Origin of the sequence: Pseudonocardia petroleophila (genome assembly GCF_014235185.1) — a bacterium.
Taxonomy (GTDB): Bacteria; Actinomycetota; Actinomycetes; order Mycobacteriales; family Pseudonocardiaceae; genus Pseudonocardia; species Pseudonocardia petroleophila.
On sequence record NZ_CP060131.1, the window covers coordinates 4,004,518 to 4,117,685 of the forward strand.

General features: G+C 72.0%; 113 protein-coding genes and 1 pseudogene (2 of these 114 only partly in view). 52 read left to right on the plus strand and 62 right to left on the minus strand.

Going from position 1 to position 113,168, the window contains the following annotated elements:
• The 13 genes from H6H00_RS19940 to H6H00_RS20000 all read left to right on the plus strand — a co-directional run.
• On the plus strand, window positions 1-2,151 hold the 3' portion of the coding sequence (locus H6H00_RS19940; RefSeq protein WP_185717259.1) for an ATP-binding protein. The gene continues 219 nt to the left of window position 1, outside the view; 2,151 of the gene's 2,370 nt are visible here — the last part of the coding sequence; the start codon falls outside the window, past its left edge; it ends in the stop codon at window positions 2,149-2,151.
• A 244-nt stretch (window positions 2,152-2,395) separates the two neighbouring features.
• Window positions 2,396-3,574 (plus strand): cytochrome P450, encoded by a 1,179-nt coding sequence (locus tag H6H00_RS19945; protein ID WP_255425270.1) that lies wholly within the window; start codon window positions 2,396-2,398, stop codon window positions 3,572-3,574.
• 43 nt (window positions 3,575-3,617) lie between these two features.
• A complete protein-coding gene (locus H6H00_RS19950) occupies window positions 3,618-5,150 on the plus strand; it encodes an aldehyde dehydrogenase family protein (RefSeq protein WP_255425271.1) in 1,533 nt (510 codons plus the stop codon).
• A 70-nt stretch (window positions 5,151-5,220) separates the two neighbouring features.
• Window positions 5,221-6,333, plus strand: a complete 1,113-nt coding sequence (locus H6H00_RS19955) for a Zn-dependent alcohol dehydrogenase (RefSeq protein ID WP_185717261.1) — start codon at window positions 5,221-5,223, stop codon at window positions 6,331-6,333.
• A 35-nt stretch (window positions 6,334-6,368) separates the two neighbouring features.
• Window positions 6,369-6,707, plus strand: a complete 339-nt coding sequence (fdxA, locus tag H6H00_RS19960; RefSeq protein WP_185717262.1) for a ferredoxin — start codon at window positions 6,369-6,371, stop codon at window positions 6,705-6,707.
• Window positions 6,704-8,065, plus strand: a complete 1,362-nt coding sequence (locus H6H00_RS32385; protein ID WP_255425272.1) for an FAD-dependent oxidoreductase — start codon at window positions 6,704-6,706, stop codon at window positions 8,063-8,065. The genes fdxA and H6H00_RS32385 overlap by 4 nt, the downstream gene beginning before the upstream one ends.
• Before the next feature lie 23 nt (window positions 8,066-8,088).
• Complete coding sequence (locus tag H6H00_RS19970) at window positions 8,089-9,075, plus strand: PDR/VanB family oxidoreductase (RefSeq protein WP_255425273.1); 987 nt, start codon at window positions 8,089-8,091, stop codon at window positions 9,073-9,075.
• Between the two features lie 1,697 nt (window positions 9,076-10,772).
• Complete coding sequence (locus H6H00_RS19975; RefSeq protein WP_185717263.1) at window positions 10,773-11,099, plus strand: hypothetical protein; 327 nt, start codon at window positions 10,773-10,775, stop codon at window positions 11,097-11,099.
• A 98-nt stretch (window positions 11,100-11,197) separates the two neighbouring features.
• Window positions 11,198-12,463, plus strand: coding sequence for an IS256 family transposase (locus tag H6H00_RS19980; protein ID WP_185717264.1), 1,266 nt, complete (start codon window positions 11,198-11,200; stop codon window positions 12,461-12,463).
• Window positions 12,464-12,557: 94 nt separating this feature from the next.
• Window positions 12,558-12,785 (plus strand): DUF6414 family protein, encoded by a 228-nt coding sequence (locus tag H6H00_RS19985; RefSeq protein WP_185717265.1) that lies wholly within the window; start codon window positions 12,558-12,560, stop codon window positions 12,783-12,785.
• A 32-nt stretch (window positions 12,786-12,817) separates the two neighbouring features.
• Entirely contained in the window at window positions 12,818-13,105 is a 288-nt protein-coding gene (locus H6H00_RS19990; protein WP_185717266.1) for a transposase, read from the plus strand.
• A gap of 91 nt (window positions 13,106-13,196) precedes the next feature.
• Window positions 13,197-13,979 carry an IS3 family transposase gene (locus H6H00_RS19995; RefSeq protein WP_255425847.1) on the plus strand — a complete coding sequence of 261 codons (783 nt, stop codon included), beginning with the start codon at window positions 13,197-13,199 and terminating at the stop codon, window positions 13,977-13,979.
• Between the two features lie 91 nt (window positions 13,980-14,070).
• Window positions 14,071-14,316 (plus strand): hypothetical protein, encoded by a 246-nt coding sequence (locus H6H00_RS20000; protein WP_185717267.1) that lies wholly within the window; start codon window positions 14,071-14,073, stop codon window positions 14,314-14,316.
• A gap of 376 nt (window positions 14,317-14,692) precedes the next feature.
• On the opposite strand, the gene H6H00_RS31925 is transcribed toward H6H00_RS20000, so the two are convergent.
• Window positions 14,693-15,157, minus strand: a complete 465-nt coding sequence (locus tag H6H00_RS31925) for a hypothetical protein (RefSeq protein ID WP_221775603.1) — start codon at window positions 15,155-15,157, stop codon at window positions 14,693-14,695.
• A gap of 251 nt (window positions 15,158-15,408) precedes the next feature.
• On the opposite strand from H6H00_RS31925, the gene H6H00_RS32895 reads away from it, so the two are divergent.
• Entirely contained in the window at window positions 15,409-15,909 is a 501-nt protein-coding gene (locus H6H00_RS32895) for a transposase (protein ID WP_185717268.1), read from the plus strand.
• Here H6H00_RS32895 and H6H00_RS20015 read toward each other — a convergent pair.
• The 3 genes from H6H00_RS20015 to H6H00_RS20025 are packed head-to-tail and all read right to left on the minus strand — an operon-like array spanning window position 15,865 to window position 17,158.
• On the minus strand, window positions 15,865-16,152 hold the full coding sequence (locus H6H00_RS20015; protein WP_185717269.1) for a hypothetical protein: 288 nt from the start codon (window positions 16,150-16,152) through the stop codon (window positions 15,865-15,867). The two genes, H6H00_RS32895 and H6H00_RS20015, sit on opposite strands and share 45 nt — an antisense overlap.
• Window positions 16,149-16,439, minus strand: coding sequence for a hypothetical protein (locus tag H6H00_RS20020; protein WP_185717270.1), 291 nt, complete (start codon window positions 16,437-16,439; stop codon window positions 16,149-16,151). Before H6H00_RS20020 ends, H6H00_RS20015 begins: the two co-directional genes overlap by 4 nt.
• A complete protein-coding gene (locus H6H00_RS20025) occupies window positions 16,439-17,158 on the minus strand; it encodes a Phenylacetic acid catabolic protein (RefSeq protein WP_185717271.1) in 720 nt (239 codons plus the stop codon). Before H6H00_RS20025 ends, H6H00_RS20020 begins: the two co-directional genes overlap by 1 nt.
• 217 nt (window positions 17,159-17,375) lie before the next feature.
• Between H6H00_RS20025 and H6H00_RS20030 the strand changes: the two genes are divergently transcribed.
• The 11 genes from H6H00_RS20030 to H6H00_RS20080 are packed head-to-tail and all read left to right on the plus strand — an operon-like array spanning window position 17,376 to window position 27,898.
• On the plus strand, window positions 17,376-17,765 hold the full coding sequence (locus H6H00_RS20030) for an FAS1-like dehydratase domain-containing protein (protein WP_185717272.1): 390 nt from the start codon (window positions 17,376-17,378) through the stop codon (window positions 17,763-17,765).
• Window positions 17,762-18,100, plus strand: coding sequence for a MaoC/PaaZ C-terminal domain-containing protein (locus H6H00_RS20035; RefSeq protein ID WP_185717273.1), 339 nt, complete (start codon window positions 17,762-17,764; stop codon window positions 18,098-18,100). The genes H6H00_RS20030 and H6H00_RS20035 overlap by 4 nt, the downstream gene beginning before the upstream one ends.
• Window positions 18,100-18,894 carry an enoyl-CoA hydratase/isomerase family protein gene (locus H6H00_RS20040; RefSeq protein ID WP_185717274.1) on the plus strand — a complete coding sequence of 265 codons (795 nt, stop codon included), beginning with the start codon at window positions 18,100-18,102 and terminating at the stop codon, window positions 18,892-18,894. Before H6H00_RS20035 ends, H6H00_RS20040 begins: the two co-directional genes overlap by 1 nt.
• A gap of 8 nt (window positions 18,895-18,902) precedes the next feature.
• A complete protein-coding gene (locus H6H00_RS20045) occupies window positions 18,903-20,291 on the plus strand; it encodes a phenylacetate--CoA ligase family protein (protein ID WP_185717275.1) in 1,389 nt (462 codons plus the stop codon).
• A complete protein-coding gene (locus H6H00_RS20050; RefSeq protein ID WP_185717276.1) occupies window positions 20,288-20,503 on the plus strand; it encodes a hypothetical protein in 216 nt (71 codons plus the stop codon). Before H6H00_RS20045 ends, H6H00_RS20050 begins: the two co-directional genes overlap by 4 nt.
• The gene (locus H6H00_RS20055) at window positions 20,500-23,205 is read left to right on the plus strand and encodes a branched-chain amino acid ABC transporter permease/ATP-binding protein (protein ID WP_185717277.1); all 2,706 of its coding nucleotides are present in this window, start codon (window positions 20,500-20,502) and stop codon (window positions 23,203-23,205) included. The genes H6H00_RS20050 and H6H00_RS20055 overlap by 4 nt, the downstream gene beginning before the upstream one ends.
• Window positions 23,186-23,938: an ABC transporter ATP-binding protein gene (locus tag H6H00_RS20060; protein WP_185717278.1), complete on the plus strand. Its 753-nt coding sequence runs from the start codon at window positions 23,186-23,188 to the stop codon at window positions 23,936-23,938. Before H6H00_RS20055 ends, H6H00_RS20060 begins: the two co-directional genes overlap by 20 nt.
• Window positions 23,935-25,101: an ABC transporter substrate-binding protein gene (locus H6H00_RS20065; protein ID WP_185717279.1), complete on the plus strand. Its 1,167-nt coding sequence runs from the start codon at window positions 23,935-23,937 to the stop codon at window positions 25,099-25,101. The genes H6H00_RS20060 and H6H00_RS20065 overlap by 4 nt, the downstream gene beginning before the upstream one ends.
• Before the next feature lie 3 nt (window positions 25,102-25,104).
• Window positions 25,105-26,169, plus strand: a complete 1,065-nt coding sequence (locus H6H00_RS20070) for a TIGR03857 family LLM class F420-dependent oxidoreductase (RefSeq protein WP_185717280.1) — start codon at window positions 25,105-25,107, stop codon at window positions 26,167-26,169.
• Entirely contained in the window at window positions 26,166-27,158 is a 993-nt protein-coding gene (locus H6H00_RS20075; protein ID WP_185717281.1) for a phosphotransferase family protein, read from the plus strand. The genes H6H00_RS20070 and H6H00_RS20075 overlap by 4 nt, the downstream gene beginning before the upstream one ends.
• A gap of 53 nt (window positions 27,159-27,211) precedes the next feature.
• Complete coding sequence (locus H6H00_RS20080) at window positions 27,212-27,898, plus strand: TetR/AcrR family transcriptional regulator (RefSeq protein WP_185717282.1); 687 nt, start codon at window positions 27,212-27,214, stop codon at window positions 27,896-27,898.
• A 23-nt stretch (window positions 27,899-27,921) separates the two neighbouring features.
• Here the strand turns inward: H6H00_RS20080 and H6H00_RS20085 are convergent, their stop codons facing one another.
• Genes H6H00_RS20085 through H6H00_RS20160 form a run of 16 tightly spaced genes read right to left on the minus strand, consistent with a single transcriptional unit; the run spans window position 27,922 to window position 44,041 of the window.
• Window positions 27,922-28,734, minus strand: coding sequence for a mycofactocin-coupled SDR family oxidoreductase (locus tag H6H00_RS20085; RefSeq protein WP_185717283.1), 813 nt, complete (start codon window positions 28,732-28,734; stop codon window positions 27,922-27,924).
• Between the two features lies 1 nt (window position 28,735).
• Window positions 28,736-29,626 carry an alpha/beta fold hydrolase gene (locus tag H6H00_RS20090; protein ID WP_185717284.1) on the minus strand — a complete coding sequence of 297 codons (891 nt, stop codon included), beginning with the start codon at window positions 29,624-29,626 and terminating at the stop codon, window positions 28,736-28,738.
• A gap of 8 nt (window positions 29,627-29,634) precedes the next feature.
• The gene (locus tag H6H00_RS20095) at window positions 29,635-30,447 is read right to left on the minus strand and encodes a mycofactocin-coupled SDR family oxidoreductase (protein ID WP_185717285.1); all 813 of its coding nucleotides are present in this window, start codon (window positions 30,445-30,447) and stop codon (window positions 29,635-29,637) included.
• Window position 30,448: 1 nt separating this feature from the next.
• On the minus strand, window positions 30,449-31,555 hold the full coding sequence (locus H6H00_RS20100; protein WP_185717286.1) for a glycoside hydrolase family 5 protein: 1,107 nt from the start codon (window positions 31,553-31,555) through the stop codon (window positions 30,449-30,451).
• A complete protein-coding gene (locus H6H00_RS20105) occupies window positions 31,555-32,439 on the minus strand; it encodes an alpha/beta fold hydrolase (RefSeq protein WP_185717287.1) in 885 nt (294 codons plus the stop codon). Before H6H00_RS20105 ends, H6H00_RS20100 begins: the two co-directional genes overlap by 1 nt.
• A gap of 11 nt (window positions 32,440-32,450) precedes the next feature.
• The gene (locus tag H6H00_RS20110) at window positions 32,451-33,602 is read right to left on the minus strand and encodes an agarase (protein WP_185717288.1); all 1,152 of its coding nucleotides are present in this window, start codon (window positions 33,600-33,602) and stop codon (window positions 32,451-32,453) included.
• Window positions 33,603-33,613: 11 nt separating this feature from the next.
• A complete protein-coding gene (locus H6H00_RS20115; protein ID WP_185717289.1) occupies window positions 33,614-34,462 on the minus strand; it encodes a sugar phosphate isomerase/epimerase family protein in 849 nt (282 codons plus the stop codon).
• Between the two features lie 12 nt (window positions 34,463-34,474).
• The gene (locus tag H6H00_RS20120; RefSeq protein WP_185717290.1) at window positions 34,475-35,305 is read right to left on the minus strand and encodes a carbohydrate ABC transporter permease; all 831 of its coding nucleotides are present in this window, start codon (window positions 35,303-35,305) and stop codon (window positions 34,475-34,477) included.
• Entirely contained in the window at window positions 35,305-36,228 is a 924-nt protein-coding gene (locus H6H00_RS20125) for a carbohydrate ABC transporter permease (RefSeq protein WP_185717291.1), read from the minus strand. Before H6H00_RS20125 ends, H6H00_RS20120 begins: the two co-directional genes overlap by 1 nt.
• Window positions 36,225-37,658 carry an extracellular solute-binding protein gene (locus H6H00_RS20130; protein WP_185717292.1) on the minus strand — a complete coding sequence of 478 codons (1,434 nt, stop codon included), beginning with the start codon at window positions 37,656-37,658 and terminating at the stop codon, window positions 36,225-36,227. Before H6H00_RS20130 ends, H6H00_RS20125 begins: the two co-directional genes overlap by 4 nt.
• Before the next feature lies 1 nt (window position 37,659).
• Entirely contained in the window at window positions 37,660-38,580 is a 921-nt protein-coding gene (locus H6H00_RS20135; protein ID WP_185717293.1) for a sugar phosphate isomerase/epimerase family protein, read from the minus strand.
• Complete coding sequence (locus H6H00_RS20140) at window positions 38,577-39,635, minus strand: Gfo/Idh/MocA family protein (RefSeq protein ID WP_185717294.1); 1,059 nt, start codon at window positions 39,633-39,635, stop codon at window positions 38,577-38,579. Before H6H00_RS20140 ends, H6H00_RS20135 begins: the two co-directional genes overlap by 4 nt.
• On the minus strand, window positions 39,635-40,594 hold the full coding sequence (locus H6H00_RS20145) for an ABC transporter permease (protein WP_185717295.1): 960 nt from the start codon (window positions 40,592-40,594) through the stop codon (window positions 39,635-39,637). Before H6H00_RS20145 ends, H6H00_RS20140 begins: the two co-directional genes overlap by 1 nt.
• Window positions 40,591-42,078 carry a sugar ABC transporter ATP-binding protein gene (locus H6H00_RS20150; protein ID WP_221775604.1) on the minus strand — a complete coding sequence of 496 codons (1,488 nt, stop codon included), beginning with the start codon at window positions 42,076-42,078 and terminating at the stop codon, window positions 40,591-40,593. The genes H6H00_RS20145 and H6H00_RS20150 overlap by 4 nt, the downstream gene beginning before the upstream one ends.
• Window positions 42,075-43,217, minus strand: coding sequence for a substrate-binding domain-containing protein (locus H6H00_RS20155; RefSeq protein WP_185717296.1), 1,143 nt, complete (start codon window positions 43,215-43,217; stop codon window positions 42,075-42,077). The genes H6H00_RS20150 and H6H00_RS20155 overlap by 4 nt, the downstream gene beginning before the upstream one ends.
• On the minus strand, window positions 43,214-44,041 hold the full coding sequence (locus tag H6H00_RS20160; protein WP_185717297.1) for a sugar phosphate isomerase/epimerase family protein: 828 nt from the start codon (window positions 44,039-44,041) through the stop codon (window positions 43,214-43,216). The genes H6H00_RS20155 and H6H00_RS20160 overlap by 4 nt, the downstream gene beginning before the upstream one ends.
• Window positions 44,042-44,146: 105 nt before the next feature.
• Between H6H00_RS20160 and H6H00_RS20165 the strand changes: the two genes are divergently transcribed.
• A complete protein-coding gene (locus H6H00_RS20165) occupies window positions 44,147-45,433 on the plus strand; it encodes an ROK family protein (protein ID WP_185717298.1) in 1,287 nt (428 codons plus the stop codon).
• 97 nt (window positions 45,434-45,530) lie between these two features.
• Here the strand turns inward: H6H00_RS20165 and H6H00_RS20170 are convergent, their stop codons facing one another.
• From H6H00_RS20170 to H6H00_RS20240, 15 genes are all read right to left on the minus strand, one after another.
• Window positions 45,531-47,156, minus strand: a complete 1,626-nt coding sequence (locus H6H00_RS20170) for a flavin-containing monooxygenase (protein WP_185717299.1) — start codon at window positions 47,154-47,156, stop codon at window positions 45,531-45,533.
• A gap of 352 nt (window positions 47,157-47,508) precedes the next feature.
• Window positions 47,509-48,696 carry a TetR/AcrR family transcriptional regulator gene (locus tag H6H00_RS20175; protein ID WP_185717300.1) on the minus strand — a complete coding sequence of 396 codons (1,188 nt, stop codon included), beginning with the start codon at window positions 48,694-48,696 and terminating at the stop codon, window positions 47,509-47,511.
• 118 nt (window positions 48,697-48,814) lie between these two features.
• A complete protein-coding gene (locus tag H6H00_RS20180; RefSeq protein WP_185717301.1) occupies window positions 48,815-49,690 on the minus strand; it encodes an SMP-30/gluconolactonase/LRE family protein in 876 nt (291 codons plus the stop codon).
• Entirely contained in the window at window positions 49,687-51,354 is a 1,668-nt protein-coding gene (locus tag H6H00_RS20185; RefSeq protein WP_185717302.1) for an AMP-binding protein, read from the minus strand. The genes H6H00_RS20180 and H6H00_RS20185 overlap by 4 nt, the downstream gene beginning before the upstream one ends.
• On the minus strand, window positions 51,351-52,469 hold the full coding sequence (locus H6H00_RS20190) for an acyl-CoA dehydrogenase family protein (protein WP_185717303.1): 1,119 nt from the start codon (window positions 52,467-52,469) through the stop codon (window positions 51,351-51,353). Before H6H00_RS20190 ends, H6H00_RS20185 begins: the two co-directional genes overlap by 4 nt.
• Entirely contained in the window at window positions 52,462-53,646 is a 1,185-nt protein-coding gene (locus tag H6H00_RS20195) for an acyl-CoA dehydrogenase family protein (RefSeq protein ID WP_185717304.1), read from the minus strand. The genes H6H00_RS20190 and H6H00_RS20195 overlap by 8 nt, the downstream gene beginning before the upstream one ends.
• A gap of 1 nt (window position 53,647) precedes the next feature.
• On the minus strand, window positions 53,648-54,421 hold the full coding sequence (locus tag H6H00_RS20200) for an enoyl-CoA hydratase-related protein (RefSeq protein WP_185717305.1): 774 nt from the start codon (window positions 54,419-54,421) through the stop codon (window positions 53,648-53,650).
• A 488-nt stretch (window positions 54,422-54,909) separates the two neighbouring features.
• Complete coding sequence (locus H6H00_RS20205; RefSeq protein ID WP_185717306.1) at window positions 54,910-55,263, minus strand: Rieske (2Fe-2S) protein; 354 nt, start codon at window positions 55,261-55,263, stop codon at window positions 54,910-54,912.
• On the minus strand, window positions 55,260-56,327 hold the full coding sequence (locus H6H00_RS20210) for an amidohydrolase family protein (RefSeq protein ID WP_185717307.1): 1,068 nt from the start codon (window positions 56,325-56,327) through the stop codon (window positions 55,260-55,262). The genes H6H00_RS20205 and H6H00_RS20210 overlap by 4 nt, the downstream gene beginning before the upstream one ends.
• Entirely contained in the window at window positions 56,309-57,388 is a 1,080-nt protein-coding gene (locus H6H00_RS20215) for an amidohydrolase family protein (RefSeq protein WP_185717308.1), read from the minus strand. The genes H6H00_RS20210 and H6H00_RS20215 overlap by 19 nt, the downstream gene beginning before the upstream one ends.
• A 9-nt stretch (window positions 57,389-57,397) precedes the next feature.
• On the minus strand, window positions 57,398-58,147 hold the full coding sequence (locus H6H00_RS20220; RefSeq protein WP_185717309.1) for an enoyl-CoA hydratase/isomerase family protein: 750 nt from the start codon (window positions 58,145-58,147) through the stop codon (window positions 57,398-57,400).
• Complete coding sequence (locus tag H6H00_RS20225; protein ID WP_369408061.1) at window positions 58,144-59,364, minus strand: CaiB/BaiF CoA transferase family protein; 1,221 nt, start codon at window positions 59,362-59,364, stop codon at window positions 58,144-58,146. Before H6H00_RS20225 ends, H6H00_RS20220 begins: the two co-directional genes overlap by 4 nt.
• A complete protein-coding gene (locus H6H00_RS20230) occupies window positions 59,358-60,485 on the minus strand; it encodes a CaiB/BaiF CoA transferase family protein (protein WP_185717310.1) in 1,128 nt (375 codons plus the stop codon). The genes H6H00_RS20225 and H6H00_RS20230 overlap by 7 nt, the downstream gene beginning before the upstream one ends.
• Window positions 60,482-61,573: an acyl-CoA dehydrogenase family protein gene (locus H6H00_RS20235; protein WP_185717311.1), complete on the minus strand. Its 1,092-nt coding sequence runs from the start codon at window positions 61,571-61,573 to the stop codon at window positions 60,482-60,484. Before H6H00_RS20235 ends, H6H00_RS20230 begins: the two co-directional genes overlap by 4 nt.
• Window positions 61,570-62,703, minus strand: a complete 1,134-nt coding sequence (locus H6H00_RS20240; protein WP_185717312.1) for an acyl-CoA dehydrogenase family protein — start codon at window positions 62,701-62,703, stop codon at window positions 61,570-61,572. Before H6H00_RS20240 ends, H6H00_RS20235 begins: the two co-directional genes overlap by 4 nt.
• Before the next feature lie 305 nt (window positions 62,704-63,008).
• Between H6H00_RS20240 and H6H00_RS20245 the strand changes: the two genes are divergently transcribed.
• Both H6H00_RS20245 and H6H00_RS20250 read left to right on the plus strand, forming a co-directional pair.
• A complete protein-coding gene (locus H6H00_RS20245; RefSeq protein WP_185717313.1) occupies window positions 63,009-64,802 on the plus strand; it encodes a sigma-54-dependent Fis family transcriptional regulator in 1,794 nt (597 codons plus the stop codon).
• Window positions 64,803-64,814: 12 nt separating this feature from the next.
• Window positions 64,815-65,144 carry an NIPSNAP family protein gene (locus tag H6H00_RS20250; RefSeq protein ID WP_185717314.1) on the plus strand — a complete coding sequence of 110 codons (330 nt, stop codon included), beginning with the start codon at window positions 64,815-64,817 and terminating at the stop codon, window positions 65,142-65,144.
• Window positions 65,145-65,302: 158 nt separating this feature from the next.
• On the opposite strand, the gene H6H00_RS20255 is transcribed toward H6H00_RS20250, so the two are convergent.
• Entirely contained in the window at window positions 65,303-66,133 is an 831-nt protein-coding gene (locus tag H6H00_RS20255) for a FadR/GntR family transcriptional regulator (RefSeq protein ID WP_185717315.1), read from the minus strand.
• Window positions 66,134-66,416: 283 nt separating this feature from the next.
• Between H6H00_RS20255 and H6H00_RS20260 the strand changes: the two genes are divergently transcribed.
• Complete coding sequence (locus tag H6H00_RS20260) at window positions 66,417-67,583, plus strand: LLM class flavin-dependent oxidoreductase (RefSeq protein ID WP_344736929.1); 1,167 nt, start codon at window positions 66,417-66,419, stop codon at window positions 67,581-67,583.
• Here H6H00_RS20260 and H6H00_RS20265 read toward each other — a convergent pair.
• Both H6H00_RS20265 and H6H00_RS20270 read right to left on the minus strand, forming a co-directional pair.
• On the minus strand, window positions 67,480-68,391 hold the full coding sequence (locus H6H00_RS20265) for an LLM class flavin-dependent oxidoreductase (protein WP_185717317.1): 912 nt from the start codon (window positions 68,389-68,391) through the stop codon (window positions 67,480-67,482). The genes H6H00_RS20260 and H6H00_RS20265 overlap by 104 nt on opposite strands.
• On the minus strand, window positions 68,388-70,655 hold the full coding sequence (locus H6H00_RS20270; protein WP_185717318.1) for an LLM class flavin-dependent oxidoreductase: 2,268 nt from the start codon (window positions 70,653-70,655) through the stop codon (window positions 68,388-68,390). The genes H6H00_RS20265 and H6H00_RS20270 overlap by 4 nt, the downstream gene beginning before the upstream one ends.
• Before the next feature lie 100 nt (window positions 70,656-70,755).
• Between H6H00_RS20270 and H6H00_RS20275 the strand changes: the two genes are divergently transcribed.
• The gene (locus H6H00_RS20275; protein WP_185717319.1) at window positions 70,756-71,157 is read left to right on the plus strand and encodes a winged helix-turn-helix transcriptional regulator; all 402 of its coding nucleotides are present in this window, start codon (window positions 70,756-70,758) and stop codon (window positions 71,155-71,157) included.
• Here the strand turns inward: H6H00_RS20275 and H6H00_RS20280 are convergent.
• From H6H00_RS20280 to H6H00_RS20300, 5 genes are all read right to left on the minus strand, one after another.
• Window positions 71,145-71,510, minus strand: a complete 366-nt coding sequence (locus H6H00_RS20280) for a cupin domain-containing protein (protein WP_185717320.1) — start codon at window positions 71,508-71,510, stop codon at window positions 71,145-71,147. The two genes, H6H00_RS20275 and H6H00_RS20280, sit on opposite strands and share 13 nt — an antisense overlap.
• Window positions 71,511-71,667: 157 nt before the next feature.
• Complete coding sequence (locus tag H6H00_RS20285) at window positions 71,668-72,075, minus strand: RidA family protein (RefSeq protein ID WP_185717321.1); 408 nt, start codon at window positions 72,073-72,075, stop codon at window positions 71,668-71,670.
• 138 nt (window positions 72,076-72,213) lie between these two features.
• On the minus strand, window positions 72,214-72,960 hold the full coding sequence (locus H6H00_RS20290; RefSeq protein WP_255425276.1) for an SDR family NAD(P)-dependent oxidoreductase: 747 nt from the start codon (window positions 72,958-72,960) through the stop codon (window positions 72,214-72,216).
• 106 nt (window positions 72,961-73,066) lie between these two features.
• Window positions 73,067-73,657, minus strand: coding sequence for a TetR/AcrR family transcriptional regulator (locus H6H00_RS20295; RefSeq protein WP_185717322.1), 591 nt, complete (start codon window positions 73,655-73,657; stop codon window positions 73,067-73,069).
• Window positions 73,658-73,699: 42 nt separating this feature from the next.
• On the minus strand, window positions 73,700-75,289 hold the full coding sequence (locus tag H6H00_RS20300) for a thiamine pyrophosphate-binding protein (RefSeq protein WP_185717323.1): 1,590 nt from the start codon (window positions 75,287-75,289) through the stop codon (window positions 73,700-73,702).
• Window positions 75,290-75,440: 151 nt separating this feature from the next.
• On the opposite strand from H6H00_RS20300, the gene H6H00_RS20305 reads away from it, so the two are divergent.
• From H6H00_RS20305 to H6H00_RS20355, 11 genes are all read left to right on the plus strand, one after another.
• Complete coding sequence (locus tag H6H00_RS20305) at window positions 75,441-75,962, plus strand: pyridoxamine 5'-phosphate oxidase family protein (RefSeq protein ID WP_185717324.1); 522 nt, start codon at window positions 75,441-75,443, stop codon at window positions 75,960-75,962.
• A 50-nt stretch (window positions 75,963-76,012) separates the two neighbouring features.
• A complete protein-coding gene (locus tag H6H00_RS20310) occupies window positions 76,013-77,191 on the plus strand; it encodes an FAD binding domain-containing protein (protein ID WP_185717325.1) in 1,179 nt (392 codons plus the stop codon).
• A gap of 20 nt (window positions 77,192-77,211) precedes the next feature.
• Entirely contained in the window at window positions 77,212-77,970 is a 759-nt protein-coding gene (locus H6H00_RS20315) for a GntR family transcriptional regulator (protein ID WP_185717326.1), read from the plus strand.
• Entirely contained in the window at window positions 77,967-79,118 is a 1,152-nt protein-coding gene (locus tag H6H00_RS20320; protein WP_255425277.1) for a DUF3500 domain-containing protein, read from the plus strand. Before H6H00_RS20315 ends, H6H00_RS20320 begins: the two co-directional genes overlap by 4 nt.
• A 68-nt stretch (window positions 79,119-79,186) precedes the next feature.
• Window positions 79,187-81,049: a helix-turn-helix domain-containing protein gene (locus tag H6H00_RS20325; RefSeq protein ID WP_185717327.1), complete on the plus strand. Its 1,863-nt coding sequence runs from the start codon at window positions 79,187-79,189 to the stop codon at window positions 81,047-81,049.
• 145 nt (window positions 81,050-81,194) lie between these two features.
• Window positions 81,195-82,064: an FAD binding domain-containing protein gene (locus H6H00_RS20330; RefSeq protein WP_185717328.1), complete on the plus strand. Its 870-nt coding sequence runs from the start codon at window positions 81,195-81,197 to the stop codon at window positions 82,062-82,064.
• Between the two features lie 5 nt (window positions 82,065-82,069).
• Complete coding sequence (locus H6H00_RS20335) at window positions 82,070-82,573, plus strand: (2Fe-2S)-binding protein (RefSeq protein WP_185717329.1); 504 nt, start codon at window positions 82,070-82,072, stop codon at window positions 82,571-82,573.
• Window positions 82,570-85,008: a xanthine dehydrogenase family protein molybdopterin-binding subunit gene (locus tag H6H00_RS20340; RefSeq protein WP_185717330.1), complete on the plus strand. Its 2,439-nt coding sequence runs from the start codon at window positions 82,570-82,572 to the stop codon at window positions 85,006-85,008. The genes H6H00_RS20335 and H6H00_RS20340 overlap by 4 nt, the downstream gene beginning before the upstream one ends.
• A gap of 91 nt (window positions 85,009-85,099) precedes the next feature.
• Window positions 85,100-85,870: an SDR family NAD(P)-dependent oxidoreductase gene (locus H6H00_RS20345; RefSeq protein ID WP_185717331.1), complete on the plus strand. Its 771-nt coding sequence runs from the start codon at window positions 85,100-85,102 to the stop codon at window positions 85,868-85,870.
• Window positions 85,871-85,878: 8 nt separating this feature from the next.
• Window positions 85,879-86,565: a cyclase family protein gene (locus H6H00_RS20350; RefSeq protein WP_185717332.1), complete on the plus strand. Its 687-nt coding sequence runs from the start codon at window positions 85,879-85,881 to the stop codon at window positions 86,563-86,565.
• 121 nt (window positions 86,566-86,686) lie between these two features.
• The gene (locus H6H00_RS20355) at window positions 86,687-86,869 is read left to right on the plus strand and encodes a hypothetical protein (protein WP_185717333.1); all 183 of its coding nucleotides are present in this window, start codon (window positions 86,687-86,689) and stop codon (window positions 86,867-86,869) included.
• A 52-nt stretch (window positions 86,870-86,921) separates the two neighbouring features.
• Here the strand turns inward: H6H00_RS20355 and H6H00_RS20360 are convergent, their stop codons facing one another.
• Window positions 86,922-87,215, minus strand: a complete 294-nt coding sequence (locus H6H00_RS20360) for a zf-HC2 domain-containing protein (protein ID WP_185717334.1) — start codon at window positions 87,213-87,215, stop codon at window positions 86,922-86,924.
• Between H6H00_RS20360 and H6H00_RS20365 the strand changes: the two genes are divergently transcribed.
• The gene (locus tag H6H00_RS20365) at window positions 87,193-87,492 is read left to right on the plus strand and encodes a hypothetical protein (protein WP_185717335.1); all 300 of its coding nucleotides are present in this window, start codon (window positions 87,193-87,195) and stop codon (window positions 87,490-87,492) included. The genes H6H00_RS20360 and H6H00_RS20365 overlap by 23 nt on opposite strands.
• A gap of 23 nt (window positions 87,493-87,515) precedes the next feature.
• Here H6H00_RS20365 and H6H00_RS20370 read toward each other — a convergent pair whose 3' ends face one another.
• From H6H00_RS20370 to H6H00_RS32390, 8 genes are all read right to left on the minus strand, one after another.
• Complete coding sequence (locus H6H00_RS20370) at window positions 87,516-87,719, minus strand: hypothetical protein (protein WP_185717336.1); 204 nt, start codon at window positions 87,717-87,719, stop codon at window positions 87,516-87,518.
• Window positions 87,720-87,851: 132 nt separating this feature from the next.
• A complete protein-coding gene (locus H6H00_RS20375) occupies window positions 87,852-88,016 on the minus strand; it encodes a hypothetical protein (RefSeq protein WP_185717337.1) in 165 nt (54 codons plus the stop codon).
• Between the two features lie 83 nt (window positions 88,017-88,099).
• Window positions 88,100-88,855, minus strand: coding sequence for a GAF and ANTAR domain-containing protein (locus H6H00_RS20380; RefSeq protein WP_255425278.1), 756 nt, complete (start codon window positions 88,853-88,855; stop codon window positions 88,100-88,102).
• A gap of 59 nt (window positions 88,856-88,914) precedes the next feature.
• Window positions 88,915-89,283 (minus strand): STAS domain-containing protein, encoded by a 369-nt coding sequence (locus tag H6H00_RS20385; protein WP_185717338.1) that lies wholly within the window; start codon window positions 89,281-89,283, stop codon window positions 88,915-88,917.
• A 161-nt stretch (window positions 89,284-89,444) separates the two neighbouring features.
• Complete coding sequence (locus H6H00_RS20390; RefSeq protein ID WP_185717339.1) at window positions 89,445-90,242, minus strand: oxidoreductase; 798 nt, start codon at window positions 90,240-90,242, stop codon at window positions 89,445-89,447.
• 68 nt (window positions 90,243-90,310) lie between these two features.
• Entirely contained in the window at window positions 90,311-91,039 is a 729-nt protein-coding gene (locus tag H6H00_RS20395; protein ID WP_185717340.1) for an alpha/beta hydrolase, read from the minus strand.
• A 1-nt stretch (window position 91,040) separates the two neighbouring features.
• Window positions 91,041-91,316 carry a muconolactone Delta-isomerase gene (locus H6H00_RS20400; RefSeq protein ID WP_185717341.1) on the minus strand — a complete coding sequence of 92 codons (276 nt, stop codon included), beginning with the start codon at window positions 91,314-91,316 and terminating at the stop codon, window positions 91,041-91,043.
• A 112-nt stretch (window positions 91,317-91,428) separates the two neighbouring features.
• Window positions 91,429-92,067: a GntR family transcriptional regulator gene (locus tag H6H00_RS32390; protein ID WP_255425848.1), complete on the minus strand. Its 639-nt coding sequence runs from the start codon at window positions 92,065-92,067 to the stop codon at window positions 91,429-91,431.
• Here H6H00_RS32390 and H6H00_RS32900 point away from each other — a divergent pair.
• A complete protein-coding gene (locus tag H6H00_RS32900) occupies window positions 92,044-92,736 on the plus strand; it encodes an AMP-binding enzyme (protein ID WP_344735756.1) in 693 nt (230 codons plus the stop codon). The genes H6H00_RS32390 and H6H00_RS32900 overlap by 24 nt on opposite strands.
• Window positions 92,733-94,013, plus strand: coding sequence for an MFS transporter (locus tag H6H00_RS20410; protein ID WP_185717343.1), 1,281 nt, complete (start codon window positions 92,733-92,735; stop codon window positions 94,011-94,013). Before H6H00_RS32900 ends, H6H00_RS20410 begins: the two co-directional genes overlap by 4 nt.
• Before the next feature lie 77 nt (window positions 94,014-94,090).
• Here the strand turns inward: H6H00_RS20410 and H6H00_RS20415 are convergent, their stop codons facing one another.
• The gene (locus H6H00_RS20415) at window positions 94,091-95,005 is read right to left on the minus strand and encodes a LysR family transcriptional regulator (protein ID WP_185717344.1); all 915 of its coding nucleotides are present in this window, start codon (window positions 95,003-95,005) and stop codon (window positions 94,091-94,093) included.
• Between the two features lie 69 nt (window positions 95,006-95,074).
• Between H6H00_RS20415 and H6H00_RS20420 the strand changes: the two genes are divergently transcribed.
• Genes H6H00_RS20420 through H6H00_RS20430 form a run of 3 tightly spaced genes read left to right on the plus strand, consistent with a single transcriptional unit; the run spans window position 95,075 to window position 97,573 of the window.
• Window positions 95,075-95,728: a CoA transferase subunit A gene (locus H6H00_RS20420; RefSeq protein ID WP_185717345.1), complete on the plus strand. Its 654-nt coding sequence runs from the start codon at window positions 95,075-95,077 to the stop codon at window positions 95,726-95,728.
• A complete protein-coding gene (locus tag H6H00_RS20425) occupies window positions 95,725-96,375 on the plus strand; it encodes a 3-oxoacid CoA-transferase subunit B (protein WP_185717346.1) in 651 nt (216 codons plus the stop codon). The genes H6H00_RS20420 and H6H00_RS20425 overlap by 4 nt, the downstream gene beginning before the upstream one ends.
• A complete protein-coding gene (locus H6H00_RS20430; protein WP_185717347.1) occupies window positions 96,368-97,573 on the plus strand; it encodes an acetyl-CoA C-acetyltransferase in 1,206 nt (401 codons plus the stop codon). The genes H6H00_RS20425 and H6H00_RS20430 overlap by 8 nt, the downstream gene beginning before the upstream one ends.
• A gap of 140 nt (window positions 97,574-97,713) precedes the next feature.
• On the opposite strand, the gene H6H00_RS20435 is transcribed toward H6H00_RS20430, so the two are convergent.
• Window positions 97,714-98,442, minus strand: a complete 729-nt coding sequence (locus H6H00_RS20435; RefSeq protein WP_185717348.1) for a hypothetical protein — start codon at window positions 98,440-98,442, stop codon at window positions 97,714-97,716.
• A 344-nt stretch (window positions 98,443-98,786) separates the two neighbouring features.
• On the opposite strand from H6H00_RS20435, the gene H6H00_RS20440 reads away from it, so the two are divergent.
• Complete coding sequence (locus tag H6H00_RS20440) at window positions 98,787-99,836, plus strand: DUF6777 domain-containing protein (protein WP_185717349.1); 1,050 nt, start codon at window positions 98,787-98,789, stop codon at window positions 99,834-99,836.
• Here the strand turns inward: H6H00_RS20440 and H6H00_RS20445 are convergent.
• Together H6H00_RS20445 and H6H00_RS20450 are read right to left on the minus strand one after the other, a co-directional pair.
• On the minus strand, window positions 99,802-101,127 hold the full coding sequence (locus H6H00_RS20445) for an ISL3-like element ISPfr2 family transposase (RefSeq protein WP_185717350.1): 1,326 nt from the start codon (window positions 101,125-101,127) through the stop codon (window positions 99,802-99,804). The genes H6H00_RS20440 and H6H00_RS20445 overlap by 35 nt on opposite strands.
• A gap of 776 nt (window positions 101,128-101,903) precedes the next feature.
• On the minus strand, window positions 101,904-102,215 hold the full coding sequence (locus H6H00_RS20450) for a putative quinol monooxygenase (RefSeq protein WP_185717351.1): 312 nt from the start codon (window positions 102,213-102,215) through the stop codon (window positions 101,904-101,906).
• 107 nt (window positions 102,216-102,322) lie between these two features.
• Between H6H00_RS20450 and H6H00_RS20455 the strand changes: the two genes are divergently transcribed.
• Window positions 102,323-103,264 carry a GlxA family transcriptional regulator gene (locus H6H00_RS20455; RefSeq protein ID WP_185717352.1) on the plus strand — a complete coding sequence of 314 codons (942 nt, stop codon included), beginning with the start codon at window positions 102,323-102,325 and terminating at the stop codon, window positions 103,262-103,264.
• A gap of 76 nt (window positions 103,265-103,340) precedes the next feature.
• Here H6H00_RS20455 and H6H00_RS20460 read toward each other — a convergent pair.
• The 3 genes and pseudogenes from H6H00_RS20460 to H6H00_RS20470 all read right to left on the minus strand — a co-directional run bounded on the left by H6H00_RS20460 (window position 103,341) and on the right by H6H00_RS20470 (window position 107,037).
• Window positions 103,341-104,607: pseudogene (locus tag H6H00_RS20460) on the minus strand (IS256 family transposase).
• The gene (locus tag H6H00_RS20465; RefSeq protein ID WP_255425850.1) at window positions 104,570-105,661 is read right to left on the minus strand and encodes an IS481 family transposase; all 1,092 of its coding nucleotides are present in this window, start codon (window positions 105,659-105,661) and stop codon (window positions 104,570-104,572) included. Before H6H00_RS20465 ends, H6H00_RS20460 begins: the two are co-directional and overlap by 38 nt.
• 195 nt (window positions 105,662-105,856) lie before the next feature.
• Window positions 105,857-107,037, minus strand: a protein-coding gene (locus tag H6H00_RS20470; RefSeq protein WP_185717353.1) for an IS3 family transposase whose coding sequence is annotated in 2 segments (ribosomal slippage) — window positions 105,857-106,731 and window positions 106,731-107,037 — 1,182 coding nt in all. Because the reading frame shifts where the segments join, the coding sequence is not laid out codon by codon here.
• Window positions 107,038-107,767: 730 nt separating this feature from the next.
• Between H6H00_RS20470 and H6H00_RS32695 the strand changes: the two genes are divergently transcribed.
• Window positions 107,768-108,547 carry a hypothetical protein gene (locus H6H00_RS32695; protein WP_185717354.1) on the plus strand — a complete coding sequence of 260 codons (780 nt, stop codon included), beginning with the start codon at window positions 107,768-107,770 and terminating at the stop codon, window positions 108,545-108,547.
• A 287-nt stretch (window positions 108,548-108,834) separates the two neighbouring features.
• Here H6H00_RS32695 and H6H00_RS20480 read toward each other — a convergent pair whose 3' ends face one another.
• Together H6H00_RS20480 and H6H00_RS20485 are read right to left on the minus strand one after the other, a co-directional pair.
• Window positions 108,835-110,052 (minus strand): NAD(P)/FAD-dependent oxidoreductase, encoded by a 1,218-nt coding sequence (locus H6H00_RS20480; RefSeq protein ID WP_185717355.1) that lies wholly within the window; start codon window positions 110,050-110,052, stop codon window positions 108,835-108,837.
• A gap of 52 nt (window positions 110,053-110,104) precedes the next feature.
• The gene (locus tag H6H00_RS20485; RefSeq protein WP_221775607.1) at window positions 110,105-110,596 is read right to left on the minus strand and encodes an RrF2 family transcriptional regulator; all 492 of its coding nucleotides are present in this window, start codon (window positions 110,594-110,596) and stop codon (window positions 110,105-110,107) included.
• Window positions 110,597-110,672: 76 nt separating this feature from the next.
• Between H6H00_RS20485 and H6H00_RS20490 the strand changes: the two genes are divergently transcribed.
• Both H6H00_RS20490 and H6H00_RS20495 read left to right on the plus strand, forming a co-directional pair.
• A complete protein-coding gene (locus H6H00_RS20490; RefSeq protein WP_185717356.1) occupies window positions 110,673-112,100 on the plus strand; it encodes an APC family permease in 1,428 nt (475 codons plus the stop codon).
• A 3-nt stretch (window positions 112,101-112,103) separates the two neighbouring features.
• Window positions 112,104-112,559 carry a universal stress protein gene (locus tag H6H00_RS20495; protein WP_185717357.1) on the plus strand — a complete coding sequence of 152 codons (456 nt, stop codon included), beginning with the start codon at window positions 112,104-112,106 and terminating at the stop codon, window positions 112,557-112,559.
• A gap of 24 nt (window positions 112,560-112,583) precedes the next feature.
• On the opposite strand, the gene H6H00_RS20500 is transcribed toward H6H00_RS20495, so the two are convergent.
• Window positions 112,584-113,168 carry the 3' portion of a LysR family transcriptional regulator gene (locus tag H6H00_RS20500; protein WP_185717358.1) on the minus strand. Its footprint extends 345 nt past the window's final position, so 585 of the gene's 930 nt are visible here — the last part of the coding sequence; its start codon lies beyond the right edge, outside the window; it ends in the stop codon at window positions 112,584-112,586.

Consider the following 113,168-nt stretch of genomic DNA (forward strand, 5'->3'; position numbering starts at 1 on the left):
TATCCCGACGGCATCTGGTTCATCGACCTGTCCGAGCTCATGGAAGAGGAACTCGTTCCGGCCGCCGTAGCCGACGCGCTGGGGGTGCGCTCCAGTCCTACCAACAGCGTGCTGTTCGAGAGCCTCGCCCACCGTCAGGCCCTCGTCGTCCTCGACAACTGCGAGCACCTGCTCGAGGCGTGCAGCGCCTTGGCGCACAAGCTGCTCCGGAGTGCGCCGAAGATGCGCATCATGACGACCAGCAGGGAACCGCTCAGCGTGCTTGGGGAGACGATCTTCGACGTCACGCCGCTGTCGCTCGCGTCGCGAGAGCGCTATGGGACGGCCCCGGCCCGTGATGGGAGCCGGTCGGAGGCAGTGGACCTCTTCGAGGCGCGCGCCACGGCGGTGCAGCCCGAGTTCCGGATGGAGGGGGCGAACCGCAGAGCGGTCGCAGAGCTCTGCGATCTGCTCGACGGGATACCCCTGGCCATCGAGCTGGCGGCGTTCCAGGTACGGAGCTTCCCGGTCACCCAGATCCTGACGCGTCACGAGTCGATCTTCGACATCCTGACACGGGGGAACCGTGCAGGCCCGCACCGCCATCAGACGCTCCAGGCCACGCTGGAGTGGAGCTACGACCTGTGCCTTCCCGGAGAGCGCATGCTCTGGCAACGCCTGTCGGTCTTCACCGGCAGCTTCGACCTCGACGCCGTCCAAGGCGTGTGCGGCGATGCGCAGGACCGACTCGACGTACTCGAACACTTCCCGAGGCTGATCGAGAAGTCGATCGTCGCCGTGCTGGGCAGCGGTCCGAGCACGCGGTACCGGCTACTCGAAAGCATCAGGCACTTCGGCGGATCGAAGCTCGCAGAGCACGACGACGTCGACACATGGCGAAGGCGCCATCGCGACCACTACCTGCGCGTGACGCTCTTGAGCGAGAGGCATGTCAACGGTCCGGAGCAGGTCGAGTGGAACGGCCGGCTCCAGGACGACTTCCCGAACATCCGGTCGGCCCTTGACTACTGCTTCACGACCGCAGAGGAGTACGCGACCGGACTGCGCATGGCCGGCTCCCTCTGGTTCTTCTGGAACGCGAGCGGACATCTGCGGGACGGGCGCCATTGGCTCGACCGGGCGCTGGAGCTGGCCTCTGAGGCCACCCCGGAGCGGGCGAAGGCTCTCTGGGCGGTCGGCTGGTACGCCATGGTGCAGGGCGACTCCGGGGTCGCGCTCGGGGCCTTGGAGGAATCCGCAGCAGTGGCGCGCAGCACTGGAGACGACCACGCCTTCGCGACGGCCCTGCAGTTCCAGGGTACCGCGGCGCAGACGAGGGGCGATCTCACATCAGCACGCGATCTGCTGGTCGCGGCGATGCAGCGTCACGAGGAGGGGAGCCACGACGATGTCCTTGCGATCCTGTGCGCCGCACAGCTCGGCTTCGTCTACTGCGTCCTGGGGATGCAGGCTGACGCCCTCCGGCACGTCGACGCGGCGATCGCCGTGGGTCGCCGTACGGGCGAGCGCTTCGCCACCTCGTGGGCGCTCTGGTCACGGGGCCTGATCGCCTGGTCGACCGGGTCGTTCGACGACGCGGGTGTGGTCCTGCGCGAGTCGATCGAGCTGAAGTGGACGTTGCACGACTGGCTCGGGATGGCGGCGTGCATCGAGCTCCTGACCTGGCTCGCGGTTGAGGACGGTGACTATCGCGGCGCAGCACGGCTTCTGGGCATCGGCCGCGGCCTCTGTGGAGACCTCGGGAGCTCTCCACTGTTCGGCGACGTCACGTTGAGCGAGACGCGTGAGCGCTACGAGCTCAGAGCGCGGAGATCGCTGGGAACGCGGCGCTTCGACGATGAGCGGGCCGACGCGGAGGCGCTGGACCGCGGGCAGGCGATAGCCCACGTCCTCGCGACCCGCGCTCGCGAGGAGCGGAGAGCGGCCCCTGCAGTGCCCGAGGCCGTGCTGACCCGTCGTGAGACCGAGGTGGTCCGGCTGATCGTCGACGGTATGACCAACAAAGAGATCGCCGACACCCTGGTCATCTCGCGACGCACGGTCGAGGGCCACGTCGAACGGGCGCTGGTCAAGCTGGGCCTGCGCTCACGAAGCCAGCTCGCAGCGTGGTTCGTCCAGGAGCACGCGGCACCGTCCGCTGACAACAGCTGACCCGGTGACCACACCCGCGGCAACGCGGAGCAGGTAGTGGAGCAGGTAATTCGCACGTGCTCGCCGGGCCACTTCGCGTGAGACGGTCGTCACCGCAAGGGGCGAGCCGACGAAGGCAAGGAGCTCAGCCCCGAGGGCGCCATCTGCGTCCACTGCCGCTCGCCGGCCCTCCGTCGGTTCCGAGATCTCAACGAGGAGAAGCGAGAGTCACATGACCTCGACCACTGTTCCGCCACGTCCCCAGGTGACCTCTCCCGCCTTCGCGGAGGACCCCCACAGCTACTACCCGATCATGCGGGACCACTACCCGGTGCTCCGCGACGAGGCCAGCGGCTACTACTTCGTGAGCCGGTTCGAGGACGTCGAGCGCGTCTACCGCGACTCCGAGGCCTTCAGCAACGAGAACTACGGCTTCCAGATGGAGCCGGTGATCGGGCGGACCGTCATCCAGATGGCGGGCCGCGAGCACACCATCAACCGCAAGCTCATCACGCCGGCGCTGCGCGGCAACTACCTCGACCAGCTGCTGCCGCAGGTCGACGAGCTCGCCGCCGAGATGATCGCGCAGTTCCCCGACTCGGGCACGGTCGACCTCATCGAGGACTTCACCAAGTGGTTCCCGATCAACGTCATCGTGCGCATGCTCGATCTCCCCAAGGCCGACATGTCGAAGTTCCACGAGTGGTACTCGTCGCTGATGGCCTTCCTGTCGAACCTGACGGGCGACCAGGAGATCCACGAGTGGGGGATGCGCACGCAGAAGGACTACCCCGCCTACATCCTGCCGATCATCGCCGAACGCCGTCGGAACCCGGGTGACGACCTCATCTCTCGCCTGACCGTTGTGGAGATGGAGGGGGAGGTGATGTCGGACGAGCAGATCAAGGCTCTGATCGGCCTCCTCCTGATCGCGGGTGGAGAGACCACCGACAAGGCGATCGCCAGCACGATCAAGCACCTGATGGAGAACCCCGACCAGCTCGCCGCCGTCCGCGCAGACCGCAGCCTCGTCTCCGCGGCGGTCGTCGAGAACCTGCGCTACCACCCGCCGGTGCAGATCATCCTGCGCACGGCCGTGCAGGACGTCGAGGTCTCCGGCGAGACCATCCCCGCCGGCAGCGTCGTGGGCTGCGTCAACGGCGCCGCCAACCGCGACGAGCGCCGCTTCAAGGACCCCGACAAGTTCGACGTCTTCCGCGACGACGTGTCGACGAAGAACGCCTTCCTCGGCTCAGCCGACCACATCGCGTTCGCCCTCGGGCGGCACTTCTGCGTGGGGTCGTTGCTGGCGAAGCGCGAGGCCGAGACGGCGATCAACCTCGTGCTCGATCGCTTCCCGACCCTGGAGTACGCCGACGGTTTCACCCCGAAGGACGTCGGCCTGTTCACCCGCGGTCCCGAGAAGCTCGTGGTCAAGGCCTGAGCGTCGACCGCCTCCCGTCCCCCTGCGTGAAAGGCACCATGACATGAGCGAGCACCACGCGAACGCTGATGTGCCGCACTACCGAATGTTCATCGACGGCGACTGGATCGACGCCGAGGACCGGTACACCCTGCTCAACCCGGCTACGGAGGAAGTCGTCGCGACAGCGGCGAAGGGCACTCGCGATCACGCCGACCAGGCTGTCGCCGCAGCGAAGCGGACGTTCGAATCGGGGGTGTGGCGCGACCTCGCTCCCGGTGCACGAGCCGCAGTCCTCGACGCCGTCGCGGATGCCGTGGAGCGGCGGGGTGCTGAACTGACCCGACTCGGCACGCTGGAGGGAGGCTTCCCCCTCAAGCTGTCCAACGCGTTCAACGAGCTGATGCCCGTCGCCAACATCCGGTACTTCGCCGATCTGCTGCGCGGCTACCAGTTCGAACGCCCCGGCCCGCTCGTGGGGCCACCGCTGGTCGGTGGTGTGATCCGTCGCGAGCCGATCGGCGTCTGTGCTGCCATCATCCCCTGGAACTTCCCGCTGCCGCTCGCTGTCTGGAAGGTCATCCCGGCGCTGGCCACGGGCAACTCCGTCGTGCTCAAGACGGACGAGAAGACGCCGATCGGGGCGCTCGAGCTCGCCAAGGAGCTGCAGGCGGCAGGGGTTCCCGACGGGGTGTTCAACGTGGTGACCGGGGACGGTCAGGACGTGGGTGCGCACCTCGTCGCCCATCCCGACGTCCGGAAGGTCTCCTTCACCGGCTCGACCAGTGTCGGCAAGCAGATCGTCCGGGACGCCTCGTCGAACCTGAAGAAGGTCACTCTCGAGCTCGGCGGCAAGGGCGCGAACATCGTGCTCGACGACGCCGACGTCAGGCTCGCGGTCGACGGCTCGATCTGGGCGTTCATGATGCACTCCGGCCAGGCGTGCGAGTCCGGGACGCGGCTGCTTCTGCCCTCGTCGCTGCACGACGAGTTCGTGGCCCGCCTCGTGGAGCGCCTGCAGTCCCAGGTGCTGGGCGACCCGCTGCAGCTGACCACGGACGTCGGGCCCCTGATCAACAACACGCAACGGGAACGGGTCCTCGGCTACATCGAGACCGCCAAGCAGCAGGGCGCCAAGGTCGTCCTGGGCGGTGGCGTGCCCGCCGGCGAGCAGTTCGCCAAGGGCTTCTGGGTGGAGCCCACCGTCCTGACCGACGTCACCAACGACATGACCGTCGCCTGCGAAGAGGTTTTCGGACCGGTGCTGTCGGTGATCCGCTACGACTCGATCGACGAGGCCGTCAAGATCGCCAACGACACCGAGTACGGCCTGGCCGCGGGGGTGTGGGGTCGAGACCTCAGCCGGGCGATCGAGGTCGGCCGCCGCCTGGAGGCCGGATCCGTGTGGATCAACGACTGGCACCTGGCCAACTCGGCGTACCCGTTCGGCGGCTACAAGCAGAGCGGGCAGGGCCGCGAGCTGGGTGCCGGAGCGTTCGACGAGTACACCGAGCAGAAGTCGCTGCAAATCGGCCTCGAGCCGAAGCTGGAGAACCGGGCGTACGCGCTGGTCCTCTCCGCGCCGCCCGTGCCGTGACAGCCGGGCAGACCGTTCGACCCGTCCCCTCCGGCCCCGACACCTGCGACAACGACCTGGAGACCGCATCATGAAGACCAAGGCAGCAGTTCTGCACGAAGCGGGGAAGCCCTTCGAGATCGAGGAGCTGGAGGTCGTCGCACCGGACGACTACGAGGTCCTCGTCCGCTACGACTACTCCGGTCTGTGCCACTCAGACCTGCACATGGTCAAGGGTCACCTCCCGTTCCGGGCGCCGATGGTGTTCGGTCACGAGGGGGCCGGCGAGGTGCTCGAGGTGGGTGCGAAGGTGCGCGGGGTCAAGCAGGGCGACCACTTCGTGGCGTCCTTCTTCCCCGTCTGCGGGCGGTGCCGCTGGTGCGCCACCGGAAACTCCCGGCTGTGCGACCTGGGTGCCCACGGCCTCGACGGGTTCCTCCCGGGCGGCCGCTTCCCGTTCACCGGGAGCAGCGGCGACTACGGCTCGATGATGACGGTCGGCACCTTCAGCCAGTACGCGACCGTTCCGGTCGACTCCGTCATCAAGATCGACGATGACCTGCCGCTGGACAAGGCGGCGCTGGTGGGCTGCGGTGTTCCGACGGGATGGGGTTCGGCGGTGAACTCCGCCAACGTACGGCCCGGTGACACGGTGATCGTCTACGGCATCGGCGGGATCGGCACCAACGCCGTCCAGGGCGCTGCGTACGCCGGCGCTCAGCACCTGATCGCCGTCGATCCGGTGGCGTTCAAGCGGGAGAACGCCGAGCGCTTCGGTGCCACGCATTCCGTCGCCACCGCGGAGGAGGCCCAGCAGCTCGTCACGACGCTGACGCAGGGCGTCGGCGCGGACAGCACGATCATCACCATCGACCAGCTGACCTCTGAGGCCGTCCGGAACGCAGCCGAGGCCACCTCGAAGGGTGGCACGATCGTGATCACGTCCATGGGGCAGTACGAGGACAACACGATCGAGCTCTCCGGGGTGCAGCTGGCCCTGTGGAGCAAGCGGATCCAGGGGTCGCTCTACGGCGGGTGCAACCCCGTGTACGACATCCCCAAGCTGCTCGACCTCTACCGCAGCGGTCACGTGATGCTCGACGAGCTGATCACGCAGACCTACTCGCTGGAGCAGGTCAACCAGGGGTACGAGGACCTGGACAGCCACAAGAACATCCGCGGGATCATCGTCCACGAGCACTGACCGGCCCGACTCGTTCGCGCCGGAGGAGGCACCCCATGACCTACGTCATCACCAGCTCCTGCATCGATGTGCTCGACAAGGGCTGCATGGATGTCTGTCCTGTCGACTGCATCTACGAGGGAGAGCGGAAGCTCTACATCCACCCGGACGAATGCATCGACTGCGGCGCTTGCGAGTCGGCATGTCCGCAGACGGCGATCGCCTACGAGGACTCGGTCGAGCCGGGCGAGGTGCACCACGTCGAGGACAACAAGGCCTTCTTCTGGAGCGTCCTGCCCGGACGGGATGAACCGCTCGGCATCATCGGGGGGTCGCCGGACATCGGACCGGTCGGCGTGGACACGCCGTTGGTCACGGCGATCCCGCGGCGGTGAGGCCCCACGAGAACGAGGAGCAGCAGGAGATGCTCCCAGCGAGGATCGCGGTGGTCGGTGCGGGGCCGGCGGGCCTCTTCGCGGCCGCCGACCTGGTGCGCAGGTCCGATGTCGTCGTCGACGTGATCGACCGCGTTCCGGCGCCCTTCGGACTCGTGCGCTACGGGGTGGCACCCGACCACCCGAAGATCAAGAGTGTGGTGCGGAGTCTGCAGCGGGCCCTGGAGCACGACCGGGTGCGTTTCGTGGGCAACGTCGAGTACGGACGGGACGTCGACCGCGCCTTCCTCGACCTGCACTACGACGCGACGATCTTCGCGACCGGTGCGCTGAACAGCAGGCCGCTAGGGGTCGCGGGAGAGGACTTGCCAGGCAGCTGCTCGGCGTCGGACTTCGTGTCCTGGTACAACGGCCATCCTGATGCGGTGCGCATGTTCGTGCTCGACTCGCAGGCTGCGGCCGTGGTCGGGGCGGGCAACGTTGCGCTCGACATCGCCCGGCTCCTGACCCGGCAGGTAGGCGCGTTGGCGCTGACCGACGTGCCGTCCGCGGTGCTGGAGGCCTTCGCCGCCAGCACCGTCCGTGACGTCCACATCCTCTGCCGGCGCGGAGCGGCCCAGACGAAGTTCACCACGAAGGAACTCCTCGACCTCCGCGAGCTCCGCGGTGTCGGCGTGCTCGTCGATCCCGAGGAGCTGCGTGATGTGCCGGCCGGCACCGGCGGCCCCGTCATGCCGAATGCCGAGGTCTTCCGGACCTGGGCGGCGGATCGCGTCGCGCAGCAGGCCGCGCCGCACCGCATCCACTTCCACTTCTGGTCCCGTCCGGCCGCGATCGAGGGCGTCGAGCGCGTCGAGGCGCTGCGCGTCGAGCGGACCAAGCTCGACGAGGAGGGCGCGGCGCAAGGTACGGGGGAGTTCCGCGCGCTCGACGTCGGGCTGGTCCTGAGTTCGGTCGGCTACCGGAGCAACCCATTGCCGGGACTGCCGTACGACCCTGTGCGCGGCATCCTGCCGAACGTGTCAGGCCGGGTCGTGGACGACAGGGGAACCCACTTGTCCGGGCAGTACGTCACCGGATGGCTGAAGCGCGGCCCGCAGGGCGTCATCGGCACGAACAAGGCCGATGCCGCCGAGACCGTCACGGCAGTCCTGGAGGATCTGCTGCATCCTCATGCGCGGAGCGCCGGCGCCGTCGACGACGCGCTGACCGCGCTCGGGGCAGAGGTCATCGACTACGTCGGTTGGCAGCGCATCGACGCACAGGAGGTGCTGCGCGGGCAGGCGTCCAGCCGGGACCGGGCGAAGATCAGCGACTGGGCCGAACTCCGTGCCATCGGCGCGGGGCGGTCAGTCTAGGGCCGCACCGCCCCTCGACAACCGTGACGAACACCCTGGAGGTGACTCGCTTGACGAACCACTCCGCCGATCCCGAGCAGACGCTGGTCGTCACCGACCGCCGGGCTGCCGCCGACGGCGTCGTATCTCTGACCCTGCGGAGGCCGGACGGGGGCACGCTTCCCGCGTGGGCTCCTGGTGCGCACATCGACCTGATCCTGGCACCGGAGTTGGAGCGGCAGTACTCGCTCTGCGGTGATCCTGACCGGACCGACCACTGGCGGATCGGTGTCCTGCGCGAGCCAGACGGGCGGGGCGGTTCCGCCTTCGTCCACGAGGAGGTGAACGTCGGGAAGAGCGTGGTCGTCCGCGGGCCGCGCAATCACTTCGGACTCGACGAGGCACCGTCCTACCTCTTCATCGCTGGCGGTATCGGTATCACGCCGATCCTCCCCATGATCGCGGAGGCTCACCGGCGAGGTGCTGCCTGGAAGCTGTGGTTCGGTGGTCGGCGAGGCGGATCCATGGCGTTCCAGGACGAACTCGCCGCCCATGGCGACCGGGTCCGGTTCTGGCCACAGGAGGAGAAGGGGCTGCTGCCGCTCGACGACATCCTCGCGAGCCGCGACGCCGACGCTCTCGTCTACTGCTGCGGCCCGGAGGCCCTGCTCGCGGCGGTGGAGAGCCGGTCGACCGAATGGCCCGCCGGGACGCTCCACCTCGAGCGGTTCTCCCCGAAGGAGTTCGCTGAGCCGGTGAGCCAGAAGGCCTTCCAGGTGACGTGCCGACAGTCGGGGATCTCGGTGGAGGTGGATCCGGATCGGTCGATCCTCGAAACCCTGGAGGAGGCTGACGTGTTCGTGGACTCCTCGTGTCGCGAGGGCATCTGCGGCACGTGCGAGACGGAGGTGATCAGCGGGGCCATCGAGCACCGCGACTCCGTCCTGACGCTTGAGGAACAGGCGGCGGGCGACCGCATGATGATCTGCGTCTCGCGCGCGAGAGGGGACGGGCTGGTGCTCGACGTATGAGTACGGCTGTGTGATGTCGGAGGGATCGGCGCGATGACGACGACGGATTGGTGCCAGTGGGCCGTTCCCGCGCTGGGCCGCCGGCCGGATGTCGCGCGTAGTGTGTTCAAGACGTCGGGACCTGCGAGGCATCGGGTCCGATGAGTGGTGCGATCCTCCGGCCGTCCTCACGACCGGAGTCCGAGGGTGCTCGAGATGTGATCCGGCCGGTGCAGGAGCGCCCTGGTCAGCTCGGCATATCCTTCAGCGACCTCGCACGGCCCCCAGGCACCATCAATCGGTACCAGTCGGAAACTGCATAAACGGCGCCGAGTGCGAAGCGCACGGTGATACCAGTAGGAGCCCCTGCCTCGACGCCGCTCATGGCGTTCGCTTGGTCGAGCAGGCGACCGGCGAAGCGTTCGAGGCCCTTGCGGCGGCTGGCCACCAGCTCGCGATTCGTCCCCGGTCAGGAACGGCCAACCCCTGAAGAGGACCACGGCCTGGTCAAGGCCGTCGAGGAACCACGCGACCTGGAGGCGTACAGGCTCGCACAACTCGCGGCTTCTGCGCCGGGTTGGAGAACTGCTGCTACGGCAAGGATTTCTCCCTGCTCGGGCCCACGGCGCGCGGCGGGTTCAATTTCACCCCCGACATCCGCTACGACCGCATGTACGAGACGGTCGGCGCCCACGTCGAGCACGTGACGGAGCCCGACCAGATCCGCGGCGCAGTGGAGCGGGCCTGGAGTCCGGGCGCACGGCCGTCATCGACGTGCAGGCCAGCCGCGACGTCGCGCACCCGCTCTACGACAGCGCGTACGCCATGGAGATGTTCTGGCACCTGCCGCGCGAGGAGATGCAGGAGCTGGCCCGGGCCAGCACGTCGACCACCACTACCCGAAGTTCCACTGACGCCCGGCGAACGAGTGGCGCACCGCCGCGATCCCGCGTTCCGCGGAACGCATCCTGTCTCGGTCGGCTGCACGCACTCGAGTCGGCCGGCACCCGACAGCGAGTTCGGCCGCGTCGCAACGTCACCGCTCCGAACACGCCGGAGCGGCCCAACGTCCAGAACCGGCACCATCGGGCTTTACCTGGGCGGGCGACCTCGGCGGATGAACGGTCCCGTCGGGTCGACCACGACGTCGAGGCGTCAGGCTCGCTGCGTCGTTCACGAGGCTGAGAACCGGTGAGCTTGTGTCGGCAGGGTGGCTTCTGCGTGGCCGTCTCGTGGTCGGGCGCGTTCTGACACGGTTCTGACAACAACGTGGACAGATCGGGACGTTCTCGGACGACGTCGGCAGCCGACAACGACATGGTCAGAGGCCGGTAGCTGGGTGGTCTCGGGAGTTCACACCGAAGAGGTCACTGGTTCGATCCCAGTATCGCCCACGCAGGTCAGAAGCCCGGTTCGAGATCTTCGAACCGGGCTTCTGCTGTTGTACAGCTCCGGAGTACAGCTTCCCGCTGGCGTCGGTGAGTCCTTGGTGTCGGTGGCGTTCGTCAGCGCAAGTCGGGATCGCCGCAAACGCGTTGAATCACCGCACCGGCACGCAGAGATCAGGACGGTCTTGGGACGGTGTAACCGGAGCGAGCCGGGCGGCGTCTGTACTCACGACGACCCACCCACCGCTCACTCCCCGGAGGAATCCGATCTCTGAGTGTTACGCCCCCGACACGACCGACACCAACGACGCGCAGACGCCCGAGTTCGATGTGAGCCGGCAGGCCGACCTCGACGGCGACGGCTACTACGAGACCAACCTGCTGGACTCCAACGAGGACGGCGAGCTCGACACCGTCCTCGTCGACATCCAGGGCGACCGCTACGTCGACATCGCTGCCTTCGACAACACCCCCGGCGACGGGACCTTCGTCGCCGACGTCATCGCCCTCGGCTTCGACGGCGACGGCCTGGCCGACGTCGTCCTCGACGACACGGACCTCGACGGGATCTTCGAGACCGTCATCGACGGCGGCGACGAGGTGCTGGCCAACGCGAACCCGTACGAGATCGCAATCGTGGTAGCCCCGACGGCATGATTCGATGCTAGATCGCCCTCAACGAGGTCAGCGGGACTGTCCGACGAACGGTGTAACTGGTCCGACACGCCGAGCGCAGCTCGGGGGAGGGATCAGCAATGACCGAGACGATCGAGCCTGTGCCGGATCGGATTGATCAGCAGCAGCTCGCCCAGCAGTTGGTGGAAGCAGCCCGGGCCGAGGGGGTGGAGCTTGTCGGCCCGGGCGGTCTGCTTACCGGGTTGACGAAGACGGTGCTCGAGACCGCACTGGAGGCGGAGATGACCGAGCACCTGGGCTATGACCGCCACGACCGGGCCGGGCAGGAGAACCCCAACTCCCGCAACGGGACTCGCGTCAAGACGGTGCTGACCGAGATCGGGCCGGTGCAGATCGAGGTGCCCCGTGACCGGGACGCCAGCTTCGACCCGGTCATCGTGCGCAAGCGCCAACGGCGTCTGGACGGCATCGACGAGATCGTGTTGTCGCTGACCGCCCGCGGCCTGACCACCGGGGAGGTGGCGGCGCATTTCGACGAGGTCTACGGCGCGAAGGTCTCCAAGGACACGATCTCGCGGATCACCGACAAGGTCCTCGACGAGTTGGGCGAATGGGCCCAGCGTCCGCTCGACGCGGTCTACCCGGTGCTGTTCATCGACGCCATCCACATCAAGGTCCGCGACGGCCAGGTCACCAACCGGCCCTTCTACGTCGTCATCGGCGTCACCGTGGACGGGCACCGCGACATCCTCGGGATCTGGGCCGGCGACGGCGGCGAGGGCGCGAAGTACTGGCTCCACGTCCTGACCGAGATCAAGAACCGCGGCGTGGTCGACGCCTGCATCGTGGTCTGCGACGGCCTGAAAGGCCTCCCGGAGTCGATCACCACCGTGTGGCCCCACGCGCTGGTCCAGGCCTGTGTGCTGCACCTGATCCGCAACACCTTCCGCTACGCCTCCCGCCGCTACTGGGAACAGATGGCGCGGGATCTGCGCCCGGTCTACACCGCGCCCACCGAGGCGGCCGCCGAGGACCGGTTCGCCGAGTTCGCCGCGACCTGGGGCGGGCAGTACCCGGCGATCATCGCGTTGTGGCGCTCGGCCTGGTCGGAGTTCGTGCCGTTCCTCGACTACGACGTCGAGATCCGGAAGGTCATCTGCAGCACGAACGCGATCGAGTCGATCAACGCCCGCTACCGGCGCGCGGTCAAGGCCCGCGGCCACTTCCCGACCGAGCAGGCCGCGCTCAAGTGCCTCTACCTGGTCACCCGAGCGCTCGACCCGACCGGGAAGGGCCGGGCCCGGTGGGCGATGCGCTGGAAGCCGGCGCTGAACGCCTTCGCGATCACCTTCGCCGGACGTATCGTTCCCAGCAACGGAAGCTAGCCATCACGACCGGTTACACCGTTCATCTGACACTCCCGACTACCTTGCTAGCGCCCATCAGGATGAGCGGGTTCAAAAGCTGCGTGGACTCCGGGTGACAGCGCCGGAGGGCTCGATGGCTCACGCGAAGATGTTCACGCCTTACATGATGATGCTGAAGATCGATGACGCCCCTATTGATCTGGCGCGGATGGACGAGACGCTCGCTGGCGCTAAGGGCTATTGCGAACTCCTGGGGGAGGCTGCCGGGAAAAAGCTCGTGCTGCGGTTCAATATTAAAGCGTTTCGGAGCCTGACCCGCTTCCCTGGACACCTGTTCTGAGGCGATGATCGCCTCGGAGAGGAGCCTGTCCGATGCCTGCACCCAAGCCGCCGGAGTTCCGCCGTCGCGCCGTGGAGCTCGCCCGCCAGGGCGAGCAAACGGTCCCGGTGATCGCGAAGGATCTCGGGATCAGCGAGTCGTGCCTGCGCCGCTGGATGGCCGTCGACGACGTCGACACCGGCCGCGTCGAGGGCACGACCAGCGACGAACGAGCCGAGTTGGTCGAGCTGCGCCGCCGCAACCGGGTCTTGGAGATGGAAGTGGAGATCCTCAAGCGGGCCAGCGCCTACTTCGCCCGGGAGAACATTCTCCCAAAATAGTGTTCCCGCTGGTCCGTGAACTGGCCGCCGACGGCTTCCCCGTCGCGGTGACCTGCAGGATCCTGGGCGTGTCCCGGTCAGGCTTCTACGACTGGTCCACCCGCCGCTCTCTGCGCGCGCGCAAACCGACGCCACCCTCCTGGCCACGATCACCGACATCCATGTGATGTCGCGGGCCAGCTACGGAGCACCACGAGTTCACGCTGAACTCCGCCTTGGCCTCGGTGTCCACTGTGGCCGCAAACGGGTGGCCCGGTTGATGCGCGCCGCCGGCATCACCGGAATCTGTCACCGGCGCAAACGAGGACGGGGCCGCCCGCTCCCGGCCCCGCACGACGACCTGGTGCAACGCCGATTCGTCGCCGAAGCGCCGGATCAGTTGTGGGCCACCGACATCACCGAGCACCCCACCACGACCGGCGGGAAGGTGTACTGCTGCGCGGTCATCGACGCCTACTCCCGGATGATCGTGGGCTGGTCGATCGCTGATCACATGCGCACCGAGCTCGTCGTCGATGCCCTGCAGATGGCCATCTGGAGACGCCGACCCGGCCCCGGTTCGATCTTGCACTCGGACAGAGGCTCGCAATACACATCGTGGGTGTTCGGGCACCGACTTCGCGAGGCTGGCCTGCTCGGATCGATGGGCCGGGTCGCCTCCAGCGTGGACAACACCATGATCGAATCGTTCTGGTCGGCGATGCAACGCGAGCTGCTCGACACCCGAAACTGGGCCTCCCCGACCCAGTTGTCGTCGGCGATCTTCGAGTGGATCGAGGCCTGGTACAACCCGCGCCGACGCCACACCAGCATCGACAATCTGTCCCCGGCCGCGTTCGAGGGCCTTCACAGACCTGCCGCTACCGCGGCATGATCAGCACACCGATCGTGTCCGGAGAACCGGGTCAGGCTCCTGGTACGAGACGCACCTGACCTATCCGGATGCGCACTGCTACGACCGTGCGGTGAACCCGTTCGCGACGTCCTGCTTCAGAACCTTGGCGACGGAGTTCCTGCAGCTGATCCCGGGCTACCTGGAGATCCTGCGCGCGCACGGGGTCGACTGCGTCGAGGTGCGGTCGGACGATCCAGGTCGTGTGGTCTACGAGGACGAGCACCAGGTCGTGGTCGTGCCGTCCTCTGGATCGGGTTTCGAGATCAGCGCGCGCTTCGGTGGGAGCGAGGCCGGCGCGGCGCCTTTGATCCTGTAGAGGCAGATTCGACATCACCGGCCGATGTCCAGGTATCAGTTGTGCGTCTGAGATCTCGACCGTCCTTGCGTCTCACTGGTCGTGCACGGGCCAGACTTATAGTGCTGGCCACCTGTCCGTGCCCGCCCGGTTGATCCCGATCGTCGGGAACAGTGTCGTGGAGACCTGGGTGCCAATCGGCGTCTCCGCGATGACATCGTCGACGCGCAGCGGTACTTCGGGCCGGGGAGGAAGGTCGCTCGCCGAGCGTGGCCTCTGGTCGTCCTGGTACATCGCGGCCAGACGAACCGCCGTGATCGCTGGTGTCCTATGTTCGAGTGGTTCGTGTGCAGGGCCAGCCGGGCCAGCCGGGCCAGAGGGTGCAGTCGCGGGGCGTTCAGGCGATGGAACGGCTGCAGGCCGTTGATACGCCACACGAACTCTCACTTCCGGCCCGCAGCGATGGCGGACCGTCCTTGGCGCGCCTTCTCGTCCAGGCTGCGAACGTGTCGTAGGTGTCCGATGCAGGCATTTCGACGAGCTTCGCCGCCTTCTCGCCCAGCGGCGAGCCGTCCAGGAACTCGACCTCGGCGAACAGGACGTGCTCGAGCGCGGCTCGCAAGGTCACCAGCGTGTCGGCCACAAGCAGGGGCACCCTACGCGGGATCGGGGCCACGCGGTCGACGACGGTCCGGCTGATTCGACCCGCCGGTACCTCGGCCAGCCCGATCACGCCAGCGGGCTGAGTCTGGTAGTCGAAGAGTAGGTCAGAGACCTGCCCGATCAGCTCGTCCGCCTGCGAGAGCGTTGCGGCGACCCAGAGATGACGCTCGGGTAGCCAAGCGCGCGTTGAGTCCGTCACGACAGGATCCCATGCAGCGTCCACGCCATACTCGCGGGGAAGCCACGTCGGTTCGAGCGACTCACGACGACATGACCACAGGGGCAGCGAGATATGCCGATGGCAGCCTTCTGGCGCGGAGGGGCGGGAACGGGGGCGTTCCCGACGGTGTAAGCAGGCAGTGCGTGGTCGACGCAGATGACTCGGTGTGAAGTGACCCCCGCTGGCCGGACACCTCCAGACTTGGCAGCAGCCAAGGAGGAGGACGCGCGATGGGGCGTCGTAGCAAGTACCCCGAGGAGTTCTGCCGCAACGCCGCGAAGCTCGCACTCGACGGTGGCCGCTCGATCCGGGAGGTCGCCCGCGAGCTCAGGGTGAACCACGAGACTCTGCGGAACTGGGTCGATACCTTGCGCCGGGAGCGTCGTGACGGGCCGGCCGCGGTCGGCGGCGAGGAACGCGCCGAGCTAGCCCGGCTGCGGCGTCGGGTTGCGGAGCTGGAGTTGGAGAAGGAGGTCTTGCGAAAGCCGCGGTCTTCTTCGCCCGGGAGACAGACCGGTGACTCGAGAAGCGATCTACGGGTTCATCGCTGCGGAGAAGACACCATGCCCTTGAAGTCGCTGGCCCAGCCCACGACACGTCGGGTGCCGAGGGGCGGCACGATGGCGTCGTGCTCGTCAGCGGACTTCTGGTCATCGTCCGCTCCGGCCGCGTCCTCGCCGAGATCGTCACGCGTTCGGAGCAGGGACGGCACCTTCGGTCTGGCGTACTGAATCGAACACGTGGACGATCAGCCGGTAGGCGCCTGCCGGGTCGGCCAGCGGGTCCGGCGGGAGCGCGGCCAGTGCCGGGAACGCGCGCGCGGCGTGCGCGTCGTCGTGCACCGTGCCCGCGATCTCGGCCTGGACCTCGAGCAGGTCGACGGTCGGCGGGTCACCGGTCAGCGCACCGTCGGTCCAGGTGACGTGCACCAGGCTGCCGTTGCGGGTGCCGCGGACGGTGAACGAGGAGCTCATCGCTGCACGCCGACGGCCTGCCAGACCTGCAGCAGCGCCTCGTCGTCGGGCAAGTCGTCCTGCCAGCCGTAGGGCTTCGCGAACACGAACGTCTGCGGCTCGGGGAACGTGTCATCGCTGGTGTCGTACATGGTGATCGCGAGCGACCGCTCGCCGACGGCGACGAAGAAGAACTCCCGGTAGTCCGACAGCGCCACGTCGAACAGGATCGCCCGCGGATCGGGACGGGTGACGGTGACCTGCCATCCGTCGGACCGGGGGCGGCGGGTGAGCAGCGGGTCGCGCATCAGAGGAAGCGCCGGTTGGCAGTGTCGTCGGGGACCTCGATGCCGAGCGCGACCAGCATCGGGCGGGTGTCGGCGACGTACTCGGCGCGCAGGTCGGCGTTGTTCTTGGTGCGCAGCCCCCAGCGGACGTAGGCGTCGGAGAAGTCGCTGTCGGAGCGGCCGAACATGTCCAGCGCGGCCGGCCACCACGTCTTGATCTTCTCGTTGGCCTCCTCCATGCCCTCCGGGGTAGAGCAGACGCGCTTGAGGTTGCTCATGCCGAGCGTCGCGTGGAAGACCTCGTCCTTGTGCAGGCGCTCGGCCACCGAGAGCAGCGGCTCGTAGGGCACGCCCTCCCAGGTCTCGCCGATGTAGCAGCCGACGCGGTCGCCAAGGCCGTTGAAGTACGCGAGGTCGCAGAACGTGTCGATCGGCAGGTGGAACAGGTACTGCTTGATCGGCGCGTCGATCGGGCCCACGCCGAGGCCCTCCAGGATCCGCGCGGTGATGACGCCGTGCTCCACCTCCTGCGCCATGAGCTTGGCGAAGGTGGTCTTGAGCTTCTCCGTGGGCGCCAGCGTCATGCACTTGTCCCACAGCACGCTGAGCAGCGCGGTGTACTGCGGGTTCGTGGAGTTCTCGAGGTGGTGGCTGAGCATCCGGACGAGGAGTTCGCGGAACTCCTCCGGGATGTCCGGGTCGCCCTCCCGGTACACGCGCTGCGTCGCCTCGACAGTCATCGTCCGACTCCCCTCGGTTGCGGTGTCCCGACGGTAGGACGGCGGGCCGGGTTTCGTCAACGTACGCGTCGGTCGAATTAAGTCTTGACGTCGGGACCGTGCTCGGGGACGGTCAATTGCGACATCGGAGTGGTCCTGTCAGTACCTCTTGACGTGACTCGCACCACTCACAGATTATTCGACCGACTCGTCGGAAGAACGCGGAGCGGAGGCCCTGATGCAGGAGGACGCCAAGGGAAAGACGCTGGTGGAAGATGACCTCACGGTCTCCGCCGCCACGCTGACGGCCCTGGAACGCGCGATCGGCACGCCCTCGGCGGCCGGCACCGCGACGCTCGTGCCGTGGTTCGGCGCCACGGTCGGTGGCGAGTCCACGGTCGTCACCGGGCTGGGCCTCGACCTGTCTCGCGCCCTGCTCGCGGGCGTCGAGTACGAGTGGGAGCGCCCCTTCGCCGCGGGCGAGACCGTGCACGTCCGGGTCTGCGTCGACGACGTCTACCGGAAGGGCGCCAACCAGTTCGGCGTGGTCGTCGCGGAGTTCACCGGGGCCGACGGGGCGCTCGTGCAGCGCCAGTCGGTGACCTTCATCGAGCGGGGGGCGGCATGAGCATCCGGGAGAGCAGGCGGGGTCCCGTGAACCGGGTGCAGATCGCGCGCTACGCCGGCGCCGTCGGCGACTTCAACCCCGTGCACGTCGACGACGAATTCGCCCGCGCCGCCGGCCTGCCGTCGGTGATCGCGCACGGACCGCTCACCGTCACCCTCGCGCTCGACGCCGTGGTCGAGCAGCTCGGCCCGGACGCTCTGCGCTCGGCGAAGGCCCGGCTGTCGGCCCCGGTGTTCCCGGGCGACGAGCTGGTGGTCGTGCCCGTCGACGGGGGCGTCGAGGTCCGCAAGGCCGACGGGAGCGCAGTCGCCACGATCCAGCTCGGTACGGGCTGATGGGGCACGAGTTCGTCACCGTCGACGACGAGGCCGACGGCGTACGGGTACTCACGCTGAACCGCCCGGAGCGGATGAACTCCTGGAACGCGCAGATGCGCCAGGAGATGCGCGAGGCCGTGGAGGACATCGCGCTCGACGCGGGCGTCCGCGTCCTGATCGTCACCGGGGCGGGTGAGCGGGCCTTCTCCGCCGGCGAGGACGTCGGCGACATGGGCGATCTCACGGCGCTGGGCACCCGCGGGTTCCGCGCGCACGCCCACCGCATCCACGACGTGTTCGACACGATCGAGGCGATGGAGGTCCCGGTCGTCGCGGCCGTGGACGGGGTGGCCGCCGGCGGCGGCTTCGAGCTCGCCCTGTCCTGCGACTTCCGGGTGGCCGGCGAGGGCGCCCGGTTCGTCATGCCGGAGGCGCGGGTCGGGCTGATCCCCGGCTCCGGTGGCTGCTCCCGGCTCGTCCGCCACCTCGGGCTGGGGCAGGCCAAGGAACTGGTGATGCTCGGCGGCACGCTGCGCGCCCTGCGGGCCCACCAGCTGGGCCTGGTCACCGAGGTGGTGCCCACCGGAGGCGCGCTCGACGCGGCCAGGGCGATAGCCGCCCGCCTCGCCGGGCTCGCCCCGCTGGCACTGGGGATGGCCAAGCTCGTGCTCAACACCTGCACCGACGTCGACGCGGAGACCGGGCGGCGCTTGGAGCGCCTCGGCCAGAGCGTCCTGAAGACCACCGACGATCACCGCGAGGGAGCAGCCGCGTTCCTGGAGAAGCGGCCACCGCGGTGGACCGCACGCTAGGAGGATCCGTGAGCACTGACGCCGCCACCCACCACCGGCCCGCCACCCATCGGCACTGGAACGCCGTCACCCAGACCGCGAGCCGCGAACGGCTTGACGCGTTGCACCTACAGCGGATCCGCCACCTCGTCGGCTGGGCCTACGAGAACTCCCCGCTGCACCGCCGCCTCTACGACGACGCCGGGGTGAAGCCCGCCGACATCCGCACCTGGGACGACTACCACCACCGGCTCCCGTTCACCGACAAGCCGGACTACGTGGCCGACCAGGAGTCCTCGGAGAGCGGCTTCGGTGGGATCGCGCTGCCGCAGCAGGAGTGGCAGCAGTACTTCCACACCACGGGGACGACCGGGCGCTTCCTCAACGAGGCGTTCGGCCACTACGAGATGCACAAGGCAGGCTCGCAGTACTGCTACGGGCTGTGGGACCACGGCATCCGGTCGTCGGACTCGATCTACTTCTGCTTCGACTTCGGCATGTGGATCGGGCTGTGGAGCTACTACTGGGGTGCCCGCAACCTCGGCCTGACCATCGTCTCCGGCGGCGGCGCGAGCGGAATCCAGCGCGTGCGCCAGATCCTGGAGCGGCGCCCGACGATCGTCTGCGGCACGCCCACCTACTTGCTGCACCTGGCCGAGATCGCCCGCCGGGAGGGTCTCGACGTCCGCGAGGCCGGGGTCCGGATGCTGGCCGGCGGCGGGGAGGCCGGCTTCTCGGTGCCCGGCACGCGGGAGCGGCTGCGTCAGGTGTGGGGTGTCGACCAGATCTACGACGCGTACGGCATCGGCGAGGCGCTGTTCATCGGCCAGTCCTGTGCGGAGTGGGGCGGGGGCGTGCACGGGATCGAGGACGTCTGCCACTCCTACTCCGTGGACCCCGACTCGGGCGACCCGGTGGCATCCGGAGAGGTCGGAGAGCACGTCATCACCAGCTACACGCACTTCACCCAGCCGTTCATCAAGTACCGCACGCACGACCTCGTCCGGATCGAGGACCGGCCCGACCACGGCTGCGGCTGGACCTGGAAACACTTCCCGGGCGTCGTGCTGGGCCGCGCGGACTTCATGGTCACCATCCGCGGTGTCAACGTGTACCCGACGGCGGTGGAGAACCTGGTCAGCGAGGTGCCGGGGCTCTCGCACCACTACGAGCTGCACATCAGCCGCGTCGACGGCATGGACCGGATGCTGGTCCGCGCCGAGGCGAGCGGGTCCGAGGGATGCACCGAGCTGGCCGCGCGGCTGGCCACCCACCTGCGTGAGAACGTCGGCGTCCGGCTGGAGACCGACGTCGTCCCGTCCGGGACGCTGCCCCGCTACGAGCTGAAGACCAAGCGGATCTTCGACACCCGCACGGCGGGCGAGCGCCCCGCCGTGACGCTGGGAGGCGCGCGATGACCACCACCGAGACCGCCCCGTCCCTCGGCGCCGACGTCGACGCCCAGCGCGAGCGACTCGTGGAGCTGCGGGCCCATCTCGCCCGGGAGCGCGCCGCCGTGATCTCGCCTGCCGTCGACCGCGCGCTGGAGATGGCCGACGCCTACCTGTTCCTGGCCCTGGGCTACGTTGGGCACACCGACGAGCTGTTCCCCGGCGAGCACCTGCCATGACCCAGGCGCTGCTCGGAGGCCTGGTCTCCGGCACGATCTACGCCCTGCTGGGCCTGGGCATCGTCCTGGTGTTCGGCGTCGCGCGGTTCGTCAACCTCGCGCAGGGCGAGTTCTACGTCTACGGCGCGCTGCTGGCCACCACGCTGGTGGCCGCGGGCCTCCCGGTGTGGGCGGCCGCGCTGGTCGCCGTGGCCGGGGTCGCGGTGCTCGCCGCGGCGCTGGAACGGCTGGTGTTCTCCCGGCTCGCCGACGCCCCGCACGCCTCCCAGCTGCTCGGCGGCATCGGCGTGGCGCTGGCGATGGCGGGCGCGGCCCGGCTGATCTGGGGCACCGACGAGCGGAGCCTGCCCGAGCTCGTGCCCGGGCCGCCGTTGGAGCTGTTCGGGGCCAGGGTCGGGACGCAGATGCTGGTGCTGTTCGCGGCGCTCGCCCTGCTCTGCCTGGCCCTGTGGCTGCTGCTGCACCGGAGTCTGCTCGGTATGGCGATGCGGGCCGTGGCCGCGCTGTCCGGCCGCGCCGGGATACTCGGGGTGCCCGTCCGCGGCGTCACGACCGCGGCGTTCGCGGTGGCGGGGGCGGCGGGCGCGGTGGCCGGGGTGGTCGTCACGCCGCTGGTGTTCGTGTCCTACCAGTCCGGCCTGCTCCTCACGGTGTTCGGCTTCATCGCCGCGGCGTTCGGCGGGCTGCGCTCCGTCCGCGGCGCCGTGGCCGGCGGGCTGCTGCTCGGGGTGCTGGAGGCGATGACCGCCTACTTCCTCGACTCCGCGCTGCGCACGCCGATCGCGCTGTCGCTGCTGGTGGTCGTGCTGGTCTACCGGGCGCGGCGGGAGGGCGCAGGCGGGAGCCCGTTCGGTGCCCGCGCGCCCCGCCCGTCCGAGCGGGCCGAGCTGCCCGCCGTCGCCGTGCCGTCGCTGCTGGTGCGGCTGCGCTCCCGGCGCGCCGCGGGCATCGGCGTCGCGCTCGTGGTGGTCTTCGCGCTGGCCGGGCCCGCGTTGCTGCCGCCGTACTGGGTGGCGGTGTGGTCGTTCATCGGCGTCTTCGTCGTCGTCGGCATCGGGCTGGACCTGCTGCTCGGCTACACCGGGCAGCTCTCGCTCGGCCAGACGACGTTCACCGGCGTCTCGGCCTACCTCGTGGCGCTCTCGGTGCAGTGGTGGGACGTGGGCGCGGGGGTGGCCGTGCTCGTGGCGATCGGTGGCACCGCGCTGCTGGCCTTGCTGCTGGGCGCGCTGGTCCTGCGGCTGCGCGGCTACTACTTCACCCTCGCGACGCTCGCCATCGCGATCGCGGCGGAAGCGCTGGTCAACGGCCTGCCCGGCCTGCTCGGCGGCCCGTCCGGGGTGGGGGTGTCGACCACGCTGTCGCTGTTCGGGTTCGCGCTCGACACCCAGGACCGCTTGTTCGCGGCCACCTGGATCGTGGTGGCGCTGAGCCTGCTGGTGGCGCTGAGGATGGTGCGGTCGCGCTTCGGAACGGGCATGCGCGCCGTGGGCCACGACGAGCAGCTCGCCGCGGCCGCCGCGGTGGGACCGTTCCGGGTGCGGCTGGCCGTGTTCGTCGCCTCGTCGGTGCTCGCGGCCGTGGCGGGCGTGCTCTACGCGCACCTCCTACTGTTCGTCTCCCCGCCGGTGCTCGGCTTCAGCGCCGGTTTCGACTCCGTGGTCGGCGTACTGCTCGGCGGGTTCGGCACCGTGTGGGGCGCACTCGTCGGCATCCCGATCGTGCGGCTGCTGCCCGAGCTGGGCGAGGACGTCGCCCGCTACCAGCTGCTGATCTACGGACTCGCCGTGGTGCTGCTCGTGCTGGCGATGCGCGGCGGCGTCGTCGGGGCCGTACGGGCAGTGGCCGGCCGGCTTGCCGCCCGGATCTCCGGACCGGCTGCGGTCGTGGTCCCGGCCACGGCCGCCGAGGTCGTCCCGACCGGCCCGGCGCGGGTGCGGGACGTCGCCGAGGCGCCCGCACTGCGCGCGGAGGGGCTGAGCAGACGGTTCGGCGGGCTCGTGGCGCTGGACGGCGTCGACGTCGCGGTGCGGCCGGGCCGGATCGTCGGCCTGATCGGGCCCAACGGCGCGGGCAAGAGCACCTGCCTCAGCCTGCTCGCCGGCAGCCTGGGCGCCGACACGGGCACGGTGGCGCTGGGCGACGCCGACGTGACCCGGCTGCCGGCCGATGCCCGCGCCGGCCTGGGCATGACGCGCACGTTCCAGCTGCCGCGGCTGCCCGCCGACCTGACCGTCCTGGAGGTCGCGACGCTCGGCGCGTACCGCCTCGGGCGCACCGGACCGCTGCGGGGCCTGCTCACCCCGACCGCGGCCGAGCGCGCCGGGATGAGGCGCGCCGGACGCGACGCGCTGGAGCTGACCGGCATCGCCCACCTCGCCGACGCGCCCGCGGGCACCCTGTCGACCGGCCAGCAGAAGATGCTGGAGCTGGCCAGGGCACTCGCTGGCGCACCGCGCGTCCTGCTGGCCGACGAGCCCGCGGGCGGCCTGTACGGCGACGAGGTGGCGCGGCTGGGTGCGGTGCTGCGCCGCGTCGCGGGCCGCGGCGTGGCGGTCGTGCTCGTGGAGCACGAGATGGACCTTGTCATGGAGGTCTGCGACGAGATCGTCGTGCTCAGCCAGGGCCGGGTCATCGGCTCCGGCACCCCGGCCGACGTCCGCGGCAACCAGGAGGTGCTCGATGCCTACCTCGGGGTCTGACGACGGGCTGCGGGTCACGGGCCTGACGGCGGGGTACGGGCCGGTGACCGTCGTCCGCGACGTGACGCTGGAGGTCGGGCGCGGGGACTTCGTCGGCGTGCTCGGCGCCAACGGGGCCGGGAAGACCACGCTGCTGCGCGCGCTCGTCGGCGACGCGCGGGTCACCGCAGGCTCGGTCACCCTCGACGGCCGGGAGTTGCGCGGCCTTCCCGCGCACCGCGTCGCGCGGGCTGGCGTGGCGGTCGTGCCGGAGGGGCGCGGGCTCGTCCCCGAGCTCTCGGTGCGCGACAACCTGCTGCTCGGCACGGCCACCTGGAACCGCCGCTACTCCTCGCCCGCGGTGACCCGCGCGCTGGCCGAGGTGCACGACCGGTTCCCGGTGCTCGGCGAACGCGCCGGACAGCTGGCCGGGTCGCTGTCCGGCGGCGAGCAGCAGATGGTGGCGATCGGGAGGGCCCTGATGGCCCGCCCCACGCTGCTCGTCCTCGACGAGCCCTCGCTCGGGCTCGCCCCCAGGCTCGTCCGCCAGGTCTTCGCCGACCTGGCGCAGGCGAACCGCGACGGCATCACGGTGCTGGTCGCGGAGCAGAACGCCGCAGCGGCCCTCCGGGTCGCCACGCGGTCGTACGTCATGCACGGCGGTCGGGTGGTCACGGAGGGCACGGCGGAGCAGCTCGAGGCGAGCGGCCTGCGGTCGGCCTTCCTCGGAGAAGGAACGAGGGAGCATCGATGAGGACGACTTCCCCACGCAGGCGCCTGGCCGCCGTCGCGGCGCTGGCGCTCGCGCTGGCCGGGTGCGGCGGTAGTGCGGCCGAGGCCCCCACCGGGCCCGGAGAGGGGTACCGGGTCGGCGTGATCCTGCCGCTGACCGGCCCCGCGTCGGCGATCGGCAACGACTTCAACACCGCGCTGGAGGTGTTCCGGGAGATCGACCCGGCCGCCCAGGACCTGCAGATCGAGTACATCGTCTGCGACGACCGCACCACCCCTGACGGCGCCGCGGCCTGCGCCCGCAAGCTCGTCCAGCAGGACGAGGTGAACATGGTCTACGGGCCGGTGATCGGCGGCTCGCACGCCGGCGCGCGGCCGGTGCTCTCGGCCGGGCCGCCGTCGGTCACGCCCTCGCCCTACGCCACGACCGAGCCGGGCGACCCGATCTTCTCCGCGGCCGGCAACTCGGTCGAGCTCGACCGGGTCACCCTGGAGCTGGCGGTCGAGCGCGGCCTGCAGCGCGTGGCGGTCCTCGCGACCACCGACCTCACCGGCGAGACCGCGGTGCAGAACCTGGAGGCGGCCAACGCCGATCTCGGGCTGCAGCTGGCGGTCGAGCGCATGGGCCCGACCGACGTCGACGCCTCGGCCCAGCTCAACCGGCTGCTGGAGACCGACCCGCAGTACGTCTACGTCGCCACGTCCGGCGCGGCGGCGGGCGTCGCGCTCAAGGGACTCGGGCAGCTCGGCGCCGACCTGCCCACGGCCCTCATCTGGTCGAACACGACCAACGGGTTCCTGCAGGCCGCGGGGCCGGACATGCCGTCGGAGACCCTGTTCGCGGTGTCGGCGGCCTGGGACCCCGACACCCTCGACGACCCGGCGCGCGCCGAGCAGGTGCGCACGTTCCAGTCCGCGTTCGAGGAACGGGCAGGTGCTCCGGCGTCCTTCGTGGTGCAGGGCGCCTACGACGCGTTCCAGCTGATCGTCAGCGCGCTGAGCACCGCGGGCGGCGAGGCCGACGCGATCTCCGCGCACCTCGACGGGCTGACCGACTTCCAGGGCCTGAACTGGCGCCTGGACTACACCCCCGACCGGCACCGGCCCGAGCCCGAGGGCAACTACGTGATGATGCGCTACGACCCCGCGGACGGCACCTGGTCAGCTGCCGCCCCCCAGGGCTGAAGCATGCACGACGACCTCGGCGTCTACGTCCTGCCCGGCCGCGCGCCCGACCCGTCGGCGGTGCTGGGGGAGGCGCGCGACGCGGAGCGGGCCGGGTTCGGCACGGTCTGGGTCAGCGAGCGGCTCGACGTCAAGGACGCGGGAGTGGTGTGCGGCGCGGTGGCCGCCACCACCACTCGCACGCGGGTGGCCACCGGCGTGGTGCACCAGGGCACCCGGCACCCCCTGACGCTGGCCTCGATGGCCGCCACCGCGCACACGCTCAGCGGCGGCCGGTTCGTGCTGGGGCTGGGGCGGGGGATGGGCGCGCTGGCCCCGTCGCTCGGGGTGCCGCAGCCGACGCTGGCCGGGCTGGAGCACCTGGTGTCGGTGCTGCGCAGGCTGTGGACGGGGGAGCGGGTCACCGAGGAGGGCCCGGCCGGGTCGTTCCGCGGCATGCGCTTCTCCGACCTCCCGCCCCACGGCGCGCCGCCGGTCGTGCTGGGGACGATCGGCCCGCGCGGGCTCGAGCTCGCCGGCCGGGCCTTCGACGGCGTGCTGCTGCACCCGTTCCTCACCGCCGACGCGGTGGCGGCGTCGGTCGCGACCGTACGCAGGGCGGCGGAGCGGGCCGGGCGCGATCCGTCGTCCGTCCACGTCGTCACGACGTTGGTGGCCGCCCCCGACCTGCCGCCCGAACGGGTCGACCTGGCGGTGCGGGCCCGCGCGGTGAGCTACTTCCAGGTCCGCGGGCTCGGTGAGCTGCTCGTCGGGCGCAACGGGTGGGACGCGCGCGTGCTGGAGCGGCTGCGCGCGCATCCGTCGCTGGCCGGCGGCGGGATCGCGGACACCGCGTTCACCCGCGACCGGCTCGTCGCGTCCGCGGAGGTGCTGCCCGAGGCGTGGTTCACCGAGGGAGCCGCGATCGGGACGAGCGCGCAGTGCGCCGCCAGAGGGGTGCAGTACCGCGCGGCGGGCGCCGACGAGGTGCTGGTGCACGGAGCGTCGCCCGCGGAGGCCACCGGCCTGGCGGCGGCCTGGGAGACGTGCATGGCGGCAACCGGGAACCGCCGCGGCGGTCCGTCGTGACGGTCACGGCCGAGGTGCTGGCCGCCGTCGTGGGCGGCCCGGTCCGGGCCCTGGAGCGGCTCAAGGGCGGCTACTCACGGGAGATGTGGTCGTTCGACGCCGACGTCGACGGGCAGGAGCGGCCGCTGATCCTCTGCGCCGACCTGACGACCGGCGTCGTCGGCAGTGCGGACTCGCTCGGCCGCGAGGCCGAGGCCGAGCTGCTCGCCGGGCTGCACGGCGCCGGGCTGCCGGTGCCCGGGGTGCTCACCTCCGGCGGCGCCGGCAGCCCGCTGGGTCGCCCGTTCCTGGTGATGGACCGCGTGCCGGGCACCGCGTCGGTCGGCCCGCTGCTGCGCGATCCACACCACCTCGCCCGCCGCGACGCGCTCGGCGCGCAGCTGGCCACCGTGCTCGCCGCGGTGCACGCCGTCGACCTGCCCGACGTCGTCGGCCCGCTGCCGCCGCCCGACGAGGTCGCCCCGCGCGAGGTGGCGCGGTGGGCCCGGGCGCTGGACTCGGTACCCGACGCCAGGACCCCCGCGGTCCGGGCGGCGCAGTGCTGGCTCGATACGCACCTCCCGCCGCCACCGGAGCGGGTCGCGCTCGTGCACGGCGACTACCGCACCGGGAACCTGATTTACGGGTCGGAGGGCTTCCGCGCCGTGCTGGACTGGGAGATGGCGCACGCCGGCGACCCGCTGGAGGACAGCGCGTACGCCGCGCTGTCGTGCTGGCGCCTGGGCACCGGGCTCGTCGGCGGGCTGGTGCCGGTCACCCGCTGGGTGGATCTCTACGGGCGCGCCGCGGGCCGGCCCGTCGACGGCGCCGCGTGGGAGTTCTGGTCGGTGTTGGGGGCGGTGAAGATGGTGGCCCTGACCCGGCGGGTGCTCGACCTGCTGGGGCCCGGCGGGGAGCGCGACCTGCTGCGGAGGCTGGCCGCGCAGCTCGACGACGATCTCCGCGACGCCGGGTCGTCACGGACCTCCGCCGCGGCGTCTCTACAGTAGGTCACGGTCCTGATGCAGCCCGTCGCCCGGGACCGGGAGTGAGGGAGTTCCGCATGCCGCCTCCGGCCCGCCGGTCGACACCCGACGGTGCGCCGCGCCGCCGGCCCGGCCGCCCGCGGCTCACCGAGCCGTCGCCGGAGTACCTCGCCCGCCTCGACGAGATCATCGAGACCGGCATCAAGGTCTTCCACGAACGCGGCTACGACTCCGGCTCGCTCGACGACGTCGCCGCCGCGCTCGACCTGCGCCGGGCGAGCCTCTACCACTACCTCCGCAGCAAGGCCCAGCTGCTCTACCTGATCTTCGACCGGGCGTTGACCATCTCCCTGCAGCGCCTCGACGAGCTGGCCGGGATCGCCGACCCCCGCCAGCAGCTCGCGGCACTTGTGGGCCACCAGGTCCGGATGGTGGCCGCGGACCCCAGTCTGTTCGCCGTGTTCTTCGACCAGCGCCCCCGCCTCGACGACGCCTACCGGGACCAGATCATCCGCAAGGAGCGCGAATACGTCCGGCGCTTCGCCTCGGTCGTCACGGCGGCCGTCGAGGCCGGGGAGGTGGCCTCGGTCGACCCCCGGCACGCCGCGCACGCCCTGATCGGCATGACCAGCTGGATCTACAAGTGGTTCGACCCGGAGCGCGACGACCCCGACGCCGTCGCCACCACGATGATCCGTCTCGTGCTCGGTGCCGACGTCGATCTCGACGCCGTGCTGCCGTCCGGCGTCCCCGCCACCACCTGAGCCCCCGGCTCCGGCGAGACGTGCTACTTCAGCATGAAGCCGGCGTCGACCCGGACCTCCGTGCCGGTCACGTAGCGGGCGTCGTCGGACACCAGGAACGAGATCATCTTCGACACGTCCTCGGGCTCGACGACGTCCACCGGCATCAGGTTGCCGCGCATCGGGCCGGTGAGCCGCTCGTGCTCGCCCATCCAGTCGACGAACCACCGGTTGTTGGACATCTCGGTGTTCACCCCGGTGGGGTGCACGACGTTGACGCGGATCATCTCTTCCGCCAGCTCCCAGGCGAGCGTGCGCATCAACGCGATGAGCCCGTGCTTGGCCACGTTGTAGTGGGTGCACCCGGCCACCGACCGGAGGCCGCCGGTGGAGCCGGTGAGCACGATCGCCCCGCCCCGCTTGCCCTCGATCATGTGGGGCACGAACGCCCGGCAGACCTTCCATCCGCCCGTGACGTTGACGTCGAGCATGTCCTGCCACTGCTCGTCGGTGAGCTGCCAGGTGCTGTCCGCGGCGCTCATGACGCCGGCGTTGGAGATCAGCGCGTCGACGCGACCGAACTCGGCCATCGTGCGCTCCGCGGCCGCGTTCACCGCCGCGGTGTCGCGGATGTCGGTCTCCACGGCCAGGCAGCGCCGGCCCTGCTTCTCCACCAGCGCCACGGTCTCGGCCATGTCGTCGGGCGTGCTCATCGCGTACTCGATCGTCGCGATGTCACCCGGCGCGTCGAGGATCACGACGTCCGCGCCCTCGCTCGCGAGCATGACGGCGTGCGAGCGGCCCTGCCCGCGTCCGCCACCGGTGACCACGGCGACCCTGCCGTCCATCCTGCCCATGTCAGTGTCCCTTCAGGAAGAAGTCGCGCATGACCTCGGCCAGCGCGTCGGGCCGCTCCAACGCCATGCTGTGCCCGCAGTCGGCGAGCTCCACGTACTGCACGTCGTCGCTCACGCGCTCCATCTGCCGGCGCGTCTCCTGGCCGATGAAGTGCTCGCTCGCCACGGCCAGCACCGGCATCGGGAGCGGCGTCCGCGCCCAGCGCTCGTCGAGGGCGATGTTGGTGAACGTGGCCCGGTAGACCTCGAAGATCGCCCGCAGCCCGCCCGGCGCCGACGAGCAGCGCACCCACTCCGCCACGCAGTCCGGCGTGATCGCGGCCGGGTTGTAGGTCTCGTTCTTCATCCACGTCGACCAGAAGGCCTCCTCCCGGCCGCTGATCAGCATCTCCGGGAAGTCCGGGACGTGGAAGAAGCCGACGTGCCACAGGAAGTGGCTCGACCGCACGTTCTCGGCCGTGAGGGCCGACCAGTCCTCGAGCCCGAACCCGGGCAGCAGCATCTCGCCGAAGGAGAGCTTCGTGACCCGCTCCGGGAAGCCGGCGGCGACGGCGTAGGCGAACGCGGCACCCCAGTCCTCGCCCGCCACGGCGAAACGCTCGTGGCCCAGCTCGGTGAGCAACGCGGCGATGTCCTCGGCGATCGTGCCCATGTCGTAGCCGCCCTCGGGCCGGGCCGAGTCACCGAACCCGCGCACGTCCGGGGCGATCACGGTGAAGTGCTCGGTGAGCAGCGGGATGACGCGGTGCCAGTAGTACCAGGTCTTCGGGACGCCGTGCAGCAGCACGAGCGCGGGCCCCGACCCGGCGGTGACGTAGTGCAGGCGCACCCCGTTGACCGTCCGGCGGCCGTGGGTGACGGGCGTACCGGCGTGGTCGAAGATGTCGAGCATGGATCTCCCTACTTGAGCATGAAGCCGGCGTCGATCGGCACGGTCGTCCCGGTGATCCACTTGCCGGCGTCGGAACAGAGGAAGGCGACGACGTCGGACACGTCCCGCTCGGCCAGCGCGTCGACGGGCATCAGGTTGAACCGCATGGCGTTGCCGAGCTCCTCGTGCTCGGTGAGCCACTGCGGGAAGAAGTCGTTGTTCGACATCGGCGACGCCACGCCCGTCGGGTGGATGGTGTTGACCCGGATCGACTCGGGCGCCAGCTCGCGGGCCAGCGTGCGCATCAGCCCGACGATCCCGTGCTTGGCCGCCGTGTAGTGCGTGCAGCCGGCGACGGCGCGCAGCCCGGCGATCGACGAGGTGATGAGGATCGTGCCGCCCGCGCCGCCCGCGCGGATGTGCGGGACGACCGCCCGGCAGGACTTGAACACCCCCGTCAGGTTGATGTCGATCATGTCGTCCCAGGCCTCGTCGGTGAGCTCCCAGGTGTTCTCCGACAGGCTCAGGATCCCGGCGTTGGCCAGGTGGATGTCGATGCGGCCGAACTCGTCCATCGCGGTGTCGGCGAGACGGGTCATGTCGGCCGTGCTGCGCACGTCGGCCTCGATCGCGACGCAGCGCCGTCCGGTCTTCTCGACCGCGGCCACGGTCTCGTCGAGGTCGCCCCGCTGCCCGGTCGGGAACGGCACCGATCCCACCTGTTCGGTGATGTCGCAGATCACGACGTCGGCGCCCTCCTCGGCCAGGCGGATCGCGTGCGACCGGCCCTGCCCGCGTCCGCCGCCGGTGATGACCGCGACCTTGCCGTCCAGCTGTCCCATCTCAGTCCTTCCCGTACCGCGCCAGTGCGCGGCGGTTGTGCTCGGTGATGGCGTCGGTGAGGTCGGTGTAGGGCTCGTCCCACGGGTCCTTCACACCCCAGCCGCGGCCACCGGTGTTCTCGACGTAGCCGCACCAGTGCCAGCCCGCGAACCACGGCTCGTCGAGCAGGGCGTCCAGGGCGGCGCCGTAGTCGACGCCGCGTTCGGCGTGGTCGGCGCACCCGGTCCGGTGCGGGTTGAGCTCGGTCGGCGTCCAGTTGCCGGCGTCGGCGACGATCACCGGCTTGCCCCCGCACTGTTCGCGCCAGCGCGCGAGGTCGTCGCGCAGCTGCGTGCGGGACTCCTGGGTCGGCTCGGTGAAGTACTGCACCGACAGCACGTCGACGAAGGGCGCCATCGCCCGCAGCACCGGCTCGGGGATGCCCTTGTTGCCGTTGAACCGGTCACCGAGGATCAGGTGGTCGGGGTCGTGGCGGCGGATGGCCGTCACGATCGTCTCGTAGTAGCGGCTGGCCACGTCGTAGAGCCGCCTGTCCCGTTCGGCCGGGTCGAGGCCGCGCAGCTCGGCGAAGTCGGCCCCGGAGGCGTGCGGCAGCCAGGCCGGGATGTCGACGAGGAAGTAGCCGAGCAGGTCCGGCGAGTCGGCGTGCTCGGCGGCGATGCTGCGCGCGAGGTAGTCGCACCAGACCGCGAAGTCGTCGCCTCCGTGAGCAGGGTCCAGGGGCCGGAACGCGGGGTGGCCGTTCCAGTCCTCGATCTCCATGACCGGCACCTGGGCGACGTAGGGGATACCCGCCCCGCGCAGCTCCGCCGCCGACCACGGGGTCGAGTGCCTGAGGTCGATCGGGTCGCCGAACCAGTCCAGCGCCTCGCCCCAGCCGCCCGCGACGTACTCCTGGGTCCAGCCCAGGGTGTTGAACGACCAGTTCCGCAGGTCGGCGACGGCCCCGTCGGCGATCCAGCGTTCGCGCGAGCCGTAGCGCTCCCGCCAGATGTCACGGTTGCGCGGGAACTTGAGGTTGGTCTCGTCCACGTGGTTCAGGGCGAGGGACAGGAACGGGTTGCCCTCCGGGTCGACGAGCCGCCCGTCCCGGATCGCGAACGTCATCAGAGCTCACCACCGAAGAACCGCAGGTAGTGCCCGGCCAGCTCGTCGGGGGACTCCTCGGCGAGCTGGTGGCCCCACGGCAGGATCACCGACCGCACGTCCTGGGCGACCTCGCGCATCTGCCGCTCGTTGTCCGCGCCGATGAAGTGTTCGCTGCCCACGGCCAGCACCGGCATCCGGAGCGGGGTCTTGGCCGACTCGACGTTCTGGTCGCCGTCGGTCAGCGTCGCCCGGTAGATCTCGCACATGCACTTCACCCCGCCGGGTGAGCCGTAGCAGCGCACGTACTCGTCAATGGCGTCGGGCGTGATCGCCGTCGGGTCGTGCGTCTCGTGCTTGATGAAGTAGGAGAAGTACTCCCGCTCGTGCCCGTTGATCAGCATCTCCGGGAACTCGGGCACCGCGTAGAAGTTGATGTGCCAGAGCCAGACGTAGCTGCGCACGTTCTGTGCGGTGAGGAACGAGTAGTCCTCCAGTCCGAAGCCGGGAAGGATCATCTCCTGGTAGACCAGCTGCTGCACACGGTCGGGATAGGCCGCGGCGAGCTGGTAGGCCGCCGCGGCGCCCCAGTCCTCGCCGACGACGCGGAAGCGCTCGTGGCCCAGCGCGGACATCAGCTGCGCGAAGTCCTCGGCGACGTTGCGCATGTCGTAGCCGTCGGTCGCGTGCTCGGAGTCCCCGAGGCCGCGCATGTCCGGGACGATCACCTGGTAGTGCGGGGTGAGCAGCGGGATCACGTGCCGCCAGTGGTAGGAGGTCTTGGGCACGCCGTGCAGCAGCAGCACCGGCTCGCCCTCACCTGCGGTCAGGTAGTGCAGCCGCACCCCGTTGACGGTTTCGCGCCCGTGCCGGACGAGATCGCCGCGATGGTCGACGATGCGCATGGGTTCTCCTCTCACAGCAGGTCGTAGACGCGGCGGTTGAACTCCGCGACGGGATCGACGTAATCGGGGTACGGCTCGTCCCACGGGTCCTTCATGCCCCAACCGCGGGCGAGGTTCTCGACGTAGCCGCACCAGTGCCAGCCCAGCAGCCACGGCTCGCGCACCAGGTCGGTGAAGGTGTCGACGTAGTGCTGCGCGCGGGCGGCCTGGTCCTCGACGCCGTCCATCGTGCGCTGCGGGTTGAGCTCGGTGGCGGTCCAGTTGCCGATGTCGGGGATGAGGATCGGCTTGCCGACCCGCTCGTACAGCCCGCGGGCGTGGCTGATCACGTGGTCGCGCGAGGCCTGGTCGTTGCCCGGGTAGTACTGCACCGACAGCACGTCGATGTAGGGCTTCGCCGCCTCGAGCACCACGTCGGGCAGCTCGTTGTCGCCGTTGTAGCGGTCGCCCAGGATCAGGTGGTGCGGGTCGTAGGTGCGGATGTGGCGGTGGATCGTCTCGTAGTACGTCGAGGCGATCTCGAAGAGCTTCGCCTCGCGCTTGTCCCCCTCGAGCCCCTCGAGCCCCGGCCAGTCCGCGCCCGCGGGGTGGCGGAACCACAGCGGCGCGTCGACGAACGAGTAGCCGATGAGGTTCGTGCTCTCGGCGGCGTCGACGCAGATGCTGCGCGCGAGGTAGGCGCAGTGGTCGTCGAAGTCGGCGTCGAAGACGTCGGGGTAGAACGGGCGCCCGTTCCAGTTCTCGTTCTCCGCCAGCCGCATCTGGATGATGTAGGGCATCCCGGCGGCCTCGAGGTCGGCCACGGTCCACTGCGCGCCGTGCTCGACGACGACGATCTGGGACCAGTCGAACTTCTCCCGCCAGCCCCCGCCGATGTACTGCTGGGTCCAGCCGATGGAGTTGAAGCCCCAGTTGCGCAGGTCGGTGACGACGCCCTCGGTGATCCAGCGATCGCGCGAGCCGCCGTAGCGCTGCTTCCAGACCTCGAGGTTGTGCGGGTACTTCAGGTCGGAGTCGTCGATGTGATTGAGGCCGACGGACAGGAAGCCGTTGCCCAGCGGGTCCACCAGCCACCACCGGTCACCGTCGCGGTCGAGCCGGAACGCACCGGTGGCGTCGAACCGCCAGCGGGTGGAGCCGCCGTAGCTGTCGATCTCGGACAATGTCTCTCCTGTCAGGGGGTGGGCAGGCACGAGCGCACGTACGCGTCGGCCTTGGCCAGTTCGTCGGTGATGTGGTGCAGGGGCCAGCCGCCGGTGCCGTGGCACTTGAGGCCGGCCGGGCCGCGGTAGCCCAGGCGGGCGAGCGTCCCGAGCGGGACGGCGTGGTCGAGGGTGCCGCCGACGCGGGGCAGCTGCTGCTCGCCGGGTCCGAAATTCAGGCCGTCGACGCCGTGCCGGTAGGCCCGGTCGATGTCCCAGATGTAGTAGTAGAAGAGCTTGCCGCGCTCGGCGAGCCAGGTGATCGCCTCGGTGATGCCGTCCTGCATGACCCACAGGTGCGGCGGGGCGAGGCAGATCCCGAGGTTCGGGTGGTCGATGTCGCGCACCAGCCGCTTGATCTGCGCGAACGTGTCGACGCCTTCGTCCCAGCGCTGCTCCTCGCCGTGCCCGGACTCGAAGTCGGCGCTGAACGGCACGGTCAGGTGGTTCTCCACGGCGATCCGCACGCCGTTGCGCGCCGCGGCCTCCACCAGGGCGGGGAGGAACGTCGACACGAAGTCGGGGTAGTTCGCCTCGCAGTCGAACACCACGGTGTCGATGCCGAGGTCGCGGGCGAACTCGATGCGCTCCAGCATCTCGTCCTGCGTCTTGCCGTACATCGTCAGGCCGCAGGGGCGGACGCCGTAGTGGTCGAGCACGGCCCGGATCGCGGACGGGTCGTCCCCCGGGTTGACGTGGTGGGCCAGCGGCGCGGCCGAGGACCACAGGTTGACCTCGGTGAACCCGAGCCCGGCGAGCTCGCGGATCGCCACCTCCAGGGGGTAGTCGTGGTACGGCAGGATCTCGGCGGCGTAGCGCACCGGATCTCCTCTCTACTTGACGGCACCGAAGGTCAGGCCCGCGACGATGCGGCGCCGCATGATCAGGGTGAGGACGAGGATCGGCGCGGTGATCACCGTGGCGGCGGCGGTGAGGTTGCCCCACTGCGTGCCGAACATGCCGGTGAACTCCTGGATCCCGACGGGACCGGTCTTGGCGCCCGCGCGGGTGAGTGACAGCGCGAACAGGAACTCGTTCCAGGCGAGGATCGCCGAGAGGATCGACACCGTCGCGACGGCCGGGACGAGCAGCGGCCAGACGATGCGGCGCAGCACCGTCCACGTCGACGCGCCGTCCACCATCGCCGCCTCGGTGATCTCCACCGGGATCGCCACGATCGAGCTGCGCAGGATCCACACGGCGATCGGCAGGTTGAACGCCGCGTACGGCACGATCAGCACGGCGTAGGTGTCGATCAGCCCCAGGTACCCGGCGGCGATGAACACCGGGATCACGGCCACGATCGGCGGGAACAGGTAGGTCGACAGGATCCACGACGACAGCGCGCCGCGGGCCCGGAAGTGGCGCATCGACAGCGCGTACGCGGCGGGCACGGCCAGCGCGATCGTGAGCAGGGTGGCCCCGGCCGTCACGACCACGCTGTTGAGCAGCAGCCGGTCGTAGCCGACCGACGTGCCCGCGGCGCCGGCGAGCACGGCGCCGTAGTGCTCCAGCGTCGGGGTGAACGACCACTCGGGCGGGAGCCGCTTGGCGATCTCCTCCGGTCGCAGCGAGGTGCTCACCATGAACACGACCGGGAGCAGGCCGACGAGCAGCCAGATCCACAGCACGGTCCGTCCGGCGAGGCGGGAGACGGTGGACATCAGGACTCCTCGGGCTGCGTGTAGCGCTTGATCACCCGCAGCATCGCGGGGACCAGCAGCGACAGGACGATCAGCAGCAGCACCGCGAACGCCGACGCTGCGCCGATCCGGAAGCTCTGCAGGGCGACGCGGTGGATCCCCAGGTTGATGATCTCGGTGGCCTCACCGGGCCCGCCGTTGGTGAGGATCTTGAACGAGTCGAAGGTCTTGAACGCCTGGATCGTCCGCAGCACCACCGCGATCGCGACGAACGGCATGAGCTGCGGGAGCACGATGTACCGGAAGCTCTGCCAGCGGGAGGCACCGTCGATCGCGGCGGCCTCCAGCGGCTCCGGGGGCACGGCCTGCCGCCCGGCGATGAGGATCAGCGCCACGAACGGCGTCCAGGCCCACACCTCCAGCGTGAGCAGCGCGATCCAGGCCGTGGTCGGCTGGGACAGCCACTCGGTACTGATCCCGAGGTAGTGGTTGACCCACCCGTAGTTGGGGTTGAGCAGCTCACGGAAGATCAGGCCGGACACCGCGGGCGTGATCGCGAACGGCACCAGCAGCAGCAGGGTGCCGATCGTGTTGGCCCGCGTGCGGGTGGCCAGCGGCATCGCCAGCGCCATCCCGAGTCCCAGCTGCAGCGCCACCGAGACCACCACGAACGCCAGCGTGAGCAGCAGGCTCCGCAGGGCCGACGGGTCGGTGAGCACGAAACCGTAGTTGTCGAACCCCACCCACTCGGAGCTGCCGCCGAGCAGGTTCTCGTCGCGGAAGCTCGCCCGCAGCAGGTAGAGGGCCGGGAACACCGTCATGAGCAGGAGCACCACGAGGGTAGGCGCCATGAGCAGCCACGGCCCGGACCTCCTGTGCCGGCCGGCACGCCGGGGCAGCGGCGTCGCGGGTGCGGCCGCCCGGGTCAGCTCCTGGGTGCTCATGACGCCTCCGGCAGCTCGTAGCCGGCCTGGGTGAGCCGTCGGGTGACGTCCTCGACGGCCTTGTCCAGCGCCTCCCGCGGGGTGGCCTCGCCACTGGCCGCGGTGTTGACCGCGACCGCGATGGCCCGGCTGATCTCGGTGTAGTTGGTGAGCCGGGGACGCCCGACGCCCTCGGCGAGCGACCCGCCGAGCGCGGTGTAGAACTCGTCGCCCGCCAGCGCCGCGTAGACCGAGGTGCGGCTGGGGTGCAGCCCGTCGGCGGTCATCGCGAGCTGCTGCTCGGGCGCGGTCAGCCAGGTGATCGCCCGGTAGGCCCACGCCTTGTGCTGCGAGAACCTGTTGAGCGAGAGCATCCAGGTGCCGAAGTGCGGGCCGCGGGCCTGCGCCACGGGAACCGGGGCGTAGCCGATCTCGCCGCCGACCGCGGGGTCGAGCTCCAGCGAGTGGTAGTTGAACGTCATCGCCGTGAGCCCGCTGTCGAACGACGACGCCGTCTCGTCCCACGAGGCCGCCGTCGTGCCGGGCGGGACGCTGCGCTGCTCGCTGATCAGGCGGTGGTAGTAGGTGAGCGCCTGCTCGCCCTCGGGGCCCGCGAAGTCCAGGGACAGGTCCTCGCCGATCATCCGGCCGTCGCCGCCGAACCCGGCGAGCAGCGACTTGAAGTCGTCGGTGGCCCAGTCGCCGACGCCGGCCATCATCGTGGTGCCGTAGAGGTCCTGCTCCGGGCGCGTGAAGAACTCCGCGACCTGGGAGAACTCGTCCCAGGTCGTCGGCACCGCGAGCGGGCGGCCGTAGCGCTGCGCGAACGCCGCCTGTTCGGCCGGGTCGGCGAAGAGGTCCTTGCGGTAGGCCATCACCATCGCGTTGGCCTGCAGCGGCATGCCGTAGACGTCGAACCCCTGCCCGGTGACGGCGGCGACGTCCGACGCGGTGGCCGGGTCGGGGAACTGCCGGACCTCGTCGTCGGCGTCGTACACCGCGGTGTCGGCGAGCACCTTGGGGATCAGGTCCTCGAGCTGCGCCGGCGCGACGTCGTTGACCGCGGGGTTCGTCAGGTAGCCGCTCAGCGGCTCCAGGGCGCGTACCAGCGCGGGCGCCCAGGGCGTGTCGACGATCAGGATGTCGTAGTAGGAGCTACGGGTGGCGACCTCGGCGTACACCCGCTGCTGCAGCGCGTCGTAGGGCTGGGTGTCGATCTGCAGGTCGATGCCGAAGACCTCGCGGAAGTGCGGCACGAGGTTCTGCACCGCCTCCGCGTTGGCCTCCGCCGTGGCGTAGAGCATCCGGAGCTGCGGCGGCTTGGGGCTCGCCGGGTCGGCGCCCCCACCCGTCGCGCCCCCACCGCAGCCGGTGGCGAGCAGGGCGGCGACGGCCGACACCGCCACCAGCCGCGAGACCCGGCTCCGCAGACCCCTCCCAGGCCGCCTCATCTCAGGCGACGATCAGCGGGCGCAGGGTGCGGTGCGCGACCTCGAGCCCGGTGTGCACCTTGTCCTCGGTGCCACCCCAGACCGGGTCCTCGTGCTCGACGGACAGCACGCCGTCGAAACCGCCCTCGTAGAGCGTGTCGACCACCGTGGCCCAGTCGACGTCGCCGAGGCCGGGCACGCGGTAGCGCCACCAGCCCACGTCGAACGGGTCCTCCCGGACCACGGCCTTGCCCGGCCAGCCGTAGCGGTTGCGCTTCTCGGGGAACAGCTGGATGTCCTTGGCCTGGGCGTGCGGGATCCGGTCGACGTACGGGCGCAGGGCCTCGACCGGGTCGATCCCCATCCACACCAGGTGGCTCGGGTCGTAGTTGAGGTACAGCCCGATCGAGAACATCCACTCCCACAGCTCGGGGGAGTAGGCGAGGTTGCCGGGGTAGCCGTCGGGGTGCCAGCCCTCCATCACGCAGTTCTCGATGATCAGCTTCACCCCCTTCTCCCCGGCGCGGTCCACCAGCGGGGCGAAGACCTTCTCCGCCTCGGCCAGGTTCTCCGCGACCGACTGCCCGGGATGGCGGCCGACGAACGTGCCGACGGTCGGGCAGCCGACCAGCGCGGCGGCGTCGATGCAGGCGGCGACGTGCTCGTTGACCGCCCGCCGCTCGTCCGGGTCGGGGTGCAGGTTGTTGTCGTAGAAGGCCAACGAGGACAGCGTCAGCCCGTGCCGGTCGAACAACGTCCGGGTGGCGTCGGCCTCCCGGTCGGTGAACCCGGCGGCGTCGAGGTGGGTGGCGGTGAACGGCCGGGCGCCCAGGTCGGGCCAGGCCGCCACCTCCAGCGCCTCGTAGGCGTGCTCCGCCGCCCAGGCCGCGATCTCGGGCAGCGAGCGGTCCGGCAGGCAGGCCGTGAGGAATCCGAGTTTCACGAGGGCACCTCCACCCAGGTCGAGCTCTCCGACGACGTGATCACGGCGTCGGTCAGTGCGGCGGCGCGCAGTCCGTCGGCGAAGGTCGGCAGGCCTTCCGGTGCATCGCCGGCCACCGCCGCGTAGGTGTCCGTCACGAACGCGTTGAAACAGTCCTGGTAGCCCTGGGGATGCCCGGGCGGGAGCAGCGAGTAGCGCGCCGCGGCCTTCGAGGCGGCAGGGGAGCCGCGGTGCACGGTCAGGTTGCCGTCCAGGCCGCCGACGACCAGCGACTCCGGGTGCTCCTGGTCGAAGCCGTAGGCGGCCCGCTCGCCGTCGAGGGAGAACCGCAGGCTGTTGCGCCTGCCGACCGCGGTCTGGCTGACGACCAGGGAACCCGCCGCACCGTCGCCGGTCTCGAACTGCACGGTGCTGCCGGTGCCGCCGCCGGTCGTCCGGGCCAGCAGACGCGTGATGCGGTGGCCGCTGACGAACTCGACGAGGTCGCACCAGTGCACCCCGATGTCGGCGAACGCGCGGTGTGCCCCGCCCTCGGACTCCTCGCCCCGCCAGCCGGCCGCCGCGCCGCCCGCCTGCCAGTCCTGCAGATAGGCACCGTGGAGCAGGTGCAGCGGGCCCGCGTCCCCGGCCGCGACGCGGGCCCGGGCCTCGCGCACCGCCGGGTAGAAGCGGTAGGCGAAGGGCACCGTCGCGACGGTCGCGCCCGCCGCGGCGGCGAGCGAGCGGGCGTCGTCCAGGGTCGTCGCCAGCGGCTTCTCGCAGACCGCCGACTTGCCGGCGGCCAACGCGCGGCGGGCCAGCGGCACGTGCAGCGAGTTGGGGGTGCAGATGTGCACCACGTCGACGTCCTCGGCGTCGATCAGCTCCTCGCCGGTGGCGGCCGGGGCGAGCGCGCCCAGCCGGGCGGCCGCGGCGGCCGACCGTTGCGGCGAGGAGGCCGCCACCCGCGTCACGACGCCTCCCGCGGCGCGGACGGCGTTCGCGTGCACCTCCCCGATGAATCCGGCCCCGATGATCCCTGCTCTGATCGTGCCTGTCCGAGAGTGGTCCGTCATCACTTCTTCCGCGCCAGTGCCACCGCGACGATGATGATCAGGCCGCGGATGATCTGCTGCTGGCTGTTGTCGAGGCCCGCGAGGATCAGGCCGTTGTTGATGAGTCCGATGAGCAGCGATCCGAACAGCGCGCCGATGATGCTGCCCGCACCGCCGAACAGGGAGGTGCCGCCGAGGATCACCGCGGCGATCACCGACAGCTCGTCGCCGGTGCCCCACTGGTAGCGGCCCGATTCCAGGCGCCCGGCGTAGAGCATCCCGGCGACGGCCGCGACCACCGAGGACACGAGCATCACCGTGAAGGTGATCCGCTTGGTGTTCACGCCGCTGTACTCCGCGGCGACCCGGTTGCCGCCGGTGGCGAGCACCTGGCGCCCGTAGCGGGTCTTGGCCAGCACCACCGCGCCGATCGCGACGGCGATCACCGTCCACACCAGCAGGCCGGGGACCGGGCCGATGTTGCCGCCACCGAAGATCGCGTTGAAGGTGTCGTCGAGGATCGGTACCGGTGCCGAGGTCGTGATGAACTGCGCGAGCCCGAACGCGATGCCGAGCATCGCCAGGGTCACCAGGAACGACGGCATCCCCAGGAACGTCACCAGGCCGCCGTTGACCGCTCCGATGATCACCCCGACCCCGAGCCCGGCCAGCACGCCGAGCCACGTGGAGCCGGTACCGGCGATCGCGATGGCCGCCACCACGCTGGCCAGCCCGGCCACCGACCCCACGGACAGGTCGATCTGCGCGGCCGCGATCACGAACGTCATCGCGACGGCCATGATCGAGATGATCGCGGTCTGCCGGAAGATGTTGAGCAGGTTGGTGCCGGTGAGGAAGCCGTCCCCGGCGAGGAAGATCGCGAAGAGCCCGAACACCACGACGAAGCCGATGTAGATCGCGTAGTCGCGCCAGTCCAGCCTGTTCAGCAGGCTCGGGCGGATGTCCGTTGTCGTGATCATTTCTCGACTCCCTGGATCGCGAGCTGGAGGGACTCCTCGTCGGCGATGTCGCGGCGGTCCAGATCCGCCGAGACGGTGCCGCGGCGCAGCACCAGCACGCGGTCGCTCACGGCGAGCAGCTCCGCGAGCTCCGAGGAGATGACGATGACGGCCGTGCCCGCGTCCGCCAGTTCGCGGATGCGCGTGATGATCTCGGTCTTGGTACCGATGTCGACGCCGGCGGTGGGCTCGTCGAGGATCAGCACCTCGGGCTCCTTGCCCAGCCACTTGCCGAGGACGACCTTCTGCTGGTTGCCGCCCGACAGCAGGCGCACGGCCCGCTTCGGCGAGCTGAGCCGGATCTGCAACCGCTCGATCAGCCGGGCGGCGAGACCGTCGCCCCGCCGGTCGTCGACGATCCCGCCCCGGGTGAGCCCGTCCAGGGCCGGCAGCAGCAGGTTGTCGCGCACGGCGTGCCCGAGCACCAGCCCCTGCAGCCGCCGGTCCTCCGGCACCAGCGCGACGCCCTTCGCGATCGCGATGCGCGGGTTCGTGATGCCGGCGGGCTCGCCGCGCAGCAGGATCTCACCCGCGGTCGGCCGGTCGATCCCGAACACCAGGCGTGCCAGCTCGGTGCGCCCGCTGCCCATCAGCCCCGCGAGCCCCAGGATCTCTCCCGCCCGCAGCGAGAACGACATGCCCTCCACGCCCGGGCCGGTGAGGCCGCGGACCTCCAGCAGCGGGTCACCGTCCGGCGCCCGCCGCTCCTCCCACTCCAGCGCGCTCTCCATCTGCCGCCCGACGATCGCCTCGACGACCTGCTGCGGCGTGACCGCCGCGATCTCCTCCGACAGCGCCACCCCGCCGTCGCGCAGCACGGTGATCCGGTCGCAGATGCGGTAGATCTCCTCCATCCGGTGCGAGATGTAGGCGACCGCCACCCCCTGCTCCCTGACCCGCCCGATCAGCGCGAACAGCGCCTCGGACTCGGTGCGGGTGAGGCTCGCCGTCGGCTCGTCCATGATCAGCACGCGGGCGTCGATCGCGAGCGCCTTCGCGATCTCGGTGAGCTGCTGGTACCCGGTGGACAGCGTGTGCAGCGGGGCGGTCGGGTCGAGGTCGACACCCATCCCGTCGAGGATCTCCGCCGTGCGGCGCACCATCGCGGCGTCGTCGATCAGGCCGAAGCGGCGCGGCTCGCGGCCCAGGAAGACGTTGCGCGCCACCGTCAGCGTCGGGACCAGGCTGAACTCCTGGAACACCATCCCGATGCCGGCCGCCTCTGCGTCACGCGGGCCGCCGAAGCCGACCTCGTGCCCGTCGACGGTCACGGTGCCCGAGTCCGGCCGGTGCACGCCCTGCAGGATCTTCATCAACGTCGACTTGCCCGCGCCGTTGCCGCCTGCGATCGCGTGCACCTGCCCCGGCTCCAGCACGAGGTCGACGCCCTTGAGCACCGGTGTGCCCGAGAAGCCCTTCTCGATCCCCGTCATCACCACGGTCATGAGAGGCCCCCCATCGACTCGACGACCGCGGCCGGCGGGTCGGTGCGGTAGACCTCGCGCCACGCGTCGAGCACGTTGTCGCGGGTCACGGGCAGCGCGTCGAGCGCGACGTAGGGCGGCGCGGGCTTGTCGAGCAGGCCGTAGGCGGCCAGCCGCGCCTCGGCCACGCCCTGGTCGAAGGGTCGCTGCGCGCCCAGGCCGGCCACGTACTCGTTCGACGCGAGCGCGATGGCCACATTGGGCCCGAGGTCCTCGGTGGTGATCGCCAGGTCGGTGCGGTCGATCGAGCGGGCCGCGGCGAGGATCCCCTCGGTCGGCACGTCCCAGACGCCCCAGATGCCGGCCAGGTCCTGGTGCTTGACCATCATCGCGACGGACGCGGCCTGCGCCTGCCCGGCGAAGTCCGGGCCGGTCACGCCCTTGCGGTCGACGATCCGGATGCCCGGGTAGTCGCGGGCGATGGTCTGCTCGAAGCCCTCGGTGCGCTGGCGGGTCACCTGGAAGTCGGCCTCGTGGTAGAGCACGCCGATCTCGCCCTCGCCGCCCAGCGCGTCGGCCATCAGGTGCGCGGCCACCACCCCGTTGCCGACGTTGTCGGCCGACACCGCGGACACGTAGTCCTCGCCTGCGACCATGCCCTGCGGCACGTTGTCCATGAACACCAGCCGCACCCCGGCGTCGGCGGCCTGCCGGTAGGCGCCCGCCGTGGCGACGGGGTCGGCCGGGATGGAGACGATGACGTCGGGCTGCCGGGCGAGCACGGTCTCGATGTCGGAGACCTGCCGGTCGGGCTCGAAGTTCGCGTCGGTCACGGCGATGACCTCGATGCCCAGCTCGTCGAACGTCTGGCGCAGGCCCGCGATCTGGGCGTCGGTCCAGCCGTCGCCGGTGTAGTGCATGACGATCGCGGCGGTGGCGCCCATGCCCCGGACCTGCTCGATCTCGGCGGGGGTGAGGGCCACGTCCTCGGCCCGGGCGGGCGGCTCGCCGTTGGGTCCGGTGGCGAGCACCTGCCCGGCCAGCGCGGCGAGCGCCTCCTGCGCAGGGGGGTAGCCGCGCTGCGGGGGCACCCGGTCGGTCGCGACGCTGCAGCCGGCGAGCAGCGCGACCAGCGCCGCCGCGGCCACCAGGCGCTTCACGTGCGGGCCCCATCGAGGAGGACACGGTCCAGGAAGGCCCGGCTGATCCGGGCGGCCTCGGCCGGATCGCCGTCGTAGGAGTCGAGCTCGACCACCAGCCAGCGGTCGTAGCCGACCTCGCGAATCGCGGCGAGCACGTCGGTGAAGTCGACGTCGCCCTCGCCCAGCGGGAGGAACACGCCATCGCGCAGGTCCTTGAGGTGCACGTGGCGGATCCGGTCCGGGAAGCGGCGGATCAGCTCGGCCGGGTCGCCGCCGCCCGCCGCGAGGTGCGCGGTGTCCGGGCAGAACCCGATGCGGGAGCGGGTGAAGATCTTCTCGACCTCGTCCGGTCCCTCCACGATCGTCGACAGGTGCGGGTGGTAGCAGGCGGACAGGCCGTGCTCCCGGGCGATGTCGTCGACGGTGTCCAGGGCCGCCGCGAGGCGGTCGTAGTCGCTGTCCGGGGTGCCGGTGGCGCGGCGCGCCCCGCCGCCGACGACGAGCTGCTCGGCTCCGAAGGTCCGCGCGAGCTCCGCGGCGCGGCGGACCCGGTACAGCTCGTCGGGCAGCGCGTCGTCGTAGACGAAGTTGGCGCCGGTGTAGACGCCGACCAGCGCCAGACCGGTCTCGGCCAAGAGGGCGTGCAGCTGGTCCGGCCGCTCCGCGAGGTCGGCGACGTTCCCGTCGAACATCTCCACGCCCTCGTACCCGGCCGCCGCGATGTCCCGCAGGGCGCGATGCATGTCGCCCGGCACCCGGTAGACGAGGTCCTTGACGCTGGTGACACCGGTGGCGTCCCCGGTGACGCCGCCCCAGGTGATCGAGTGACAACCGACGCGCATCGCGACTCTCCTTCTTTGGCCTGTCGCGAGCGAAGTTAAGTGTGGTCTGTACAAAAGTCAATGCTCTACGATCCGAAGACCGGAAGACGTCGCCTCGGAGGGGTCATGACCACCGCGGGTCTCGCCGCCGATCAGCTCGACACGCTCGTCACCGTCCTGGACCTGGTCCGGTTCGGAGACGCCCGCACCCGGCCGGAGCTGGCCCGTCGCTTGGCTCTGGGGCGCACCGTGGTCACCCAACGTCTGGCGCAGCTGGTCGACTGCGGCCTGGTGGTCGAAGGCGCGCTCGGCCCGTCCACCGGCGGCCGCGCCCCGCGTGAGCTGCGCTTCCGGGCCGAGGCCGGCGCGCTGCTGGTGGCCGAGGTCGGAGCCACCAGCCTCGCCGTCGGGCTCGGCGACCTCTCCGGGCGGCTCGGCGACCAGCGTGCGCAGCAGTGGGACGTCGCGGCCGGACCGGAGCGGACACTCGCCCGCATCGAGACCCTGTTCGACGAGCTGCTGGCCGCGAACCCGCCCCGCGCGTTGTGGGGCATCGGCGTCGGCGTCCCGGGGCCCGTCGAGTTCTCCTCGGGACGCCCGGTGGCCCCGCCGATCATGCCGGGGTGGGACGGCTTCGATGTGCGCGACCGGCTCGCCGCGCGCTACGACGCGTCGGTGTGGGTGGACAACGAGGTGAACACGATGGCGCTCGGCGAGCTGCGCGCGGGACTGGGGCGAGGCACGTCCGACCTGCTCTACGTCAAGATCGGTACCGGGATCGGTGCTGGCCTCGTCTCCGGCGGTCGGCTGCACCGCGGCGCCCAGGGATGCGCGGGCGACATCGGGCACATCGCGATGACCGGCACCGTACCCGGGGCCACGGAGCGGGTGTGTCGATGCGGCAACGTCGGCTGCCTGGAGGCGCTGGCCGGAGGCGCCGCCCTCGCCGCCGAGGCGCTCGACGCGGCGCGGTCGGGCCGCAGCCCCACCCTCGCGGCCCGGTGGCGGGAGACGGGCGCGGTGGACGCCGCCGACGTCGTACGGGCCGCGGAGAACGGCGATCAGGTGGCGGTCGAGATGCTCCAGCGTGCCGGTCGCCTCGTCGGCGAGACCCTGGCCTCGCTGGTCAACTTCTTCAACCCCTCGTTGGTGCTGCTCGGCGGTCGCATCGGCGGTTCCGGTGACCTGCTGCTCGCCGCCGTCCGTCAGGCGGTGTACCGGCGATCGCTGCCCCTGGCCACCCGGGACCTGCGAATCGTGCGCTCCGACCTGGGTGATCGCGCAGGGCTGATGGGTGCCGGGTTCATGGTGCTCGACGAGCTGTTCTCCCGTGAGCGGCTGGGACGCTGGATCCAGGCGGGCAGCCCGGCCGGTCGGCCGGAGCTGACGACCGACGTGCGCCGGTCGTACTGACGACTGGTCCCACCTCTTCACTCAGTAGCAGCGGGGTTGCGGGTGCCGCCCGCCAGGAGCGGGCGGCACCGCGATGGTTGTCAATGATCGAACGTGATCACGACAGGACGAAGCCCGCGTAGCCGTTCTCGGCCGACTCCCGGCACTTCTCGAGGTACATGGGCAGCCCACCGGGGTACGCCAGCAGTTCCCTCTTCTTGCCGGGCACGTTGGCGTTCATGTACCAGGAGTTGGCGAGCGGGAACGTCGTCGCTGCCGCGAGCGTGTCGAGATGGTCATGCCACTCCTGTTCCGCCTCTGGAGCTGCCTCGATCCGGGTCAGGCCCTTCTCGCGCATGTTGACCAGGCACTCGACGACCCAGTCGCCCTCGAGCTCGGCACAGGTGGGACCGTTGCAGAACGCAGACGGGCTCTGAGGACCGTAGACGTAGAGGATGTTCGGGAACCCGGCCGTCGCCCTGCCCAGTGCGGTGCGTGCGCCGTCGCGGAACACTTCGGCGAACGACTCGCCCTTGGTGCTGCGGACGTCGATGTCGGTGAGTCCGCCGGTGAAGGAGTCGAACCCGGTTGCAAGAACGATCACGTCGAATTCGTGCTCGTGGCCGTCCGCAGTGACGATGCCGTTGGGCGTGATCCTTTCGATCGGCGTCTCCCTGATGTCGACCAGGTCGACGTTGTCCTGGTTGAAGGCGTCGTAGTAGGTGTATTCCAGGGGGCAGCGCTTCGTCCCGAACGGGTAAGGCGGCACCGCGGGCGCGAGCTTCTCTGCCAGGATGGGGTCCTCGATGCGCGGAAGCGTCTTCTGCCGCCAGAAGTCGTAGATCTTCTTGCCCACCTCGGCGTTGAAGAACATGTCCGCGTATCCGCCGAGCCAGAGCTGCAGGCCCCCCTTGGCCCAGAGCCTCTCGCACGTTGCGTCGAACTCCTCGTCCGAGACCTCCGCGGTCGGTGTGAAGATCACGTCGTACTCGAGTCCGGCGAATGTCGTTTCGCGGTCCTTGAAGAGATCCGGATACCGCTGGCGCAGCTCGTCGTTTGCCGATGCATCGAGCCTCGGAGAGATCATCGGAAGTGCCGTGGCCGGCGTGCGCTGGAACACGGTGAGGTGGTCGACCTCCGGTGCGATCGACTGGATGACCTGCACGCCGCTGGCGCCTGTGCCGATGACCGCGACTCGCTTGCCCGTCATGTCGTAGCCCTTGGGCCAGCGAGAGGTGTGAAAGGCGTCGCCCTCGAAGTCCTCGAGCCCGGGAATGTTCGGGACGAGGGCCTTGGAACCCGTGCCCAGCAGCGGAAGGAAAAAGCGCGCACGCGTCAGGAGGGTCTCGCGGGTCCGCTCATCGCGAGACTCGACGGTCCAGTTGTTCGTGTCTTCATCGAACTGGGCGGCGGTGACGCGGGTGCTGTACCGGATGTCTTTGCGGAGGTCGAGCTTGTCGACGACGAACCGGAAGTATGCCTGGAGCTCTTCCTGGCCTGGGAAGACTTCCGACCAGTTCCACTCGCGCCAGATCCTCTCGTCGGAGAACTGGTAGAGCGTGGCCTCCGTGTCGACGCGGGCGCCGGGGTACTGGTTCCAGTGCCACACCCCGCCAGCGTCGGAGCCCGCTTCGTAGAGCTTGACGGAGAAGCCCAGCGACCGCAGTCGCTCGAGCTGATAGATCCCCGAGAAGCCGCCTCCGACCACTAGGACATCGAGCTCTTCGACGACAGACGTCTCCATCTGGGTTCCTTCCTGTCTGCGCTAAGGGCTTGAGCGTCGGGCGCCGGCCCAGCCTGGGTGGGATGTCGGTCAGGGCTATCGCTTGGTGACCTTGGTCACGAGGACATTGAAGCTTCTCCGAGGACGGTTGTCAATGAGCACTAACGTGAAGGCTCTTGCAGGCCTTGACTGATCGCTCGCCATTGAGCGATTGGAGCGGCACGTACGTGCGTCAATGTAGGCCGCGCGGTAACGAGCACTCATCTCATGGGGGAGAGGTCGGGCCGGCCGATGTCCATCCGCGCTCAGGCGCAGTGCGCGTTCAGGGGACGCGGGGAACCGCGGTCACGCAGTGGTGATGACGAGCAGGCGTTCAGCGAGGGACGGACACGACGCCGAGGATCGCGCCCGCCAGACGGGCCAGCTCGGGCTCGAGACGTCGGTCTGCCCGCAGGTGCGGGATGCGGAGGATGCCGTCGATGGTCGTCCGCGCCGCGTTGACCGCTGTCGTCGCCTCAGCGTCCGAGAGCCCCGGGCGGGCCACCGTGAGCCAGCGCACCCACTCGCCGACGTTGTCGCTGTCCATCCGGTTCAGACGCTCGACGACATCCGCCGGCAGGTAGAGCCGCTCCGTGACGTAGACCGAGGCCAGATCCGTTTCCTGAACGCCGAGCCGGACGTACCTGTCGACCAGGGCAGCGATGACCTCGCCGTCACGTACCGGCAGTCGTAGCGCTCGAGACGTCTCCAGCGCCAGCCACTCACCGAATCTGGTGACCACGGCGACCAGGAGGTCGGTCTTCGTGTCGAAGTATCGATAGAGCGCGGGGCCGGCCACGCCGGCCTCGCCACCGATGTCGTCGATGTTCGCCCCGCCGTAGCCGCGCCTGCGGAACGTACGTGCGGCCGATCGGATCAGCATCTCGCGCCGCGATGTCGGGAGACGATCGGCCAGTGGCGTGTGTTCGGGAGCCGGCTCCACCGCCGGCTGACAGTGGACCACCCGGACGCCCGCCTGCAGCAGGAGGTCTGCGAGGCGGGTGGGCGACAGGCTGGTGTCGTAATGTCCGGGGCTGGTCACGAGGCCGACGACGGCCCAGCTGCGCAGCTCTGCCAGATAGGGGTCGAGGTCAGGCTGCGCCGGCGCGACGCTGACGGCATTGACCCGATCTGCGATCCAGCGCGTTCGTATCCGCACCGCGGCGTAGTCCTCGGGGCCGAGGTGGCGAGCCTCGCGCTGCCACAGCAGTGAGAGGCGAAGGCTCTGCAGGGCAGTCTCGATCAGCATGCGAAGCCCCGCACGAAGGTCGGGCAGTGGCTCTTCTCCGAGCTGGGTGAGAATGTCGATGAGGCGGGTCTGGTCCTCGTGCACGACATGGGCCAGCAGCGCCTGCTTGTTCGTATAGTGTCGGTACAGGGCCCGCGCCGTGATGCCGCTCGCCTGAGCGATGTCATCCATCCTGACGGAGTGAAAGCCTCGAGCGGCGAAGAGGGCGCTGGCCGCCTCGCCGATGCTGGCACGTCGGGTCTTGGGCCGCCTGGCACGCGCGCCGTCCGACACGCCTGCACCACCCATCGCTCTACTCCCCGTGCTGCGGCCCGGGCGACATCCTAGGCGGTGGTGATCTCGGGCCGGGTTGCCGGGTTGATGCGCCGCCTGCGGCAACCCGCCCGAGGTCTCATGGGGCCTGCACGGGGACGACACCGCTGCGGCCGACGGACGCGGTGACGACTGCGCCGGTCGAACGGCCCTGGTGGAACTCCTCGAGTGTGGTCGTGTTGCACATCAGGTAGAGCGTGTCGAGCTCGAGGCCGCCGAAGGCGCAGGCGATCGCCCAGGTGCCCGGGGTGGGGATGTGGTCGGTGATCGCGCCGCCCTCGAGCACCCGGTAGAAGCCGCTGTCTTCACCCACGGTGAGTGCATTGCCGAACCAGACGCCGCCGTCGCTGTCCAGGGCGATGCCGTCCGGGTGGAACGTGTCCGGCAGTTGAGCCCAGGCCCGGAGGTTCGTGAGCGATCCGTCCGGGGCGACGTCGAAGGCGCTGATGCGATGGGTGAAGGTCTCGGCCAGCAGCAGCGTCCGCCCATCCGCGGTCAGGGCGCCGCCGTTGGGGAAGAGCACCTCGCCCGGGACGCGCCGCACGTGACCCTCGGGATCGACATGAGCCAGGTTGGTGGTGTGGGGGTCCTCAGTGCCGAGGGCGAAGCCGAAGTTGCCCACGTAGGCGTGTCCGGACGGCGACACCAGCATGTCGTTGCCGAGGCCGGTGGCGATGTGGCTGAAGTCCGCGTGCTCGGTGGTCGTGCCGTCGTGTGCGATCCGCAGGACCTTGGCGGGTGCCTGGGAGACGACCAGCAGCGAACCGTCGGGGAGGAATCCCAGGCCCGACGGCGTGCCCTCGACCTTGGCGACGGCCTGGTGGCTGCCGTCGGCGTCGAAGCGGAGTACCTGCTGGGCGAAGAAGTCGCTGGCCCACAGGTGTCCAGCGTGCCAGCGTGGGGCCTCCAGGAACTGGTGTCCTGTCGAGAACGGGTTGGTGGAATGGATCTTCATTGTTCCTCCTGATCCTGGATGGGCGCGGCGGACCGACGGAGTCGATCGCGCAGCTTGAACTTCTGGACCTTGCCGCTGGCGGTGCGGGGTAGCTCGTCGATCAGGACGAGGGATTCGGGGAGCTTCTGCATGGCGAGGCGGTGGTGCTCGCGGAGCCAGGTCGTGAGCTCGGCGAGATCCACGTTCACACCGGGCATCGGCACGACGACGGCGCAGGCCCGTTCGACCAGTACCGGGTCGGGCACCGCGACGATGGCGACGTCGGCGATCTTGGGATGTTCGAAGAGGTGGTCCTCGATCTCCTTTGCGCTGATGTTCTCGCCGCCGCGGATGATGATGTCCTTCTCTCGGCCGGTGATCTCGACGTAGCCGTCGGCATCGACGATCGCGAGGTCTCCGGTCCGGAACCAGCCGTCCGGGGTGAAGGCGTCCGCGTTCAGCGCCTCGTCCAGGTACCCGATGAACAGCTCGGGACCTCGCACCAGCAGGTGTCCGGGATCCCCGGACGGCACCGGCCGGTCCTGGTCGTCCACCACCAGGAGCTGTGCGCGGCCGATCGCACGTCCGTCGGTGCGGGCGCGCTTCTCGGGCGGGTCGGACATGTTGCTGCTGGTGGCGGTGGGGAACTCGGTGGAGCCGTAGATGCGGCTGACCAGGCAGTCGAGCTCGAGGGCGGCCCGTCGCACGAGCTCGGGAGGCACGTCGGCCCCACCACAGCCGAAGGCGCGCAGTGTGCGGGTCGCCTCGGGCAATCGGGTCGGATGGTGAACCAGGCCGTGCAGGAACGGGGTGGCCGCCAGCATGAAAGTGCAGCCGTGGCGCTCGATCAGCTCCAGGCCGGCGCCGGGCTCCCAGACATCCAGGAACACCACCGCACTGCCGAGCATGAAGGGGAGTTGCAGGCCGTAGAGGACACCGGTGATGTGGGCGACCGGGGACGGCATGAACACCACGTCGGAGTTCGTCAGGCCGAAGAACTCGATCATGCTTCGGTTCTCGTAGTCGAGGGTGTTGTGGGTGTGCAGGGCGCCTTTCGGGCTCGAGGTCGTCCCGGATGTGTACAACAGCAGTGCGACGGCGTTCGCGTCGTGCGGTGGCCGCCCGTCCGCCGCGGGTGGCATCGATGCCGCCGTGGCGAGGAAGGCGTCCAGGGCGACGACACCGTCCTCGGTCGGAGCATCACCCACCACGACCACCGTCGCCAGGTCCGGGAGCTCGTCCCGGATTTCGCGGATCATGGTCGGGAAGTCGAAGCCCCGGAAGGTTGCGGGGACGAAGAGGATCTCCGACCGTGCCTGCCGCAGGATGAACGAGACCTCGGAGTGCCGGTAGATCGGGATGATCGGGTTGCTGACCGCGCCGAGCCGAAGCGTCGCCTGGTGCAGCATCACCGCCTCGGCCCAGTTGGGTAGCTGCCAGGAGACCACGGCGCCGGGCCCGACGCCGTGATCCCGAAGGGCCGCGGCCCAGCGGTCGACCTCGCGGTCGAGGGCGCCGTAGGTCCATTCGTCCCCGCGGTCGACGAGGGCCAGGCGGTCCGGGTGGCGGGCGGCCGACTCCCTCAGGTGGGAGTCGACAAGGTTGCCCTCCCACAAGCCTGGCGCGGTGTGGGCAGCGACAAGCTCAGGTCGCGGGCCGCACCGGCCGGGTACGGCGATGCTCATGACACATCCCCGGGCTCGGCGAGACCTGCTCCGGCGAGCAGAGCGTCGCCGATCCGGTGCGCGAGCTCCTCGTGGTCTCCGTACCACCCCCGCAGCGCGAGGGCGCGCTTGTAGTAGAGGTGGAGATCGGTCTCGGTCGTGAAGCCCGCGCCGCCGTGCATCTGGATCGCGCTCTCGCACACACCGACCGCGGCTTCTGCCGCGTAGGCCTTGGTGACGGCCGCGAGCATGGGCAGGTCCTCCGCGCTGCTCGACACGGCGTCCTCCAGTGCGGCGTCGCACAGGTTCCGTAGCGACCTCGCCAGCGCGTACATGTCGGCGAGGGTGTGCTTGACTGCTTGAAAGGACCCGATCGGTCGGCCGAACTGCTCCCGGACCTGCACGAAGGCGGAGGTGTCTTCGACCAGCCTCGTCGCGATACCGGAGAGTTCGCAGGCCGCCAGGATCCGGGCCCAGGCGCGCAGCTCCGTCACGAACCGCCCGGCCGCGGAACCGGTGAGCACGGGCGTGATCCCGGCTCCGGCCGGCTCGGTGAAGGTGACCCGAGCGAGCCTCGCGGTCGGATCCGCGCTCGCGACGGGCTCGATGTCGAGTCCGGGAGTCTGAGGCGGCAGCAGGTACACGGCCAGCTCCCCTGCGGACTCGGCCACGGTGAGCAGTTGGTCGGCCTCCTGACCGAAGCGCACCGGCAGCATGCTGCCGACCAGGCCTCCCGACTCCACACGTACGCCGTCGTCGTCCACCGACCAGGTCCCGTTGGCCGCGGGGTCGACGAGCGCGACGACCGCGCCGGGCAGGTCGTGCCGGGGCGGCCCACTTCCGTCGATGTGGCGCAGAAGGAGCGCCGGGAGCAAGAGCCGCTCGACCATGGGGCCGGGTACGAGGTGCCGACCGAGGGACATCGTCGCGGCGCCCACGGCGGACAGTGGCAGCCCCACGCCGTCTGCGCTCTCGGGAACGGCGAGGGCGAACCAGCCGAGGTCGTCGATCTCGTCCAGGAAGGCGCGGTCCCAGCCGTGGCACTCGGCGAGCGTGAGCCTGCGCTCCGCGCCGTACGACCGCGCCAGGTAGGCGTCGACAGTCTGCTCGACCTCGGTCACGAGTGTGTCAGTCACGGGGAAGTCCCAGGAGTCGTTCGGCGATGATGTTGCGCTGGATCTGGGAGGTACCCCCGTAGATCGACGCCGCCCGCGAGTACAGGTGGTCGTGGGCCCAGCGGGCCGCGTCGAGGCCCAGGGGACGGCCGGACGGCGCGACCCGCAGCGGACCGAGCAGGTCGGCGATGGATCCGTAGACCTGCTGCTCGATGTCGTTGAGCAGGAGCTTGTCGACGGAGTCCTCGGGTACCGGGCCGGTATCGGCGGCCAGCCTGCCGATCGTCTTCCGGGTCTGTGCCTCGAGGACGCGCAGCGACACGTGGGAGCGGCCCACGGCCGACCGCACCCGGTAGGCGCGGCGAGGGTCGGCGTCGCGTGTCGGGCATGCGGACAGCTCGTTGATCGCGTCCTGCAGCGCCACCTCGTACTCCACGCGCCGCCGGAGCGTGTAGGCCGCGCGTTCGGTCCCGAGGGTGTGCCGGGCGATCGCCCAGCCGCCGTCGAGCTCGCCGACGAGGTTCTCGCGGGGCACGCGCACCCGGTCGAGGAAGACCTCGCAGAACTCCTGGTCTCCCGTCATCTGGGTCAGCGGCCGGGTCACGATGCCGGGAGACGACATGTCGACCAGGAGGTAGCTGATACCCCTGCTCTTCGGCGCTTGAGCGTTGGTGCGTACCAACATCGCGCACCACGAGGCGAGGTGCGCCCAGCTGGTCCACACCTTCTGTCCCGAGACCACGAAGTCGTCCCCGTCGATCTCGGCGTGGGTGCGCAGCGACGACAGGTCCGACCCTGCGTCCGGTTCGGAGAAGCCCTGGCACCAGATGTCCTCGCCCGAGAGCAGCCGCGGCAGGAGCTCGGTGCGCTGGCGGACGGTGCCGAACCTGTCGATCGAGGGTCCCACGACGTCGAGCCCGATGAGCCCGATCGGTTGTGGTGCGCGCGCCCGGGCGAGCTCCTCGGAGAACACGAGCTGGTGGAGGTGGGAGAGTCCCTGACCGCCCGCCTCGCGGGACCAGGCGATTCCGATCCAGCCCGCGTCGAAGAGGACGCCCTGCCACTCGCGCAGGACGCGGAAACGCTCCGTCAGGGACAGCGGGACATCCGGGATCCGCACTTCGGTGAGCCAACTGCGGCAGAGCGTGCGGTACTCCTCCAGCTCGGCCGCGAGGGTCGGGTCGACGGTCGTCGTCATCTCAGTGCCCCGTGTAGACCGGCGCACGCCGCTCGAGGAACGCGTTGACGGCTTCCTTGGAGTCGTCGTACGCAGCAAGCTCCCCGGTCAGCCCCTGCTCGATCTCATATCCCTCCTTCAACGGCATGTACTCGATCGCGTTGAGGCTGCGCTTGGCGAACCTCAGGACGGCAGGGCTGTGCCGGGCGATGGAACGGGCGAGCTCACGGGCCGTCGCGTCCAGCTGATCCCCGGGGACGATCTCGCAGATGCCTCCGTAACGCTCCAGCTCCTCCGCGGGTACCAGGTTGCCCTGCAGATGGAGGCGGCGGACGACGCCCTGGGGAACCAGCCGCGAGAGGTGCTTGGCGCCGCCCATCACTCCGACGTTCACCTCGGGAAGGGCGAACCGGGCCCCCTCGGCGGCGACCACCAGATCGCAGGACGCTGCGATGGCGAGACCGGTGCCGACGGCGACACCGTGCACCGCGGCGATCACCGGCACGGGGCAGTCATAGATGGCCCAGAAGGCCTCGCGGACCAGTCGCATCCGTTCCCCCGCGTTCTCCGGGGTCATGGTCTGGAACTCTGCGAGGTCGTTCCCACCGCAGAAGTGCTTCCCCCTGCCGCCGAGCACGATCACCCGAGCGTCCGGCAAGTGGCTCGCGACGTTGTCGAAGAACTCCTTGATCTCCAGGTACATCGCCCCGTTCACCGCGTTCACCGGGGGTCGGTTCAGCCAGACCAGGCCGATCGTGTCCTCGCCCGAGAAGTCGATGAAGTTCCACTCACGCATGTCGCCACCCGCCCTTAAGTCTATCTCAGCTAATCCAGCCTTCGGCGATGGCTCGAAGGCTGGACCGCAATGCTGCGGGTAGACTACGCCTCGGTGAGCGCCACTTGTCAACAGCCACTAACGCAGATCAATCGAGTGCTCGAGCTCTCGCTTCCCAGATTCGGCGGACGTGGCGGGCTCGCGGCGCAGCGCGACGTGCCTTCTGCGTCGCGGCCGGCCGGCGCCGGGGAGCGTCACACCGTGCTGAGTGCCGGCCCGCGGCACCGGTCGGTCAGCAGCCCGGAGCAGCGCAGCGCCGCGCCGAGCCGGTGCAGCGGTCGCCGACGGCAGGGTGGTGCAGCAGCGCGTCGAACGGGCCCGCGAGCGCCATCGGCGCCCGCCTCGACGCCGCCGGCCGAGCCCCCCGAGGGCTCGTGGTCGGCGCGTCGTGCAGCGCCCCCTGCTGCGCGATGCGCTCGCCGGGCGGCAGCGCTACGAGCCGGGGCTGCTCAGACGTGCACGATGACCTGCGTGCCGTCGACGGTCACCGGATAGCTGCGCACCCGCACCCGGTCGGGGTCCACCCAGGAGCGGCCGGTGCGGACGTCGAACTCCCACTGGTGCCAGGGGCAGCGCAGGATCTCGCCGCGCCGCTCGTAGCGGTACCGGCCCGGCGCGGGGGAGGTGACCGCCCCGGACAGCGCGCCCCGGCACAGCGGCGCGCCCTCGTGCGGGCAGGCGTTGCGCAGCGCGACGTACCCGTCGGCCAGGTGGAACACGCCGATCGAGCGGCCCTCGATCTCGACGATCTTGCGGCCGCCGGGCGGGATCTCGCCGACGGCGGCGACCACGACGGTCCTCACGCCGCGAACCGGTACTGGGCGCGGGCGTTGTCGTACATGATCCGCTGGTGCAGGTCGGCGGGCACCCGGGTCCGGAACGCGCGCTGCGGGTCGTCGAAGTCCCAGTGCGGGTAGTCGGTGGAGAACATCAGCACGTCCTGCCCGATCTCGCGCAGCAGCGGGACGAGGTCGCCCGGCCGCTCGGGCTCCTCCATCGGCTGGGTCGTGATCCGGATCCGGTGGCGTAGGTAGTGCGACGGCGGGTGCTCCAGGTCGGGCACCTCGTCGCGCAGCCGGTGGTGCAGCGCGTCGAGGCGGGCCATCAGCGCAGGCACCCACGCGAAGCCGCCCTCCATCAGCACGACCCGCAGGGCGGGGAAGCGGTCGAAGACACCCTCGAAGATCAGGCTGCTCACCTGCGCCTGGAACGCGACGGCGAGCCCGGTGTGGTCCTCGATGTAGTAGGACGGCCAGCCGCTCGCGGTGGTGGGCCCCGGGGTCGTCGAGGCCGCGTGGATCCCCACCGGCAGCCCGGCGCGGCAGGCCGCCTCGTAGATGGGCCAGTAGCGGCGCTTCCCGAGCGGGGCCATGCTCCGCGGGTACAGCAGGACCTGGACGAAGCCGTGGTGCGCCGCCGCCCGGTCGATCTCCACCGCGGCGAGGTCGGGCGACTCGAACGGCACGGTGACCGAGGCCCGCAGCCGGCTGTCACGCTCCAGCCAGTGCTCGACCTGCCAGTCGTTGACCGCCGCGGCCAGCGCCGCGCCGAAGGCGTCGTTGCGCTGCTCCGGCGCCCGGTACAGGCAGTTGAGCACCGCGTGCTCGATGCCGTAGGCGTCCAGCAGCTGGGCGCGCATGAAGTCGAGGTCCGAGCCGGGCAGCCCGCCCGACGGCGGCCAGGCGTCGCGTCTGCTCGCGAACCGCGCCGCCTTCGGGTAGGCGTAGCCCTTGGTGAAGGGGGAGAACGTCCGCGACCCCACGAGGTCCAGGTGCCGGCGCCACCGGGCGGGCAGGTACGGCAGCAGCGCCGCGTCCGAGGACACCGCGTTGTGGACGTCGCAGTCGATCAGGCCGGTGCCGCGCATGCCGATCCCTCCAGGCCGTACAGCCGGGCCGCGTTGCCGCCCAGTACCTGCGCCCGCTCGGCGGGCGAGAGCTGCTCCAGCAGCATGGTCGCCCCGTCACCGCGGTGCCAGTGCGGGTAGTCGCTGGCGTACAGCAGCATCCCGGCCGACCCGAGCTGGGCGAGGCAGCGCTCCACCTGCTCCCGGCCCCAGTCGGGCGCGGCGTCGAACGGGGCCACGCTCAGCAGCACGTGCGCGCGGATCAGGCTCGACGGCGGCCGGTCGACCCACGGCACCTCCTGGCGCAGGGCCTTCCAGTTCTTGTCGAAGCGCCACATCAGTGACGGCAGCCAGGTCACGCCGCTCTCCAGCAGGACCACCCGCAGGCCGGGGTGCGCGGCGAACACGCCTTCGCACACCATGCTGACCAGCTGGGACTGCAGGGTCAGGGCGGCGCCGGCGTAGTCCTCGACGTGGTGCGAGGGCCAACCCACCGGGGAGAGCGGGCCGGCCCCGGCGACACCGGGATGGATCGCCACCGGCAGCCCCGCGGCTTCGGCCGCGGCGTAGACGGGCCAGTACGCCCGCCTGCCGAGCGGGTCGGGGGCCGAGGCGAGCAGCAGGACCTGGACGAAGCCGGGGTTCCCGGCCGCGCGGGCGATCTCGTCCGCGGCCGCGTGGGGATCCCGCGGGGACACCACGATCGAGGCCCGGAACCGGGGGTCGGCGGCCAGCCACCGCGCGGCCTGCCAGTCGTTGAGCGCGGCCGCCAGCGCAGCCGACCAGTCGGGGTTGTGCACGGCCTGCACCGCGTACAGGCAGTTGAGGACGGCGTGCGTGGCGCCGGCGTCATCCAGCACGTGGGCACGCAGGAGCCCGGGGTCCGAGCCAGGCGGCCCACCGCCGACGCGCGCGTCCGGCCGCGCGGACAGCGGGCTCGCCGGCGGGTAGAACGCGGGGTCGAAGCCCTCCACGCCGCTCTCCACGCAGTAGTCGACCCACCGGTCCGGCAGGAACGGGAACAGCGCGGACAGCTCCGGCACGGCGTGGTGCACGTCGCAGTCGACTCTCGGCGCGGCCACCGTGCGTCCTCAGGCCGACCGGGCCGTCGCACGCCTGCGGAACGACCACATCTGCGGGCCGCGCTCGACCTCGAGCCCGACGTCCCACGGCGTCCCCGGCGGGCCGGCCTCCCGGCGGAACGAGGCGGTCATCCGGCGGGCCAGCGCCGGGTCGGCGCCCAGCGGGGCGGCGAGCTCCCGGGCGGCCGCCTCGACCTCGGCGTCCGGCAGGGCCTGCCACGCCAGCCCGAGCTCGGCTGCCCGCGCGCCGTCGATCTCGCGGCCGAACAGCCCGACCGCGGCCGCCGCGTCGCGCCCGGCGGCCCGGGCGAGCAGGGTGTAGTGCCCGCCGCCCGGGTGCACCCCGATCCGCAGGAAACCCGGGATCAGCCTGGCGTCGCGCGCGACGATCCGCAGGTCGGTGGCGAGGGCGAGGTTGAGCCCGGCGCCGACCGCCGGGCCGCGCACGGCGGCGACGGTGGCCACCCGGCTGCACCCCACCCGCAGGAAGGAGCCGTACAGCGCGTCGATATGGCGCTGCGCGTCGTCGTCGAGCGGATCGGCGGCGGCGCCGTCCAGCACCCCGAGGTGCGCACCCGCGCAGAACGACCCACCGGAGCCGCGCACGACCGCGGCGCCGACGTCGTCGCGGGCGTCGATCTCGTCGAACGCCGCGATCAGCTCGGCGGCCATCTCGACGGTGAGGGCGTTGCGTCGCTGCGGCGCGGCGAGCGTGACGACGGCGACCCCCTCGTCGATCTCGCACCGGACCTCGGTCATCCCGCCGCCTCCTCTTCCGCCACGACGACCCCCGCCTGCGCGAGCCGCCGGATCTCCTCCCGGCCGTAGCCGAGCTCGGTGAGCACCTCCACGCCGTGCTGGCCCAGCCGCGGCGCCGGCGGCGGCCGCTCCGGATGCCCGCCGCCGAAAGCGACCGGGAACCGGGCGAGCCGCAGCGTGCCCTCGGTGGGGTGTTCCACCCGCTCGAACAGCCCGACGGCGGCGAGGTGCTCGTCGTCGAACAGGTCGGGCACGGACCGGACCGGCGCCGCTGGGATCCCCGCCGCCTCGAGCGCCGCGAGCCAGGCGTCGGTGGGCCGGGCCACGAGCTCGGACTCGACGAGCCCGTACAGCTCGTCGACGTTGCGGGTCCGCTCGGTGATGGTGCGGTAGCGCGCCTCGTCGGCCAGCTCGGGCCGGCCGACCAGCGTGAAGAACGCCCGCCACTGCGCATCGGTGTAGACCATGACGCTCAGGTAGCCGTCGGCGGTGCGGTACGGCTTGCGGAACGGCGACGCCGTGCGCGCGTAGCCGGCCGCGCCGCGCGGCGGGTCGAAGACGTACCCGCCCTGCTGGTCGAGCAGCATGAAGGTGACCATGGACTCGAGCATCGGGACCTCGATCGCCTGGCCCCGGCCGGTCCGTCCGCGCGCGAACAGGGCCGACGCGATCGCGCTGGCCGCCATGATCCCCACGACCTTGTCGGCCACCGGCGTGCGCACGTAGGCCGGTTCTTCCGACCCGCCCTGCACCGCGGCCAGCCCGCAGCCGGCCTGGATGACGTCGTCGTACGCGGCCCGGTCGCGGTACGGCCCGTCGGCGCCGAACCCGCGCAGCGCGCAGTGAACCGCGGTCGGGTTCACCGCGGAGATCCCGGCGTAGTCGATGCCCAGCCGGCGCGCCGCGTCGGGGCGGACGTTGTGCACGATGACATCGGCTTCCGCCACCAGCCGCTGCAGCACCTCGCGGCCCGCCGGGTCCTTCAGGTCGAGCGCGATGCTGCGCTTGCCCTGGTTGGCGTTGAGGAACACCGGGCCCATCCCGGTGCCGCGCTCGTCGCCGATGTAGCGGACGACGTCGCCCGACGGGGCCTCGACCTTGACGACCTCGGCGCCCATCTGGGCCAGCAGCAACGTGCAGTAGGGGCCCATGAACGTCGTGGTGAGATCCACGACGCGGACCCCGGTGAGGGGACCCGTTTCCGGCGGCGTCACCACGGTTCCCTCCCGGCTGTGAGATCGGCCAGCACCTGCTCGGTGTGCGCGCCCAGCGCGGGCGCGGGACTGTGCATGCGACCCATCGTCGCCCCGTCGCGCAGCACCGGGAACACCACGTGTCGCCCGGCGGAGCTCTCCGCGACGACGCCGCGGGCCCGCACCTGCGGGGAGCGCGCGGCCGCGGGCACGGTCAGCGCCCGGTGCGCCGGGATGTCGGCCGCGGCGAACGCGGCCAGCCACTCGGCGGCCGGCCTGGCGCGGACCGCGCGGCGCAGCAGCGCGACGACGGCGTCCCCGTGCGCCCGCCTGCCCGCCGCCGAGCCGAAGCGCGGATCCGCCAGCCCGGGCACCTCCTCGGCGAGCAGCGCGGCCAGCCGCTCCCAGAAGTGCTCCTCGACGGCCCCGATCGCGATCCGTACGCCGTCCGCGGCCTCGAACACGTCGTTCGACGGGTGGTGTTGCTCGTCCGCGCCGGTGCCCTCCAGGCAGCGGTCCGCGCGGACGCTCGCGAAGGACAGGGCGGCGTCGGCGATCGCCAGGTCGAGGTAGGCGCCGTCGCCCGTCTCCCGCCGCTGGTACAGCGCGGCGAGGATCGCGACGGTGGCGTACGTGGACGCCGCGAGGTCGCTCACCGGCACCCCTGGCCGGCGCGGCGCGCGATCCGTCCAGCCGCCGGGCAGGGACAGCATCCCGCTGGCGGCGAGGTAGGTGACGTCGTGGCCGGGCGTGTCGCGCAGCGGGCCGCTCTGCCCGAACCCCGAGACCGAGCAGTAGACGATCCCGGGGTTGACCGCGCGGACGGCGGCGTAGGACATCCCGAGCCGGTTCGCGACGCCGGGCCGGAAGCCTTCGACGAGCACGTCCGCGCCGGCGGCGAGCCCGCGGCCCAGCTCCTGGCCATACCCGGTCTTCAGGTCGAGCACGACGCTGCGCTTGTTGCGGTTCGCCGCCTCGTGCAGGGCGCCCGGCAGTCGTCGCGCCGCGTCGCCGCCCGGCGGCTCGATCTTGATCACCGTGGCCCCCAGCTCGCCGAGGAGCTGGGTGCAGAACGGGCCGGGCAGCAGCGCGCTGAGGTCGAGCACCCGCACGCCGGCCAGGCACCCGGCCGTCGGCCCGGTCATGAGGCCGGGGCCGCGGCCGGGCCCGTGAGCAGGTCCCACAGCCCGCCGGGGCCGGCGGCCACCACTCGCGCGCCCAGCTCGGCCGACCAGACGCACTCGGAGCCGTCCTCGTCGCGCCACGCCATCAGGCGCCGGGTGTGCCGGTGGAGCTCGTGCTCCGCGGTGAAGCCGATCGCGCCGTGCACCTGGTGCCCGACCGCCACCGCGACCGCCGCCGCGTGCCCCGCGCAGATCTTGGCGGCCAGCACCGCCTCGTCGGCGGAGCCGTCGCGGTCGAGGGTGTCGACGGCGAGGTCGGCGATGGCCTGCGCCTGCTCGACGGTGCCCGCGAGCGCGGCGATCTGCTGCTGCACGGCCTGGAACCGGCCGATCGCGCGGCCGAACTGCTGTCGCTCGCCCGCGTACCGCACCGTCAGGTCGAGCACCCGGCGCAGCGCGCCGATCATGAGCAGGCTGCGGCCCAGGACGCCGCGGAGGGTGACCGCCGCCGGTTCCGGGCCTCCGGGCGTGCACCCGACGCCGCGGGCGGGCAGCACCAGGTCGTCGCGCGGCTCGCCCGCGAGGTTCGCGCCCGGTTCGAGCGTGCACGCCCGCGGGTCGAGCACGGCGTGGGTGGTGCGGCCGGCACGCCCGGCGAACACCGCGACCCGGTGGGCGCCGCGCGCCCAGGGGACCGCGCCCAGTCGGCCCGCCAGGCGGTGGCCCGGCCCGTCGGCCACCAGCGCACCGGCCGCGGCGCCGTCCGGCACGACGGCGAGCGGGCCGTGCGGGACCGGCAGGCCCGCGCTCGCCAGCGCCCATCCCGTCAGGGCTGTCTCGGCCACCGGGACCGGTGCCGCGTGGTAGCCGCAGGCCTGCAGCACGACGGCCAGGTCGGCCAGGTCGCCCCCGCTGCCACCCGCGGACTCGGGCACCGAGACGAGGGTGAGGCCGGACTCCGCCAGCACCTGCCACAGGCCCGCGCTCCAGCCGTGACGGGCGGCCTCGTCGCGGGCTCGGGGTCCGTGCTCGTCGAGGATCGCGGACACGGTGGACCGCAGCAGCTCGCGCTCGACAGGTGCTGAAGGTTGGCTCGCACGCTCGCTCATCCCGCGGCCTCCAGGCCGCGGGCCACCACACCGCGCAGGATCTCGTTCGTGCCGCCGCGCAGCGTGAACGACGGCCTGGCGAGCTGGGCGTGCTGCAGCAGGGCGCCCAGAGGCGCGTCCGCGGCCGAGCCGGGCCGGGTTGCGCAGGCGCGCCGGGCGATGTCGACGAGCTCGCCCTCCAGCTGGGTGCCGAGGTCCTTGACCAGCGCGGCCGCGGTGCCGGTCGGGATGCCCCGGTCGAGCAGGTCCTGCACGCGCAGCGACAGGGCGCGCAGCGCCCAGAGTCGCGCGGTGGCCGAGCCGATGTCGGTGAGGGCGGCCTCGCCATGCGCGGCGGGTGCGGACACCAGCTCGGCGAGCAGCGGGAACGTGCTCAGGTAGCGCTCGGGCCCGCTGCGCTCGTGGGCGAGCTCGGCCATGACCCCGCGCCAGCCGTCGCCGACCGTCCCGACGACCATGCCCGCGGGCACGGGGACGTCGTCGAGGGTGACCTCGGTGAAGTGCGCCTCGCCGGTCATCACCTCGATGGGCCGGATCGTCACTCCCGGCGCGTCGAGGTTGACCAGCATCTGGCTGAGCCCGGCGTGCCGGTCGCCGTTCGGCGGTGCGGTCCGGACCAGGGCGAGCAGGTAGTGGCTGCGGTGCGCGTGGCTGGTCCACACCTTGCGGCCGCTCACGCGCCAGCCCGTGGCCGTCGGGGTGGCGCGAGTGCGTACGGAGGCCAGGTCGGAGCCGCTGTCCGGTTCGCTCAGCCCGGCGGCGACGAACAGCCGACCGCGGGCCATGGCGGGCAGGAGGGTCCGCTTCTGCTGCTCGGTGCCCACGCGCAGCAGCAGCGGGCCGGTCTGCCGGTCGGCGATCCAGTGCGCGGCGACCGGGGCGCCGGCCGCGAGGAGCTCCTCGACGACGGTGAAGCGCTCCCGGGCCGACCGGCCTCCGCCGCCGTAGCGGCGAGGCCAGGTCATGCCGAGCCAGCCGCGCTCACCCAGCTTGCGGCTGAACGCCGGCGAATGCCCCTGGATCCAGGAGTCGCAGGACGGCCGGAAGGAACCCGCGTCCAGCTCGTCGGCCAGGAACCTGCGCACCTGCGCACGCAGCCCGGCGACCGTCGTCGCTGCCGTCGGGAGCATGGTGACCGGCCCTTTCGGTTCTGGTGCCGGACGAAGCCGGGCTCAATGACTGACAATGATGCGCATCATATGGCCGGGGTTCGCGCTGGCGTCAAGGGTGTTCGACCGGCACGTCGCGCCCACCCGCACGGACCGTTCCGGATGCGGGAACGTCGCTTGACACACCGCGGGCCCTCCTGCACATTGCTGCTCATCAATAGGAGAGATGCAAGCATGCCAGCGCGCAAGGCGATCCCGGGCCGATCCTGGGGACCGTCCTAGCCTGCCAGCCGATTGTCCAGGCCCCCGTTCCAGCGAGGTGACCGATGGTGACACTGGCCTTTCAGCCCGACCCGGACCTGGACAGCCCGCGAAGCCTCGAGCTGGTCTCCCGCCACCGTCCCGAGATCGCCCGCTCCTGGCAGCGGTCCGCCCGCAGTGGGGTCCGGCGGGACGCGGTCACCCTCCCCGGCCGCCTCGACGGCGACCGGCCCCACCGCCTCCTGCGCGCCGCCGGGGCAGTGGTCGAGCGACTGGCCCGCCGGCTGCAGGGGCAGCACTTCGCCGTCGTGCTCGCAGACGCGGGCGCGCGTGTCGTCGACGTGCGTGCGGGGCAGCCGGGCGTGCTCGCCTGGCTCGACCGGGTCGGCGTCGTCCCCGGCGCGCTGCTGGCCGAGGAGGCCGTCGGGACCAACGCGATCGGCTGCGCGGTGGAGGAGCGTCGCCCGTTCGCGGTCGTCGGCGTCGAGCACTACCGCGAGAACCTGCGGCGGCTCAGCGACCGGGCCGTCCCGGTCCGCCATCCCGTCACCGGTGTCGTCAAGGGGGCGCTCGCCCTCGCGTGCCGGACCGAGGACGACAGCGTGCTGCTGCTGCCGCTCGTGGAGGAGGCCGCGGCCCGGATCGAGGACGCACTGGCCGAGGACACCGCACGCCACGAGCGGCTGCTGCTGGACCGCTTCCTGCAGACCACCCGCCGATCCGCCACCGCCGTGGTCTGCCTGAACCGCGACCTGCTCATCAGCAACACCCTCGCCAGCCCGCTCGTGAGCCCGGCCGACCAGTCGTTCCTCTGGGACTGGGCGACCCGGGTCCTCGCGGGCCGCGACGAGTACTGCGGCGAGCTGCGGCTGGCCGAGGACGTCGTCGTGCAGGCCAGGTGCGCGGTCGTGCGGGACGACGACCAGGAGGCCGGGGTCGTCATCGAGATGCGGCCGCGCGCGACCGCGCCGCCCTGCGCGCCGCGGGGCGCCCAGCAGCACCTGCCGGGAGCGCGCGGCGGCGCAGGCGCCGGCGCCGTGCCCGGCCGGAGCGCCGCCGCGGAGCGGGTCCGACGCGAGCTCGCCGCCGTCGCGGGCGACCGGCGGCCGGTGCTCATCTCCGGTGAGCCGGGTACCGGCAAGACCTTCCTGGCCCGCCATCTGCACGAGCGGGACGGAGCGGTCGGCGCCGTGACCGTCCTCGAGACCGCGCAGTGCCGCGACGACCCGGCCGCCTGGTTCGCGCGACTGCGGGCCGGTCTCGTCGCGCCGGGAACCGTGGTGCTGCAGCACATCGACGAGCTGCCCGGCGACCTGGCCTGGCGCGCGGTGGGGCTGGTGGAGGGCGCCGACGAGCAGGCGGTGCGGCTCGTGGCCACGGCGCGGCCGGGCGGCAGCCAGGACGTGACGACGCGGCTGCGCGATTGCTTCCCGGCACGCCTGCAGCTGCCGCCGCTGCGGCAGGTGGCCGAGGACGTCGCCGCCATCGCGCAGGTGCTCGTCCGGGACCTCGCCGGTTGCTCGCCCGCGCCGCGCCTGGAGCCGGCCACGCTGCAGAGCTTGACGGGCCAGGTCTGGCCGGGGAACGTGCGCGAGCTGCGCGCGGTGCTCTCGAGCGCGCTGTTACGGTCGGGCGGTCGGAACGTCGCGCTCAAGCACCTGCCGCCCGAGTACCGCACGGCGCCGATCCGGCACCGGCTCACCGCCCTGCAGCGCGCCGAGCGCGAGGCCCTGCTCAACGCGCTGGACGACAGCGGCGGCAACAAGCTGGCCGCGGCCGAGCTGCTCGGCATCGCGCGTTCCACGCTCTACCGCAAGATCAGGATCCTGGGTATCGACGGCCGCTGCCTGAGCGGCTGAGGAGGGAGTGACGTGCTGTACGAACTCAGGGAGTACACGGTCGTGCCGGGCAGGCTGCCCGCGCTGATCGCCCGGTTCACCGATCACACGCTCGAGCTGTTCGCCAAGCACGGCTTCGACGTCGAGTTCATCTCCCACACCGAGTTCGGCGAGAACAGCATCGGCGAGGTCGTGTACGTCGTGCGGTGGGAGTCCTACCAGCAGATGCAGGACGGTTGGGCGGGGTTCCTCGCCGACCCCGAGTGGCAGCGGGTGAAGGCCGACAGTGAGAAGGACGGCCCGCTGAACTCCGCCGTGCGCCGACGGCTGCTCAACACGGCGCCGTTCGAGCGTCGCTCCTGAGGGACGAGTGCGAGTTCCTGCACCCACCGCGGACGGCCACCCGGGCACCGGGTGGCCGTCCCGGCCGGCGGCGTGAGGACGTCCGCAGGCGCCTCGCCGAGGTCGGCGCGTGCTGAGCCGGGCGGCTCAGCATCATCCGTGTACTGCGCGAGCTCCGCTCAACGCCGCCACACCACCGGCCGCGACACCAGGTTCTTGTGCTTCTTGTGCCAGTACGCGTCCGCCTCGTCGAGGTGGTCGCGCATCATCTTCTCGGCGAGGTCGCCGTCGTGTGCGCGGAGCGCTTCGATGATGCGGGTGTGCGCGTGCGCCGCGGCGACGTACCGCCGCGCCGTGTAGGTGACTCCGCCCGCGACGCCGTCGGCGACGCTGCTCAGGCTTTCGACGAAGACCTGCAGCACGACGCTGCGCGCCGCCTTGGACAGGGTGGAGTGGAAGATCCGGTTCTGCTCCTGGAAGACCTCGGGCCTCGGGTCGTCCAGGATCACGCCGATCGTCGCCTCCATCGTGTCCAGCTCGGCGTCGGAGATCCGGGCGGCCGCCAGCCGGGCGATCATGGGCTCGATCGCGCGACGGGCCTCCATCACGTCGTCGAGCGAGGCGTCCTCGAACTGCAGGATCAGGGTGAGGGCCTCGCCCAGGTCCTCCGGGCGGGGTCGGCGCACCACCGGCCCGCCGCCGGGCCCGGGCCGCAGCGTGATGACGCTGCGCGTCTCCAGCAGTCGCAGCGCCTCCCGGATGGTGGAGCGGCCGACGTCGAAACTCTCGATCATCTCCTTCTCGGTCGGCAGGACGCTGCCGGCCGGGAGTTTCTGGTTCACGATCTGGCTCGCCAGTTCGCGGGCGATGACCTCGGATATCTTCGGGCTCCGCCGAGCGCCGCTCTGGCTGTCATTCCTCGCCATTTCGACCCACCTCTCGACACGCACCCCGTCCGGACCGAGGGCGAGCCAGTGCCGCCCGGCGATGGCGCGAGAATAGCTGCGCATGATGATGATAGCGAGCCGCCGGGGGCTGTCCGACGCGGTCTGCTGGCGGCCCGGGTACGAGCACTCCCTCCGCAGGTCAAGGCATTGCGCGGCGCCTCGGTCGGGTGTGTCGACGGGGGTACCGACCGTCAAGGAGTGTTGCAGGATCGGACAGCTGCCCACCGTCCGGCCCGGCTAGCGTGCGTGCCACCAAGATCTCCGGACGGCCGTGAAACAGGGCCGGGAAAAGAGTCCAGGCAACGATCCCAGGTGGAGGAGTCCGCACGTGAAGTTCGTCTATTTTATGCTTCCGGCACTTCCGGCATCGGAACGTGAACGGGAAGCCCTGCGTCCCATCGGTCACCGGACCGAGAAGTGGCAGCAGATGCTCAAAGAGGTCCGCGAGCTGGCGAAGATGGCGGACGATTACGGCTTCGAGGCCATCTGCTTCCCGGAGCACCACCTGCACACCGAGGGCATGGAGCAGGGTGGGCCGCACTCGCTGTACCTCGACGTCGCCCACCACACCAAGAACATCAAGGTCGGCCCGGTCGGCTACGTGCTGCCCAGCCACAACCCGGTGAAGCTGGCCATCGAGACCGCGTGGCTCGACCAGATGACGGAGGGTCGCACGGTCGTCGGGTTCGCCCGCGGCTATCAGGAGCGCTGGTTCAACGCCATGACCCAGCTGCTCCCGGTACAGACCGCGACCAGCGACGCGAGCGAGCGCGACAAGCTCAACCGCGAGCTGTTCGAGGAGGTCTACCGGATCCTCAAGCTGGCGTGGAAGGAGGAGTCCTTCACCTACGACGGCAAGTTCTACTCCTTCCCGTACCCGTACGGGGGCACGAACTGGCCCGCCGGTGACTACACGCGGCGGTTCGGCGCCGACGGCGAGATGGGCGAGGACGGCCTGCTGCACAAGATCTCCGTCGTGCCCAAGCCGTACCAGAAGCCGCACCCGAAGCTGTTCCAGGCGTTCTCGATGAGCGAGAACACGATCCGGTGGACGGCTCGCGAGGGGATCACCCCGATCATCCTGACCTCGATCCCCGAGGACTACCGCAAGATGGTCGAGGCCTACCAGGACGAGGCGAAGCAGGTCCTCGGCCACGACCTCGCGCTCGGTGAGAACACCGGCGTGCTGCGGTCCGTGCACTTCGGACGCAACAAGGACGAGGCGATGCGCCAGGCCCGGCGCGGCGTCTCGGGGGTCGGGTGGAACAACTTCTGGGGCCACCACGGCTTCTACGAGGTCTTCCGCCAGGCCGGCGAGACCGGCGAGGTTCCGCGCACCGTCGAGCGGATGGACGAGTCGCACTACCTCTACGCCGGCGACGGGTGGGCCGGCCCCGCCCGGGCGCAGGTCACCGCGGTGCGCGCGCCTTCCGCTCGGCGGCGACCGTCTCGCGCACCGCGGGTGCGACCTCGCCGGCGAACAGGTCGATGGCGGCCGGGTCGTCACCCATGAGGATGAACCCCGAGATGCCGTGGGTCAGCGTGAGCTCGGCGAGCTCCCGGGCCCAGTGGTCGGGTGGGCCGACGAGCAGACCGCCCCGGGTGTCGGTGAACGTCCCGGTGATGTTGAGGAACCGGGTGATCGCCGCCGGGTCACGCCCGGCCCGGTGCGCGCCGTCGTCGATGTGCCGGTTCATCTCGGTGAGCGAGTCGGGGCCGTCGGGCAGGTAGGGCAGTGACGGCAGCCAGCCGTCCGCACGGCGTCCCGTCAGCCGGAGCAGCCGCGGCTTGTAGGCGCCGACCCAGATGCCGATGTCGTGGGCGGGCGCGGGACCGCGCTTCGCCCCGGTCGCCCGGTGGAAGGTGCCGTCCACCCGGACTCCGCCGCGCTGCTCGACGTCCCAGATGCCCCGGATGATCGAGATGGCCTCCTCCAGCGCCTCCACCGACTGACCGGGGTCCAACCGGCGACCGCCCATACCCTCGATGGCGTCCCAGAAGCCACCGGCCCCGATGCCGAGCTCGATCCGGCCGCCGCTGAGCAGGTCCAGGCTCGCGGCGCTGCGGGCGAGCACGGCCGGCTGGCGCAGCGGCAGGTTCAGCACGTTGCCCGACAGCCGGATCCGGCTGGTGCGGGCGGCGACGTAGGACAGCAGCGTCCAGGTGTCGTGGAACGAGGCCTGGTAGGGGTGGTCCTGGAAGGTCACCAGGTCCAGGCCGGCCCGCTCGGAGTGCAGTGCGAGCTCCACGGCGTGCTGCGCGGGTCGGGCCGAGGGGGTGACGAAGCTGCCGAAGGTCAGGTCGTGTCCGTAGTCGGTCACGGTGCGCTCCTCTCCAGGGCGGGAGTGATGTTGAAGTTGTCGCGGAAGGTGTTCCCCGGGTCGTACTCGTCCTTGAGCCCGCGCAGGCGCGCCAGCGTCCGGGGCGGGAAGGCGTCGAGCAGGCGTGCGGGGCGAGGGTCGCTCTCGAAGCTGAGGTAGAGGCCCTCGAAGTGCGGGTAGAGGTCCTCCCAGAGGGTGTCGAGCAGGTCGCGGCGAGCGCCGAACGCGACGACCTGGAAGTTCGCGTCGCGGTGGGCGTAGGCGGTGGCGTCCGCGTCGACGTCGGAGATCGCCCCGCCCAGCGAGCGGATCTGGAAGAAGTGCACCGCGCCGGTGGCGAGGAACCGCTCGGCCGCCTCGGCGAACGCCGGGGTGATGCGGCGCAGCAGCCCGCTGCGGGTGACCGGCTCGCCCCGGCCCCGGTGCACCCCGTCGTCCGCGTTGGCCATGACCACCGCGTACGGGGTGATCCGCACCTGCTGCTGCAGCAGGGGTGCGATCCCGGCGATCGGGGTGAGCCGCGCGAGGACGGTGTCCGGGTCGTCGGAGTCGACCACGGCCATCACCTGGGCGACCGCGGGCCGTCCGCGCCGTGGCGGGCCCAGGATGATGAAGCTGGTCAGGTCGCGGGGGGCGCTCTCCATGACCTGTCCCCAGTCGAGCAGGAAGCCGGCCGTGTCGCTCGCGTCGAGCGCGAGCTGGGCGAAGCCGACGTCGCCGACCTCGTCGACCTCGAACTCGAAGGAGGTGACGATCCCGAAGTTCGCCCCGGCCCCGCGGACCGCCCAGAACAGGTCCGGGTTCTCCGTGTCGCTCGCCCGGACGATCCGGCCGTCGGCGAGCACCATGTCGACCGCGCGCAGGTGGTCGATGGTCAGGCCGTGCTCGCGGGCGAGGTAGCCGATGCCGCCGGCCGTGGCGAGACCGCCGACCCCGACACCGCCGTAGTCGCCCGAGCTCAGGGCCCATCCGTGGGGATGCAGCGCCGCGGCGACCTCCATCCAGCGTGCGCCCGGACCGACGCGGATCCGGCGGGTCTCCTCGTCGAGGACTTTCACGGTGTTCATCAGCGAGACGTCGACGACGATCCCGCCGTCGTTGGTGGAGCGGCCGCTCACGCCGTGCCCGGCGCTGCGGATCGACAGGTCCAGGTCGGGGTGGGCGCGGGCGAAGGCGAGCGCGTCGGCGACCTGGGCGGCGTCGGACGCCCGCAGCACGATGCCCGGCGATCCCCCGCGCAGGTAGCCGGAGCGGAGGCGGTGGTAGGCGCGGTCGCCCGGCTCGACCACCTCGGCCAGCGACGCGGGTGCGGCGTCGTAGTCGATGCCGTCGCGGCGCCGGGCCAGCACCGCGGCCGGGCGGACCCGCAGCCCCGCGGCACCGTGCGGCACCGCCCGGTCCACGGCGGCGCGGAGCGCGGGGATCACCTCGTGGGCGAACCGCGTCAGCGTCGCGGGGTCGTCGGACATCAGGACGAACGTCCCGACACCGTGGTCGACGGCGAGCGGGAGCAGGTCGCTCACCCAGTCGGCCGCGGGTCCGTCGAGGAAGCCGGCGCGCTGCGCGGCGAAGCGGCCGGAGACGTTCAGCAGCCGCCGGATCTCGCGCGGATCCCGGCCGGCGGCGCGGGCGGCAGCGTCGATGGTCCGGTTGCCCGCGGCCAGCCCGTCGACGCCGACCGCCGCGAGGGTCGCGGACCACCCGTCGGCCTTCTCGCCGATGAGGCGCAGCATCCGCGGCCCCGCCGCCCCGATCCAGATCGGGATCTCGTGCGGTGTCGGGACGGTGGGCTGGGCGGCGCTCAGCCGGTGGTGCTCGCCGGAGTAGGTCACCGCGCCCGCTACGCCGTTCAGGGCGCGGACGACGTCGACGGCTTCGGAGAGGGCGTCCACGGCCTGCGCGGGCGGCAGCCCGTCTCCGCCCATCGCCTCGACGGCCTCCCGGTGGGCCCCCGCGCCGAGCCCGAGCTCGACGCGGCCGCCGGAGAGCAGGTCGAGGCTGGCCGCCGACCGGGCCAGGACGGACGGTGACCGCAGCGGGACGCTGTGGACGTTCGCCGCCAGCCGGATCCGGTCGGTCACCCCGGCGACCCAGGAGAGCAGCGTCCAGGTGTCGAGGTGCTCCGGCAGGTGGGGACGGTCCGGGAAGGTGACCAGGTCGTAGCCGAGCTGCTCGCTCAGCCGCGCCAGCTCGACCGGGTCCTCCGGCGTCCGGCTGTCGGGAGCGAGGAACGTCCCGAACTCCAACCGGTGGGCGTAGGTCATCGCGGCATCTCCTCGTCGTCACGGCCGTGCGGGGCCTCGACCAGGTTCTGCGGGTTCCCACCGCATGGCAAACACCCGGTAAGTCGCTTACTCTGCATAAGTGACTTCGCTCCACGGTCCCGCAGCCGGCTTCGAGCACATCGACGAGGAGAGGTGTCGCGGCTTCCAGGCCTCGATCGAGCTGGTGGGGCGCAAGTGGACCGCCGGCATCCTCCTCGCCGGGATGCGTGGCGCCCGGCGCTTCGTCGAGTACCGAGCGCTGGTGGCCGGCATCTCCGACCGCCTGCTGACCCAGCGGTTGAAGGAGCTGGAGGACGACGGTCTGGTCGAGCGCACGGTCGTGCCGACCATGCCGGTGCTGATCCGCTACGAGCCGACCGAGCGGGCACGGGGACTCATGCAGGCGCTGCACCCCTTGATCGCGTGGAGCGAGACCGAGGACCGGGGCGGCTCACGGCCGGCTCCGGTCCCGTCGGCGAACCGGAGGGCTCAGGCGGAGTAGTAGTCGTTGCCCCGGGAGAACTCCAGGAAGCGGCAGTCCTGCTCGCCGACGGCCCACGCGTCGTGCCCGGGCGGGAGCAGCATCACGTCACCTGCGGAGAACTCCTCGGTGGAGCCGTCGGTCATCTGCACGCCCAGGGTGCCGGCGACGACGTAGGCGACGTGGGGGAGCTGGCACAGGTCGGTCCCGGCGTAGTCCTTCAGGTCGTGGGACCACCGCGCCCCGACGGCGAAGGTCACCTCGGTGACGCTGACGCCGTCGAGTTCGGCGGTCCTCTTCGAGATCAGGCCGTGCGCGTCGCTCTCGACCGCGGCGAGGGTCGCCTTCTGCATCGCGGGGTTGTACGTGCCCATGGTGACGCTCCAGGGTGGAAGGGGCCGGGTCCCTCCATCCCACCCCACCGCGGCGTGCGGGACCAGAGCGTGGCGCGCACGAGGGAACGCGTGCGCCGTCGCGGGCCGCGGGTCCGCCGGCCCGGTCGAGCGCCCGCACCGGCGGCGGGCGCCCGCCTCAGGGCAGCACCGCCAGGGCGTCGACCTCGACGAGGAAGCCCGGCGCAGCCAGCGAGGTGACCCCGATCCAGGTGCTCGGCTGCTGGAACCGCGCGCCCAGCGTCGCGCCCGCCCGGTCGCGCCCGACGACGAACCGCTCCGCCTTGGCCTCGTCCAGGTCGACGACGTAGACGGTGACCTTGGCCAGGTCGTCCGGCGTCGCCCCGACCGCGTCGAGTGCGGCGGCGATGTTGAGGTAGCACTGCTCGGCCTGCGCCGCGACGTCGTCGCGGCCCACGAGGTGGCCCTCGGTGTCCCAGGACACCTGCCCGGCGAGGTGCACGGTGCGCGAGCCCTGCGCGACCGCGACCTGGTGGTGGACATCGACCCGGTTGACCCGTCCGGGGTGCACCAGTTCCACACTCATCGTCCTGCTCCTCCTGTGCCACGGCAGCGCACGGCGACGCCACGTCGTCGATGGTCGGGACAGTCGACACCGTGCCGCAGCGGCACGGTCAAGCCGCACGGTCGCCCGGCGCACCGCGGGCGGGCGGATCGGCGGGCGTCAGACCTGTGCGTAGCCGCCGTCGGCGGCGAGGTCGGAGCCGTTGACGAAGCCGGCCGCCTCCGACGCGAGGAACACCGCAGCCGCGGCGATCTCCTCGGGCTCGGCGAGGCGACCGAGCGGGACCGAGTCCTCGGTGGCGGCGAGGTCCTCGGCTGAGAGCAGCCCGAGCAGACCCGAGCTGCGGGTCGCTCCGGGGGAGAGCGCGTTGATCCGGAACCCGCCGGTGCGGGCGCTGTGGGCGAAGCCGCGCACGAGGTTGCGGATCGCGGCCTTGGTCGCCCCGTACACGGGCAGGAACGGCTCCGGCCGGGTCGCGGCGGTCGACCCGATCAGGATGATCGAGGCGCCCTCCGCGAGATGCGGCAGGGCCTTCTGCACGGTGAACAGCGAGCCCTTCACGTTGGTGGCGAACATGGCGTCGACCTGCTCCTCGGTGATCTCGCCCAGCGGGGCCGCGATGCCGATACCGGCGTTGGCCACCACCACGTCGAGCCGTCCCGCCTGCTCGGCGACGGTCGCGTACAGGGCGTCGAGGTCATCGAGCCGGCTCACGTCACAGGTCACACCGGTCGCCCCGGGACCGAGCTCGGCCTCTGCCGCAGCGAGCCGAGCCCGCTGACGGCCGGTGACGAACACCCGCGCACCCTCCGCGAGGTAGGCGCGCGCGATCGCCAGACCGATACCGCCGCTCCCGCCGGTCACCAACGCGACCTTGCCGTCGAGCACTCCCATGATCGCTCCCATCCCCGAGTTCTTTACCGTTCGGTCCATAACTTGCCACGTACTGGACGGTTCGGTCAAGAACGGCGTGGGGTGATCCCCGCCCACGCCGCCGTCGGTGCGCCGGGGGTCAGGACGCGGGCAGCAGGGTGGCGAGCAGCGTCCCGGCCACGGCCTGCAGGAGGACCGGGTCCCGGCCGGTGCGGCCGAGGACGATCAGGCCGAGCTGGCCGGCGAGGACCGCCTGCGCGGTCTGGACCGGGTCGATGCGGGAGGTGACGTCGTCCTCGCGCTGCGCCCGCCGGATCGACTCGGCCAGCACCGCCGTCGTCGCGTCGTAGCTGCGCCGGGCCTCGGCGGCGACCTCGGGCGCGCTCACGGCCAGCTCCATCAGGGTGTTCGCCAGCAGGCACCCGCGGCGGGCCCCGGCCCCACTCGGATCTCCCACGGCAGCGAGCACGAAGTCGCGGACGACGTCGACACCGCGGTCGGCCCCCTCGAGCCGGGCCCGCAGCATCCGGTCGTTGGCCTCGTCGTACTCGCGCAGCACCCGGAGGAACAGGCTCTGCTTGTCGCCGAAGGCGCCGTAGAGGCTCCCCTTGCCCAGCCCGGTGGCCGCGAGCAGGTCCTCCAGCGACGTGCCGGCGTACCCGTTGTCCCAGAAGGCCGCCTGCACCGCGGCGAGCACCCGCTGTTCGTCGAACTGGCGGGGGCGCGGCACGGCCCGAAACTACAACTGGTGGACCGATCGGTCCACCACGCCTCAGCCCCTGATCGTGTCGATCACGTGCCGGTAGGGGGAGGGGTCGATCCGGGCGTCCACGAGCAGCGGGCCGCGCCGCCGTGCCCCGAGCGCCCGGTGGACCTCGTCGACGGTCCCGACGACGACGCCGGGCACGCCCATCGCGACCGCCACCGCGGCGAAGTCCGTCGCCGCGTACCTGACGGCCGGCCCACCCCCCTGCCCGGCGCCCTGCTTGAGCGCGATGAGGGTGAGCGCCGCGTCGTTGAACACGACCACAGTGACGTCCAGCGCCAGCCGGGCGAGCGTCTCGATCTCCGCCATGGCCATGCCGAGCCCGCCGTCGCCGGTCAGGCAGGCGACCCGGCGTCCCGGGCGGGCGAGGGCGGCCCCGATCGCCGCGGGCAGGGCGAACCCCATGGTGGCCAGGCCGTTGGAGATCAGCACGGGGTCGGGCCCGTCGGTGGACCACAGCGGCATGGTGACGAGCATGTGCGCGCCGGCGTCGACGGTGAGCGCGACGTCACCGAGCGCCGCGCGGGCCGCCCGCACCACGTCGAGCGGGGTGAGCGCGCCCGCCGTGGCCGGAGGGTGGGCGCCGATGCGGTCGACGGCGGCGTCGTGCGCGCGGCGACCCGCCCCGGGCGGCCAGTCCGGTGCCGCCCCCGCCAGCAGGGCGGGCAGCAGTGCGGCGTAGGGACCGACGAGCAGCGCCGGGTCGCCGAAGTAGGCGGTCTCGACCGGGTGGGAGTGCACGAGGACGACCGCGGCGCCGGACGGCCACGGTCCCGGCACCGCCTCGACCGCGTCCAGCCCGATCCCGACGACCAGGTCCGCGCCCGCGAGCAGCGGGCGTTCGACGGCGGCGCCGGTGAAGAGCCCGGCGAAGGTGGGCCAGGACTCCGGCACCACGCCCTTGGCCGCGTAGGTGACCAGCACCGGGCAGTCGATCCCCGCCAGTGCCTCCCGGACCGCGGCCACGTCGGCGAGCGCGTCGATCCCCACGACGACCACCGGACGCCGCGCCGACGCCACCAGCGTGCGCGCGCCCGCCAGGTGCCGCGGGTCGACGGCGCACGGGGGCGCCGGCGTCGGTGGCGCGTCGCCTGCGGCCGTCGGGTCGAACGCCAGGTGCACCGCGCCGGGCGGGGACTGCAGGGTCAGCCGGGCGGCCGCCGTCGCGACCGCCACCGGTTCGACGTGGCCCAGGGTGCCGCTCCACTTCGCCAGGGGCGACGCGGCGGCGACCTGGTCCAGCCGCTGGTGCGCGGTGCGGCCCGCCGTGGACGCCGGGACGGTGTCGCTGACCAGGAGCAGGGGGGCGCGGTCGAGTGTCGCGTGGGCGAGGCCGTTGGCCGCGCTGGTCAGGCCGGGCCCGCGGGTCACGAGCGCGGTGCCGGGCGTCCCGGTCAGCCGGCCGTGGGTGGACGCGGCGATGCAGGCGGCCGTCTCGCCGTGGGTGAGGACGAAGTCGATCCCGCGGTCGGCCGCCGCGCCGATCACGTCGAGGTTGGGCCCGCCGCCGGGGACCCCGAAGATCCGCCGGACGCCGGCGGCGAGCAGCCCGTCGGCGAGCGCGTCGGCCAGTCCGCGGGTGGTGGTCGGATCCACGGTCGTCCCTCTCAGGTGTCGACACTTGAGCGAACGGTGTCACGGTAGCCCCGGAGAATGCTCTGTTCACAGCCTGGACACGCCCCGGATCTCGCCCTAGCTTTCGTCGAAGTGTCAGCAGTGGATGCGCGTCGATCCGAGGGAGCCCACGATGGCGATCACAGTGGCGAAGTTCCGGGACGTCTCCGAGGGCACCCAGCCGGGGCAGTTCGAGATCGGTGACCATGCCTCGGTGTCGAGCCTCGCCGACCTCGACCCGATCTACCGGCAGCTCCTCGACGAGCCGGTCACGGCGGTCGTGTCGGTCACCGGCAGCACCGGGCGGTCGAACCTGACGCCGGTGTGGTTCGACTACGAGGGCGACACCGTGCTGCTCAACCTGGCCACGCACCGCAAGAAGGTCGACTGGCTGCGCGCGGCCCCGCAGGCCACCTTCCTGCTGATGAACCCGGCCAACGCCTACCACTGGATCAGCATCAAGGCGACGGTCACCCGGGAGGTCTCCGAGGACGACCCGGAGGAGGGGCCGCGCGTCACGGCCCAGCTCGACCGGATCTGGACCAAGTACACCGGGGACCCCGGTGCCTACGCCCTGCGCGACCCGGGCCGCGAGGAGCGCCGCGTGCTCTTCGAGCTCGCCGTCGACTCGATCGCCACCTTCGGTCGTCCCTGAGCGGGATGGAGACGACGGGACCGACCGCGACGGGCCCGACCGCGACGGGGATGCCCTCCGTCGCGGTCGTCGGCGGTTCGCTGGGCGGGCTCACCGCCGCGCTGCTGCTGCGCGACCTCGGCTGCGACGTCACGGTGCACGAGCGGTCCCGGGAGACGCTGCAGGCCCGCGGCGCGGGGATCGCGGTGCTGCCGGAGACGCTCCGCTACCCGGTGGAGCGGCTCGGTGTCCCGGTCGGGCGGATCAGCTCCAGCACCGACTGGATCCGCTTCCTCGAGCGCGACGGCTCGGTCCGGCACGCCCAGCGGCACCGGTACCGCTTCTCGTCCTGGAACACGGTCTACCGCACCCTGCTCGACGCGTTCGGCGCCGACCGGTACCGGCTGGGCCGGGACATGACGTCGTTCGCCCCGGACCCCGCAGGCGGGGTGCGGGTGCGCTTCGCCGACGGCGAGGACGTGCGGACCGACCTGCTGGTCTGCGCGGACGGGATCGGCTCGGTCGCGCGGTCCCTGCTGCTCCCCGAGGTCGGGGCGCGCTACGCCGGCTACGTCGCGTGGCGGGGGACGGTGCCCGAGCGCGAACTGGACGGGCCGGCGTTCGACGCGCTGCACGACGCGCTGACCTACCAGGTCCTGCCCGGCAGCCACGTGCTGGTCTACCCGATACCCGGGCCCGACGGGGCGGTCGCCGTGGGCGAGCGGCTGATCAACATGGTCTGGTACCGCAACGTGGCGGAGCCCGACCTGGCCGCCTTCCTCACCGACCGCGACGGGCAGCCGCGACCGGTGTCGCTGCCGCCGGGCTCGGTGCGCGACGAGCTGGTGGAGGAGCTGCGGTGCTCCGCGGCGGCGCAGCTCGCGCCCCCCGTGGCCGAGGTCGTCGCCCGCATCGGGCAGCCGTTCGTCCAGGCCGTGTTCGACATCGGGGTGCCGCGCATGGTGTTCGGCCGGGCCTGCCTGCTGGGCGACGCCGCGTTCGCCGTCCGCCCGCACACCGCGGCCGGGACGGCGAAGGCGGCCGAGGACGGCTGGGTCCTCGCCGCCGAGCTCGAGGCGGCGGGCGGCGACGTGCCGGAGGCCCTCGCCGCGTGGGAGACCGCCCAGCTCGCACTCGGCTCGCGACTGCTCGAGCGCAACCGGGAGATCGGCGACAGCTCCCAGTTCACCGGCACGTTCCGGCCGGGCGATCCCCGGTTGATCTTCGGCCTGCACGGGCCCGGACGGTGACGCGGTCGGGGACGTCCGGGATGATCTTCCCGGTGCGCCAGGAACCGGTCACCCACCAGCTGGTCGTCCCCGGGGGCCGGGACGCGACCGACGTCGTCCACGCCGATCTGCGGAGGCGCATCCTCTCCGGGGACATCGCGCCGGGGTCGGGCCTGTCCCAGGCGCGGATCGCGAAGGAGCGCCTGGTCAGCAGGGGGCCCGTCCGCGAGGCCTTCCGGCTGCTGCAGCGCGAGGGACTGATCGAGGTGGAGGTCAACCAGCGGGCCAGGGTGACCGACCTGTCCGTGGAGGAGGTCGAGCACCTCTACGCGCTGCGGGTGTCCAACGAGACGCTGGCCCTCGGGCTGAGCGTGCCGCGCTTCAGCCCCTCCGACCTCGACGAGCTCGACCGGCTCGTCGACGCGGTCGCCGCGGCGGAGGGTCGGGGGTTCGACCGGTGGGAGGCCCTGCACCACCGCTTCCACATGCGGTTGGTCTCCCACGCAGGGCAGCGGATGCTGAGCTCGACGGTCCTGTGGGCCGAGCACACCGGCCGCTACCGCAAGGTCTACGTCGGCCGGGACGGCAGCGGCTGGACGCTCGGGGCCCGCGAGCACGCCGAGCTCGCCCGGCTGTGCCGCGCACGGGACGCGCCCGCGGCCGCCACGCTGCTCGCCCGGCACCTCTCGCGCGCCGGGCTCGCCCTGATCGCCTCGATGGACCCCGCCCACGAACCGGCCCTGCTCCGGGCCGCCATCCGCCAGGCGCTCGCCGCCGCCGAGGGAGGAACCCCACCGTGACGCGACCCGACACCCCGGCCGGCCCCGTCCCCGCCCCCGTCGCCGTCGCGGACCGCATGGCGGCCGCGGCCCGGGTCTGGTTGGACGGGCTCGACCCCGACCAGCGGGCGGTCGCGCACTGGCCCGCCCCCGGCACGGACCCGGAGTCCGACGCGGAGCGCCTGCGCTGGTACTACACCCCGACCGACCACGGCGGCGTGCCCGTCGGTGCCCAGCGCCCCGCCCAGCAGAGCCGGGCCATGCAGCTCGTCGCCGCCGGGACGTCGACGGCGGGGTACGTCACCGTGGCCACGATCATGGGGTTGGAGAACGTCCTCGACCACGTCGAGGACTTCGCCGTCGACTGGGGCCGGGAGCGGGGTCGCGACCCCGGCCTCTACCACCTCCGGGTCTTCGGGGAGCCGGGCCCGGCGGGGGTGTGGGGCTGGCGCTTCGGCGGCCACCACGTCTCGCTCAACGTGCTCGTCGTCGACGGGGCCGTCCGCTCCACCACGCCGTGCTTCCTGGGTGCCGATCCCGCGACGTCGCCGCTGCTGGGCGGCGGCCTGCTGCGGCCGCTGGGCCGGGTGGAGGACCTCGCGCGGGAGCTGGTGCGGTCGCTGTCGCCCGAGGCCGCGGCCCGCGCGGTGCTGCTCGACCGGGCCCCGAGCGACATCGTCGGCGGCAACCGGGCGCGCATCTCCGACGGGGACGAGATGGTCCTGCTGCCCGACATCTGGCGCGGGCACTTCACCGAGCGACGCCTGCGGGACCGGGTCACCGCCATGAGCCGGACGGCGGAGGAGGCCTCGGGCCTCGGCGCCGACGACCACCGCCTGCTCGCGCTCACCACGGAGCCGAAGGGCCTCCCGGCCACCGCACTCGACGCCGGCCAGCGCGAGATCCTGAGCAGCCTGCTCGCCGCGTACCGCGGGCGGGTGCCCGACGGCCTGGCCCCGCCGCTCGACGAGGACGCGGTGCACTTCGCCTGGGCCGGGCCGACCGAGCCCGGCGCGCCCCACTACTACCGCCTCCAGGCTCCACGGCTGCTGCTGGAGTGGGACGACACCGCGCGCGGCGCCGACCACGCGCACTCCGTCTGGCGCGATCCGGAGACCGACTTCGGGCTCGACGCGCTCACCGCGCACCGCGCTGCGCACCACGGCTGAACGTCGGCGTCGTGGATGAGGGCGTTCGGCCTCTTGCGGGGGCGTCACCGCGGCGTCACCGTGCTGGGGTGGGCACTCCGGAGGCGCCGTCGACGCTGCGTTCGTGGATGAGCGCGGTGGGCGAGATCTCCCGGGCGGTCAACGCGGCCGAGCCGCTCGACGGGGTGCTGGCCCGCGTCGCGGAGCAGGCCTGCGTCCTGATCGGGTTCGACCAGTGCGCCGTGATGCTCGCGGAACCCGACGGGACGCACCTGCGGGTGGCGGGCTCGTCGGGGCTGTCGCGCGACTACGTCGCCCTCGTGAGCGATACCGGCTCGCTGCTCATCCACCCGGCGGGCCCGCAGCTCGACTCGCCCGCCGCCGAGGCTTTCCGGGCCGGGCGCACCGTGACCGTCTCCGACGTCGGCAGCGCCCCCCGGTACGGGCGGCTGACCCACCTGGCGCCGAAGCAGGGGTACCGGTCCCTGATCGCGGCCCCGCTGCACGCCCCCGGGGCGGGGACCCTCGGCGTCGTCGTCGCCTACTCGACGGCCGCCCGCGGGTTCGGCGCCGCGGAGGTGGAGCTCGTGGAGCTGCTTGCCGACCAGGCGGCACTGGCGTGCGAGGCGGCCCGGCTGCGCACCGGCCAGCAGGACGTGATCGTCGCGCTGTCGCGGACGAACGCCGAGCTGGAGCGCAGCCGCGCCGTCACCGAGTGGGCGGAACAGCAGCACCGTGCGCTCATGCGGCTGGTGCTCGACGAGGTCGGGCTGGCCGGTCTGGTCACCGCGCTGGCCGACGCGCTCGGCGCGTCCGTGACGGTCGAGGACCGCCACGGCAGGGTGCTGGCCAGGGCGCCCGTCTCCGGCTACCGCCCGCCACCGGACGCCGCCGCGCGCCGGCGCCGGCCGGTGCGGGGAGCGCTGGACGCGCTCGACCGCCGCAACGAGGTGGTGGAGGTGGGCGTCGACCGCTCGGGCCGTCCGGGTGCGTCGGCCGTCGGGCACCCCGTCGGTCGCGCCCACGGCGTCTGGGTGGCGCCGGTCGTGGTGGGACGTGAGCTTGCGGCGCGCCTGTGGGTCACGAACCCGCGCGCGTCGCCCGCGCCGGTCGAACGCCGGGTGATCGAGCGGTTCGCGCTGGTGGTGGCGCTGGAGGTGCTCAAGCAGCAGAACCTGGTGGACGTCGAGGAACGGTTGTCCGGCGACCTGGTCGGCGACCTGCTGCACCCGGGAGGGCCGCAGCACCCGCAGGGCGTGCTGGACCGGGCCGCCGCACTGGGACACGACCTCGCGCGGCCGCACGTCGTCGTGGTGCTGGCGCTCGACCCACCCGGGCCGGCGTCGCGGGTGACCGAGATCGTGCGGGCGGCGGCACGGCAGACGGCACCGCCGCTGATCGGGTACCACGAGGACGTCCACGTCCTGCTGTTCCCGGACGGCCCCGGCCTCGACGACGTGCTGCGCGGCGCACTGGCCCAGATCGAGCTCGTCCTGCCGGAGCGCACGGCGACCGTCGCGATCGGCCCGATCGCCGACGGGCCCGCCGACCACGGGCCCGCCTACCGGGTGGCCCGAGGCGCGGTCCGGCTGCGCCGCTCGGCGCGGCCCGGGGGAGTGGTCGACGTCCGCGACCTGGGCCTCGCGGCGTTCCTGCTGGAGGAGGGCGCCCCGGACACCCTGCGCCGGTTCGCCCGGAACCTGCTGCGCCCGGTCGTGGCCCACGACGACCTGCGCGGCGGTGATCTGCTCCCCACGCTGCGGGCGTGGCTCTCCGCGGGCTGCTCGACGTCGGCCACCGCGCGGGAGCTCGTGGTGCACCCCAACACGGTGGGCTACCGGATCGCGAGCATCGAGAAGCTCACCGGACGCAGCCTGCGGCGCAGCGACACGCGGCTGGACCTGCAGCTCGCCCTGACCGTGCGCGACATCGTGCAGGCCGGGGAGCCGTAGCCCCGGCCCCTCTGTGGGCCTGCCCAGCACATCCCCGGTTCTTCTGGGGGGCCACACATGGCCCCGCCGGTGTGGCACTCATCACGATCGGTGGCGCGCCGGTGGCCGGCCCTCCGACCGCCGCGCGGACGACGAGGAGGTCGCCGTGAAACCGCCCCCGTTCCACTACGCCGCGCCGACGAGCGTGGCGGAGGCCGTCGCGCTGCTGGGCGAGCACGCTGACGACGACGCCCGGGCTCTCGCCGGCGGGCAGAGTCTCGTGCCGCTGATGAACTTCCGGCTGGCCCAGCCCGGCTACCTGATCGACCTGCGGCGCATCGAGGAGCTGACCCGGATCCGCACCGACGGCGACGTGCTGTCGATCGGGGCGATGGTCCGGCTGTCCCGCGCCGAGCACTCACCGGAGGTCGCGCTCGGCGCACCGCTGCTGGCCGAGGCACTCGGTTACGTCGCGCACCCGCCGATCCGCAACAGCGGCACCGTGGGCGGCAGCATCGCGCACGCCGACCCCGCGGCCGAGCTCCCGGCGGTCGCGCTGGCGCTGGACGCCGAGCTCGTCGTCGTCGGCCCGCAGGGCGCGCGCACGATCGCCGCCGCCGACTTCTTCGTCGGGCCCTTCACCACGGCGATCGGGGCGGGCGAGATCCTCACCGAGGTCCGGTTCCCGCGCCGTGACGGTGGGCAGGCCTTCGTGGAGTTCGCGCGCACCCACGGCAACTTCGCGCTGGTGGGGGTCGCGTCGGTGATCGAGACCGACGGCGACGCCGTCACCCGGGCGGCGATCGCCCTGAGCGGGGTCGCCCCGGTGCCGGTGCGCGCCGCGGCGGCCGAGCGGGCCCTGACCGGCACCGTGCCGGATGACGCGTCGATCCGGGCGGCCGTGGACGCCGCCGTCGCCGGGCTCTCCCCGTCGGGGGACGCGCACGGCAGCACCGAGACCCGTACCGACATCGCCCGCAGCTACCTGCGCCGCGGCATCGAGCTGGCGCTGACCCGCGCCCAGGACCGGAGGTGAGCGACATGGAACGCCACGACGTCACGCTGACCGTGAACGGCCGGACGTCCACCGTGTCGGTGGAGCCCCGCAAGCTGCTCGTCGACGTGCTGCGCGAGGACCTCGGGCTCGTCGGCACCCACATCGGGTGCGAGCACGGCGTCTGCGGCACCTGCACCGTGCTCCGCGACGGCGAGAGCATCCGCTCCTGCACGACGTTCGCGGTGCAGGTGGACGGCGCGGAGCTGCGCACGGTGGAGGGCCTCGCCTCGGGATCCGAGCTGCATCCGCTGCAGGACGAGTTCTGGGACAAGCAGGGACTGCAGTGCGGCTTCTGCACGCCCGGGATGCTCATGCGGGCGTGCGAGATCGTCGAGCAGAAGCCGGACGTGACGCGCGAGGAGGTGCGCGAGGGCATCGCGAGCAACCTCTGCCGGTGCACCGGCTACCAGTTCATCACCGACGCCGTGTGCGCCGCCGCCGCGCGGATGAAGGCCGGCTCGACCGAGACGACCGGAGCACAGGCATGACGACCGTGGACCGCCCGGACGCCCCGCCCGTCCGCACGCACAAGCCCGACCGCACCTGGGTCGGCAAGTCGATCCGCCGCGTCGAGGACCCGAAGTTCCTGCGCGGGCGCGGCGGCTACATCGGGGACATGACCGTCACCGGCATGCTCTACGCCGCCGTCCTGCGCAGCCCGCACCCGCACGCCCGGATCACGGGGATCGACACCACCGAGGCGTCGGCCGCGCCCGGCGTGCACGCGGTGATCACCGGTGCGCGGGCGGCCGAGCTGTGCGACCCGCTGCCCGACTTCGGCCCGAACCCCGCGGCCCACACGTGGCGCTGCCTGGCCGTGGACAAGGTCCGCTACGTCGGTGAGGGGGTCGCCGTCGTGGTCGCCGAGAGCCGCTACCTCGCCGAGGACGCGCTCGCCCTGATCGACGTCGAGTACGAGCCCCTGCCGGCCGTCGTCGACCCGGAACGGGCGCTCGCCGACGGTGCCCCGCTCGTCCACGACGACCTGGGCTCCAACTGCGCCTACGAGCGCACCTTCGACTTCGGCGACGTCGAGCGCGACTTCGCCGAGGCCGACGTGATCGTCACCGACCGGCTGCGCTGGCACCGCTCGGGGGGCCAGCCCCTGGAGACGGTCGGCGCGATCGCCGACTTCGACCACGCCACCGGCGCGCTGACCGTGCACACCAACTCGCTGAGCTTCACCAGCTACCTGTTCATGGTGGCCGGCACGATGAAGATCCCGGCCAACAAGCTCGACGTCCGGCCCCTGCCGGCCGGCGGCAGCTTCGGCTCGAAGCTGTTCGCCACCAAGCCCGCGGTGATCGCCGGGATGTGCTCGCGCGAGGTCGGGCGGCCCGTGCAGTACCTCGAGGACCGCGTCGACAACATGTCCAACTGCGACCACCACGGCTCCGACCGCGTCTACGAGGTGCGCCTCGCGATGATGCGGGACGGCACGATCCGCGGCATCGACATCGACACCGTCGAGGACTACGGCGCCTACATCCAGTTCGGCGTCGGACACCACGGCAACGCCCTCGCCCAGGTCGTGGGCCCCTACGCGATGACGAGCGTGCGCTACCGGGTCCGCGCGGCCCTGACGAACAAGAACCAGCAGGGCGCCTACCGGGGCTTCGGCTCCGAGGTCAACAACTGGATGCTCGAGCAGATGGTGGACAAGGCGGCCCGCGAGCTCGCCCTCGACCCCGTCGAGCTGCGGCGGCGCAACTTCATCCGCGAGTTCCCGCACTTCATCCCCACCGGCAACGTCTACGACTCCGGCGACTACGACGCCGTGCTGGACAAGGCGCTGGAGCTCTCGGAGTACCGCCACTGGCGCGACGTGCAGGCGAAGGCCCGCGAGGAGGGCCGCTGCATCGGCATCGGGCTGATCACCGCGCAGGAGCGGTCGGTGTTCTCGGCGACGGAGTTCTGGTTCTGGTTCGACGAGCCCGGCGCCCCGGTCACGTCGATGCCGGAGAGCGTGACGCTCAAGGTCGACGCCACCGGCGGCATCACCGCGACGCTGTACTCCTGCGCCTTCTGGGGCAACTCCCCGGAGACGATGGTGGCGCAGCTCGTGGCGGAGGAGTTCGACTGCGACCCGCACGACGTCTCGATCGTCTACCAGGGCAGCAAGAACGGCCTGCCCGCGACGGGTCCCGGCGGCTCGCGCACCACGGTGATGCTCGCCGGCGCGGTCGAGGGCGCCACGGCCAAGATCAAGGCGAAGGCGCTGCGCGCGGCCGCGCACCTGCTGGAGGCGAACCCCGACGACATGGAGTGGGTCGACGGCGGCTACCAGGTCAGAGGGGTGCCCGAGCAGCGCAAGAGCCTCGCCGACATCGCGGTGATGCTGCACCTGTTCAAGCACAGCTTCCCCGAGGACATGGAGAGCGGGCTCGAGGACTCCAAGGTCTTCGACCACCCGTACACCACGATGCCCTCGGCCGACCGCACCGACCTCGGCGTCTTCTACCCGTTCATGGGCCACGCCTGCCACGTGCCGGTGGTGGAGGTGGACCTGGAGACCGGGAGCGTGAGCTTCCTGGCCTACGCCGCCGTCCACGACTGCGGCACGCTGGTGAACCCGCGCTCGCTGGCCGGGCACATCGTCGGCGGCACCGCGCAGGGCATCGGCACGGCGCTCTACGAGGAGTTCGTCTACGACGACGACGGACAGCTGCTCACGTCCAGCTTCCTCGACTACCTCGTCCCGTCGGCGATGGAGGTGCCGGAGCTGAGGATCGGCCACCACGAGACGCCGTCGCCGTACACGCTGCACGGCATCAAGGGCGGAGGTGAGGGCGGCCGGATGATGGCGCCCGCGGCGATCAACGTGGCGGTCAACGACGCGCTGGCGCACCTCGGGGTGCGGGTGACCGAGCTCCCGATCACCCCGGACCGCCTGCGGGCCGCGATCCGCGCGGCCGGGGGCTGACGGTGGTCGCGACCCCGCCCCGTCGCAGGAAGGCCACCATGCCGCAACGGCGTGGCGTGAAGGTGGCCTTCCTGCAACCGGGTGGGGCGGCGTGAGCACGCGGGTCGCCGTCGTCACCGGCGCGAACCGCGGCATCGGGCGGGCCATCGCCGTCGCCCTCGGTGCCGCGGGGTTCGCCGTCGCCGCCACCGCGCGGGACGCCGCGACGCTGCGGGAGACCGTCGCCGAGGTGGAGGCCGGCGGGGGCACCGCGCTCGCGCTGGCCTGCGACGTCCGCGACGAGGCGTCGGTGACGGCGATGGCGGCCGCGGCGTCCGACCTCGGGCCGGTGCACACCGTCGTCGCCAACGCCGGGATCGCCGGGCCGACGGCACCGCTGCACAAGATCGAGCTCGCCGACTGGCGGGACTGCCTGGCCACCGACCTCGACGGCGTGTTCCTCACCTTCCGCGCGTTCGTCCCGGCGCTCGTCGCCGCGGGGGAGGGCAGCCTCGTCGCCGTCTCGTCGATGACGGGCAAGCGCCCGCTGCACGGCCGCACGCCCTACGCGGCCGCGAAGATGGGCGTGATCGGGCTGGTCCGGACGCTCGCGGTGGAGCTGGGGCCGCACGGGATCCGCGTCAACGCGGTCTGCCCCGGTGCGGTCGCCGGCCCCCGCATCGACGACGTGATCGCCCGCCAGGCGGCCGCGCGGGGCATCAGCGAGGCCGAGGCGCTCGCCGCGTTCACCGGGGCGTCGCCGCTGGGCCGGCTCGTCGAGGCGGGGGAGGTGGCCGCGGCGTGCGCGTACCTCGCCTCCGACGCGGCGGCCTCCATCACCGGTGAAGACATGAACGTGACCGCAGGCGTCGTGATGTTCTAGGAGTGGACATGCAGCTGATCGATCTCTCGCAGGACATCTACGAGGGCATGAAGGTCTACCCGGGCCACCTCAAGACGGTGCAGTTCGACCACGCCACGCACGAGGAGACCGCCCCGCGCTTCGACGGCGGGTTCTCGTTCCAGACCACCGGGTTCATGCTCAACGACAACGGGCCGACCCACGTCGACTCCTTCTCCCACCTCGACCCGGACCCGTCCGCCGAGACGATCGAGAAGATGTCGCTGGACCTGTTCTACGGCACCGCCGTGTGCCTGGACGTCACGGGGTTCCCGCCCCGGACCGACATCACCGCCGACGACCTCGACCGGGTCGTGGGCGACTCGCCGGTGGACGTCGAGCGCGGGGACATCGTGCTGTTCCACACGGCCACCTGGAACCGGTACAACGGGGACAAGCGGTACCTCAGCGAGTTCCCCGGGCTCGGCGGGTCGGCCAGCGAGTGGATCGTGGAGCGGGGGATCAAGACGTTCGGCGTCGACAGCCCGACGCCCGACAACCCCGCGAGCACCAGCTACCCGTGCCACATGATGTGCCGCCGTGAGCACATCACCCACTACGAGAACCTGGCCAACCTCGACCGGGTCGTGAACACCCGGTTCACCTTCGTCGGGTTCCCCCTCAAGCTGCAGGGTGCCCACGGCGGGCCGACCCGGGCCGTTGCGCTGGTGGGGTGAGGCGCCCGGTCGCCGCCCGGGGGTCGCGCCCCGGGCACGGAGGAACGCGCCGCGGTGCCGAGGTGCCGCGCCGGGGTCGCCGACCCGGCGTGCGGACCTGCGGAGAGGTGGAGGTGTCCCGGTGCTGAACGGGGTGGTCGCGGTCGTGTGCATGGTGCTGCTCGGCTATGCGGGCGTGGTCATGCTCTACGTGTCGAGGCACGACGGGCTGCCTCCGCCGTTCCCCCGGCGCCTCCGCAGGTTCGACCGCACGGGCGACGGCGACCAGCCCGACGACGCCGTCCGGGATCGCCGCGATCCGTGACCGGGAGCCGCCGCGTGACCGGGCCGCCGGCGCACCCGCGCCGTCGCGGTGATCACCGGGGTCCGTCGGGGTCGGCCAGGGAGCGGCCGAAGGTGCGCAGGCGGTGCAGGGCGAGGTCGTCGACGTCGCGGGAGCCCGACCGCAGCGCCTGCTTGATCGCCTGGTGGGTCCGGGCCTGCAGGCCGCAGCGCCGGCAGACCTCGAGGTGCTCGGCGACCCGGGCGGCGGTCACGTCGTCGGCCTCGCCGTCGAGGTAGCGCTGTGATCGGGGAAGCGATCGGCGGCCGTGGGCTGCGGGCGCGGGACCTGACGCGCTCGCCCCGGTGGCCCGGTACCTCGGACTCACCGGGCTGGTGCTGTCGGACCCCGACCACCGGCTCCGCCTGCGCCGGGCCCCGATCCGGCGGGTCTACTCGCCCGGCACGATCGCGCGCTACGCGATGCTCAGGGCCGGGGGCGCGACGCTGCACAAGCCGGTCGAGGACACCCGGCAGATGGGCGGTGACGCGCTGGTCGTGGAGGGCCGGGTCGTGCGGCTCTGGCGCCCGGCGACGCCCGACGACCGGGCGTCGCCGTCCCGCATCGCCGCCGTGGCCGGGGAGCAGGGCCGGGCCGGGCGCTGATCTGCCGAGCCGGCCCGGCCCTCCTAGGCCCCGGAGGTCTTCGCCGCCCCGTCGCCGCTGGCGCCCTCCTCGACCTCGCGCGCCGCTCCGTGCAGGTCGGGGTTGGCCGGACCGGCGCCGGACCCCGGGCCCGCGTCGTCGGCCGTGCCGCCGTCCGCGGGGTAGTGCGGCTCCTGGTCGGTCTCCTCGCCGTACTGCGGTTCCTGGCCGGGCTGGTTCTCGCTCACGTGGGACTCCTTCAGCGTGGTGATCAGGGAGCTGGTGCCGGAGCCGGACGGCCGTCCACGCGGACGGCCCGCCCCGACCGGTCAGGGGTCCGGACACCGCCACGCTGCTGGACGGAGTCGGACCCACGGGCGCTACTGCGGGTCGTCGGTGGTGGTCGGGTCGGTGGAGAGCAGCTCCGCGTCGGTGCCGACCTCGTCGGCGGACGTCTCGGGGTCGGTGGTCTTGTCCACCGTGTTCTGCTCGGTGAGGAACTCGTCGCTGTCGGGATCAGGGGCCTCGTTCACATCTGCGGTCATGTCCGCTGGCTTCCTCGTGACGCGGCTCACCAATCCTCGGATCTCAGAATGAGACCGCCCGCCGTGACCGGATCCCCGCGGCGCTACCGGGCGGGCCGGGTCGGGCGGCGGGCGTCGGCCAGGACGTCCGCCCCGCCGCCGAGCACGTCGGCGGCGACCTCCCGCACCTTGCGACGGTCGTGCCGGGCCGCCCGGCGCAGCAGGTCGAACGCCGCCACGGCGTCGACGCCCCGGTCCGCCATCAGGTAGCCGATGGCGCGCTCCACCACGATCCGGTGCTCCAGGGCGTACCGGAGCTGGGCGGCCAGCGAGTCGCTGCGGCGGGCGGCGACCAGGGTGCCGAGCAGGGAGCCCAGCAGCCGGGCGTAGGCCGACAGGGCGTCGACCTCGTCGTCGGGCCAGTCGTGCGGGCGGTCCCGGTAGACGTTGAGGGTGGCCACCGGCGCACCGGCGACGCGCACCGGGACGCCGAGCACCGCGCGCACACCCAGCGGGCCGACGATCGCGCCGACGGCCCGGTAGCGCTCGTCGGTGGTCAGGTCCGGGCTCCGGACGGTCGCGTCGAGGACGAGGCTGTCCAGGCACGGGCCCTCGCCCAGCTCCTCCTGCACGCGCTCCAGCGCCCGGATGGCTCCGTCGGAGGCGGCGACGTAGCGCAGGGCGTCGTCGGAGTCGACGAACATGAGCCCGACGCCGGACAGGGCGAACAGGCTGTCGGCGGCGCCGACCACGAGCTCGACCAACGCGACCGGGTCGGCCGGTCCGGACCCGTCGCGGTCGTGCGCGACGCGTTCGAGCCGCTGGATGCTCGCGCTCAGGGCGGCCGGGTCGATCGCCACGCTCGTGCCTCCCCTGCCGTCCTGGTCCGGGCTGTCGTGGTCCGGGGGTGCCGTGGTGGTCACCGTAGCGGGGGGCGGCGCGATGTGAAGGGACCGGGCAGCAGCTCGAGGCCGTGCGGGTCGGCCGGATCCGCCAGCGGGTGGGGGCGGTGCGGCACGTCCAGCACGCCGACCAGTCGCCGCACCGCCCGCGGGAAGCGGGCCAGGAACAGCCGCCCGCCGCGCCGCGTGACGGGGCGGGCGGTCGCGGACAGCTCCAGCATGGTCCGGGCCCCGCAGAACCGGACACCGGCGAGGTCGAGCACGAGCGCACCGATCCCGGGGATCCGGGCGACGGCCCCGTCCAGCGCGGCGCGCAGGGCCGCCGCGGTGGCGATGTCGAGCTCTCCGTCGAGTTCCAGGACCCCGACCGTGTCGATCAGCCGCAAGTCCGCGTGCAGCCCGCGTCGACCCAACTCCGCCCCCTGTCGCGGCTCGTGGAAGGAGCCGCCCGCGGGGTCAGGGGGAGCGACCGTGACTGTGTCGCGAGGACGTTATCAGGGCACCCGGCCCGGAGCGCGGACAGCGGCCGGGGTGCGCGGGGGAGCGCTCAGACCGTGGCCACCGTGCCACCGTCCACGGCGATGTCGGCCCCGGTGACGGACGCCGCGGCGTCGGAGACGAGGAAGCCGATCACCTCGGCGATCTCGGAGGGGGGCGCGAAGCGGCCCTGGGGGACGCCGCCGAGCGAGTCCATGAGGACCCGGAACCCGTCCTCGGCGGACATGCCGCGGGACTCGGCGATGCGCCGCGCGAGCTCGTCGGCGGCGGGGCTGTGGATCCCGCCCGGGGAGACGGTGTTGACGCGGATGCCGTGCGCGGCGAGCTCGTTGGCCAGCCCCTTGCTGTAGGTGCGCAGGGCGGCCTTGGCCGCCGCGTAGGCCAGGGTGCCGTCCCACAGGGGCATGCGGCTCTGGATGGACCCGACGTGCACCACCGCCCCGCCACGGCCCTGCTTCAGCAGCGGGGTCAGCGCGCGGTCGATGCGGACGGCGCCCAGCAGGTTGAGGGCCAGTTCGGCGTCCCAGTCGGCGTCGGTGAGCGCGGCGTGGCCGCCACCGGGGGACCGGGACCCGCCCGCCACGTGCACGACGACGTCCAGCCCCTCGGCGGGGTCGAGGGCCGCGGCGACGGCGGCCGCGGCGTCCGGGCGGGTGAGGTCGGCCGTGACGACCCGATCGGCGCAGGTGGCGGCCGGGGCGGTCCGCCCGACGGCGAGGACGCGGGCGCCGGCGGCGGCCAGGCGCCGCACGACCGCCTCCCCGAGACCCCGGGTGCCGCCGACGACGACCGCACGGCGGCCGGTGAGGGAGAGGGTGGCCGGGTAGGACGGCGTGGAGGTGCTCATGACCCGACCGTGGGGCTTCCCCCGAGGGGAAGGTCAAGAGGCGGGCCGATCCACCTCCGGGCCGGCGGTCAGGCGACGCTGCGGTCCCGGCGCGGGTCGGACGGCTGGAGCAGGGCGTCGACCAGCGGGCCGGGGGCCGTCACCATCGCCTCGTGCCCGGTGGCCACCTCCAGCACCGGCCAGCCCGCGGCCCGCGCCCGGTCGGCGTGCGGACGGAACACCCGCATCCAGTCGGTGCACTCCACGAACGTCGCCGGCACCGCCTCGTGCGCCCCGGTGAGGGCGAGCGGCTCGGTGTAGGTCAACCAGGGGTGCGGGGTGAGGCGCGGGGTCAGCCAGGCGAGGTCGGCCTCCTCGGTGACGCCGAGCACCTGCAGCGAGCGGACGGGGATGAGCCAGCCGTGCCCCGGACCCGACACCGCCTCCCGGTAGTGCCCGGCCACGGTGGGCGGCAGCAGGTCGATCCCCGCCTCGCCGTGGCGGCCGACGAAGGCGTCGAGGTACACGCGCCGGGCGATCCGCTCCGGGCAGCGGTCGGCCACCGAGGTGACGACGAGACCGGCGTAGCTGTGCCCGACCAGCACCACGTCGTGCAGGTCCTCCGCCTCGAGCAGGGCGACGACGTCGTGGGTGTGGGTGCCCAGGCCGACGCCGGGGTGCAGCAGGTGGGACCGGTCGCTGACCCCGGTCAGGGTGGGGGTGAGCACGTCGTGCCCCGCGGCGCGCAGGCGCGGGGCCACGCGGCCCCACACCCAGCCGCCGTGCCAGGCGCCGTGCAGGAGGACGAAGGTGGTCATGTCACTGCTCCTGCGGGTGGGTGGCGACCGCCTCCACCGTGATGTCCATCCACGGGAACATCGGCAGCGAGGCGAGCACGTCGTGCAGCTCGGTGGCGTCGGCGACCTCGTAGAGGCCGATGGTGGCGTTGCGCCCGGGCACCCGCCACAGCCGCTTGAGGATGCCGGCGGCGCGCAGCTCGTCGGCCCGGGCGCGCTCGCCCTTCTTGAGCCGGGCCCGTTCCTCGTCGGCGGTGTCGGGGGGGAGCGTGTTCTGCGCCCGTACCAGGAACTCCATGGTCGGTCCCCTCACCGGAGCGTCTCGGGTGCGATCCCGTGGGGTGCGCCCACGTGGGTCGTGCGGATGCGGTCGGTCACAGCCGTCCTCCTGGGGCGGTCGGATCGGGGCGTCACCACTGCTGGTGCAGGTTCGCGTCGAGCTGCTGGAGCGCGCTGACGACGCTCATCAGGTGGGCGCGCATGGTCTGCTCGGCGAGGTCGGGATCCCCCGAGCAGACGGTCTCGATCACCTCGAGGTGCTCGGTGAGCCCGACCGACGGCCGGCCGGGCAGCAGCGCCACCGTGTAGTGGTAGCGGACGCTCTGCGTGCGCAGCCGGTCGAGCATCAGCCCGGCGGTCTCGTGCGCCGAGACCACCCGGATCGCGTGGTGCACGTCCTGGTTGATCCGCGTGTAGGCCATGAGGTCGGCCGTGTCGACCGCGACGCGCAGGTCCTCGCCCAGCACGCGCAGCCGCGCGCGGTCGTCGGCGGTGGCCCGCTGCGCCGCCTTGGCCGCGCAGAGCCCCTCGACGACGGCGCGCGCCTCGGTGATCTCGACGGCCTCGTCGAGCGAGATCGGCCGGACCCGGGCCCCCGGCACGGCGTCACCGACCTGACGATCGTCGGCGACGCCTTCGCGCTGCGCCTGCTCGACGCGCTCGACGCCGCCGCGGCGGCGGGCCGCCCGGCCGCCGTCGGTTCGCTGCGCCGGATCCGCAGCATCGGCGCGGTGTGGAGCCCGCCGGTGAAGCGGCGGCTGCTCGCGCACGCCGACGTCGTCCTGCTCGACACGATCGCGGCGTCGGAGGGCGGCGTGTACGCCGTCTCCGCGGTCACCCGGGCCACCGCCGACGACCAGGCCGGCACGTTCACCCTCGCCGCCGGGGCCCGGCTGATCGACGCCGACGGCCGCGACGTGCCGCCCGGGTCGGACGAGGTCGGGCTGCTCGCGGCACCCGTCGTCGCCGGGGCCGGGTACGAGGGCGACCCGGAGAAGACGGCCGGGGCGTTCCGCGACATCGACGGCGTGCGCTGGTCGGTGCCCGGCGACATGGCGCGCCTGGACGCCGACGGCCGGCTGCGGCTGCTCGGCCGCGGCAGCCAGGTGATCAACACGGGCGGGGAGAAGGTGTACGCCGACGAGGTCGAGCTCGTGCTGCGCGACCACCCGGCGGTGCGCGACGCCGTGGTGCTGGGCGTCCCCGACCCGCGGTGGGGCAGCGCCGTCGCGGCGGTGGTGTCGCTGCGGGCGGGTCGCTCCGCGGCGCCCGCCGAGCTGGGGGCGTTCGTGGCGGGCCGGCTGGCCGGGTACAAGAAGCCCCGGCGGGTCGTCGTCGTCGACGAGGTGGCGCGGCTCAACACCGGCAAGGCCGACCTGGGCTGGGCCCGGTCGCAGTTCGCCGCCCCGGCGCCCGAGCGCCCGGCCGTCGCCCGATGACGGTGCTGCGCCGGCAGGGGGCCGGGCGCAGCGGCTGGTGGGTGGTGCTGAGCGGCTCGGTGCTGCTCACCCTCCAGAACGGCCTGATCATGGCCGCGTTCGGCGCCTACCTCGTGGCGATCACGACGGAGACCGGGTGGTCGCCGGGCGTCATCGCGATCGGCTACGCGATCGTCCAGCTGGGCAACGGCTTCATCGCCCCGCTCACGGGCTGGTGCTGCGACCGGTTCGGCACCCGGGCCGTCTCCCGGGCCGGCACGCTCGTCACCGCGCTCGGGTTCGGGGTCGGCGGGATCGCCGTGGACGAGGGCCAGTTCCTCGCCGCCGTGGTGGTCATCGCGCTGGGCTGCTCCGCGGCCGGGATCATGCCCCTGACCGTGGCCGTGGTGCAGGTGCTGCCCGAGCGCCGCACCCTCGCGCTGGGCCTGCTGCCGAGCGGTGTGGCGCTCGGCGGGCTCGCGGTGCCGCTGGTCGTGCTGGCGCTGGAGGGGCTGGGCTGGCGGGTGACGTTCCTCGGGATCGCCGCCGTCACCGTGGCCGTCGGGCTGGCCGCGAGCGCGGTGCTGCCCTCGGAGCCGGTGGAGGCGCCGGTGGTCCCCGCCCCGGCCCCGGACGAGCGGGCCGCGGTGCGGCCCGCGGACGAGGACCACGACCTGCGGGCCGCGGTCCGCACGGCGGCGTTCTGGCTGCTGGTCGTCGGGCACGGGGCGGCGCTGGTCGCGGTCAGCGCGATCAACCTGCACCTGGTGCCGCTGCTGACCCGCCACCACGGGATGTCCCTGGGCACGGCCGGGCTCGCGGTCGCGGCGATGTCGGTGGCGCAGCTGGTCGGCCAGGTCGTCACCGGCGTGATCGGCGACCGCATCGACAAGCGGCACCTCGCCGCGGGCTGCATGCTCGTGCAGTCGGCCGTGCTGCTGGTGATGGCCACGGCGTCCGGGTTCGGGGTGCTCGTCACCGCGGCCGTCGTGCACGGCCTGGCCTGGGGGCTGCGCGGGCCGGCGATGACCGCGATGCGCACCGACTACTTCGGCCTCACCTCCTTCGGCACGATCATGGGCTGGTCGATGGGGTTCGTGTCCCTGGGCCTCGTGCTCGGCCCGCTGCTGGTCACGGCGGTCGAGGCCGGGCCGGGCGGCTACCCGCTGGCCCTCGTCCTGCTGGCCGCGGTGACGGGGGTGGGGATGGCCGCCTTCCTCGGGCTGCGCCCGCCGGCGTTCCGCGTCGGTCGGCCGCGCGGCGGTCGGGACGCCCCCGACCGGTGCGCGACCGGGTGACGGGCGCAGGCCGTCACCGGCGGCGGCCCGTCGTGGTCCCGCAAGGTGCCGGTCGGCGGTCGTCCGCCGCGAGCGCCTCAGGCGGGCGGCCCGCTCCCACCGGAGGGACGACCGGCCGGCCGGTCGGTGCCCGACAGCATCCGGGCGAGGGGGGCGGACGGGTTGTCGGGTCGCCACACCGCGGCGAGGTCGACCCGCCGGGCGGCACCGTCGAGGTGCCGCAGCACGACGCCCGCCCGGTCGAGCGCGGCGACGGAGGAGGGGACGACCGCGAGCCCGATCCCGGCGGCGACGAGACCGAGGACGGTCTGCATCAGCCACACCCCGCGCTGGGCGACCCGCGGCGTGACACCGGCGTCGGCGAACGCGGCCCCGACGGCCGCGTGCAGGCCGGGGACGTCGTGCTGCTCGGGGAGCACGAACGGCTCGTCGGCCACGTCGGTGAGCGCGACGCGCGACCGGGCGGCGGCCGGGTGGTGCGCGGGCAGCGCGAGGAGCAGCTCCTCGGACCCGAGCCACCGGTGGTCCAGGTCGGGCTCGGGGGCGGGCAGGTAGAGGACGGCGAGGTCGAGGCTGCGGTCGCGAACCGACCGGAGCAGGGCGTCGGGGTCCCGCTCGCGCAGCGTCAGCTCGACGTCGGGGTGCCCGGCGCGGAACCCGCGCAGCAGGTCCGACAGCGCACCGTTGATCGCGGACGGCACGAAGCCGACGGAGAGCCTGCCGAGGGAGCCGTCCGCGACGCGGCGCACCAGCCGGGCGGTGTCGTCGAGGTCGGCGAGCAGCCGCCGGGCCTCGGGCAGCAGGGCCGCGCCGGCCGCGGTGAGCCGGACCGCGCGTCGTGACCGGTCGAACAGGGTGGCGCCGAGGTCCTTCTCCAGCAGCGCGATCTGCTGGCTCAGCGGGGGCTGGGCCATGTGCAACCGCTCGGCGGCCCGGGTGAAGCTGAGCTCGTCGGCGACCGCGACGAAGTAGCGGAGCCGGCGGAATCGCATAGGCGCAGCATATGGGTCGCCACGAAGCAGATGTTGGACATATCGAGAGGTGCGGGGGACGCTCGGGGCATGCCCCTCCCCGTTCTGGACCCCGCCGCCGCGGTCTCTCGCATCCCCGACGGCGCCACCGTCATGGTCGGCGGGTTCGGCCTGGTCGGCGCGCCCCTGACCCTGATCGACGCGCTCCTGACGCACTCGTCGGTGACGGACCTGACGGTCGTCAGCAACAACCTCGGCGAGCCCGGCCGCGGGCTCGGGAAGCTGCTCCTGGAGGGCCGCGTCGCCAAGGCCGTCGGCTCCTACTTCACCAGCAACCCCGACGTCGTCGCCGCCTACCAGGAGGACCGCCTGGAGATCGACCTCGTGCCGCAGGGCACGCTGGCCGAGGCGATCCGGGCCGGGGGAGCGGGCATCGGCGGCTTCTACACGCGCACCGGCTGGGGCACCGCGCTCGGCGAGGGCCGCGACGAGCGGGTGATCCGCGGCGAGCCCCACGTCTACCAGGAGAGCCTGCGCGCCGACGTCGCACTCGTGCGGGCCCGCGCCGCCGACGAGCTCGGCAACCTCGTCTACGCCAAGACCGCGCGCAACTTCAACCCCGACATGGCCACCGCCGCCGACCTGGTGATCGCCGAGGTCGACGAGATCGTGCCGGTCGGCGCACTCGACCCGGAGGAGATCGTGACCCCGCACCTGTTCGTCGACGTCCTGGTGCTCTCATGAGCGCCGTCCAGGAACGCATCGCCGCCCGCGTCGTGCCGCACATCCCGCCGGGTGCGGTGGTGAACCTCGGCATCGGCATCCCGACGCTGGTCGCCGACCACCTGCCCGGGTTCGCCGCGCACCTGCAGACCGAGAACGGCCTGCTCGGCGTCGGCCCGACCCCGGGGCCCGGCGAGGTCGATCCCGATCTCGTGCACGCGGGCAAGAAGCCCGTCACCGCCCGGCCCGGCGCCTCGTTCTTCGCGAGCTCCGCGTCGTTCGGGATGATCCGCGGCGGGCACGTCGAGGTCGCGGTGCTCGGCGCGCTGCAGATCGACGGGCGGGGCCGGATCGCGAACTGGTCGGTGCCCGGAAAGCCGGTGCTCGGCGTCGGCGGGGCGATGGACCTGCTGGTCGGGGCCCGCACCGTCGTCGTCGCGACCACGCACACCGCCAAGGACGGCACGCCCAAGATCGTCGCGGAGTGCTCCTACCCGCTCACGGCGCGGCGTCCGGTCGACGTGGTCGTCACCGAGCTGGCGACGTTCCGGGTGCGCGACGGCGGGCTCGTCCTGACCGACCTGGCCGACGGCGTGACCCTCGACGAGGTGCGCGAGCGGACCGCTGCGCCCTTCCGCACCGAGATCCCGGAGGCCGTCGATGCGTGACGCCGTCATCTGCGAGCCGCTGCGCACCCCGGTCGGCGGGTTCGGCGGCACCCTGCGCACCGTCCCCGCCCACGTCCTGGGCGCGACCGTGGTCCGCGCGGTGCTGGAGCGCAGCGGGCTGGACCCGGCCGCCGTCGACGAGCTGGTGCTCGGGCAGAGCTACCCGACCATGGACGCGCCCGCGGTCGGGCGGGTCGTCGCGCTCGACGCCGGGCTGCCCGTCACCGTCACCGGCCAGCAGATCGACCGGCGCTGCGGCTCCGGGCTGCAGGCCGTGCTCACCGCCGCGATGCAGGTGCAGACCGGCGTGAGCGACGTCGTGCTGGCCGGGGGCGTCGAGTCGATGTCGCGGGCGCCGTTCTACTCCGCCGACATGCGCTGGGGCACCCCCGCGGGTCCGGGTCTGCTGCTGCACGACGCGCTGGCCCGCGGGCGTGTCACCGCGGGCGGCGAGAACTTCCCGGTGCCCGGCGGGATGCTGGAGACGGCGGAGAACCTGCGCCGCTCCTACGGCATCGGCCGCGACGAGCAGGACAAGCTGGCGGTGCGCTCGCACCGCCGGGCCGCCGCCGCGCAGGCCGCCGGGGTGTTCGCCGAGGAGATCGTGCCGGTCACGGTGCCCGGCAAGCGCGGCGACACCGTCGTGGAGCGCGACGAGCACATCCGGCCCGACAGCTCCGTCGAGGTGCTGGCGCGGCTGCGCCCGGTGCTGGGCCGCGACGACCCGGACGCCACGGTCACCGCCGGGAACGCCTCTGGCCAGAACGACGGCGCCGCGGCCTGCGTCGTCACCACCCCCGAGCGGGCCGCCGCGCTCGGCCTGCGCCCGCTGGTGCGGCTGGTGTCCTGGGCCGTGGCCGGGGTGCCGCCCGCGACGATGGGCATCGGCCCGGTCCCGGCGACCGCCCTCGCGCTGGAGCGGGCCGGGCTCACCCTCGACGACGTCGACCTGATCGAGCTGAACGAGGCGTTCGCCGCGCAGGTGCTGGCCGTGACGCGGGAGTGGAAGCTCGACGACACCGACCGGGTCAACGTCCACGGCTCCGGCATCTCCCTGGGGCACCCGGTCGGGGCCACCGGTGCCCGCATCCTCACCACGTTGTCGCGGGAGATGGTCCGCCGCGGTGCGCGCTACGGGCTGGAGACGATGTGCATCGGCGGCGGGCAGGGCCTGGCCGCGGTGGTCGAGCGGGTCTGACGCGCCGGCCCAGCGCCACGCCCTGCCGTCGGAGCGGCGCACGGCCTCGTCGACGCGGGCGGTGTCGTCGACCCCACCGCCGCCCTCCGCGCCGCCACCGTCGAGGAGGCGACGACGGGGCCCCGCTGATGCTCCCGGGTTCAGGCGGGCACGGCCGCGGCGTCGCGACCGTGCAGCGCCTGCGCCACCGCGCGCAACGGCTCCGGGTCGACGAGGAGGCCGAGGTGGCTGCCGGGCACCTCGACGACGCGCGCGGCGGGATCGAGGCACGCCCGCCAGCGCACGAGCCGGTCCTCGCGGCTGTAGACGGCGACGAACGGGACGTCCGGCACGCCGCGGAGTGCGTCGTGGAACTGCGTGCAGCACGACCCGTAGAAGCAGGCCACGGTGAACAGGCCCGGTACGCCGAGCGTGCCCGCCACGGCGAGCGCCCCCGCCTGCAGCCTGAGCGGCAGACTCACGCCGTACACGTCGAACGGGGTGCCCAGCGTGACGAGGGAGTGCACGGGCATCGCCGGATCGGTCGCGACGGCCCGGGCGAACTGGCCTCCGCGGCTGTACCCGAGCAGGCGGACCGGCGATCCGGTCTCGTCGGCGAACCGCCGCACGACGTCCTTGAGGTCGTCGACGGTGCGTCGGCCGCAGCCCATGCCGACACCGGCCGTGTGGGTCCGGACCGTGTAGCCCAGGCCCGTGAGCCGGTCGCGGAGCGGGGCGAGGGTGAGGTCGGTGGTGCAGAAGCCGCCGACCAGGACCACGGGCCCGCTGCCGTGCAGGTCTGCGGGCAGGTCGGCCGGGCGGGGATCGGCGGGAGCGTCGACGAGTGCGCGCACGCGGCGGAGCGTGTGGGTGATCGAGAACTGGGGCACGGGAGCTCCTTCGGCCGGTCCGCGCCGGAAGCTGCGCGTACCAGGGGATCCCCGCCGGGGTGACGGTCGAACCGCGGCGCCCACCCGACAAGCCGTACTTGCCGATCGACAAGTGGGAGTTGACGGGGAGTGGTCGGAAGCGCACACTCGGCAAGCACCACATCGACGGACGAGCGGGGCACGGGGCGGTAGCGGCCCGTGGTCCTGATCGTCCGGACGTCACCTCCGCTCGGTGGGGACGTCGGTGTCCCGGCGGATCGCCGGTCATGCGTTCCCCTCCCCCCGGCCGACGCTCGTGCTGCACCGGGCCGGGCCCGACGCGGCGCACCCGGTCGTCCTCAGCAGTGAGGTCGACGGGCAGCGCAGCGGAACGCACATCCACTCTCGCTCTTCCACGAGACGACTCTCTCCACGACACGGCTCTGCCACGTGCTGACGCGGGTCAGCGAAGAAGGAATCCCATGTATGGAAGAATGGTGACCACTGCTGCAGTGGCCGGCCTGATCTTCGGATATGCCGCGACAGCGGCATGGACCATCGGGCCGATGAGCGAGGCCGCGGAGTACACGGTCGCCGACGATGTGCGCGCCGAACCGGCCGACGAGCGGGGCGGCAGTCCCTTCGCGCTGATGGCCGTCGAGCCCACGGAGACCTCCGCGGCGCCGGCCCGGGGTGCGGTCTCCGGGGACACGCCCGGCCTCTACGGCGGCACGTCGCAGAACGCCTGTGACCGGGCGGCGATGGTGGCGTTCCTCGAGCAGAACGCCGACCGCGCCGACGCGTTCGCCGCCGTCGAGTCCATCGACGCGGCAGGCATCGCCGAGTACGTCGGCGGGCTGACCCCGGTGACGCTGCGCACCGACACGGCCGTGACCAACCACGGCTTCGCGGACGGCATGGTGACGTCGTTGCAGGCGGTGCTCCAGGCGGGCACCGCGGTGATGGTGGACCGGTTCGGCGTGCCTCAGGTGCGCTGCTACTGCGGCAACCCCCTCGCCTCACCGGCCGACACCGACGCAGGGATCGCGTACTCGGGCCGGGTGTGGTCCGACCTCGCGGCGGACCGGGTCGACGTCATCACCCCGGCGCACGCGCCGGTGGACGAGTTCACCCTCGTGACCCCGACGCACGACGCGATCGACCGTCCGGCCGGCTCCGGCGGTGACGAGGATGCGGAGTCGGACAGCGGCTACGACGACGGTGCCGATGGTAACGGCGGCGACGGAAGCGGCGGCAGCGGAGACGGCGGCGGCGGAAGCGGCGGCAACGGAAACGGCGGCGGCAACAACGGCGGCGGAAACGGCGACGGCGGTGGCAACGGCGGCGGCGGCGGTGGCAACGGCGGCGACGGAAACGGGCTCATCCGAATCGGGGGTGTAGGAGTTGGGGTCTGAAGCCGCCGGTCTCGAGCAGGCTTCGGGCGATGTAGTTGGTCAGGTTGCGGAACCCGAGTGCGGAGCCGCGCAGGTGTTCGAGCCGTCCGTTGAGCGCCTCGGTCGGCCCGTTGCTGGTGCCGGGTCGTTCGAAGTAGGCGAGCACGTCGGCGGCTCGCGTCTTCAGGGTCCGGCCCAGGGTGGTGAGCTCGGTGAGCACCTTGGGGACGCCGGCGCTGAGGTCGGTGATCAGCTTCTCCATGAGCTCGCGGCCACGTTGCCGGTCCTCGTGGCGATAGGCGGCGATCATGCGCTGGTAGACACCCCAGGTCGCCTCGACCTCGACGTGAGCGTCATCAACGAACAGCGCGCGTAGCCTGTCGCTCTGCTTGTCGGTGAGCAGGTCCGCGCCGGTGTGCAGCGTGCGCCGCGACTTGTAGAGCGGGTCGTCCCTGAACCCACGGTGCCCGTGGATCGCGAGTTGGACCCGGCGCCGGCACCTGTCGAGGGCGTCACCGGCCAGGCGCACGACGTGGAAGGGATCCATCACCGTGACCGCGTCCGGGATCTCCTCCGCAGCGGCGGTCTTGAACCCGGTGAAGCCGTCCATCGCGACCACCTCGACCGCGTCACGGAAGGCGTCGTCGCGGTCGGCGAGCCAGGTCTTGAACGCCGCCTTCGACCGGCCCTCGACCATGTCCAGCAGCCTTGCTGGGCCGGCGCCATCGCGGACCGGGGTGAGGTCGATGATCACGGTGACGTACTTGTCGCCACGCCTGGTGTGGCGCCAGACGTGCTCATCGACGCCAATGACCTTCACGCCCTCGAACCGCGTGGGGTCGTTGATCAGCAGCCGATTGCCTTCGGCCAGGACCGCGTTGTTGGCGGTGTCCCACGCGACCCCGAGTCCCTCGGCGACACGGGCGACGGTGAGGTGTGCGACCACGATCCCTTCCAGCGCCCACCGCAACCCGGTGCGCGAGAGCTTCGCGCGTGGCTCCGCCGCGGCGCTGGTGTCTTGGCGCCACACGTGTCCGCAGTCGGCACAGCGGTAGCGGCGCACTACAACTTCCAGCACGGTCGGTCGCCAGCCCAGCGGCTCGTGGGCCAACCGCCGGATCACGGTGTCACGAGCAGCGCCTTCGCTGCCGCACCGTCGGCAAGACTGATCTGGTTCCACCACGCGGCACGCGAGGACCGCACGATCCGGTTCAAGTCGTTGCCCGGTCACGCTCAGACCGAGGCCGTCGAGTCGAGCGAAGGCGGTCAGGTCAGGGCAGCCGAAGCCGGCCGGCGGGGTAGCGTCGGACACGTCGAGGTCTTTCGGATGGATGGCGTAGGAACCTCCATCGTCGGGAGACCTCGACGTCTATCTGCGGACCGACGCGTCCGGCCGACCTACACCCTCATCTGGGAAGAGCCCGCAAAGCCGACGTGATTAGGTCGTCGGTTCGATTCCAACAGGCGGCTCCGGCGAACAGCCCCTGACCTGCGCAAACGCAGGGCAGGGGCGGTTCGGTTCTGGTGGTCGCGCGATGCGCTGGCCTCACGGCTCTGCCCGACACCGACGTCGCTCTCCTCTGCGACGGACCCCTCGCCGGCTGAGCGCTCGCGGCCGGCATCCTGTCCGTGTGCCGATATGCCTCGCTCCGCTCGGCAACGCAGCGTGGCGTTGTGTCGCGACCTGGACGTGCGAGGTGTCAACGGTGCGTCGGCGCAGCGATCGCTGTGTGCGCAGCGAGATGCTCCATGCCGCACGCGCGGCGCGCACGAACGCAACGCCCCGGAACGCCAACGACCCGTCATCGCTGCGACGCGCAACGCGTCTCCCGTCACGGCAACGGATCGCAACCACGACCCGCCCACGGCGCCTCGCGGGACGGAGGGCAAGTTGACACAGTTGCGCTGCCATGGAACCGCGCTGGCTCTCTCGATGACCACCGGTGAAACAGTGCCGCTCCAGGCTTGCGCCTGGTGTTGCCTGGCCTCCTCGTGATCGGCCCGTCGGGGATCGTCAACGTGGTGCGGGTGTCGAGGCGGTCGGGTCCGACGGCTCGGCGGGGCGCGATCGTCTCGTGCGTTGGCGGACTACGGGAGCTTGGACGCGAGGACGTCGGCCGCCAGGATCTCGGGTGCTGCGCCGAGGAGGTGCTGGTTGGACATCAGGGCTGCGACGATGGCGCCGTTGGCGTGGGCGTCGCGAGCGGCCTCGTCGGGGAATGCATCGAAGATCCAGAAGGTGTCGGCGTGGGTCCTAGCCGCGAACCAGACAATCGTTCCTACTTCTTCGTTGGCGAGTGCGACAGCGCCGGCGAGCAGATCGGCGAGCGCGTCGTGCTGTCCATCGGCCGCGACGATCTTGGCGACGAAGGCATACGGAAGTGATGCGGGTGTGGACATGAGGGGTTCTCCTTGACGTCGGGGTTCTTCGTGGGGCGAGTTCAGCGTACGACGAGCGAGGGCCGGTGGGGAGTGGCGTATACGGCAGTATTGCTATCGTTCGCGCCATGCGTATCGGACTGATCGCGATCGACGGCTGCTTCGGTTCGGCGGTCGCGTCGGTCATCGACATCGTGCGGGTGGCCGACGGAGCCCGCGGCGATGTCGACCCGCGGATCGACCCGATCGAACTCGCCATCCTCGGACCGAAACGGCGAGTGACCACGACGGCATCGATGACCCTGTCGGTGGACCACCCGCTGTCGGAGTCCGGAGAGTTCGACGTGGTCGTCGTCCCTGCGCTTGGAACCCTCACGGCCGCCGCGACCCACGACGCCCTCCAGAGCCGAGATGCTCGTTCGGTCATCGCCTCACTCGGGCGCCTCGACGACGCGACCACCCGGATCGCCGCGGCGTGCACCGGCGTGTTCGCCGTCGCCGAGACCGGACGGATGCATCATCGGCGGGCGACGACCAGCTGGTTCCTGGGGCCGGAGTTCCTGAAGCGCTATCCGACCGTCGCCCTCGATCTCGACACCATGGTCGTGGTCGACGGGAACCTCGTCACTGCCGGCGCCGCCTTCGCCCACATCGACCTCGCGCTCTCACTCGTGCGATCGATCAGCCCCGACCTGGCCCAACATGTCGCCAAGCTCCTCATCATCGACGAGCGCCCGTCGCAGGCGGCCTTCGTCGCCTATGAACATCTCCGGCACGAGGACCCGATCGTCGTCGAGTTCGAACGCTTCGTGCGCGTCCGCCTGGACGAACCGTTCAACGTCGCCTTCGTCGCGCAGTCGCTCGGCACCAGCCGGCGCACCCTCGAACGACGAGTCCGTGCGGCGCTCAACCTCACTCCGCTCGGCTTCGTCCAACGGCTTCGCATCGAACGAGCTCGGCACCTCTCAGCAACCACGGACCTCACCTCCGCCGAGATCGCGCGACGGGTCGGCTACGCGAACGCCGAGACTCTGCGCTCCCTCCTGCGCAGGGAACGACGCCGTTCCTGACCTATCGCCATGCCTGTAAAGCCGGTGTCCTAGCTGTACGGGAGTGTCAGATGAACGGTGTAACCGGTCGTGATGGCTAGCTTCCGTTGCTGGGAACGATACGTCCGGCGAAGGTGATCGCGAAGGCGTTCAGCGCCGGCTTCCAGCGCATCGCCCACCGGGCCCGGCCCTTCCCGGTCGGGTCGAGCGCTCGGGTGACCAGGTAGAGGCACTTGAGCGCGGCCTGCTCGGTCGGGAAGTGGCCGCGGGCCTTGACCGCGCGCCGGTAGCGGGCGTTGATCGACTCGATCGCGTTCGTGGAGCAGATGACCTTCCGGATCTCGACGTCGTAGTCGAGGAACGGCACGAACTCCGACCAAGGCGTTGCGCCACAACGCCACGATGGCCGGGTACTGCCCGCCCCAGGTCGCGGCGAACTCGGCGAACCGGTCCTCGGCGGCCGCCTCGGTGGGCGCGGTGTAGACCGGGCGCAGATCCCGCGCCATCTGTTCCCAGTAGCGGCGGGAGGCGTAGCGGAAGGTGTTGCGGATCAGGTGCAGCACACAGGCCTGGACCAGCGCGTGGGGCCACACGGTGGTGATCGACTCCGGGAGGCCTTTCAGGCCGTCGCAGACCACGATGCAGGCGTCGACCACGCCGCGGTTCTTGATCTCGGTCAGGACGTGGAGCCAGTACTTCGCGCCCTCGCCGCCGTCGCCGGCCCAGATCCCGAGGATGTCGCGGTGCCCGTCCACGGTGACGCCGATGACGACGTAGAAGGGCCGGTTGGTGACCTGGCCGTCGCGGACCTTGATGTGGATGGCGTCGATGAACAGCACCGGGTAGACCGCGTCGAGCGGACGCTGGGCCCATTCGCCCAACTCGTCGAGGACCTTGTCGGTGATCCGCGAGATCGTGTCCTTGGAGACCTTCGCGCCGTAGACCTCGTCGAAATGCGCCGCCACCTCCCCGGTGGTCAGGCCGCGGGCGGTCAGCGACAACACGATCTCGTCGATGCCGTCCAGACGCCGTTGGCGCTTGCGCACGATGACCGGGTCGAAGCTGGCGTCCCGGTCACGGGGCACCTCGATCTGCACCGGCCCGATCTCGGTCAGCACCGTCTTGACGCGAGTCCCGTTGCGGGAGTTGGGGTTCTCCTGCCCGGCCCGGTCGTGGCGGTCATAGCCCAGGTGCTCGGTCATCTCCGCCTCCAGTGCGGTCTCGAGCACCGTCTTCGTCAACCCGGTAAGCAGACCGCCCGGGCCGACAAGCTCCACCCCCTCGGCCCGGGCTGCTTCCACCAACTGCTGGGCGAGCTGCTGCTGATCAATCCGATCCGGCACAGGCTCGATCGTCTCGGTCATTGCTGATCCCTCCCCCGAGCTGCGCTCGGCGTGTCGGACCAGTTACACCGTTCGTCGGACAGTCCCAGCTGTACTGATCGGACAGGTTAGTCAATCTGGTGATCGGTGGGTGTCCGCCGCAGGCGGTGTGGGGTCGGTGATGGTCGTACTCGTGAATCCAGCCCGGTAGGGCTTTGCGGCGGTGGGTTTCGCTGGCGTAGAGCCGGCGGAACGCCCATCCCTCGACCAGGGTCCGATGGAACCGTTCGACCTTGCCGTTGGTCTGCGGGCGGTAGGGGCGGGTGCGGCGGTGGCGGATCTCAAGCTCGGCGCAGGCCTCGCGCCACAGGTGTGAGCGGTAGCAGGCGCCGTTGTCGGTCAGGACCGCCCGGACGGTGACGTGGCGGGCGGCGAACCAGGCCACTGCCCGGTGCAGCACGGCGACCGCGGTGGCGGCGGTTTCGTCGTCGCACATCTCGGTGTAAGCGACGCGGGAGTGGTCGTCCAGGACGGTGTGCAGGTAGCCGGTGCCCATCTTGGGATGGTGGTGACGGTTGCGCGGCTTGCCCGGGGTCGCGGCCCGATGACGCTTGCCTTGGGCGCGTCCGACGAAGCGCCATCCGCCGCCGTCGGGGATGTTGCCCAGCTTCTTCACATCCACGTGGGCCAGGTCGCCGGGGTGGGGATGTTCGTAGCGGCGCACAGGTTCCCCGGTGGCCCGGTCCAGGTGGGAGAGCCGGTTGATCCGGCACGAGGTCAGGATGCGGTGCACCGTGGAGGTCGACAGCCCCAGGATCGCGGCGATTCCGACCGGCCCCAGGCGTTGCTTCCAGCGCAGGTGCACGACCTTGCGCACCGCCGGGGCCGGCGTCGCGCAGGGTGAGTGGTGCGGGCGGGAGGACCGGTCTTGCATGCCGGCCTCGCCCTCGCAGGCGTACCGGTCGGCCCAGCGTTTCGCCGTCGGCCAGGACACCTGGAACCGTTCCGCAGCCCGGGCGACGGGCCAGTCCTGCTCGACGACCAGCTTCCCCAGCCGTAGTCGTGCGGTCGGGGTCAGCGCGGCGTTAGCGTGCACGGTGAGGACCTCCTGGGTCGTGGTGTGGGTGCCGTCAGACAGCTCCACACCACCCCAGGGGGTCCTCACCTATCAAGATCAGTCAGACCGTGTCGTCACACGACCTCGACCAACGTCTCCGATCAGTACACCTAGCGCTCGGTTGGAACCACCGGGACTGCCCAGACTTTGGTTGACCCAGTTTCGGTAGGTGGGTCAGGCTGCGTGGGCGGTGTTGAGCAGTGTCTCGAACTCGATCGGGGTCAGTCGTCCGAGGCCTTGTTGGCGGCGTCGGCGGTTGTAGGTGGTCTCGATCCAGGACACGATCGCCAGCCGCAGCTCGGCGCGGGTGGCCCAGCGTCTGCGGTTCAGGACGTTCTTTTGCAGCAAGCTGAAGAACGACTCCATTGCGGCGTTGTCGGCACAGGTTCCGACGCGACCCATCGAGCCGCGTAGTCGGGCGGCGCGGAGTTCGCGCTGGTAGGCGTGTGACCGGAATTGGCTGCCTCGGTCGGAGTGCACGATCGTCGCCGCCGAGGTTCCGCGCAGCGCCACCGCGTTGCGCAGCGCGGTGACCGCCAGCGCGGAGGTCATACGAGCGTCGATCGAGTAGCCCACGATCCGCTTGGAACAGGCGTCTTTGATCGCGCAGAGATAGATCTTGCCCTCGCCGGTGGGGTGCTCGGTGATGTCGGTCAGCCACAGCTGGTTCGGTCGCGCCGCGGTGAACTCGCGTCGCACGAGGTCATCGTGCACCGGTGGTCCGGGCCGGCGCTGGCGGCCGCGTCGGCGGGCGTGAGTCGACCACAGCTGCTGCAGCGTGCACAGCCGGCTGACTCGATTGCGCGAGGCTGCCCAGCCCTGCGCAGCGAGTTCGTCGGCGATGAACCGGTAGCCGAACTCGGGGTCGTCGTGGTGGACATCGATCGCGGCGTTGATCAGATAAGCGTCGTCGTAGTCACGATCGCTGACCGGCTTTGCTTTCCACTGGTAGAAGGCCTGTTTGGAGAAACCCAGCACCCGGCAGGTCACCGCGACCGGGATCTTGTCGTCGGCGAGGTCGAGGACCAGCGGGTACATCATTTTGGGAGGACGTCGCGGGCGAAGTAGGCCGTCGCGCGGCGCAGGATCTCGTTCTCCTGCTCGAGCTGCTTGGTCCGGCGGCGCAGCTCGCGGTTCTCGGCCTCTAGATCACCCGAGCGGCTGCCGTGGGCCGGAGCCGAGGACGAGGCGGCCTGGGCAGGCAGGCCGTTCTCGCGGTCGGCGATCCTCAACCATCGGTTCAGACACGACTCTGAGATCCCGAAGCTGCGCGCGACCTGGGCCATCGACTGGTCGCCCTGACGGGCGACCGCGATCACATCACGTCGGAACTCGGCCGGGAACGGCTTGGGCACGATGACGATCCTTCCAGCGAGGACCACGTCCTCACAGGTCAGGAGTCAACCGAACCCTGGGCAGTCCCACCTCTCAGCACGTCGCGTCGACGCTCCTGCGTCGCCCCTGGACGACCCACTCGACACGCCCGCAGCACAGGCCATGTGACGTGCCCCGGCTTCCCGGACGGTCGGGGTTGGGTGGCTGTGATGTCGCTGCGTTCTCGTCGAGGGGGTCAGCAGACCCGATCAGGGTCGATTGGGATGAGCCGCGAAGGCGGTCAGGTCAGGGCGGCCGAAGCCGGCCGGCGGGGTAGCGTCGGACACGTCGAGGTCTTTCGGATGGATGGCGTAGGAACCTCCGTCGTCGGGAGACCTCGACGTCTATCTGCGGAACGACGCGCCCGGCCGACCTACACCCTCATCTGGGAAGAGCCCGGAAACGGCGGCGGCGGTAACAACGGCGGCGGCGGAAACGGCAGCGGTAGCAACGGCGGCGGTAGCAACGGCGGCGGCGGTGACGACGGCACCGGCGGCGATGACGACGGGACCGGCGGCGATGATGACGGCACCGGCGGCGATGATGACGGCACCGGCGGCGATGACGACGGGACCGACCCGGATGACGGCGGCGGGACCGACCCGACGACGGCACCGACCCCGGTGACGGCACCGACCCCGGTGACGACGACGGGGCACCGATCCCGGCGACGGCGAGCCGGCCTACGTGGCCTGCGTGGTGAGCGTGGGCGTGACGCAGACCGCGACCACGGTGACCGGGACGTCCGCCAACGACACCATCGACTGCACCAACGCCACCGGCGGCAAGACGATCACCGGCGGCGACGGCAACGACACCATCACCGGCACGGTCTACGACGACGACATCAGCGGGGGCGCCGGCAACGACACCCTCACCGGTGGGCCGGGCGAGGACACGATCAACCCCGGTGAGGGCGAGGACACGGTGACCCTGTCCGACCAGGCGCCGAACCCGTTCCCGGGTGCGGCCCGGGCCGCGGCCCGCACCGCCGCTCCGATCGGGGCGCCGCTCGTCGACGCCTCGACCGACGCGCCGGCGGCGACCGAGCCTGCGGCGGACGCACCGGCCGCAGAGCCGGTCCCGGACGTGGCACCCGCCACGGACGACACGGCGATCGGGACACCGGAGCCCACCGTGGCCCCGGAGCCCCTCGAGGTCCCGGCCGTCGAAGAGGTGCAGGGCCCGGACGTGGCTCCCGCCACGGACGACGCGCCCGCACCTGTCGAGGCACCTGCGCCGGACGACTCACCGGCCCCGGCCGAGTCCCCGGCCCCGGCTGAGTCCCCGGTCCCGGACGAGTCCCCGGTCCCGGACGAGTCCCCGGCGACGGCACCGTCCACGGACGAGGCCGTCACCCCGGCCGAGGACGAGGTGGCCGTCGCCCCCGAGGAGGAGGCGGACACCGCCACCGAGGACGAGGACGTGCAGGTCGAGACCGACCAGGTCGAGACCGTGCAGGACGAGTCCGGCCAGGACGACGACATCTAGCACCGGGCCGGCGTCCACCGCCGGTGCACGACGGCACCGCGGCTCCGACCCCCGCACAGGGGGCCGGGGCCGCAGTGCTGTGCGACGTCCCGAGGTTCCGGAGTCCGAACAGGGCGGTTTCGGCTACGTCGACCTCGACGGCGACGGCCACACCGCGACCACCCGGCTCGACTCGAACGGCGACGGTGAGCCGGACACGGTCCCGGTCGACGTCGACGGGGACTTCGCCGACGACGTGGCGGCGTCCGGCAACACCCCCGGTCGTCGCCCCGCAGTCCTGAGGCCGATCACCCCCGGCCGACCGATCCGGTCGGCCAGGTGGTGCGGTGGTCGGCCAGCTCGAGGATCGCCCGCGCGTCGTCGACCGGCGGGTAGATCCACTCGGAGTTGACCGTCTGCTTGGTCTTCTTGGCCTCGGCGCCGGTCTGCGCGACCGCCCGGTCCCAGCCCAGGCTCAGGACCGCGCCGTAGGGGCCCAGGTCCAGGCAGGTCACGTAGGGGTCCGGGGCGAACGGGACCCGGGGGAGACCCAGGAGGTCGGCCGCGACGTTGGCGCCGGCGAACTTCCCCTGCGGCACGGCGTGCTGGCAGCTCTGCATCACCACGTGCCCGTCCTCGAGGGTCGCGGCCGCGGTGTCGCCCGCGGCGTACACCCCGTCGACCCCGGTGACGCGGAAGTGCTCGTCGACCTCGAGGCGGCCGAGGGCGTCGCGGGGGCCGGGGACGAGCTCGGTGAGGGTGCTGGCGCGCATGCCCGCGGTCCAGACCACGGTGCGGGTCGGGATCACGGTGCCGTCGGACAGGGTCGCGCTCGCGTCGTCGAGCGACGCCAGCGAGGTGCCGAGAGCGACCTCGACGCCGGCGTGCCCCAGCGCGGCGAGGATCTCCGGGCGCGGGCCGGGGCCCAGCTCCGGGCCGACGGCGTCGGCGCGCTCGACGAGCACCACCCGCACGGGCTCCCCTCCGGCGACCTCGCGCAGCCGGGCCGGCAGCTCGGTGACGATCTCGATGCCGGTGAACCCGCCGCCGACGACCACCGCGGTGAACCGCTCGGCCCCGTCCGGCCGGCCCGCGAGCCGCCCGATGTGCGACGCGAGGCGGGCCGCGGCGGGCATGGTGTCGACGTCGAACAGGTGCTCCGCGCCCTGCACCGGCGGCGTCAGCACCCGGGAGCCCGCGGCGAGGACGAGGCGGTCGTAGGACAGCTCCAGCGGCGAGCCGTCGCGGCCTAGCGCGGCGACGGCGCGTCCGTCGGTGTCGATGCCGGTGACGGTCGCGGCGATCCGGCGGACGCCGATCGGGCCGAGCACCCGGTCGAGCGCGACCCGCATGCGCTCCGGGTCCGCCTCGTACAGGCGCGGGCGGATGACCAGGTCGTCACCGGGGGCGACCAGGGTCACCCGCACCGCCTCCTCGGGCGCCCCGGCCCGCCGTCGCGCACGGACCGCTGCCGCTGCGGCCCAGACCCCCGCGAAACCGCCACCGATGATCAGGACATCAGACATCCGGAATCTCCCTCCACGTCGGGCGCGTCGGTGCGCCCCGTGCTCGCGCCGGTCAGTCCACCGGCTGACGTCCGTACGCCCGTCGGGTCGCGTCGCGGGCGCCGGGGGCGTGGCGGTCGGCCTCGTCCCGGACGTCGGCGACCGTCTGCCCGGCCAGCTCGCGCCGCCACGCGAGCTCGGCCCGGCGCATCGACGCACTGATCGCGCACGGTGCGTCGAACGCGGACCGCGGCAGGTCCCCGCCCACTCCCTGCTGCCGGATCTCGGTGCAGCGGAAGGCGTCCTGCGTGCCCTCGACGGCGACCACGACGTCCATCAGGCTGATCGACGCGGCCGGCCGCGCCAGCCGGAACCCACCCCGCGCCCCGGGCGTCGACTCGAGGATCCCGGCCCGGGCCAGCGCCTGGAGCTGCTTGTTCAGGTACGGCGCCGGGAGGTCGTGCCCGGTCGCCAGCTGTGCCACGGTGACCGGCTCCTCGTCGTCGAGCCAGGCCAGCGTCAGGAGCACGTGCAGCGTCCACTCGACACCCTGACCCATGCGCACGACGAAACCGTACAACCTGGATACGTGATGTCAAGAAAACGTCGTTCGTCACATCCGACCCGTACGGTCGTCCCTCATGTCGGACTCCGCCGCCGAGGCCACCCTCGATCGCCACGAGCTCAAGCGGTCCATCACGGCCAAGCAGCTCTACTTCTACGTGGTCGGGGACGTGCTCGGCTCGGGCATCTACGTCCTGATCGGCCTGGTGGCCGCGGCCGTCGGGGGCGCGTTCTGGATCGCGTTCCTGGCCGGGGTCGCGGTCGCGACCGTCACCGGCCTCGCCTACGCCGAGCTGGTCACCAAGTACCCGCAGGCCGCGGGCGCCTCCCTCTACGTCAACAAGGCGTTCCGGTCGCCGGTGCTCACGTTCTTCATCACCATCTGCATGCTGTCGGCCAACATGGCCGCCGTCGGCTCGCTGGCGTCGGGCTTCGTCCGCTACTTCGCCGGGGTCGTGGGGCTGCCGGAGGACGCGATCATCCCGACGATGCTGATCGCGCTGGCCTTCGTCACCCTGATCACGCTGATCAACCTGATCGGGATCAGCGAGTCCGTCGTGGCGAACGTGGTCATGACGTTCATCGAGCTGAGCGGCCTGGTCATCGTCATGGTCATCGGGCTGGTCGCGCTGTTCACCGGCATCGGCGACCCGTCGGTGCTCACGCAGTTCAGCGTCGAGGGCGGCGCGGGCAGCCAGGCGATCGCGGTCGTGGCGGGCGTGTCGCTCGCGTTCTTCGCCATGACCGGGTTCGAGAACGCCGCCAACGTCGCCGAGGAGACGATCGACCCGTCGCGGGCGTTCCCGCGGGCGCTGATCGGCGGCATGCTCACCGCCGGGGTGGTCTACGTCCTGGTCTCGCTGTCGGCCGCGCTGGCCGTGCCGATCGAGACCCTGTCCGGCAACACGCTGCTCGAGGTGGTCCGGGCGGGGATCCTGCCGATCTCGGTGGGCGTCATGCTGGTCGTGTTCGGCCTCATCGCGATGATCGCGATCAGCAACACCGCGCTGGTCACCGTCGTCGCCCAGTCCCGGATCCTCTACGGCATGGCCCGCGAGAACGTGGTGCCCGGCGTGTTCTCCACGGTGCACCCCACCCGGCGCAGCCCGTACGTGGCGCTGCTGTTCGGAGCCGCGGTCGTGGGCACGCTGCTGGTGATCGGCGCGCTGATCCAGCTCGGCGGCTCCGACCTCGACATCGTCGACCGCCTGGCCACCATCACCGTGGTGTTCCTGCTGTTCATCTACGCGCTGGTGATCGTCGCCTGCCTGAAGCTGCGCGGGCAGGACGAGACGCCGGACACCTACCGCGCCAACACGCCGCTGCTCGTCCTCGGGATCGTCGGCAACCTGGTCGTCCTCGTCTACACCGTCCTCGACGACCCGGGTTCGCTGCTGTGGGTGGCCGGGCTGCTCGCCGTCGGCCTGGTCCTGTTCCTGGTCCAGCGCTACACCGGCGGCCGGCGGACCCCCGTCGTCACCCCCACGACCGACAAGGAGCTCTGAGCCGTGCACGTGATCGTGGCGACCGACGGGTCCCCGGCCTCCCTGGTGGGGGCGGAGCAGTTCCAGTGGATCGCGGACTCCCGCGAGATCACCGACGTCACCGTGGTGGCCGTCGTCAGCCCGTACGCCGCGGTGCCGTTCGCCAACGAGCTGACCGGGCGGCGCAACACCGAGCCGACCGACTTCAGCTTCCAGGCCGAGGCCGAGGCCGCCGTCGACGTCGTGGCCGCCGTGTTCGACGGCTGGGGACCGGTGATCCACAAGCAGGTGCGCAGCGGCTCGCCCGCCACGGAGATCGTGCGTGCGGCGGAGGAGGCCGGCGCCGACCTCATCTCGCTGGCGGCCGGCGGCCGCGGGCTCACCTCGACCATCCTGCTGGGCAGCACCGCCTCGCGGGTGCAGCACTCCGCGCCGTGCCCGGTGCTGGTGTGCCGGCCGAGGCGCCCGGCGGGCACCTGAGACCGGGGCTCCCGGGAGCGCCCCTCAGTCCGGCGGCCCGAGCTCGGGGAGTCCGGTGGCCCGGACCCGCCGCAGCGCGTCGAGCCCGGCGGCGACGACGGGCCGCCCGGCCGAGCCCGCGCGGATCGCGGTCAGGACGTGCCGGACCGGGGCGCCCGCCCCGGTGACCGGGATGCGGCGGGTGTCGTGCCGGGCGGGCAGGGCGGCCAGGCGCGGGACGAGCGCGACGCCGAACCCGGCGGCGACGAGCGCCGCGCCGGTGTCCCACTCGTCGGCGTGGTGGGCGACGACCGGCTGGAAGCCCGCACCGGCGCAGGCCGTCGTGACCAGGCGGTGGTAGCTGCGCCCCGGCGTCCCCACGATCCACGGGTCGTCGGCGACCTCGGCCAGCGCGACGGCGGCGCGGCCGGCCAGCGGGTGGTCCGGCCCGACGAGGATGTCGAGCGGCTCGGTGCAGAGGGGGTGCTGCTCGAAGGCGGCGTCGGACCGCGGGGGGATGTCCGGGGTCGCGACCAGGACGGCGACGTCGACCGCACCCGCGGCCAGCAGGTCGAAGGCCACCGCGGGCTCGGCCTCGCGCAGGTGCAGCCCCAGGCCGGGGTGGTCGCG

Coding starts and splice junctions, on each gene's coding strand:
- H6H00_RS20125 (WP_185717291.1), bottom strand. CDS start 36,228: ATGAGCACCCAGGAGCTGACCCGGGCGGCCGCACCCGCGACGCCGCTG.
- H6H00_RS20185 (WP_185717302.1), bottom strand. CDS start 51,354: ATGAGCATCGCCGTACCCGGCCGGTGCGGCCCGCGACCTGAGCTTGTC.
- H6H00_RS20020 (WP_185717270.1), bottom strand. CDS start 16,439: ATGCGCGACCCGCTGCTCACCCGCCGCCCCCGGTCCGACGGATGGCAG.
- H6H00_RS20085 (WP_185717283.1), bottom strand. CDS start 28,734: ATGGGCAGGATGGACGGCAGGGTCGCCGTGGTCACCGGTGGCGGACGC.
- H6H00_RS20050 (WP_185717276.1), top strand. CDS start 20,288: ATGACCACCACCGAGACCGCCCCGTCCCTCGGCGCCGACGTCGACGCC.
- H6H00_RS32895 (WP_185717268.1), top strand. CDS start 15,409: ATGGGGCGTCGTAGCAAGTACCCCGAGGAGTTCTGCCGCAACGCCGCG.
- H6H00_RS20160 (WP_185717297.1), bottom strand. CDS start 44,041: ATGCGCGTCGGTTGTCACTCGATCACCTGGGGCGGCGTCACCGGGGAC.
- H6H00_RS19990 (WP_185717266.1), top strand. CDS start 12,818: ATGCCTGCACCCAAGCCGCCGGAGTTCCGCCGTCGCGCCGTGGAGCTC.
- H6H00_RS20240 (WP_185717312.1), bottom strand. CDS start 62,703: ATGCTCCCGACGGCAGCGACGACGGTCGCCGGGCTGCGTGCGCAGGTG.
- H6H00_RS20305 (WP_185717324.1), top strand. CDS start 75,441: ATGGCGATCACAGTGGCGAAGTTCCGGGACGTCTCCGAGGGCACCCAG.
- H6H00_RS20180 (WP_185717301.1), bottom strand. CDS start 49,690: ATGAAGATCCATTCCACCAACCCGTTCTCGACAGGACACCAGTTCCTG.
- H6H00_RS20100 (WP_185717286.1), bottom strand. CDS start 31,555: ATGACGTTCGCGATCCGGGACGGGCGGCTCGTCGACCCGGAGGGCAAC.
- H6H00_RS20130 (WP_185717292.1), bottom strand. CDS start 37,658: ATGAGGCGGCCTGGGAGGGGTCTGCGGAGCCGGGTCTCGCGGCTGGTG.
- H6H00_RS20410 (WP_185717343.1), top strand. CDS start 92,733: ATGACGGTGCTGCGCCGGCAGGGGGCCGGGCGCAGCGGCTGGTGGGTG.
- H6H00_RS20290 (WP_255425276.1), bottom strand. CDS start 72,960: ATGGGAGCGATCATGGGAGTGCTCGACGGCAAGGTCGCGTTGGTGACC.
- fdxA (WP_185717262.1), top strand. CDS start 6,369: ATGACCTACGTCATCACCAGCTCCTGCATCGATGTGCTCGACAAGGGC.
- H6H00_RS20170 (WP_185717299.1), bottom strand. CDS start 47,156: ATGGAGACGTCTGTCGTCGAAGAGCTCGATGTCCTAGTGGTCGGAGGC.
- H6H00_RS20015 (WP_185717269.1), bottom strand. CDS start 16,152: ATGAGCTCCTCGTTCACCGTCCGCGGCACCCGCAACGGCAGCCTGGTG.
- H6H00_RS20070 (WP_185717280.1), top strand. CDS start 25,105: ATGCACGACGACCTCGGCGTCTACGTCCTGCCCGGCCGCGCGCCCGAC.
- H6H00_RS20450 (WP_185717351.1), bottom strand. CDS start 102,215: ATGTCCACACCCGCATCACTTCCGTATGCCTTCGTCGCCAAGATCGTC.
- H6H00_RS20060 (WP_185717278.1), top strand. CDS start 23,186: ATGCCTACCTCGGGGTCTGACGACGGGCTGCGGGTCACGGGCCTGACG.
- H6H00_RS20480 (WP_185717355.1), bottom strand. CDS start 110,052: ATGTCTGATGTCCTGATCATCGGTGGCGGTTTCGCGGGGGTCTGGGCC.
- H6H00_RS20425 (WP_185717346.1), top strand. CDS start 95,725: ATGAGCGCCGTCCAGGAACGCATCGCCGCCCGCGTCGTGCCGCACATC.
- H6H00_RS20490 (WP_185717356.1), top strand. CDS start 110,673: ATGTCGGACTCCGCCGCCGAGGCCACCCTCGATCGCCACGAGCTCAAG.
- H6H00_RS19980 (WP_185717264.1), top strand. CDS start 11,198: ATGACCGAGACGATCGAGCCTGTGCCGGATCGGATTGATCAGCAGCAG.
- H6H00_RS20165 (WP_185717298.1), top strand. CDS start 44,147: ATGACCACCGCGGGTCTCGCCGCCGATCAGCTCGACACGCTCGTCACC.
- H6H00_RS20315 (WP_185717326.1), top strand. CDS start 77,212: ATGATCTTCCCGGTGCGCCAGGAACCGGTCACCCACCAGCTGGTCGTC.
- H6H00_RS20140 (WP_185717294.1), bottom strand. CDS start 39,635: ATGACGGACCACTCTCGGACAGGCACGATCAGAGCAGGGATCATCGGG.
- H6H00_RS20090 (WP_185717284.1), bottom strand. CDS start 29,626: ATGCTCGACATCTTCGACCACGCCGGTACGCCCGTCACCCACGGCCGC.
- H6H00_RS20040 (WP_185717274.1), top strand. CDS start 18,100: ATGGGGCACGAGTTCGTCACCGTCGACGACGAGGCCGACGGCGTACGG.
- H6H00_RS20285 (WP_185717321.1), bottom strand. CDS start 72,075: ATGAGTGTGGAACTGGTGCACCCCGGACGGGTCAACCGGGTCGATGTC.
- H6H00_RS20150 (WP_221775604.1), bottom strand. CDS start 42,078: ATGACCGTGGTGATGACGGGGATCGAGAAGGGCTTCTCGGGCACACCG.
- H6H00_RS20025 (WP_185717271.1), bottom strand. CDS start 17,158: ATGACTGTCGAGGCGACGCAGCGCGTGTACCGGGAGGGCGACCCGGAC.
- H6H00_RS20080 (WP_185717282.1), top strand. CDS start 27,212: ATGCCGCCTCCGGCCCGCCGGTCGACACCCGACGGTGCGCCGCGCCGC.
- H6H00_RS20350 (WP_185717332.1), top strand. CDS start 85,879: ATGCAGCTGATCGATCTCTCGCAGGACATCTACGAGGGCATGAAGGTC.
- H6H00_RS19955 (WP_185717261.1), top strand. CDS start 5,221: ATGAAGACCAAGGCAGCAGTTCTGCACGAAGCGGGGAAGCCCTTCGAG.
- H6H00_RS20105 (WP_185717287.1), bottom strand. CDS start 32,439: ATGCGCATCGTCGACCATCGCGGCGATCTCGTCCGGCACGGGCGCGAA.
- H6H00_RS20055 (WP_185717277.1), top strand. CDS start 20,500: ATGACCCAGGCGCTGCTCGGAGGCCTGGTCTCCGGCACGATCTACGCC.
- H6H00_RS20430 (WP_185717347.1), top strand. CDS start 96,368: ATGCGTGACGCCGTCATCTGCGAGCCGCTGCGCACCCCGGTCGGCGGG.
- H6H00_RS20310 (WP_185717325.1), top strand. CDS start 76,013: ATGCCCTCCGTCGCGGTCGTCGGCGGTTCGCTGGGCGGGCTCACCGCC.
- H6H00_RS20415 (WP_185717344.1), bottom strand. CDS start 95,005: ATGCGATTCCGCCGGCTCCGCTACTTCGTCGCGGTCGCCGACGAGCTC.
- H6H00_RS20200 (WP_185717305.1), bottom strand. CDS start 54,421: ATGCGTGAGTGGAACTTCATCGACTTCTCGGGCGAGGACACGATCGGC.
- H6H00_RS20400 (WP_185717341.1), bottom strand. CDS start 91,316: ATGGAGTTCCTGGTACGGGCGCAGAACACGCTCCCCCCCGACACCGCC.
- H6H00_RS20030 (WP_185717272.1), top strand. CDS start 17,376: ATGCAGGAGGACGCCAAGGGAAAGACGCTGGTGGAAGATGACCTCACG.
- H6H00_RS20270 (WP_185717318.1), bottom strand. CDS start 70,655: ATGACCTACGCCCACCGGTTGGAGTTCGGGACGTTCCTCGCTCCCGAC.
- H6H00_RS20395 (WP_185717340.1), bottom strand. CDS start 91,039: ATGACCACCTTCGTCCTCCTGCACGGCGCCTGGCACGGCGGCTGGGTG.
- H6H00_RS20280 (WP_185717320.1), bottom strand. CDS start 71,510: ATGGGCACGTACAACCCCGCGATGCAGAAGGCGACCCTCGCCGCGGTC.
- H6H00_RS20220 (WP_185717309.1), bottom strand. CDS start 58,147: ATGACCGAGGTCCGGTGCGAGATCGACGAGGGGGTCGCCGTCGTCACG.
- H6H00_RS20245 (WP_185717313.1), top strand. CDS start 63,009: ATGGTGACACTGGCCTTTCAGCCCGACCCGGACCTGGACAGCCCGCGA.
- H6H00_RS20145 (WP_185717295.1), bottom strand. CDS start 40,594: ATGATCACGACAACGGACATCCGCCCGAGCCTGCTGAACAGGCTGGAC.
- H6H00_RS20095 (WP_185717285.1), bottom strand. CDS start 30,447: ATGGGACAGCTGGACGGCAAGGTCGCGGTCATCACCGGCGGCGGACGC.
- H6H00_RS20035 (WP_185717273.1), top strand. CDS start 17,762: ATGAGCATCCGGGAGAGCAGGCGGGGTCCCGTGAACCGGGTGCAGATC.
- H6H00_RS20210 (WP_185717307.1), bottom strand. CDS start 56,327: ATGCGCGGCACCGGCCTGATCGACTGCGACGTCCACAACGCGGTGTCC.
- H6H00_RS20230 (WP_185717310.1), bottom strand. CDS start 60,485: ATGACCGGGCCGACGGCCGGGTGCCTGGCCGGCGTGCGGGTGCTCGAC.
- H6H00_RS20260 (WP_344736929.1), top strand. CDS start 66,417: ATGCTTCCGGCACTTCCGGCATCGGAACGTGAACGGGAAGCCCTGCGT.
- H6H00_RS19950 (WP_255425271.1), top strand. CDS start 3,618: ATGAGCGAGCACCACGCGAACGCTGATGTGCCGCACTACCGAATGTTC.
- H6H00_RS20420 (WP_185717345.1), top strand. CDS start 95,075: ATGCCCCTCCCCGTTCTGGACCCCGCCGCCGCGGTCTCTCGCATCCCC.
- H6H00_RS20340 (WP_185717330.1), top strand. CDS start 82,570: ATGACGACCGTGGACCGCCCGGACGCCCCGCCCGTCCGCACGCACAAG.
- H6H00_RS20375 (WP_185717337.1), bottom strand. CDS start 88,016: ATGACCGCAGATGTGAACGAGGCCCCTGATCCCGACAGCGACGAGTTC.
- H6H00_RS20255 (WP_185717315.1), bottom strand. CDS start 66,133: ATGCGCAGCTATTCTCGCGCCATCGCCGGGCGGCACTGGCTCGCCCTC.
- H6H00_RS20195 (WP_185717304.1), bottom strand. CDS start 53,646: ATGACGACGACCGTCGACCCGACCCTCGCGGCCGAGCTGGAGGAGTAC.
- H6H00_RS20390 (WP_185717339.1), bottom strand. CDS start 90,242: ATGAGCACCTCCACGCCGTCCTACCCGGCCACCCTCTCCCTCACCGGC.
- H6H00_RS20235 (WP_185717311.1), bottom strand. CDS start 61,573: ATGAGCGAGCGTGCGAGCCAACCTTCAGCACCTGTCGAGCGCGAGCTG.
- H6H00_RS20120 (WP_185717290.1), bottom strand. CDS start 35,305: ATGTCCACCGTCTCCCGCCTCGCCGGACGGACCGTGCTGTGGATCTGG.
- H6H00_RS20065 (WP_185717279.1), top strand. CDS start 23,935: ATGAGGACGACTTCCCCACGCAGGCGCCTGGCCGCCGTCGCGGCGCTG.
- H6H00_RS20335 (WP_185717329.1), top strand. CDS start 82,070: ATGGAACGCCACGACGTCACGCTGACCGTGAACGGCCGGACGTCCACC.
- H6H00_RS20455 (WP_185717352.1), top strand. CDS start 102,323: ATGCGTATCGGACTGATCGCGATCGACGGCTGCTTCGGTTCGGCGGTC.